The following is a 111,183-nucleotide window of genomic DNA, read 5'->3' on the forward strand; positions in this document are numbered from 1 at the left end:
GGCGTCCTGGATCAGCGCGGTCGCGGCCGCGAAGGCCTCGAGGGCGGGTTCCGGCACGGCGGTCCCGGTCGCGGCCACCCTCTCCGGGTCGCCGGACTCCAGCGCGTGCAGGTAGGCGAGGGCCGCTTCCTCCGGAGTCGACGAGCGCGTCGAGGCCACCCAGAACCACACGCCGGCGATGAGCAGGGCGAGAGCGGCGGCGGCTCCCACGAGCCACCACCGTCGGGACGTCATGCCGTGACCTCGCGCGCATGCACATGGCGCCGCACCGCCGGTCCCGATGCCGATCCGGCCACCAGCGCATCATGCACCGCAGCGGTCGCATCGCCCCAGCCGGACACCGACACGTGCTCAAGGCCCTGCCAGGTGGCCGCGAGCGCCAGTTCCGCGGCGATCGCCTCCGCGTCGCCGGGTCGTGCCTGCGGCTCCCACCAGGCGGACTGCACCTGCAGCGTCGACGTCGGCCGGTCCGCCTTGAGATCGACCCGCGCGACGATGCGGTCTCCGACGAGAACGGGCAGCGAGTAGTAGCCGAAACGGCGCTTCTCCGCCGGGACGTAGATCTCGATGCGGTAGTCGAGGTCGAACGCGCGGAGCGCGCGATCCCGGAACCACACCACCGGATCGAAGGGCGTCAGCAGCGCGGCGGCGTCGACCCTGCGCGGCAGGACCGCGTCGTGGTGCCGCCAGGCGGGCAGAGGACGGCCCGCCCGCTCCCAGCCGCGCACCTGCACCGGCTCGAGCTCGCCGGTGTCGACGAGCTCTCCGATGGAGCGGACCACGGCCGCTCGGTCGCGGATCCGGTAGTAGTCGGCGAGATCCGACGACGTCGCGACGCCGCTCGAACGCGCAGCCCTTCGCGTCAGCTCCCGGATCGCGTCCTCCCGGGGGATCTCCTGCGAGCGGATGTCATGCGGAATGACGTGCTCCGCCAGGGCGTACGTGCGCTCGAATCCGCGCCGACCGCTGATCGCGACGTCGCCCGTGCGCCAGAGGTGTTCGAGCGCGAGCTTGACGTCGTCCCAATCCCACCACGTGCCGCGCTCGCGGGGAGCGTCGGCGCGGAGATCGACGGGGCGCAGCGGTCCACGGGTCCGCAGCTCGTCCTGGACCCACCGCATCGTACGCGCGTTGGTGCTCGCCCAGGAGTCCTCCGCGGCCCAGCGGCGACGGAAGTCCTCCATCCGGAAGCGCCAGAGCGGCCAGTCCGCGACCGGGATGAACGTCGCCTCGTGTGCGAGGTATTCGACGTAGTGCGTCGTGCGCGACAGGAAGACACGGTCCAGCAGCGCGGGCTCGTAGGCGCCGAGCCGGGAGAACAGGGGGAGGTAGTGCGAACGGGCGAAGACGTTCACGGAGTCGATCTGCAACACGCCGAGACGATCCATGACGCGGTGCACATGCCGCGCCGAGACGGTCGTCGGACGCGACCGGGTGAAGCCCTGTGCAGCCAGGGCGATGCGTCGTGCCTGGGCGGCGCTGAGGGTATCGGTCACGCCGCCAGCGTAGCTCCGGCCCCCGACATCCCGCGCGCGGGGAAAGGATGCGCGGAACGGCATACGGCTTGACCGTAGACTTGGGCGATGAACGAGGACCAGCGACCCCGGCTGCGCGACCTGTTCCGCCCGCGCCCGGTCTCCACCGACCGTACCGTGACGACCGAGGCCGATGAGGCGGTGCCCCTGCCTCTGCGCGTCACGGCGAGCTACGCCTGGCGATTGCTGATCATCGCGGCGGCGATCGGCGTCTTCATCTGGCTGGTCATGCTGCTGAAGCTGCTGGTCATCCCGCTCATGGTGGGCATCCTCATCACGGCCCTGCTCTGGCCTGCGTTCTCGTGGATGCTCCGACACGGCCTCCCGCGCTGGCTGGCGATCGCCATCTCGCTGATCGGCACCGCAGCCATCGTCACCGGTCTCATGTGGCTCGTCGTCTGGCAGGTGCGCGCCCAGCTCCCCGACGTACAGCAACGGACGACCGAAGCCTTCGACCAGTTCCAGGTCTGGCTGCACGAGGGGCCGCTGAGCCTCTCCGACACCCAGATCGCGAACTACCTGCAGCAGGGCCTCGATTTCCTGAACGAGCAGGCGCAGGTGCTGTGGACCGGTGCTCTGGCGATCGGGACGACCGTCGGCCATGTCGCCACGGGTGCGCTGCTGTCGCTGTTCATCCTCATCTGCCTCCTCGCGGACGGCGCCGGCATCTGGCGCTGGACGCTGAAGGTCTTCCCGCGCAAGTCGCGTCCCGCCGTCGACGGTGCCGCCCGCAACGGCTGGACGACGATCGTGAACTACGCGCGGACGCAGCTGTTCGTTGCCACCATCGACGCGATCGGCATCGGACTCGGCGCCTTCCTGCTGCAGGTGCCGCTCGCCCTGCCGGTCGCCGTCCTGGTCTTCCTCGGCTCGTTCATCCCGATCGTGGGTGCGGTGGTCACGGGTGCCGTCGCGGTGTTCCTCGCCCTGGTCTACAACGGCCCGTGGATCGCGCTGTGGATGCTCGTGGTCGTCCTGGCCGTCCAGCAGATCGAGGGTCACATCCTGCAGCCGATCATGATGGGCTCGGCCGTGAAGGTGCATCCGCTCGCCGTCGTCCTCGTCGTCGCGGGCGGTGCGATGATCGCCGGCATCCCCGGCGCCCTCTTCGCCGTTCCGCTGGCCGCGTTCGTGAACGTCGCGGCGGTGACCATCAGCTCGGGCTCCTGGCGCACCGGCGTCGGTCCGAGTGGCGACCTGATCTGGAGCACAGTACCGCGTGAGCGGAGACGGAGGAATCGATGAGCGCAGTCCCCAGCCTGGCTGAGTTCGAAAGCGCAGCTCAGAGTCTGGCTGAGGTGATCTCGCACACGCCGACGCTGCCGTCGCGGGCCCTCTCCGACACCCTCGGTGCTCCGGTGCTGCTGAAGATGGAGAATCTCCAGCGCACCGGGTCGTTCAAGATCCGCGGTGCGGCCTACCGGCTGTCGCGGCTGAGCGCCGAGGAGCGCTCGCGCGGAGTGGTCGCGGCCTCTGCGGGCAACCATGCGCAGGGTGTCGCTCTCGCCGCCCAGGCCCTCGGCATCCCCGCCACGATCTTCATGCCCCTGGGCGTTCCCGTGCCGAAGCTGCTCGCCACGCGGGGCTACGGCGCGGAGGTCGTGCTGGAAGGGGAGACGGTCGCCACCTCGCTGCGCCTCGCCGCGGAGTTCTCGGAGCGCACCGGCGCCGTGCTCATCCACCCGTTCGACCACCGCGACATCGTGATCGGACAGGGAACGCTCGGACTCGAGCTGCTCGACGACGCGCCGGAGGTCGACACGGTCGTGCTCGGCATCGGCGGAGGCGGACTCATCGCTGGCGTCGCCGCCGCGGTGAAGGCCCGTGCGGCGGAACTCGGGCGCACGGTCCGCATCATCGGCGTGCAGGCGGAGAACGCCGCAGCCATGCCGCCGTCCCTCGCCGCGGGCGAGCCGGTCGACATCGTGACGCGGCCGACGATCGCCGACGGCATCCTGGTCGCGCGTCCTGGCGCCCTCCCGTTCGCGATCATCAAGGACCTCGTCGACGAGGTCGTCACGGTGTCGGACGATGACCTCGCCCGCGCCATCCTCGTGCTCCTGGAGCAGGCGAAGGTGGTCGTGGAGCCGGCCGGAGCCGCGGGCGTCGCGGCGATCCTGGCGGGCAAGGTCTCCGGGACCGGGACGACGATGGCCGTGCTCTCCGGCGGCAACATCGACCCGCTCCTGCTGCAGCGCGTGGTCTCGCACGGGCTGGCGGCATCCGGCCGCTACCTGACGGTCCGCATCCCGCTGCCCGACCGCCCGGGCCAGCTGGCCCGCGTGTCGGAGCTGATCGCGGAGGCCGGCGCGAACGTGATCGAGGCGATGCACACCCGGCACGGCCACGGTCTGCAGATCAGCGAGGTGATCCTCGAGCTCAGCGTCGAGACCCGCGGTCCGGAGCATTCGGAGCTCACTCTCGACACCCTCCGCCGCGCCGGGTTCGAGCCGATGCTCGTCCCGGACTGACCGGACGCCTGTCCACACGACAGCGCCCCGACCTCCACCAGGAGGTCGGGGCGCTAGGCGTCGGGGGAGCGGTCAGCCCGTGTAGGTCTCGACCTTGACGATCTCGACGCTGATCGAGCGTCCGTTCGGCGCCTCGTAGGAGGACTTCTCGCCGACCTTGAGGCCGAGGATGGCCTGCCCGAGGGGGCTGGCCTCGCTGTAGACGTCGAGGTCGCTGCCGGCGGCGATCTCGCGGCTGCCGAGGAGGAACACCTCTTCGCCACCGGCGACGACGGCCGTGACGACGGTTCCGGGCTCGACGATGCCGCGGCTCGCGGGGGCCTCGCCGACCTTGGCGGTCTTCAGCAGCCCTTCCAGCGTGCGGATGCGGGCCTCCTGCTTGCCCTGCTCGTCCTTGGCGGCGTGGTAGCCGCCGTTCTCCTTGAGGTCGCCTTCTTCGCGGGCCGCCTCGATGCGCTTGGCGATCTCATCGCGACCGACGGTGGACAGGTGCTCCAGCTCGGCGACGAGTCGGTCATACGCTTCCTGAGTGAGGAAGGGTACCTGAGCATCGGTGGACATGACGAAGCTCCTTCTTTCGGGATCCTCCGGAATGCTGCGGGGGATATGCCAAGACGCCCCGGCACGGTGCCGGGGCGTCGTCTGTCTGGCTCGAGTCTAAGCGACCCAGCAGGTGTTCACCAAACCTGTCGTCGCCTCCGCGACCGTGGGCACAGTGACCGATCGAGCCTGGGAATGGCTGTCTCCTGCGGGGATCTCGACGATCTTCCACCCGACGACGCCGAACTCCTCGTCCAGGGCCTCCACGGCGCAGACGACGTCCTTGCCCTGCACACCGGTGACCTGGAAGCTCACGTTCACCGAGTGCTCGTCGACCAGTTCGAAACCCAGATCGTCGGCGTCGACCGAGCCCATGGACTGGGCGACGGTCATCCAGCTGAACGCGCCGACCAGCAGCAGGGCGACGGCACCCGCGATGATCCACGGCAGTCGGCGCCGCCCGGTACGGCCGTAGCGTGCGTCGAGGTCTCGGGCGGTCGTCACAGGGGGCTCTTCCGGTCGTTAGGCTGGTGCTACCAGGTTATGCGACCTGCGTACGAAAGGCCGATTCATGCTCTCTCTGTCCGAGACCCCGATGCCGACGCCCAGCATGACGGTCGATCCGGTCTCCGTCACCCCGGGGTTCATCGGCTTCGCGGCGATCGTGATCGTCGTGCTCGCGGTGATCCTGCTGATCTGGGACATGAACCGTCGCATCCGGCGGGTGCGCTACCGCGAAGAGGTCCGCGAGGAGCTCGACGCGGAAGAGGCCGCGCTCGCCGCGGAGCGGGAGGCGTCGGGACAGGAGCCTCCTTCGGCACGGCGCACGGCCGCGTCGAGCGACACGGATCAGGACCCCGAGCCGCCCACGCGCTGAGCGCCGATCAGGGGGCGCCCAGCGAGGGCGACAGCGGTGCCAGGGCGATGAGCAGGCACGCGGTCCAGTGGCACAGGAACGCCAGCACCGTGCACACATGGAAGATCTCGTGGAAGCCGAAGTGGCCGGGCCACGGGTTGGGCTTCTTCAGCGCGTAGACGATCGCGCCGCCCGTGTAGAGCAGTCCGCCCACGATCACCAGGACCATCATCGCGACGTTCGCATGCAGGAGGTCGACGAGATACATCACCGCGGCCCAGCCCAGGAGCAGATACAGGGCGACGTACAGCCAGCGCGGTGCATTGATCCAGAAGACGCGGAACAGGATGCCGAGCAGGGCCCCGCTCCACACCAGCGACAGCAGCAGCACGCCCTTCTCGGGCGGCAGCGCGAGGGTCGCGAGCGGCGTGTAGGTCCCGGCGATGAGCAGCAGGATGTTCGCGTGGTCGATGCGCTTCAGGACGACCTTGACCCGTGGGCTCCAGTCGAAGCGGTGGTAGAGCGCGGAGTTGCCGAAGAGGAGGAGCGACGTGGCCATGAACACGGCGGCGGCCCATTTGGCCTGCGCCCCCTGTGACACCACGATGAGAACGATCCCGGCGACGAGGGCGACGGGAAAGACCGCGGCATGGATCCAGCCACGCCAGGTCGGTCGGATCTCGACGGCCGCATCGACGTCCGCGGCTTCCATGAGGGGCAGTTTGGGGACGTCGGGGCCAGGCTGCTCGGGAGTGCTCACGTGCTCACTCTAAGCCGCTCACCGAGGCGCGAAGGGCAGATTTCCCCAGGATCCGCACACGATGTCTCCGCGGTCGGCACGGTAGCGTAGACAGGTGATTCCACGCGAGAGCCCGGTGCGGGGGCCGCTCTATCGGCTCTACACGAGTCGGCTGCGCCGCCACCTCGATCCGGTATCCGTCCCCCACCACGTGGCGATGATGATCGACGGCAACCGTCGATGGGCGCGGCAGCTCGGGTTCGACTCGGCGGCGGAGGGGCATAGGGCCGGCGCGGCCAAGATGCGGGAGTTCCTCGGCTGGTGCGACGAGCTCGGAGTGCGCGTCGTCTCGCTGTACCTGCTGTCGAGCGACAACCTGCGCAAGCGGGACTCGGCGGAGCTCGCCGACCTCATCGAGATCATCGCCGAGCTCGCCGAGGCCCTGTCGCAGGAGGAGAACTGGCGGGTCAAGCACGTCGGGCGTTCGGACATCCTCCCTCCGGAGCTCGCGCGCGTGCTGGCCGCCGCCGAGGAGCGCACGAAGGATCACACCGGACTGCACGTGAACCTCGCCGTCGGCTACGGCGGACGCAACGAGATCGTCGACGCCGTGCGCAGCATCATCACGAAGCACGAGGCCTCGGGCGGGACCATGGAGGACCTCGCCGCGCATCTCACCCCCGAGATGATCGGCGAGCACCTGTACACGGGAGGCCAGCCGGACCCCGACCTGGTGATCCGGACGAGCGGCGAACAGCGACTCAGCGATTTCCTGCTCTGGCAGAGCGCCCACAGCGAGTTCTACTTCGTGGAGGCGCTCGGCCCCGACCTCCGTCAGGTCGACTTCCTCCGGGCGATCCGCGACTATGCGGACCGCGATCGACGCTTCGGCCGCTGACCGGGGAACGGCGCCGGTCGACGCGTGCCACAATGACGCAGTGAGCACTTTCCAGGACTACGTCGACACCTTCGACAACGAGTCCGGCTACCTGAACTGGGCGGCGTTCGGACCGCTGTCGCCCTCGGTCCGCGAAGAGGTCTTCGCCGATGCGGATCTGCTCGGCAGCGGCAGGCCCTCCTCGCTGTCGCTCGTCGCGGAGCGCATCGGACAGGCCCAGGAGATCGTCGCCGAGCTGCTCGGCGGCGAGGCCGACGACGTGACGCTGCAGCCGTCGTCCACCCACGGGCTCATGCACGCCCTGTACGGGCTCGGCGGCGCGGTCATCGCGAGCACCGCGGAGTTCCCCAGCGTCAGCCTGACCGTCGAGCGCGCCGCCGCCGCGTCGGATCACCGGGTGACGCCGCGCTGGATCACACCGCACGACGGCCGCGTGACGCCCGATGCGCTGACCGAGGAGCTGGACGACGACGTCGTCGCGCTGGCCGTGAGCCATGTCGACTTCCGCACCGGCTACCGCGCCGACCTGGCGGCGCTCCGGGAAGCGATCGGCCCTGATCGCCTCCTCATCGTCGATGCGGTCCAGTCGTTCGGGATCGTCGACGTCGACTTCTCCGTCGCCGACGTGGTGGTCGGCCACGGCTACAAATGGCTCCGCGCCGGGCGAGGCAGCGCCTTCGCCTGGTTCGCTCCGCGGGCGAGGGAGCGCATCGCGCCGGTGCTGTCCGGCATCACCGGGACGACGGCGACGGGCCTGTTCGTGGATGAGCTCCCCGCCCCGGCGGCATCCGCACGCGCCTACACCGTCAGCCAGCCGGACACCCTCGCCGCCGGTCGGCTCGCGATCGGCGTGCGGGACGTCCGCGACGCCGGCGTCGCCGCGATCGAGGAGCGGCTCTCCGAGCACGTCGACACCGTGATCGAGATCGCCGACCGTCACGGCATCGAGGTGACGTCTCCCCGGGACCGCGCGCAGCGGGCCGGCATCGTCGCCCTCGCCCCTCAGGAGCCGGGGCGTCTCGCGGCCGCCCTGGCCAACGCCGGTCTGGTGGTGACCGCACGCGGCTCGTCGGTGCGGGTGGCTCCGCACGCGGGGACGGATGCGGAGACCCTGCTGCTGCTCGACGAGACGCTGCAGGCGTTCGGCAATGAGACGTTCATCAGCGCGTAACGAATCGCTGGCGTGTCGAATGCGGGTTAATCCCTCACGCGGTCGTACGTTCTAGGCATCGGGCAAGGCGCCCGTTCGAGTCGGCCTCAGGTTGACGGCTCGTGACCCCCTGGTCGACTCGTTCGAATAGCCGGGATTCCCCCGGGTCGGGAGTGGGTCGTGACCACACGTACAGCGCAGCAGGCCACCAGCACCGCGCAGCAGTCCACCCGTAAGACCACGCGTCGAGACACGACCGCCGATCCGGATCAGGATCTGCGCACGTACGTCCTCGACACCTCGGTCCTGCTGAGTGACCCGCAGGCGTTCTTCCGATTCGCCGAGCACTCGGTCGTGCTGCCGGTCGTCGTGATCACGGAACTCGAGGGCAAGCGCCACGACCCGGAGATCGGTTACTTCGCGCGCCAGGCGCTGCGTCACCTGGACGACCTGCGCATCGAGCACGGGCGCCTGGACTTCCCGGTCGAGGTCGGAGAGGGCGGCACCCTCCGGGTGGAGCTCGCGAACACCGACTCCTCGGTGCTCCCCGCCGGCATCCGGCTGAGCGACAACGACACCCGTATCCTCTCCGTCGCGATGCACCTCGCGCAGGACGGGCAGGACGTCACGATCGTGTCGAAGGATCTGCCGATGCGCGTCAAGGCCGCCTCTCTCGGCCTGCGTGCGGAGGAGTATCTCGCCGAGCAGGCCGTCGATTCCGGGTGGACGGGGATCTCGACGCTCGACCTCTCCGGAGATGACATCAGCGACCTGTACGAGAGCGAGGTCGGGATCAGCGAGGATGCGCGAGGGCTTCCGGTCAACACCGGCCTCATCATCCACTCCGAGCGCGGATCGGCGCTCGGTCGGGTGACCGGCGACGGCGAGTACCGGCTGGTGCGCGGCGATCGGGACATCTTCGGCATGCACGGTCGCTCCGCGGAGCAGCGCATCGCGATCGATCTGCTCCTGGATCAGGAGGTCGGCATCGTCTCCCTCGGCGGTCGCGCCGGAACCGGGAAGTCTGCTCTCGCCCTCTGCGCCGGGCTCGAGGCGGTCCTGGAGAGACAGCAGCAGAAGAAGATCATCGTGTTCCGGCCGTTGTTCGCCGTCGGCGGGCAGGAGCTCGGATACCTGCCCGGCGATCAGGGCGAGAAGATGGGTCCGTGGGGGCAGGCGGTGTTCGACACCCTCGGCTCGGTGGTCTCCGGCAACGTGATGGAGGAGGTCGTCGAACGCGGCATCCTCGAGGTGCTGCCGCTCACCCACATCCGTGGGCGCTCGCTGCACGACGCGTTCGTCATCGTCGATGAGGCGCAGTCCCTCGAGCGGAACGTGCTCCTGACGGTGCTCAGCCGCATGGGTCAGAACTCGCGGGTGATCCTCACACACGACGTCGGCCAGCGGGACAACCTCCGCGTCGGACGCCACGACGGCATCGCCAGCGTGATCGAGACCCTGAAGGGCCACGACCTGTTCGGACACGTGACCCTGATGCGGTCGGAGCGCTCCGCGATCGCCGCGCTCGTCACCGAGCTCCTGGAGGGCGGAGAGCTCAGCTGACGACGCGGGGGAGGAGAACGGCGGATGCTGCGGCATCCGCCGTTCTCTGCTTGTTCGACACTCGTCATTCAATTTCCTATAGGATATTGGCGCACGGAGTCCGGAGGGCTCCGCGTCGACCCGAGGAGGAACGCGATGACGCGTCTGTTCAACGATCCGCTCCAGTTCGCCGACGAGATGACCGCGGGCTTCGCGGCTGCGGCGTCCCGGTGGGTGCAGTCGGCGCCGGGCGGCGTGGTGCGCGCCACCGAGGCCGATGAACCCACCGTGGCCGTCGTCGTCGGCGGGGGTTCGGGGCATTACCCGGCGTTCGGCGGGCTGGTCGGCACCGGACTCGCGCACGGAGCCGCGATGGGCAATCTCTTCGCCTCGCCGTCAGCGAATCAGGTGTACCAGATCGTCGGCGCGGTCGAGCGAGGTCGCGGCGTGCTGCTGAGCTACGGCAACTACGCCGGGGACGTGCTCCACTTCGATCAGGCGCAGGAGCGCTTGCGCGCGGAGGGGATCGACGTGCGCACCGTGGTCGTGACGGACGACATCTGGAGCGCGCCGAAGCACGAGGCTCACAAGCGGCGCGGCATCGCCGGAGACCTCGCGGTGTTCAAGGTCGCCGGGGCTGCGGCGGAGGCGGGCTACGACCTGGACGACGTCGAACGCGTCGCCCGTCACGCGAACGCACGCACCCGCTCCTTCGGCGTGGCCTTCACCGGGTGCACTCTGCCCGGCGCCGCAGAGCCGCTGTTCACCGTGCCGGAGGGGCGGATGGCCGTCGGGCTGGGCATCCACGGCGAACCCGGTATCGACGAGATGGATGTGCCCACGGCCGACGGGCTCGCCGACCTGCTCGTCGACGCCCTGCTGGAGGAGCGCCCCGACGGCGCGGAACTCGCCGGCGCGCGCGTCGTGCCGCTGCTCAACGGCCTCGGCTCCGTCAAGTACGAGGAGCTCTTCGTCGTCTATCGGCGCGTGCACGAGGCCCTGGCATCGCGAGGGATCACCGTCGTGGAACCCGAGGTGGGCGAACTGTGCACCAGCTTCGACATGGCGGGTCTCTCGCTCACACTGCTCTGGCTCGACGAAGAACTCGAACAGCTGTGGGCTGCTCCCGCCGACGCGCCCGGGTACCGCAAGGGCACCGTCGAGGCGCGCCGGCGCGCCCCGTCCGTCACCGCCGAGGCGCCGGATGCGGGCGTGCCGGCGGCGACCGCCGCATCCCGCGAGACGGCGCGGTTCCTCGCCACGGCCCTCGAAGCGGTCGCCGACGCCGTCGCCTCCGCCGCCGATGAGCTCGGCCGGATCGATCAGATCGCCGGAGACGGCGACCACGGGATCGGCATGGAGCGCGGCACCCGCGCCGCCGCCGACGCCGCTCGAGCGGCCGTCGACGCGGCTGCCGGGGCGCGGACCACCCTGCAGCGGGCAGGGGATGCCTGGAGCGATCGAGCAGGCGGCACCAGCGGCGCCATCTGGGGCGAGATGCTCCGTGCGCTCGGCCGGCAGCTCGGTGACGACGAGCGCGCCGACGGGGAGAGGGCCGCCGCGGGGATCGTCGCCGCGAGAGAAGCCGTCATGGCGTTCGGCAAGGCGCAGGTCGGGGACAAGACCATGGTCGACGCGATCGTGCCGTTCAGCGACCGCCTCGCGCACCTGGTGTCCGACGGACGGCCGCTGCTCGACGCCTGGGGAGATGCCGCCGATGCGGCCCAGGCGGCCGCGGACGCGACCGCTTCCCTCACGGCCACTCTCGGCCGTGCGCGTGCGCACGGCGACAGATCCCTCGGCACCCCTGATCCCGGGGCCGTGTCGTTCGCGCTCGTGTGCCGCACGGTGCACGGCGTCCTCGCTGCACAGAAGGAGAACTGATCACATGGCATGGCGTCTGATCGTCGGAAGCGACAAGGCAGGATACGACTACAAGGAGATCATCAAGCGAGACCTCGAGGCGCATCCGCTCGTCGCGTCCGTGGTCGATGTCGGCGTGGACGATGCCGCGGGGTCGACGTCCTACCCGAAGGTCGCCATCGAGGCGGCCGAACGGGTGGCGCGCGGGGAGGCCGACCGGGCGATCCTCCTCTGCGGCACGGGGCTCGGCGTCGCGATCGCCGCGAACAAGGTCCCCGGCATCCGTGCGGTCACGGCTCACGACTCGTTCTCCGTCGAGCGCTCGGTGCTCTCCAACGACGCGCACATCCTCTGCATGGGCCAGCGTGTGGTCGGCATCGAGCTGGCGCGCAGGCTCGCGGGGGAGTGGCTCGGCTACACCTTCGATCCGTCCAGTCATTCTCAGGCGAACGTCGCCGACATCTGCGCATACGAGGGCTGACGCGTGCTGATCGGCTCGAGCTTGAAGATGTACTTCGGGCGGGCACGCACGGTGGAGTGGACCCGGGCCGTCGCGGACATCTGCGCAGCCCATCCGGCTGTGCGCGAAGGTCTGGTCGAGCCGTTCGTCATCCCGAGCTTCGTGTCCATCGCGGAGGTGATGCCCATCGCGCGTGCCGCCGGCATGCTCGTCGGCGCACAGGACGTGCACTGGGCGGAGCCTGGACCCTACACCGGCGAGGTCTCCGCGGCGGAACTCGCCGAGCACGGCGTCAGCCTGGTGGAGATCGGGCACGCGGAACGGCGCGCGCACTTCGGGGAGACGGACGACACCGTCGCACGCAAGACCGCGGCCGTCGTGCGGCACGGACTGACGCCGCTCCTCTGCATCGGTGAGACCGTCGAGTCGGATCCGACACGGGCTGCCGAGGTGTGCACATCGCAGCTCGAGTCGTCGCTCGCTCGCGTCGACGGCTCCCTGGCGAACCGACTGGTCGTCGCCTACGAACCCGTGTGGGCCATCGGCAGGTCGGATCCGGCCGACGATGAGCACATCCGCCTGGTCGCCCGTGCCATCAAGACTGCGCTCGTCGCGACCCCCTTCTCCGCTCAGGTCATCTACGGTGGGAGTGCGAGACTAGGTCTGCTGCCTCGCATCGGCGATGCGGTCGACGGTGTGTTCCTGGGTCGCTTCGCCCATGATCCGCTCGCTTTCGGCGGAATTCTTGATGAGGCGCTCGACATGGAGGAGATGCGATGACGGCACCGGTCCCGCGGCGGGTCACCGAGATGGAGCGGCGCAACCTGCGCGACCGTGTGTACGACCTGATCCTCGAGATGCTGCTCGACGGCGACGTGGAGCCGGGCGCGCGTCTGTCCATCGACACGCTCGCCCGCCAACTCGATGTCTCGCCCACCCCGGTGCGGGAGGCGATGGTGCAGCTCGAGCGCACCGAGCTCGTCACCCGTGAGGCCCTGCGGGGATATCGTGTCGCGCCGCCGCTCGGACCGGACCAGCTGGATGAGCTCTTCGCGGCACGCCTCATGCTCGAGGTCGAAGCCGCCAGGCTGGCGACCCCGCACGCCGCTGACCTGCTCGCGGACCTGCGCGCGGCGCATGATCGTCACCAGGACTGGGCGCAGCGCATCGCCGCCTCGATGCGCTCGGGGACCGCGAGTGTGCGAGACATGCAGGAGTACTTCGCAGCGGACGCCGACTTCCATGAGGTGATCCTGCGGGCGGCGGGGAACCGCTACATCATGAGCATGCATGCCGACCTCGGTGCCTTGACGCACCGTATGCGCCAGGCCGTCCTCCGGGGGGCGAACGACGTGGAAGAGGCGCATGCCGAGCATGCGGCGATCATCGACGCGTTCGATTCCGAAGACCCGGAAGCGCCGGCCGCCGCGATGCGGGCGCACATCGAGGGCGTGCGTGATCGATCCTGGCGCGAAGCCGACGGCGACCCCCTGCGCTGACCCGAAGAGCGCCGTCCGAACGCCGGCTGATCGTCTGGAAGCCTCGTTGCGAGCTCGACGGGGAGGCCGCGGTTCGGCGCGCCCGTCGGAGAGGATCGCGCGGAGGCAGCCGATATTCGTTGTGCGCCGATTGAATATTTCCTATAGGATTTACGAAGGCAGGCTCCGATGATCGGAGCCCCGGACACGATGGAGTGAGATGCCTGCGTTCCCCGCAGCCGAATGGCCGATCGCCGCATGCTTGCACGGCGTACCCACCGTGCTCGCCGATGGGCGCACCCTGCACGACGCCGGACCGGAGGCGTGGGAGGCGGCGTTCGCCCAGGTCGCCGCGGTCGACTTCTCGATGGCAGAGCTCGCCGACAGTCACATCCGTCCCGCCGACCTGAGCAGCGCGCAGCGCGCCGAGCTCGTCGCGGTCGCCGCCGCGCGCGGCATCGCGATCCCCTCGGTGCATGTGCAGCGGCAGAGTGTGATCGAACCGGGGCGTGGCGAGCAGAACCTCGCGTACGCCCACCGCACGATCGATGCCGCGGCGGAGATGGGGATGAGCGTCTTCTCCACCGGACTGCACCGACCTCTCAGCGACGCGCAGCGCCGCGCGCTGTGGTTCTGGTCGGTCGAGGGCCCGCGCGACCCCGCCGACGACCCGGCGACGTGGGCGCTCGCCGTGACGCGGCTTCGCGAGCTCGGCAGGCACGCCGGCGAAGTGGGCCTCCGGGTCTCGCTCGAGATGTACGAGGACACCTATCTCGGGACAGCCGACTCCGCCGTCCGGCTGGTCGAGGAGATCGGGCTCGACAACGTCGGACTCAACCCGGACATCGGCAACCTCGTGCGCCTCCACCGGCCCATCGAAGACTGGCGCGAGGCGTACGCCAAGACGCTTCCCTACGCGAACTACTGGCATGTGAAGAACTACACGCGCGATGAGACGTTCGACCGCTCACGCGCCACCAGCGCTCCGTCGACGATGGCATCGGGCCTGATCGACTACCGCCACGTGATCCAGCAGGCGGTGGCCGTCGGCTTCGACGGCGTCATCCTGTGCGAGCACTACGGAGGAGACAGCCTGGGGATGTGCGCCGCGAACCAGCGATACATCCGCGACGTGCTCGCCGCCGGCGAGCGTGCCGCCGCCCCCGCATCCGCCGTACTGCCCGTGCCCTGACCCTCCCGAACGAAGGACAGCCATGACCTCTCACCCTCGCATCGCCCTGACCCTCGGCGACCCCGCCGGAGTCGGCCCCGAACTCGTCGCCCGGCAGCTCGCCGACCCCGCGTCCACCGCGGTCGCCGACATCCTGATCATCGGCGATGAGCAGGAACTCCTCGAGGCCATGGCCGACGCCGGCGTCGAGTTCGCCTGGACCAGGGAGCGGGGAACCGGCGTCCCGCAGCTGATCGACAACGGCGGGACGCGCCCGCCCGGCGGCTTCGTGCGGAAGCAGCCCACCCGCGAAGGGGGTCTCTGGGCGATGGCGAGCCTGCGCACCGCCCTGGAGCTGTCGAAGGCGGGTGACGTCGATGCGATCGTCTTCGCCCCGTTGAACAAGTCCTCGCTGCACCTGGCCGGGATGACCGAGAACGACGAGATGGCATGGTTCGAGACGGTGCTCGACGACGGCACCTCCGCCACCGAGCTGAACATCCTCCCGGAGTTGGTCACGGGTCGCGTCACCAGCCACTGCTCGATCTCCGAGGTCGCCGACCTGATCACCTACGACCTCATCGTGGAACGCGGCGAGCTGCTCGAGCGAGTGCTCCGGGCACGCGGCATCGACGAGCCGCGCATCGGCGTCTGCGCCCTCAACCCGCATGCCGGGGAGTCGGGGAAGTTCGGTCGCCACGAGATCGACCTCATCGCTCCGGCGATCGCGGAGCTGCAGCGGCGGGGAGTGGACGCGGCAGGCCCGTTCCCCAGCGACACCATCTTCCTCAAGGCGCGTGACGGCGGGTTCGACGGCGTCCTCACGATGTACCACGACCAGGGGCAGATCGCCGTGAAGCTGCTCGGCTTCGACCGCGGCGTCACGATGGCGGGCGGCCTCAGCGTGCCCGTCTGCACGCCGGCTCACGGGACCGCGTTCGACGTGGTCGGCACCCGGTCCGCGTCCACCGGGGCGTATGAGCATGCGTTCCGCACAGCCGTCGACGTCGGCGCGCAGGCACGCGCCGCCCGCGAGTCCATCTGATCCCCCCCATTCCTCCGTTCGAACCCGACAAAGAGACAAGGAAAGACAATGAAGTCACGTTTCGCAGCAATCGCCATCGGTGCCGTATCCGTCATGGCTCTCGCCGGCTGTTCCGCAACCGCGCAGGGTGACGGCGACGGCGGAGGGGATGCGTTCGCGCCTCAGGACGTCCGCATGATCGTGCCGTTCGCCGCCGGTGGCGGCTCGGACGTCTCCGGTCGTGCCATCGCCAGCGGCCTCGAGGAGGCGACAGGCTCCACGGTCACGGTGGAGAACCGCGAGGGCGGATCCGGAGCCGTCGGGTACTCGCACTTCCTCGCGCAGCAGGGCAACGGCAACTACCTGCTCGCGGCGGAGACCGCGCTCCTCGCATTGCCGCTGACGACCGACGTGGGCTTCAGCTACGAGTCGTTCACGCCGATCATGAAGCTCGGCGACGACTACACGCTCGTGGTCGCTCCCGGCGACAGCCGATTCGACACGTGCACCGACGTCGTCGACGCGGCGAAGAGCGATGGCGTCGTCGCCGCCGTGTCCGGCACCGTCAGCCTGGACGAGGTCGTGTTCACGCTCATCGAGAAGGACCAGGACATCACCTTCGACCGTGTCCCGTTCGAGGGCGGCAGCGAGGTCATCGCCGGTCTCCTCGGCGGTACCGTCGAGGTCGGCTCCCTGAACCCGAGCGAGGTGCTCGGCCAGCTCGAATCCGGTGATCTGAAGGCGCTCTGCGCGCTGTCCGAGGAACGCTACGAGTACGCGGAGCTCGCCGACATCCCCACGGCGAAGGAGCAGGGGATCGACGTCGCGTTCGCCCAGTTCCGCGGATTCATCGCCCCCGGCGGCATCAGCGAGGAGGCGAAGCAGTTCTGGATCGACGCCGCGAAGGAGTTCGCCGAGTCCGAGGCGTACACCGCCTACATCGAGGAGAACCTCATGCAGGCCAACGCCGCCTACGGCGACGAGTTCGCCGACTACCTCGCGGAGAACTCCGCTGCCCTCGAGGCGGTCGTCGGAAAGTGATCATGTCACCCCGGATCGCCAGGGTCGCCGCGAGCGGGGTCCTGGTCGTCGTGGGAGCCGTGGCCGCCCTCATCGGGTCGGGGTACGGCTTCACCACCGACAACGGTCAGATCGGCGCCGGCTTCATGCCGGTCGTCCTCGGCGTGGTCATGGCGGTGCTCGCCGTGGTCGACGTGGTCGCCACCCTGCGTCGACCCCCGGACGCGGACGCGGGCGCGGGCACGGAGCAGTCCGACATCGACGTGCTCGGCCGTTCGCAGCGCCAGCGGAACGGAATGCTGGCGCTCGTCGTCGGCCTCCTGTTCCTGGCGCTCCTGCTCGTCCCCGTCACCGGGCTGCTCATCGCGCTCGGGCTGCTCGTCGTCGCCATCGCGACGATCGTCGAGCGGCGCCATATCCTCGCTGCGCTCCTCGTGGGCGCCATCGCCATCGCCGTCGTGCACGTCGTCTTCGCCGTCCTGCTGAAGGTGCCGATGCCCACCGGCCTGATCGGACTCATCTGATGATCGAGAACATTCTTCTGGGCTTCCAGACCGCGCTCACGCTGGAGAACATGCTCTGGTGCTTCGTCGGCGTGCTCCTCGGCACGGTCATCGGCCTGCTGCCCGGGCTCGGCTCCACGACCGGCGTCGCCGTGCTGCTGCCGGTCACCTTCACGCTCGAGCCGGTCACCGCGTTGATCATGCTCGCCGGCATCTACTACGGCGCCCAATACGGCGGCACGATCACCTCGGTGCTGATCTCCACGCCGGGCGAGGCGGCCAGCGTGGTCACGACGCTGGACGGCTACCAGATGGCGAAGAGAGGCCGTGCGGGTGCAGCGCTGGCGATCAGCGCCATCGGATCCTTCATCGCCGCGATCATCTCCCTCGCGCTGCTGATGGCACTCGCGCCTCCGCTCGCGGACCTCGCGTTGGAGTTCGGCCCCGTCGAGATGCTCGCGATCATGATCCTCGCGCTCGTGGTCGTCATCACCTTCCAGGGCAAGGACATGATCCGCGGTGCGCTGATGGCCGTCGCGGGGCTTCTCGTCGCGACGGTCGGCATCGCTCAGGGCACCAGCGAGGCGCGGTTCACGTTCGGGAACGTCAACCTGCTCTCCGGCATCCCCTTCGTCGAGGTGATGATCGGTCTCTTCGCGCTCGGCGAAGTGCTGCACCAGATCCGGATGGGCGCAGCCGCTCCCATCCGTGCCCGGTTCCAGGACATGCTGATCACACGCAAGGACGTCAAGGACTCGATGCCGGCGATCCTCCGGGGCTCGGGCATCGGCTTCCTGCTCGGCATCCTCCCCGGTGCCGGGTCGACTCTCGCCTCGTTCATGGCCTACGGGGTGGAGCGCAAGGTCAGCCGCAATCGCGACAACTTCGGCCGGGGCGCGATCGAGGGCGTGGCGAGTCCGGAGAGCGCCAACAACGCGGCCGCGAACGCCAACTTCGTGCCGACCCTGGCACTCGGGATCCCCGGCGGGGCGACGACCGCAGTGCTCCTCGGCGCGTTCACGATCTTCGGACTGCAACCCGGACCGCTGCTGTTCGATACCCAGCCCGCGCTCGTCTGGGGGCTGCTGGTGTCGTTCTTCATCGGCAACGTCCTGCTGCTCGTGCTGAACCTCCCGCTCGCGCCGGTGTTCGCGCAGATGCTGCGGATCCCGTACGGGTACCTCTATCCGATCATCCTGCTGACCTCGCTGATCGGCGCCTATTCGGTGAGCAACAACATGTTCAGCGTGTGGCTGGTGTTCGTGTTCGGACTGATCGGCTACCTGATGAAGGAGGTCGACCTGCCGATGGCGCCGTTCGTGCTGGGGCTCGTCCTCGGGCCTCTGCTGGAGAAGGCGCTGGTCCAGACCAGCGCCATCGGCAAGGGCAACCTGGGCGTGATGTTCGAGAGCCCGATCGCCGTCGGCGTGATCGCCCTGGCCATCGCGGCGATCGTCGTGCCGCGGGTTCTCGCGGCCTTGCGAGGTGCGCGACGCGACGCCCGCGTGTGACCGCACGAAAGACGGATGCCACGACCCCTCAGGGTCGTGGCATCCGTCTTCGCTGTGTGCGGGTCAGCCCGGGTGCGTCATGGACAGCAGGTCGAGCTTCTCGTCCAGCTGCTCCAGCGTCAGGTCGCCGCGCTCGACGTAGCCCAGGTCGATCACGGCGTCGCGCACGGTGATGCCCTTGGCGACCGCGTGCTTGGCGATCTTCGCCGCGGCCTCGTAGCCGATGAGCTTGTTCAGCGGCGTCACGATCGACGGGCTCATGCCCGCGAAGGCCGCGGCGCGCTCGACGTTCGCCTGCAGACCGTCGATGGTCTTGTCGGCGAGCACGCGCGAGGCGTTCGACAGCAGGCGGATCGACTCGAGCACCGCAGTGCCCATCACGGGGATGGCGACGTTCAGCTCGAAGGACCCGGACGCGCCGGCCCAGGCGACGGTCGCGTCGTTGCCGATCACGCGCGCGCAGACCATGAGCACGGCCTCGGGCACGACAGGGTTGACCTTGCCCGGCATGATCGAGGAGCCGGGCTGCAGGTCGGGGATGTGGAGCTCGCCGAGGCCCGTGTTGGGGCCAGAGCCCATCCAGCGCAGGTCATTGTTGATCTTGGTCAGCGAGACCGCGATCGTGCGCAGCGCGCCGGAGGCCTCGACCAGTCCGTCGCGGTTGGCCTGCGCCTCGAAGTGGTCCTTGGCCTCGGTGATGGGCAGCTCGGTCTCGGCTGCGAGCAGCTCGATGACCTTCTGCGGGAAGCCCAGCGGCGTGTTGATGCCGGTGCCCGTCGCGGTGCCGCCCAGCGGGACCTCGGCCACCCGGGGGAGAGCCGACTGCACGCGCTCGATGCCCAGGCGGATCTGACGGGCGTAGCCGCCGAACTCCTGGCCGAGGGTCACGGGCGTCGCGTCCATGAGGTGCGTGCGACCGGACTTGACCGCGTCCTTCCACAGCTCGGCCTTCGCCTCGAGGGCGACGGCGAGGTGGTCGAGGGCCGGGATGAGCGTGTCGATGAGCGCCTGCGTGACGGCGATGTGCACCGAGGTGGGGAACACGTCGTTCGACGACTGCGAGGCGTTCACGTGGTCGTTGGGGTGCACAGCCGAGCCGAGGATGCGCGTGGCGAGGGTCGCGAGCACCTCGTTCATGTTCATGTTCGAGGAGGTGCCGGATCCGGTCTGGTAGGTGTCGACCGGGAACTCGCCGTCGTGCGCGCCGGAGGCGACCTGGTCGGCGGCCTGCGCGATGGCGTCGGCGATGGCGCCGTCGAGGGTGCCGAGCTCCTTGTTGGCCAGAGCCGCCGCCTTCTTGATCCGTGCCAGGGCGGCGATCTGCGTCGACTCCAGCCCCTTGCCCGAGATCGGGAAGTTCTCCACGGCGCGCTGCGTCTGCGCCCCGTAGAGCGCGTTCACGGGCACCCGCACCTCACCCATGGTGTCGTGCTCGATGCGGTACTCGGTGTCGGTCATTCCGAACCCTCCTTGGTTGCGGGGACGGTCCCCTTGGTGTCGGCGTCTTCGTCGATCCCGACCGTGATGACGGGCACGGCGGCGCCCTCGGCCAGACGGTAGTTCGCTCCCACGATGCCGAGCCGGCCCTCGGCGACCGCGTTGCTGATGATCTCGGACGACTGCAGCAGGTCGTGCACGGTGTTGCGCAGGTGCTCGCGTCCGACCAGCTCGGAGTCGATCTCGGCGACGGTGGTTCCGCCGCTCTCGGCGAGCACCTTCCTCGCAGCGGGGACGATCGGCGCGATCAGCTTCCAGATGTGCGGCGGCAGGGGAGCGGCATCGATCGCGGTTCCGTCGATCGCCGCGCGGACGGCTCCGCACGAGTCGTGGGCGAGCACGACGATGAGGGGCACTTCGAGCACCGCGACCGCGTACTCCAGGCTCGCCACGATCGACTCGCCGATCACCTGTCCGGCATTGCGGACGACGAACAGATCACCCAGGCCGAGGTCGAAGATGATCTCCGCGGCGAGGCGGGAGTCGGAGCAGCCGAACAGCGTCGCGACGGGATGCTGAGCGGCTTCGAGGTCCTTGCGGCGGAGCACGTCCTGGTTCGGATGCCGGGGCTCGTCCGCCACGAAGCGGCGGTTGCCCTCCTGCATCTGCGCCCAGGCCGCGGCGGGGGTGAGCGGGTGCGTCATGAGGCCTCCGAGATGGTGCGGATCTGCGGGATGAGGGACTCGGCGAGCTCGGCGGTCGAATCGGGGGACCGCGAGCCGTAGAGGAGGATGTAGTCGTCGCCGGCCTGTGTGCCGATCGCGTACGAGACGTTGGCGTTGGATTCGGCGCGGGCGGGTTCGAAGACGTCCCAGTCGCGCCCGCCGATCCGGACGGTGTCGGTGGGAGCGATGCCGTTGAGCCGCTGCGGCGCCCACGAGGCGTCGGCGTCGAACGCCTGGGCGACCTTGATGAAACCGCGCTCCTCGTCCGCCTTGGGAGCGAGCGTGACCTCCCAGACGACCGTGGCGCCGCTCTGCAGCTCCGCGTCGTTCGCACGCCAGAAGTCGCCGAGCTCCGGGATCAGGACCGGGCTCTGCAGGGAGGACTCGACTCCCTCCGCGATGGCCGCCACGTCGAGGGGAGCGCGCTCCACGGGTTCGCCTCGCGGGACGGCGAAGATGATGACGGCGACCACGGCGAGAGTGACCGCCAGGGCGGCGATGAGGTTGCGCACGGTCTGGCTCGACCGGTACGCCTTGCTGGAGGCGGCCTTGCGGGCCGCGGTCTCGTCGGGCGTCTCCGGGCGGCCGAGCTCCGCGATGATGGGCGGCTGCTTGCTCACAGCTGTGCCCCCGGGGTCTCCGAGTCCGAAGCCTCGGCCCGTGCGGCGTCGAGACGGCGCTTGGCCCCGAGCAGCCATTCCTCGCAGCGGGCGGCCAGAGCCTCTCCGCGTTCCCACAGCGCCAGCGAGTGCTCGAGGGTCGGAGAGCCCTGTTCGAGTTCGGCGACGACCTTCACGAGCTCGTCGCGGGCCGCCTCGAACGACAGCGTGTCCACGGGGATGTCGTTCACGGCGCTCACTCCTCCATCCTACGTCGTGCGCCGCGGCCCCTCGGCTCAGGCGCCTTCCGGGATCTCGCCCTCCGAGCGTGCCGCGAGCGAGCCCCTGTCGAGCGTGATCGTGAGGGAGCTCCCCGACGGCGCGGCTGCGGCATCGCGCAGGATCACCCCGCCGTCGAGGTGCGCGATGGCGTAGCCGCGCGCCAGCGTCGCGGCAGGGGAGAGCGCCCTGAGCGAGGCGCGGAGCTCTCCCGTGCGTCGTCCCGCGTCGTCGAGCTGCCGGTTCACCGCGTCTCTCCCGCGCGACAGCAGAAGCCAGGTCTCCTGTGCGCGGGCGTCGATGATCGGCGCGGGGGAGCGCAGCACCGGGCGTGAGCGGAGCTGCTCCAGCTGCGCGATGTCGTGCGAGATGCGTTGAGTGAGTCGCGTCGTCGCGCGGGACCGCAGCTGTGCGATGAGCGCACGCTGCTCGCCGACGTCGGGCACCACGCGCTTGGCGGCGTCCGTCGGCGTCGAGGCGCGCAGGTCGGCGACGTCGTCGAGCAGCGGATGATCGTTCTCGTGACCGATCGCGCTCACCACCGGGGTGGAGGCGGCGGCGACGGCGCGGACGAGGCGTTCGTCGCTGAAGCCCAGGAGCGTCTGCGGATCTCCGCCGCCGCGCGCGATGATGATGACGTCGACCTCGGGGTCGGCGTCGAGCCGGGAGAGCGCGGCGAGTGTCTCGGGCACGCACCTGTCGCCCTGCACGGCGGCGTACGCGGTGCGGAAGCGCACCTGCGGCCAGCGCAGCTCGGCGTTGCGGTGCACGTCCTTCTCGGCATCCGAGCGCTCGCCCGTGATCAGCCCGATCACGTGCGGCAGGAAGGGCAGCCGCTTCTTGCGGGACGGATCGAACAGTCCCTCCTGACGCAGCTGCACGCGCAGCTTCTCGAGGCGCTCGAGCTGGTCGCCGAGTCCGACGTGCTTCATGGCCGAGACCGTGAAGCTGAAGTCGCCCGACTTGACGAAGTAGTCCGCCTTCACCGCGGCCACCACGTGGTCGCCGATGCCGATGTCGGACGGGATCCGGCCGCGCACGCTCGACCAGACCCTGATCGAGATCTGCGCGTCGGAGCGGGTGTCCTTCAAGCGCGCGAACACGTTACCGGCGCGGACGTTCCAGGACGTGATCTCCCCCTCGACCCACACGGTGTTCCATCGGGCGATGAAGTCGCGGATGGTCGCGTTGAGTCGCGTGACCGAGGTCGGGGCCTGGGCGGTGGAGTCGCGGGGGGCCACCGAATCCGCCGGCGGCGTCTCTCCCGGTCCTGCCGTCGCTTCGAAGACTGTCATCGCTCCCGTTCCTGCCCCCGAGTCTCCCCGGCCCCGCACAGCTGCGCGGCGGTAGAATTCAAGGGTGACTTCGACTGCCGTTCATCTCCCCGTCCCTCGCCTTCCACGCGTGCGCGCGGCGGCCGGGCGGCTTCAGGATAACCCGGTGGCCGGACACAAGCGGGTTCTGCTCGCCGCTCCTCGCGGCTACTGCGCGGGTGTCGACCGCGCGGTCGTCGCCGTCGAGAAGGCGCTCGAGCGCTACGGCGCGCCGGTCTACGTGCGCAAGCAGATCGTGCACAACATCCACGTGGTGACCGAACTCGAGGCCAAGGGGGCGATCTTCGTCGAGGAGGTCGACGAGGTGCCGGCGGGTGCGCACGTCGTCTTCAGCGCGCACGGGGTGTCGCCGGCGGTGGTGAATGCGGCATCCGATCGCGGCCTCCATGCGATCGATGCGACCTGTCCGCTGGTGACCAAGGTGCACCGCGAGGCCGTGCGGTTCGCCCGCGACGACTTCGAGATCCTGCTCATCGGTCACGACGGACACGAGGAGGTCGAGGGCACGGCAGGCGAGGCGCCCGAGCACGTCACGGTCGTCAACTCCCCGGAGGAGGCGGACACCGTCGTCGTGAAGGACCCGAGCAAGGTCGTGTGGCTGTCGCAGACCACCCTCTCGGTCGACGAGACCATGGAGACCGTCAACCGGCTCCGGACCCGCTTCCCCGAGCTGCACAACCCGCCGTCCGACGACATCTGCTACGCGACGCAGAACCGTCAGGTCGCTATCAAGAAGGTCGCCGCGGGCGCCGACCTGGTCATCGTGGTCGGTTCCGCCAACTCCTCCAACAGCGTGCGCCTGGTCGAGGTGGCGCTCGAATACGGAGCGAAGGCCGCCTACCGTGTGGACTACGCCGAGGAGATCCGGCAGGAGTGGCTCGACGGCGTCGAGACGGTCGGCGTCACCAGCGGGGCGTCCGTGCCCGAGGTCCTCGTCCGCGAGGTGCTCGACGCGATCGGCGACGCCGGATACCGCGACGTGGAAGAGGTCAAGACGGCGGAGGAGGACCTCATGTTCTCGCTCCCCAAGGAGCTTCGTCAGGACGCTGCGGGTCAGCGCGACGCACGGGCGCTCGGCGGACGCACCTCCGGAGGAGGCGCGTAGCGTTGAGCGCCGCGGAAGCGGAGCCGACCCTCATCGGGTCCGTGCAGCGCGCACTGCGGCTGGTCGACATCGTCGCCAACTCCCCGCGGCCGCTTCCGCCCAAGATGCTCGCCGCGATCACCGGCCTGACTCCCGGCACCACCTACAACCTGGTGCGCACCCTCGTGCACGAGGGGTATCTCAGCTCCGAACCCGACGGCCTCGTGCTCGGCACGCGGTTCCCCGCGTTCCAGCAGCAGATCGACTCCCGCGGGGTCTTCCTCGCCCGGGTGCGGGCGGCGCTGCGCGAGGTGACGGAAGACGTGGGAGCCACCGCCTACCTCTCCCGTTTCGCCGACGGCGAGATGCACCTGGTCGACATCGTCGACGCCGTCCGCAACCCGCGCATCGAGCTGTGGGTCGGACTGCAGTCCAGCGCCCACGCGACCGCGCTGGGGAAGCAGATCCTCGCCGACCTGCCGGACGAGGATCGACTCGACTACCTCTCCCGCCATCGACTGGAAGAGCTCACGCCGCGAACCATCAGCGACCGGACGACCCTGCTCACGCAGCTGGAGCACTCACCCGGCTGGGCCCTCGATCAGGAGGAGTACGCCATCGGCGCGACCTGCGTGGCCGTCCCCGTCAACGCCCCGGGGGTCACGGCGTCGCTCGCGATCTCACTCCCCGCAGACCGTGCCGTCGTCGATCGCGAGCTCGTCTCGAAACTGCAGCGGACCGCGCGTCGGCTCTCCCTGCAGCTCGGCGCCGATGCGCTGGACGACGGGGCGGAGTTCACTATCTGAAGGAAGACCCCTGGTGCCGCGGCAGGCGTTTTCCTATGATCGAGTGAGCAGCGGTAAACATGAACGCTGCTGATCGCCCGCAGCGTCCCCAGCGCCCGGCGATCATCTGGATGAGGAGCGTCCCCAGCGCACCGCATCCGCGGCCCCGAGAAGTCCCCACTTCTCCGGGGCCGCTATCGTGCCACCGCTCAGGCGGTCCCTCCGCTGTGAACCCGTCTCGGGTCGAGCCGTTAGCATGGCGGGATGACCGATCAGCGGCCCCAGTACGGCGAACTCGCGACTCCCGAGGAGCAGCGACGCGCCGCCGGGCTGCCGCCGCTCAGCGAGGTGGCTCCGCCGCCGCCGCCCATGACGCCGGTGCCGTCCTCGGTCGAGGCCGCCGGTCCGAAGCGGGCTCATCCGGTGGACCGATTCGCCACGATCGGACTGCTCGCCTACGGCTTGGTGAACATCGTGATCACCGGCCTGTCGTACCTGGACCTGCCGCAGGTCATGAACCAGACCATGGACATCCTCGGCATCGAGGGGGAGTTCACGAACTTCGCGCAAGGGAGGGTCTGGGGCACGGTCGCCGCGATCGTCCTCGCCGTCGGCTGGGCGATCACCGCCGCGCTGTCGATCCGACGTCTGCGCAGCGGACGGCTCGCGTGGTGGGTGCCGATCGTGGGTGCGGTGGTGACGATGGGCGTTGTGACGGCCTGCATCGCCGTGCCGATGATGAACGATCCGGCTTTCGTCTCGTACCTGACCTCCGTCGCGAAGTAGCCTCGCCCCCGCCGCAACGGGTACCGCCCGCAGACGCGAAGATGCCCCGGCGGATCCGCCGGGGCATCTGTCATGTCGTGGTGCGGTCAGCTCTTCGACTGTCCGTACGAACCCAGCTGGCGGGTCGACTCGACGACGCGGGCTGCCATCGCGGACTCGGCGACCTTGCCCCAGGCGCGCGGGTCGTACTGCTTCTTGTTGCCGACCTCGCCATCGACCTTGAGCACGCCGTCGTAGTTCTTGAACATGTAGTCCGCGATCGCGCGCGTGTAGGCGTACTGCGTGTCGGTGTCGATGTTCATCTTGATGACGCCGTTCGCGACCGCGAGGGCGATCTCCTCGTCCGTCGAGCCGGAGCCGCCGTGGAAGACGAGGTCGAGCGGCTTGGCGCCGGTGTTGTACTTGGCGGCGACCTCGGCCTGGATCTCGCCGAGGAGCTCCGGACGCAGCTTCACGCCGCCCGGCTTGTAGACACCGTGCACGTTGCCGAACGTGAGGGCGGCGATGTAGCGGCCCTGCTCGCCGAGGCCCAGCGCCTGGACGGCCTGGTCGACGTCGGCGAAGGTCGTGTAGAGAGCCTCGTTCGACCCTTCGTGCTGCACGCCGTCCTCTTCGCCGCCGACGACGCCGATCTCCACCTCGAGGATGGCGTTGATCGCCTTCATCCGGGGGAGGAGCTCCTTGGCGATCTCGATGTTCTCCGCGAGGGGGACCGCCGAGCCGTCCCACATGTGCGACTGGAAGATCGGGTTGCGACCGGCCTTGACCTCTTCCTCCGAAGCGGCGATCAGCGGCTCGACGAAGCCCGCGAGGGCGTCCTTCGGACAGTGGTCGGTGTGCAGGGCGACCGTGACGGGGTAGTTCTTGGCGACCTCGGTCGCGTACCGGGCGAAGGCGAGGGCGCCGGTGGCCCGGGCCTTGACGGTGTGGCCGGCGAAGTAGTCGGCGCCGCCGGTGGTGACCTGGATGATGCCGTCGGAGCCGGCCTCGGTCAGGCCCTGCAGCACGGCGTTGATGGTCTGCGAGCTCGAGACGTTGAACGCGGGGTACGCGAAGCCGCCGGCCTTCGCGCGGTCGAGCATGTCGGCGTACTGATCCGGGGTGGCGACGGGCATGAGAACTCCTGCGGTAGGTGAAGCCGGGACAGGTGCCACTCTATCGGGGAGCGTGCGGCGATGCGGCCCGGGGGATCCGCCGCGAGGCCCGCCCGTCCTGCTCCCGTGTTAAGAATCGCGGATCCTTCGCGCCCGTGTGCCCGAAAGGCCGCGGTCTTCGCGGGTGCGGTGGATAGGCTGGCCGCATGGTGAGTCTGACTGCTGATCTGAGCCCGCTTCGACCCGACCGCAACCTCGCGATGGAGTTGGTGCGCGCGACCGAGGCGGCCGCGATCCGAGCGGTGCCGTTCATCGGTCGAGGGGCGAAGGAGGCGGCGGACGGCGCTGCCGTCGACGCGATGCGCGCCTTCCTCGGCACGGTCGACTTCCAGGGGCGCGTCGTCATCGGCGAGGGCGAGAAGGACAACGCCCCGATGCTCTTCAACGGCGAGGTCGTCGGGACGGGACGCGGACCGCTCTGCGACATCGCGGTGGACCCCATCGACGGCACCTCTCTCACCGCGGCCGGTCGGCAGAACGCCCTGTCCGTCATCGCTGTGTCCGACCGCGGCACGATGCTCGATGCCTCGTCGGTGTTCTACATGGACAAGCTCGTCACCGGACCGGCCGGTGTCGGTGTGGTCGACATCCGCCTCCCCATCGGGGAGAACATCCGCAAGCTCGCAGGGGCGCTGGACAAGCCGGTCGACGAGATCGTGGTCTCGGTGCTCAATCGTCCGCGGCACGAGCAGCTGATCCAGGAGATCCGCGACGCGGGCGCTGGCACGCGTCTGATGAGCGACGGCGATGTGGCCGGCGGGATCAACGCCGCGCGCCACGATGCGCGCACCGACATGTGCGTCGGCGTCGGCGGCAGCCCGGAGGGCATCGTCACGGCGTGCGCGATCAAGGCGCTCGGCGGACACATCCAGGGCCGCCTCTGGCCGCGCGACGACGATGAGCGTCAGCGCGGGATCGACGCCGGTCTGGACATGGACAAGGTGTACGAGGCGGATGACCTCGTGCAGGGGAACAACACGATCTTCGTCGCCACGGGCGTGACCGACGGCCAGCTGGTCGCCGGTGTCCGCCGTGAGCGCGGCTACGTCTACACGGAGAGCGTCGTGCTCCGCGGTGCTTCTGGCACGCTGCGCCGCATCGCCTCGGAGCACCTCGTCTCGAAGTGGCTCTGAGCCGCCTCCCCGGGCGCCGGGAGAGCTGAGGAGCGACACGCGGCAGGAGCGTCCCCGGCGCCATCGTTACCGAGCCGGTATCGGGTCGGTACGGCACGATCCACGCTTCTCCGCGGCCCCGTGTCACAATTGTCACTGGGTTTGTCGCCGTCGACGGAGCCGCCAGGCACCGCAGGCACAGGAGGGCGAACAGATGACAACGCAGCACACGAGTGGCTCCAAGGCCGCGCCGACGAAGATCATCACGACCAATACCGGACGCATCCTCCGGGTGAGTGCGGATGCCGAATCGGTGGCCCCCAAGCCGCCCGTCACGGTTCAGCAGACTGCGGTCACGGACCCCGCGCGACGAGCCGACGTGCTCTTCCGCGTCCGTCGCGCCGAGGGGCACGAGATCAGCGCCTGGTGGATGATCGGCGCCTTCCTCGCCACGAGCGGCCTCGTCATCCTGCTGCTGAGCGGCGTTCCCGGCGCTGCCTGAACGAGGGGCATTCTTTCCGGTCCGCGCCGGAGAGACCCGCTCAGTCGCCGTCGAGGCGTATCCGCACCTCGCCCACATCCGCACGGAGTGATGCGGCGGTCACAGCACTCCCAGCCTCCGTCGCGTCCTCGTGCCCAGGGGCATCGGGCGCTATCAGCTCGGGTGCGGTGAAGCGGCGTGTGGTCCCGGCGGCGGCGGGGGGAGCGGAGGACAGCGCCGAGGCGTCGACGCCGGGGAACTGTCGAGCTGTCACCAGCACGCGGGTCTCGAGAGAACCGGCGAAGCGGTTGTAACTGTCGACTGTGCGCTCGAGAGCCCTGCGGAGGTCGTCGGCGTGCCCGGCGAGAGTGCCCAGGCGGTCGTACAGCTGCGTGCCCAGTGCGAGCAGGGTGCGTGCCTCGGCGGATACCTCCTGCTGCGTCCAGGTGAAGGCCACCGTCTTGAGGACCGCCCACAGGTTGACGGGTGAGGCGAGCGCGACGCGGCGGCTGAACGCGTAGTCGAGGAGTGTCGGATCCTCGTCGATCGCTGCGGCGAGCAGCGACTCGCTCGGCAGGAAGCAGATCACGAACTCGGGGCTCGCATCGAGTCCCGCCCAGTACGCCTTCTTCGCCAGCGCGTCGACGTGCGCACGGACCGCCTTCACATGGCGCTGCATGAGAGCACGGCGCTGCGGCTCGTGTGCGTCTCCTGCCGGCAGCGCGGATGCCTCGAGATAGGCATCGAGGGGGACCTTGGCATCGACGGCGATGGAGCTGCCGCCGGCGAGACGCACGACCATGTCGGGTCGGCCCTGACCGCGATCGGACGAGATGGTCGCCTGCAGATCGAAGTCGACGTGTCGCGTCAGCCCCGCGGCCTCGACGACACGGCGCAGCTGCGTCTCGCCCCACACACCGCGGGTCGCGGTCGAGCGCAGGGCCCCGGCCAGTGATTCGGTCGTCGCGCGCAGCGCTTCGTCGGACTCCTGGGCACGTCGCAGCTGCTCTTCCAGGGTGCCGAACTGCGCGTGGCGTTCGCGCTCGATCGCCGTGACCTTGTTCTGCATCTGCTGCAGACTCTCCCGCACGGGAGCGAGCGCGGTCAGGACGGCGTTCTGCTGCTGCACCCGCTGCGCTTCGGCACGCTGCTCGTTCCGCGCGTGCTCGACCGCATCGCGGTACAGATCGTACTGGCGGTCGCGGTCGTCTCTGGCCGCGGAGAGCTCGGCCTGCAGGCGGGCGACATCGGCGGCACCGTGTCCGGCGCGCAGGAACCATCCCACGGCGACACCGGCGGCGAGGGCCAGCAGCACGAGAGCGATCGACAGAGCATCCATGTGTTCATGATGCCGCCGGGCTCCGACATTCCGACGTCGCGCACACACCGGCGCGGGACGGATCAGGCGACCGCGCGCTCCAGGGCCGGCTCGACCGGGGCGACGGGTGCGGTGACCCGCAGGCTCAGGGCATCCGCGAGGGCGAAGACGTCGCTGGCACCCACTCGCCCCGCCGCATCGATGATGATCTGCGCGCAGGCACGGGCGTCGGCGAGGGCGTCGTGGTGGGAGAACTCCGCGAATCCCGCGGCGGCCGCCGCCATCGGAAGGCGGTAGGACTCGAGTTCGTAGGTCTTGCGGGCGACCTGGAGGCTGCACAGCGAGCGGTAGGGCGGGCAGAGCTGTCCGGTGGCCTCCGACGCCCGCCGCAGCACGTTGAGGTCGAAGCCCGCGTTGTGCGCGACGAGCACGTCGGCTCCGGCGAAGGCGCACAGCCGATCGAACTGGTCGACCCAGGTGGATGCGGAGAGCACGTGCTCCGGCTGGATGCCGTGGATGCGCACGTTCCACTCCTGGAACTCGTCGTGCCCGGGCGGCGGCTGGATCAGCCATCCCGTCGCAGCGACGACCTCTCCGCCGCGCACACGGACGAGTCCGACCGAGCAGGCAGAGGCCGGGCTGGAGTTCGCGGTCTCGAAGTCGATCGCAGTGAAGTCCAGTGGCACATCCCCACCTTCTCCCTCGTGCCGGAAGCCGCGTCGCAGACTCGCCGTATGCTGGCGACATGGCTGACGAGATGGCGACGTCGTTCGGCGCGCAGGCGGGAGACTACGAGGCCGGGCGGCCCGACTATCCGTTCGAGGCGGTGGCCTGGATGCTCGAGCGGATGCCGGCCGGCTCGCGCCGCGTCGCGGACGTCGGGGCCGGGACGGGCAAGCTCACCCGGGTACTGGCGAAGGCGCCCGGCGCCGAGGTCGTGGCCGTCGATCCCGATCCCGAGATGCTGGCGACGCTTCGTGGTGCCGTGCCGGGTGTGCCGACGTTCCGGGGGTCGGCGGAACGGCTGCCGCTGCCGGATGCGAGCGTCGACGCGGTGGTGCTCGGCCAGGCCTGGCACTGGGTGGAGCCGATCGCCGCCTCAGCCGAGATCGGGCGCGCGGTGCGGAGCGGGGGAGTGCTCGGGCTCATCTGGAACCTCCGCGACGACCGTGTGGAGTGGGTGCGGAAGCTCACCGAGATCATGCACGGCAGTCACGCCGAGCTCATGCTCGCCGAGGGCGACCCGGTCGTCGCGGCGCCCTTCGGCCCGCTCGAGCAGGAGCGCTGGGAGTGGAGCCGACCGGTCACGCGCGACGTGCTGCACCGCATGGCCGCGTCCCGCAGCTACATCATCACCGCTCCCGAGGATGAGAAGGAGCGCATCCATCGCGAGCTCGACGCGCTGTTCGACGAACTCGGACTGCATGGCGACACCACGATCGACCTGCCCTATGTGACGAGGGCCTACCGCGCGGTGCGGGACTGACGCGCAAGCTCAGGCGATCACGCGGCATCAGGCCGTTCCGCTCCGCAACCGCCTGAACTCGGTCACGTGCCTGACCTCGCGCGGGCGTCCCGCAGGATCACGCGGCAGCGGGCAGGTAGACTCGTGCCCCGTGGCTCTCACTATCGGTATCGTCGGCCTGCCCAACGTCGGCAAGTCCACCCTCTTCAACGCTCTCACCAAGAACGACGTGCTCGCGGCGAACTATCCGTTCGCGACGATCGAGCCCAACGTCGGCGTGGTGAACCTGCCGGATCCGCGCCTGGACAAGCTGGCGGAGATCTTTGGCAGCGAGCGCATCCTCCCCGCAGCGGTGTCGTTCGTCGACATCGCCGGCATCGTCCGCGGGGCGAGCGAGGGCGAAGGACTGGGCAACAAGTTCCTCGCGAACATCCGCGAGGCCGACGCCATCGCCCAGGTCGTGCGCGGATTCGCCGATGACGACGTCGTGCACGTCGATGGAGCCGTCAACCCGGCGTCCGACATGGAGACGATCAACGCGGAGCTCATGCTCGCCGACCTGGAGACCGTCGACAAGGCGATCGCCCGGTACGAGAAGGAGGTGCGCGGCAAGAAGATCGAGCCCATCGTGCTCGAGACCGCGAAGGCCGCGAAGGACGCCCTGGAGCGGGGCGTGCTCCTCTCGGTGGCCGGCATCGACCTGACGCCGATCCGCGAACTCGGACTGCTGACCGCGAAACCGGTGATCTTCGTCTTCAACGTCGACGAGGCCGTGCTCACCGACGACGCCCGCAAGGCGGAGCTGGCCGCGCTCGTCGCACCCGCGAAGGCCATCTTCCTCGACGCGAAGATCGAGTCGGAGCTCATCGACCTCGACCCCGAGGATGCGGCCGAGTTGCTCGCCTCCACCGGTCAGGACGAGTCGGGCCTCGACCAGCTCGCGCGCATCGGCTTCGATACGCTCGGACTGCAGACGTACCTCACCGCCGGTCCCAAGGAGGCCCGCGCGTGGACGATCCCCAAGGGCGCGAAGGCTCCGCAGGCCGCCGGCGTCATCCACACGGACTTCGAGAAGGGCTTCATCAAGGCCGAGATCGTCTCGTTCGAGGACCTGGTCGAGACCGGCTCCGTCGTCGAGGCGCGTGCCAAGGGCAAGGCCCGCCTCGAGGGCAAGGACTACGTCATGCAGGACGGCGACGTGGTGGAGTTCCGCTTCAACAACTGAGCTCGACGGATCGAGGAAGTCGTCAGTGGTGGACCCGAAGACCTACGAGCCGAACGGGTTGCTATCGCGCCTCGTCGGGCAGCGGATGTACTCGGTCGAGTTCGTCCTCAACGACTTCGTGCAGTTTCGGTTCGACGGCTCACCCAGCGTCGGCAACCCGGTGACATTCAGCTGTTATGTCTGGCCCGTGGTCGAGTTCGATGGACGCAGGTGGCGTGAGATAGAGGACGGGTATGCGGACGCTCTGCGCAGACTGACGCCCGGTACGGTCATCTCGACAGAGGAACAGACGGGGTCGGGTCTACGAATCGCTCTGGACACCGGCGTTCTCGTGATCCACCCAGCGCCGGATGAGGTTCACGTCGAGATCGCGGTACTCGCCGGTTTCGAGGATCGCCGATGGATGGTGTGGCGCCCCGGGGAAGAGAGCTTCGAGGACGTGATCTGAAGCGTGGTGTGGAGGCGTTCTGCATCGGAGTGCACCAGGCGGTTCCGAGTAGGCTCTGTCCATGATCCGCGGCAACAGAGCGTCGCTCAGCATTCACAGCGACAAGAAGAGGGTCGCCGAGATCTCCGCGATGCTCGGACTGGAGCCCACCGACTGGGGTGAGAAGGGCGATCTCACCCCTGCGGGGCGGGCCGGTCGGAACTATGCGCCGGAGCGTCTGACCTATCCGCGGACCTATTGGTCGCTCACGGAGAGTGGTGACGAACCGAGTGCCGGCGACGGGACCGGCTTCTCCGCACTTCGCGCGTTGGTGGGGAGACTGGAACCCCACGCACAGGCGCTCGAGGATTTACGTGAAGGCGGAGAGACCAGGCTCTGGTGGTCAGGAGACTCCGACAGCACGCAAGGGGGATTCGTGCTGGACGCGGACCTGATCCGCAGGCTTTCGAACCTCGGGTGCGATGTCTACGGGACCGCGTTTCTCACCGAGGACGACGAAGACGAGAGTTTGTGAGCGACGGAGACGTTCTGCCACAGAGGGTCGCACCCGTGGGGCCTGCGATACTGGCGGCATGAAGGATCCCCCGCGTCGCTCGGCACGGCGGGATCTTCTGCCCGCCCTGGCGATCCTGCTCGGTGTGTGGTTGCTGTTCTGGGGAGCCCAGGGAATCCCCACGCTCTGCGCCCTGGCCAACCCCTGCCCCGCGCCGGATGTGCGGGTGGCGCCCGCGATCCTGTTCGGTGCGCTGATGCTGATTCCCGCGCTCGTTCTGATCATTGCGGCACTCTCGAATCGGCGGCTTCCCGGCGCCCTACGCGTCACCTGCTACGTGGTCCTGGTCATGCTCGCGATCGTCGGCGCAGGAGCGGTGCTGTTCTCCGGCGGGTTCAGCATTCCCCTTTTCTGAGCGCCGCAGGGTCGCGGTGACCGACCAGGGGAGATGAGGCCCGTCGGCGCACCACCCGCACGGGTGACAGGATTGAGGGATGACCGCAACACTCGTGGCCCACGGGCTGGCCGGCGGGTACGGCCACCGCACCCTGTTCGATTCGCTGGATCTGACGGTGGCACCCGGCGACGTCGTGGGGCTCGTGGGCGCGAACGGCGCCGGCAAATCGACGCTGCTGCGTCTGCTCGCCGGGGTCGACGAGCCGCAGGCGGGGACGATCCGGCTGTCTCCGGCCGATGCCTTCGTCGGCTGGCTCCCACAGGAGCACGAACGCATCGCCGGGGAGAGCGTGGTGGACTACATCGCCCGCCGCACCGGGTGCGCGACGGCGACGAAGGACATGGATGCGGCTGCCGCGGCCCTCGGTGATCCGAGCCTCGCCGCCCCGGGCACGGATCCGGCGGATGCGTACTCCGTCGCGCTGGACCGCTGGCTGGCAAGCGGCGCCGCCGACCTCGATGAGCGGCTCCCCGCGGTCCTCGTGGATCTCGGACTCGACCTCGGCGAGGACCCGGCTCAGACGATGATGACCTCGCTGTCCGGGGGCCAGGCCGCACGAGTCGGTCTCGCCGCGCTGCTGCTGTCGCGATTCGACATCGCGCTGCTGGACGAGCCGACGAACGACCTCGACCTCGACGGCATCGAACGGCTCGAGTCGTTCGTGCGCGGGCTCCGTGGCGGCGTCGTGGTGGTCAGCCATGACCGCGAGTTCCTCGCCCGCTGCGTGACGCGAGTGCTCGAACTCGACCTCGCGCAGCACAGCAACCGCGTGTTCGGCGGAGGGTACGACGCGTATCTGGAGGAGCGGGAGACCGTCCGCAGGCACCAGCGGGAGAAGTACGACGAGTTCGCGGACAAGAAGGCCGACCTCGTCGCCCGCGCGAGGACGCAGCGGGAGTGGTCGAGCCAGGGCGTCCGCAACGCGATGCGCAAGTCGCCGGACAACGACAAGATCAAACGCAAGGCCTCTGCGGAGTCGAGCGAGAAGCAGGCCCAGAAGGTCCGTCAGATGGAGAGCCGGATCGCGCGGCTCGAAGAGGTCGAGGAGCCGCGCAAAGAGTGGCAGCTCGAGTTCACGATCGGCTCCGCTCCGCGCTCGAGCTCCGTCGTCTCGACCCTGAGCTCCGCCGTGTTCCGGCAGGGCGGTTTCCAGCTCGGACCCGTCTCGCTCCAGGTGAACGCGGGGGAGCGGATCGGGATCACGGGGCCCAACGGCGCCGGGAAGTCGACGCTGCTGCGTGGGCTGCTGGGGCGGCAGCTGCCGGACGAGGGTACGGCGAGCCTCGGAGCCAGCGTCGAGATCGGCGAGATCGACCAAGCCCGGGCACAGCTTGCGGGCTCGCGACCGCTCGCGGTGGCGTTCGAGGACCTCGTCCCGGCGATGGCGTCGGGGGAGATCCGCACGCTTCTCGCCAAGTTCGGGCTCAAGGCCGATCATGTGACGCGAGCCGTCGATGAGCTCTCGCCCGGCGAGCGCACCCGGGCCGGGATGGCGCTGCTGCAGGCGCGCGGCATCAACCTCCTCGTGCTGGACGAGCCCACCAACCACCTCGACCTGCCGGCGATCGAGCAGCTGGAAGAGGCGCTCGAGTCCTACCAGGGCACCCTGCTCCTCGTCACCCACGATCGACGGATGCTCGCCCGCGTCCAGACCGACCGGCAGTGGCGGGTGGAGGCGGGGCAGGTCGTCGAGCGATGACGTCCTTCGCCATCGAGGTCACCCCGCACGCCCGGCTCACCGTCGACGACATGGCGGGACTGCGAGCCCTCTTCGACGCCGAGTACCTCGCGGACTTCGGCGCGTGGGACCCCGATCAGCCTTACGGCTACGCGCCGCACGATGTGCATGTCACCGCCCGCCGCGGCGACACGATCGTGGGGCACGTCGGGTGGGAGCGGCGCATCATCGGCGTCGGCGCGGACGACGTCGCAGTGGCGGGTGTGGGCGGCGTTCTCATCTCGCCGCACGCCCGCGGGGATCGGCTCGGTGCACGGCTGCTCGCCCGCGCCGCCGAGTCCATGGCATCCGCCGGCGACGTGCGGTTCGGCTACCTCGGCTGCCGCGAAGAGGTCGTCCCGTTCTACGAGGCGTGCGGGTGGCGCCGCATCACGGCATCCGAGCGTTCGATCGACCGCACCGGGCGGCCCGTCACCCAGCCTCCGGGACCCCCGCTGCTGACCCTCCCACTCGGTCCGGATCCGTCGCCGTGGCCCACCGGATCGATCGATCTGCGCGGGCGGGCCTGGTAGCTTCGGAGCCTGTCCGACATGCGGTTAGGCTGGAAGACGGCGGCGCGGGCCGCGGTTCGGTCGCAGGCGTCCACCGTGGACGTTCCGTCTGAGCACCTGACACCGACGGCATGAGGAGATTGACGCCGATGACCGAGACCCAGATCTTCGAGCCCGACGGCCGCGCGATCCCCTTCGTCGACGAGGGCGACGGTCCCGTCAAGCTCGTGCTGATCCAGGAGCGCGACGTCGCAGCCGACGTCCTCGGTGTCGTGGCGCACTACCTCGCCGAGGAAGCCGGATTCCACGTGCTGCGGATCGGCCACCGCACCGACGGTCAGGACGTGTCCGTGGATGCGCGTGTCGAGGACGCGCTCGCCGTGATCGACCACGTCGGTCTCGGCGACACCTGGATCGGCGGTCACGGCTTCGGCGGGACGATCGCTCGAGCCTTCGCGCAGAGCCACGCCGATCGCGTGAACGGTCTGGCACTGCTCGGCGTGGAGGACTCCGACATCCCGCTGGCCCCGGTCATGCCCGTCTTGATCATCCAGGGTACTGACGACGCCGACACCCCCTTCGCCAACGGTGAGCGCCTGCAGGCGACCGCGCCCGAACGGGCGAGCGTGAAGAGCATCGACGGCGGAGAGCACCTGTTCCCGATGACCCATCCGATCGAGACGGCCGTGGTCATCGAGGAGTACCTCGACTGGGACTGAGCCCCTAACGGCCCTGCCTCTTCTTGTACGGCTTCGGCTGCCCCTTCACCGCGGGCGCCCGGCCCTTCCCCTTCGATGCCTTGGCTTTGCCGCCGCGGGGAGCGGCAACGATCTTCACGGGCTCGGGTGCTGCATCGACGGCGGCTCTCGCCTCCTCGAGGAAGAGCTCTCCGACGTGCGTCAGACGCGTCTGACCTTCGCGGTTCACGAGCGGGTGTCCGACCTCGGCCTCGAGCTTGTCGATCGATGTGTACAGCGAAGCGAGCGGGATGCCGAGCTTCTCCGCCGCCCGCGGAAAGTGCAGTTCGTCCGCGAGGACGACGAAGCGCCGGAGCAGGGAGATCTTCACGGGTGCCCTTCGAGGTGAGCCTGGGGAGTGGGAGCACTCCCCAGGCTACGCGAGTCCCCGGAGGGGGTCGGCGGGTCAGACGTCGCTGAAGTCGTTGGCAGGCGCGTTGATCTGCGTGACGGTGTCGCCGTCCAGCAGGAACAGCAGGTAGAGGGTTCCGACCGAGCCGGGGTGCGTCAGCGACTCGGTGTCCGGAACCTCGCGGCCGCCAAGGCCGAGGTTGGCGGCTGTCGTCGGGTCTTCGTCGTCGACGAGGGCCCAGCCGCCGGCGTCGAGGAGCTCCGCTCTGGTCGCACCGACCCCGACGCCCTCTTCGGTGGTGACGGTGATCCCGTCGACTTCGGCCGCCGTCACCGCGATCGACGCCGGTCCTTCGCCCGCACTGTCGGCCAGGACCCTCAGCCCCTCCCAGTCGTAGGACTGCATGTCGACGTCGTAGCCCTCCATGCCCTCGACGGTCTCAGGGGCGGGCAGCTCGCCCGTGGCATCCTCGAGCAGCGCGAGGAGCGCGGCGGAATCGTCGTACGCGGCGGTGACGGTGCCGTCGTCATCCGTGAAGCTGACGCCGTCGAGCGAGATGACCAGCTGAGCGTCGACCTCCGGCTCGGTGGACGCCGAGGGGGACGCCACGGGTGTGCTCGACGGCGTCGAGGAAGACGGAGAGGCGGGGGCGCAGCCGAGCAGCAGCGCCGCTGAGCCGGCCAGAACGGCGAGGGCGGAGAGAGGAGAACGTCGCATGCAGCGACACTATCGACTGCCGGCGGGCGTCCCCGGCTCCCTCGGCAGTCGGGATCGAAACGTGATGTCCGACAGACGACGGATGCCGCGACCGAAGCGGTCGCGGCATCCGGGGGGATCGCGGTCAGGCGACCTGCGGGAGGACCGCGAAGGACACGGACCCCTCTTCATCCACTCCCGCGTCGAGGATCTTGTCGTCGAGAGCGGACACGGCCGTCTCGTCGAGGAACAGGCGGGTGCCGGCGATCTCCACGACCTGGTCCTCGGGCTCGGGATCAGCGGTGACGAGCACCGCGAGGCGGGCGCCGTCTGCGCCGGGCGCTTCCGTGGAGTGGATGCGGAGCCCCGCGTCCGGGGCGTCGTTCTGGCGACTCACGAGGGTCGTCACGATGGCGGTGGCGTTGTCGGTGAGGGTGAGCACGAGACTCTCCTTCCGGTTGGGGCATGCCACGGTCGCGGCATGTGTCCGGGCCACGATTCCGGACTCGACGGAGCGTCTCAACCCCCTTGCGGCTATTCGGAGGAGGCTCCTAGCCTTCTCGCAGTCGCTTGCGCAGGAAGACCTGCTCCGTCCCGTCGCCGTCGGGCACCCGCTCGTGCTCCACGTATCCGCACGACTCGTAGAGGCGGATGTTCGCCTCGCTGAGGCTTCCGGTGAACAGCTCGGCCTCGTCGGCTGTCGAGGCGTTCTCGGCGCTCTCGAGCAGCTTGCGCCCGATGCCCTCTCCCTGCATGTCCGGAGCGATCGCGATACGGCCGATCAGCAGCAGGCCGTCCTTCTCGACGTAGCGGATCGCGCCCACCAGTCGTCCGTCGATGCGCGCCGTGAGACCCGACTCCGAGCGGAGTTCCGCTTCCAGCTCCGCCAGGGTCTGCGTGAGCGGCGGCATGTCGACACTGCCGTAGATCGCCGCCTCCGACACGAAGGCCGCGCGCTGGACGGTCAGCACCTCCCCGGCATCCGCATCGCTGATGGGGGCGATGACGACCTCTCCGGGGTCCTGGTCATGCTCGTTCGTCACGTGCTTCCTCTCTCTGGGGTCAGGAGACACGTTCCGTGCCGGGAGTCATCGGTGTCAACCCCCTCCTGACGGGACGGAGGGCCACGCTAGCGTCGCCCTCAGGAGGTCACAACATGGCTGAGAACAAGACGACGAAGAAGACCGGCAGCTCGAAGGGCGCGGTCAAGACGACCAGGCAGCAGAACGCGGAGAAGGGCTTCACCGCCTCGTCCACTCTCGCGGGGAACCTTCAGGCGGTGCTCGTCGACCTGCTCGACCTCGCCATCCAGGGCAAGCAGGCGCACTGGAACGTGGTCGGTCGCAACTTCCGTGACACGCATCGTCAGCTCGACGAGATCATCGAGGACGCCCGCACGTTCAGCGACACGATCGCGGAGCGGATGCGCGCGCTGCACGCCGTCCCCGACGGGCGGAGCGCGACGATCGCGAAGACCTCGTCCCTGCCCGAGTTCCCCGCCGGCGAGGTCTCGACGACGGAGACCATCGACCTCGTGACCGCCCGTCTCGAGGCGGCCGTCGGCACCGCACGCGACGTGCACGACGCCGTGGACGAGGAGGATCCGACATCCGCGGATCTCCTGCACGCCATCATCGAGCGCCTCGAGCAGTTCGCGTGGATGGTCAGCGCAGAGAACCGGAGCCCCGCCGGTCGCTGACGCCGACTCAGGTGTTCTCCGCCGCGGACGGCCCATCCTGGCCGCGCCCGCGGCGGAGAACCTGAGGCAGCGCCAGCCAGAGGGCGATGACGAGGATGAGCGAGACCACGAGGGCGACCACACCCGCGGTCCGTCCGACCGTGAAGTCGACGATCAGCGTCGTCACACCGATCGTGAGGGCGCCGATCACGACGAGATCGATCTTCACGATGCGCGCGGCGACCCGGACGAGATCGGGCTTCCGTCGACTGCCGAACAGCGCGCGGTGCAGGCCGACAGGAGCGAGCGCGAGGATCGTCGCCACTGCGGCGAGAGCGACCAGGACCACGTACACATCGCGCTGCACCGCGTCCATGTCGGTGAAGCGCGGCTGGAAAGCCACCGCGAGGAGGAATCCCGTGAGGATCTGGGTACCCGTCTGCATGACTCGAAGCTCCTGGAGGAGCTCGTCCCAGTTGCGGTCGGCGCGCTCGTTCGCCGTCTCGTCGCGTCCGTCGCGGCGGTCGTCGTGGTCGCGCGCCGTGCCGGGTGAATCCGTCGTCATGGCCTCATCTTCGCGGCCGATGGGCGATGGTGTCCACAGGGTTGCGCCCGCGCGCCGAAGCGGGGCGGCGCGATGACGCTTCCTCCGGCTCGGGAGTGGTGGTCGCGCCTGTCGCCCGAGGCGCGACGCGAGGTGCTCGACAGCGCCTCCCCGCGCCTGGAGGAGACGGTCCGCGAGGAGATCCGCGAGGTCACGGGCGCCGTCGTCGGGATGGTCGAGGAACTCACCGATGACGATCTCGACTACGTGCGAGCGCACGCCGAGCCGGACGACTGATCGCCGGGAGCGCGCTCCGATCGCCTCAGTCGTCGGAGCCGGGCGACAGCTCTTCCCGGAGCCGCGGCTCGGTGCGTCGTTCCGGCCGCAGGCCGGCCTTGTCGGCGTAGAACGCGCGGATCCGGTCCATGTCGGCAGCCACGTCGCCGGTCAGGTCGAGGGTCGGACCGAGACCGGTGGTCATGGTCGTGCGGTCGACGAAGCCCAGGGTCACCGGCATTCCGGTGGCCCGCGCGATCCGGTAGAACCCCGACTTCCAGTAGTCGTTGCCGCCCCGCGTTCCGTCGGGAGTGACCACGAGTCCGAACACCTCACCCGCATGAACCTGCCCGACGACGTCGTTCACGACGCGCGCGGGGTCGTCGCGGTCGACGGCGATGCCGCCGAGCGCGCGCATGATCGGGCCGCGCCACCCCCGGAACAGGCTCTTCTTGCCGAGCCAGTGCACATCGATCCGCAGCTGCCAGGCGATCGCGAGCATCAGGACGAAGTCCCAGTTCGAGGTGTGCGGGGCGCCGACCAGGACCGTGGGGCGGGTGGGGGCGGCTTCGCTCACGAGCGTCCACCGGCTGAGCGTCCAGAAGATGCGGGCGAAGAGGCGTCTGAGCATCTGTCCACCGTACGGGAATCCAGCTGTCCAACCGCTGGCGGCGCCACCTCCGCTGAGCAGGCGTACGATCGAGGGATGACCAAGATCCAGCAGGAGACGGAACAGGATGCGCCCACCGGGCTGCAGCCGCTTCCCGACGCGCTGAACCTGCTCGACGGCGGCGCCGTCGGGTACTGCAGCAACGGCGTCTGCCACATCCCCGCGCCGAAGACGCAGTGACAGGCAGACGCCGTCGCCGTTGACCGTCGGGTCAGTGCCCGCCGTGGAACCCCTCGCCGACGTCGTCGGCCGGCTTCCGCACGAACGGGCTGAGCGCCACCGCCGCGAGCGAGATGATCGCCGCGATCAGGAAGGCCATCCGCGCTCCCGGCGCACCCGCGACCGCGCGGGACAGGCCCTCGGCCTCGCCGGCGTGCAGGATCGCCGAGTAGGTGACCGTGAGCAGGGCCACACCGGCCGCGCCGCCCACCTGCTGCAGCGTGTTCAGCACCGCCGATCCGTGCGAGTACAGGGAGCGCTGGAGCGAGCCCAGCGAAGCGGAGAACAGCGGCGTGAACGACATCGCCAGTCCGACCGACATCGCGGCCTGCACGATGATCAGCACCCACCACACGGTGTGCTCGCCGACCGTCGAGTAGAAGAACAGCGACGCGGACACGAGGATCGTGCCGGGGATCAGCAGCGGCCGCGTGCCGCGCGCGTCGTACACGCGACCCATGATCGGACCCAGCAGACCCATCAGCACGGAACCAGGGAGCAGGATCAGTCCCGACTCGAGGGCGTTCAGTCCGGCCACGTTCTGCAGGTACTGCGGCAGCAGGGTGAGCGTCCCGAACATCGACAGCGCCAGGATCGTCATGATGATCACCGAGAACGTGAAGTTGCTCGAGCGGAACACGCGCAGGTCGAGCAGGGCGTCGTCGATGCGCTGCAGCACGAGCTGGCGCCACACGAACAGGGCGAGCGAGACGGCGCCGACGACCAGGGCGATGATGCCGGTCAGCTCACCCGACCCGCCCTCGCCGCCGAACTGGCTGAGGCCGAAGACGATGCCGCCGAAGCCGAGCGCCGCGAGGGGGATCGAGAGCACATCGAGCGGGACGGCACGCGTCTCGCCGAGGTTCGTCATCCACTTCGCGCCCATGGCGAGAGCCACGATCGCGATCGGGAGGATGATGGCGAACAGCGCGCGCCAGTTCAGCGTCTCGAGGACCGCGCCGGCGAGGGTCGGGCCGATCGCCGGAGCGAGCGAGATGACGAGACCGACGCGACCCATCATCCGGCCGCGGGACTGCGGCGGGACGACGTTCATGATCGTGGTCATCAGCAGCGGCATCATGATGCCGGTGCCGGCGGCCTGGATCACGCGGCCGATGAGCAGCACGGAGAAACCGGGCGCCACGAGGGCGACGAGCGTGCCGAGCGAGAACGCGACCATCGCGGCGATGAACACCTGACGGGTCGTGAAGCGCTGCAGGATGAAGCCGGTCGTCGGGATGACGACGGCCATCGTCAGCATGAACGCGCTGGTCAGCCACTGGCCGAGCTCCGGCGGGATGCCGAGATCCGCATTCAGATGCGGGATCGCGATGCCCATCGTGGTCTCGTTGAGGATGGCGACGAAAGCGGCGACGAGGAGCAGCCAGATCACTCGCATGTCCTTGCGGGAGATCTCGGCCGCTGCCGGTGCAGGGGGCGTCGAGATGGAGCCGGTATCGACGGCAGACATGGGCGGCCTCCAAGGCGAGGAAGAAGTGGATGTCGCGAGAGTTCGCAAGAGTCATTCAGCGTAACGGCACTCTCGGACATTTCATTCCGAATTCACAGAGAATCCGCCGTCGGCAGACTCACGCGCCTCGTTGTCCTCGGGGCTGGGTACGCTGGCGCCATGAGCATGGGTGGTGGAATGGGCGGCGGTCCCCGCGGCGGATTCCGTGGCGTGGACGAGGATGCGCAGCGCAGGCTGAACGCCGAGGCGCCTCGCATCCCCGGTCTCGGCGGCCGCGTGATCGCGCTGTTCCGCGCCTATCGCTGGCGCATCCTCTTCACGGGCGTCCTGGTCGTCGTCGGGGCGGCGATCGCGGTCGTGCCCCCGCTGATCGTCCAGCGCATCTTCGATGACGCGCTGTTCCCGGTCGCAGGCGGAGGGCCGCACCTGGAGCTGCTCGGGTGGCTCGTGGCCGCCATGGTGGGACTCTTCCTGCTCTCGGCGGTCCTGGGCGTCGCGCAGACATGGCTCACCGCGACGGTCGGAAACAGCGTCACCGGCGACCTCCGCGTGAAGCTCTTCGAACACCTGCAGGCGATGGAGCTGGGCTTCTTCACCCGCACCAAGACGGGTGTCATCCAGTCGCGTCTGCAGAACGACGTCGGCGGTGTCTCCGGTGTGCTGACCAACACCGTGACGAGCATCCTCGGCAACGTCGTGACGGTCATCGCCTCGCTCGTCGCGATGATCCTGATCGACTGGCGGCTGACGCTCATCGCGGTGATCATGATGCCCTTCCTGATCGTGGTGCAGCGCCGGGTCGGCCAGGTCAGGGCGCGGATCGCGGGGGAGACCCAGGAGTCGCTGTCGGAGCTCACCTCGATCACGCAGGAGACGCTGAGCGTGTCCGGCATGCTGCTGTCGAAGGCGTTCAACCGGCAGCGCACGGAATCGCAGCGCTACCAGGCCGAGAACCGCAACCAGGTGCGGCTGCAGGTGCGGCGGGCGATGAGCGGGCAGGGCTTCTTCGCGGTCGTGCAGGTGCTCATGGCGAGCGTGCCCGCGGTGATCTACCTGGTCTCGGGGTATCTGATCGCGGGTGGAACGGGGGCGATCACGGCGGGAACGGTCGTGGCCTTCACCACGGTGCAGGCGCGGCTGCTCATGCCGCTCATGGGGCTCATGCGCGTCTCGCTCGACCTCCAGACCTCCTCGGCGCTGTTCGCGCGCATCTTCGAGTACCTCGACCTGGTGCCGGAGATCGAGGATGCGGCGGACGCCATCACCGTGGACGAGGCTCCCGGCCCGCGCGGTCGGATCGAGTTCGCCGACGTCGTGTTCCGCTACCCGGACGCCTCACCGGACGCGCGTCCGACCCTCGACGGCGTGTCCTTCGTGGCGGAGCCCGGAAAGCAGGTCGCCTTCGTCGGCCCTTCGGGGGCGGGCAAGACGACGATCCTGTATCTCGCGCCGCGACTGTACGAGGCGAAGGGCGGCACGGTGCTGTTCTCCGGCGCGGACGTGCGCACCCTCACGCAGGAGTCGATCATCGACAACGTCGGGATCGTGTCCCAGGAGACGTACTTGTTCCACGCGACCATCCGCGAGAACCTGCGCTACGCCAAGCCGGACGCGACCGACGAGGAGCTGGTCGCGGCCTGCACGGCGGCGAACATCCACCACATCATCGCGGGGTTCGAGGAGGGGTACGACACCGTCGTGGGCGAGCGCGGCTACCGCCTCTCCGGGGGCGAGAAGCAGCGCATCGCGATCGCGCGCGTCCTGCTGAAGGACCCGCCGGTGCTGTTGCTGGACGAAGCGACCTCGGCGCTCGACACGGTGTCGGAGCGCGTGGTGCAGGAGGCGCTGGACGAGGCGGCGAAGGGACGCACGACGCTGTCGATCGCCCATCGTCTGTCCACGGTCATGGGCGCCGACGTGATCCACGTCCTCGAGGCCGGCCGTATCGTCGAGTCCGGGACCCATGCGGAACTCCTGGCCCGGGGCGGGCTCTATGCCGAGCTCGCCGCCGAGCAGGTCGCGGCCACCCGCGTGCTCGAGACCGAGGCGGAGGTCGAGGAGGCCGTGACCGGCGGCGCCACGGCCCCCCTCGCGGAGCGTCGCGCAGACCGTGCCCCGGCCGACTCGGCGGGTGCCGACGCCGTCGCCGTGATCACCGCCGCCGTGCCGTTGCTGTCGGAGCCGCGCCCCGACGAGAGGGTCTACCCGCCCGAGGCCTGAGTCCGCCCGAGTCTCAGTGCACCGAGAGCCCGCCATCGACGAACAGCGACTGCCCCGTGATGTACCCCGATCCTGCCCCGGCGAGGAAGACCGCGGCGGCCGCGAAGTCGCTCGGCACCCCGTTCCGACCGATCATCGTGCGCGCGGCGAGTTCGGCGACCTTCTCCGGATCCTCCTGCAGGCGGGCGTTGAGCGGTGTGAGGACGAACCCCGGGACGAGGCTGTTGCTCGTGACGCCCGTGCCGCCCCAGGCCTCCGCCTCGGAGCGCATGAGCGACTCCACGGCGCCCTTCGACGCGCCGTACACGCCGCTGCCGACGAAGGCGCGGTGCGCCTGCTGCGAGCTGATGTGGATGAGGCGGCCGTACCCGCGTTCGGCCATACCCCGGGCGTAGGCCTGACCGAGCAGGAACGGAGCGAGCGCGTTGACCGTCATCGTCGCGTCCCAGTCGTCCTCCGTGATCTCCGGGTACGGCGGCCGGATGTTGATCCCCGCGGAGTTCACGAGGATGTCCGGCTCTCCGAAGGGCGCCGCGGCGGCATCCGCGACCGAGCGGATCCCCGCCCTGGTGCTGAGGTCGCCCACCACTCCGGCGGCTCGGCAGCCGAGGCCGCGCAGCTCGTCGACGGTCTCGCCGACACGATCCTCGCCCCGGGCGACGACGACGGTCGCCGCTCCCGCCCTGGCGAGCGCGGTGGCGATGCCGCGGCCGATGCCCGAGCTGCCGCCGGTGACGACGGCCGTGCGGCCCTCCAGGGAGAACAGGGAGGCGAGGTAGTCGTTCATGTGGTCACCAGGGCTTTCATCGGGAGAGGGCACAGCGCGGTCACCACGCGAGGGCCGCGGCGAGTGCAGGGTCGGGGGCGGCGTCGGCGAACTCCGGCAGTGACCGGAGTTCGCGGATGAACGCATCGACCTCGGACGTGTAGGCGGGGTCGGGGTGGCTTGCGGCGATCTCGAGGAGCGGCGCGACGTCCATCGCGAGGATCAGCTCCAGTCGGCAGATGACGGCTTCGCGGGCCCCGGCCTCGTGCAGCACGCGGATGCCCCCGCGCAGGGCGTCGAGGTAGTCGCGCAGCACGGGCAGCTTCGACCTGCTCTGCGTGATCGAGGTTCCGTCGGCGCGGAGACGCCAGTCCACGACGACGTCGGGGATCACGTCGAACGTCCTCGCCCGCGTGTACATCTGCTGCGCCACGACCTGATCCTCGTATGCCACGCCCTCCGGGAAGCGCAGGTCGCGCCAGAAGTCGGTGCGGCTCAGCTTGGACCAGGCCACGATGTTGGACACCGCCCGCGGATGGGCGGCGAGCGTCGTCGCGAGGCGCTCCGGAGCCGTCGCGGCAGCGACCCAGGGCTGGACGCGCCCGGACCGGTAGCGGCCGTCGTGCAGGCGGGTGCGCACGTAGGCGCCGGCGACGAAGTCGCTGCCCGTCCGTTCGAGTGTGCCGACGAGGCGGGCCAGTGCGTCGGGGCGGAGCTCGTCGTCGCCGTCGAGGAACCCGACGTACGGGGTGTCGACACGATCGAGGCCGACGTTGCGGGCGGCGCCCAGCCCGCGGGAGGCCTCATGCGGGATCACCGCGAACCGGTCGTCGTCGGCAGCGGCGGCGGCGAAGATCGCTCCCGTGTCATCGGTTGATCCGTCGTCGATGAGGATCGCGCGCCAACGGGATTCCGTCTGCCCGCGCAGCGACGCGATGGCGGCCGGAGCGAACGCGGCGATGTCTCGACCGGGGACGATCAGCGTGGCGATCGGGGCGGATGCAGTCACCAGCCGAGTCTAGGGCGACGGCTCAGGCGCGAGCCGCGCGCACGGCGTCCGCGACGAGCGCGGCCAGCCGGTCCGGCGCGTCGTCGGGTAGCGCCTCTCGACCGAACGTGAACCGCACGGAGGTCTGCGCGATCTCCGGAGCGACGGCGCAGGCGAGCAGCACATGCGACGGCTCGTCACGCCCTGCCGCGCACGCCGAGCCGCTGGACGAGATGACTCCGCGCCGCTCCAGCTCCAGCAGCACGGATTCCCCGCTGACACCGGCGAACGTGAAGCTCGCGGTGCCGGGGAGCCGATGCACGGGGTGGCCGGTGAGCGCGGCTTCCTCGACACGGTCGAGGACCCGGGAGATGAACGCCGTCGTCGCCGCGCCGATCCGCGCCGCAGCGGCCTCGCGGTCCGCCTCGGCGAGCTCCAGCGCGGTCGCCAGTGCCACGGCGCCCGCGACGTTCTCGGTGCCGGAGCGTCGTCCGCGCTCCTGGCCCCCGCCGTGCAGCAGAGGCTCCAGCGGGACACGGCCACGCACCACGAGCGCTCCGGTGCCTTTCGGAGCGCCGAGCTTGTGGCCCGCGAGCGAGACGGCATCCGCGCCCAGACCCCGCAGCGGCAGCCAGCCCGCCGATTGCACCGCGTCCAGGTGCAGCAGTGCCCCCGCTGCGTGGGCGACCGCCGAGAGCGCTGCCGCGTCCTGCACCGTGCCGATCTCGTTGTTGGCGTGGCCGATCGAGATGAGCGCGGTGTCATCGCGCAGGGCAGCGGAGAGGTCGGTGGGGGCGATCCTCCCTGTCTCGTCCACGGGAAGCCGCGTCACGATCACGCCGTGGAAGCGCTCGAGGTAGGAGGCGGATTCCAGGATCGATTCGTGCTCGATCGGCGATACCACCAGGTGCCGCCGCCCGGCCTGCAGCCCGGCGAGCACGATGCCCTTCACCGCGAGGTTGTTCGCCTCGGTGCCGCCGCCGGTGAAGACGACGTCGCCGGTGCGCATCCCGAGCACCCCGGCGACCCGCGCGCGAGCATCCTCGAGCGCGTTCGCCGCCGCTTCGCCCGCGGTGTGGTGACTCGAGGGGTTGCCGAACACCCCGGTGAGGTACGGCGCCATGGCGGACAGCACCTCCGTGCGCACGGGGGAGGTGGCGGCGTGGTCGAGATACAGCACGGGCTCAGTCGATCCGCAGGTCGAGCCCGAGGTCGAGCGCACGCGCGGAATGGGTGAGCGCGCCCACGGAGATCACATCGACGCCGCAGCGCGCGATGTCTCCGACCGTGTCAAGGTCGACGCCGCCGGAGGCCTCCACGATCGCCCTGTCGCCGATGAGGGCGACGCCCTGACGCAGCTCGTCGAGCGAGAAGTTGTCGAGGAGCACCGTGTGGGCGCCCCCGTCGAGGACGGCGGGGATCTGGTCGAGGCGGTCGACCTCGACGACGACGTGCGTGGTGTGCGGCAGCCGCGACAGGGCGTCGCGCAGCGCGGACGCGAGGTCGAGCCCCGAGCGGGTGAGCACGGCGAGATGGTTGTCCTTGGCCATCACGGCGTCGGACAGCGAGTACCGGTGGTTGCGGCCGCCTCCGGACGCGACCGCGTGTCGTTCGAAGGCGCGCAGACCCGGAGTCGTCTTGCGGGTGTCGGCGATCCGCGCCTGCGTGCCCGCGACCGCGGCCACGTAGGCGGCGGTCAGCGTCGCGATCCCGCTCATGCGCTGGGCGAAGTTGAGCGCGACGCGCTCGGCGGTGAGGATGCTGCGCGCCGCGCCGGACACCGAAGCCAGGGCGTCGCCCGCGGCGAACTCGTCGCCGTCCGCGACGTGCAGGTCGATCGTCAGGCCCGGGTCCGTGCGGGCGAAGGCCGTCGCGAACACCTCTCCGCCGCTGAAGACCCCCGGCTCGCGGGCGACGAGGTCGGCGGTGGCGGTGGCATCGGCCGGGAGCAGCGTCGTGCTCGTGAGGTCTCCCCAGGGGGCGTCCTCTTCCAGGGCGGCGCCGACGACGCGATCGATGGTGGCGCGGGTGAGCATCAGACGGACTCCAGGATCGAGGCGAGAGGGCGGGCGTGAGCGTTTTCGGGCACCGGGTCGTCGATCCGGTGATGCGCCCCCAGGGACGACGTCCTGATCAGGGCCGCCGTGGCGGCGGCGTGTGCGAGCAGCAGGAGGTTGGCGTCCTCGTGCTCGGCGATCGTCGCGGGGTCGGCGGTGCTCGCGGACCAGCTCCGCAGCGTCGCGAGCGCGTCCACCAGACCCGTCTCGCTGCGGAGCAGACCCACCGCTTCCCACATGAGCTGCTGCAGCGCCGCGCGGCTGAAGGGCGGGGTGGGGGAGGAGGAGCTCGGCGGCGCGGCTTCGACAGCGACCGTCGCCGCACGCCGCGGGCCGGGCGAGTGGGCGGTCGACGGGGCGAGCGCAGCCGCCGCCCTGGCACCGAAGACGGCACCCTCGAGGAGCGAGTTCGAGGCCAGACGATTCGCGCCGTGGACGCCGGTCCGAGCGACCTCTCCGACGGCGAAGAGGCCGGGGAGCGACGTGCGGCCGTCGAGATCGGTGACCACTCCGCCCATCAGATAGTGCGCTGCGGGCGTGACCGGGAGCGGCTCTCGCGACCAGTCGAAGCCGCGGGCCCTCGTCACGCGGTCGATGGTCGGGAACCGTCGCATCAGAACGGCCCCACCGAGGCCCGTGGCGTCCAGACGGACGGGGGAGCCCTGGATGGCGGCCTGGCGTGCGATCGCGCGGGAGACCACGTCCCGCGGGGCGAGCTCGCCGTCGGGGTGGCTGTCGAACGCGAAGCGCCGATCGTGGTCGTCGATCAGGGCGGCGCCTTCGCCTCGCACGGCCTCGGAGATGAGGAAGGGCGGCCCGGACGCCAGGATCGTGGGGTGGAACTGCACGAACTCGAGATCGGCGACGGCCGCGCCGGCCCGCAGGGCGGCAGCGATCCCGTCGCCGGTGGCGCCGTGCGGGTTGGTGGTGTGCGCGTAGAGCTGACCGGCGCCGCCGGTCGCGAGGATCACCGCATCCGCCGCGAGCTCCGTCAGCGCATCCCGGCGCAGCAGACGCACTCCTGTCGCCGCGCCGTCGACCACGACGAGGTCCAGCAGGAACGCCCGCTCGATCACCGTGATCGTGGTACGCCGCACGGCGTCCACGAGAGCAGTCGCGATCGCCGCTCCGGTGGCGTCCCCACCCGCATGGACGATGCGCGCGTGCCGGTGCGCGGCTTCTCGGCCGAGCTGCAGAGCGCCGTCCTCGTCGCGGTCGAACGCGACGCCACGCGCGATGAGCTCCGCGATCCGGGCGCCGGCGTCCGCCACGAGGGCCTGCACGGCCGCGGGATCCGCGTGTCCCGCTCCCGCCGCCATGGTGTCCTCCGCGTGGTGCGCGGCGGAGTCGCGCTCGCCGTACATCCCGGCAACGCCGCCCTGCGCGAGCCGGGTGCACCCGTCGCCCAGGCTGCCCTTCGTGACGAGCGTCACCCTGTGGCCGGCTTCCTGCGCATGCAGAGCAGCCGTGAGTCCCGCGATGCCTGAGCCCGCGACGACGACGTTCATCGTGCGCCGGCGCTCACGGGAGGCTTCGCGGCGAGCATCCGCTCCAGGGCCACGCGCGCGGGGTCGGCCACGTCGTCGCTCACGGTGATGCGGTTCGGGGTGCGTCCTGCGACGAGCTCCTCGAGCACCCAGGCGAGGTAGCCGGGGTGGATGCGGTACATCGTCGAACAGGGGCACACCACGGGGTCGAGGCAGAAGATCTCGTGCTGCGGGTACTGGGCTGCGAGTCGGCGGACGAGATTGATCTCGGTGCCGATCGCGAAGGTCGTCGGCTCGGTGGCGGAGTCGATGGCGCGGCGGATGTACTCGGTCGAGCCTGCTTCGTCGGCGGCGTCCACGACCTCCATCGGGCACTCCGGATGCACGATGACCCGCACGCCGGGGTGCTCGACGCGGGCACGGTCGATCTGCTCGACCGTGAAGCGGCGATGCACCGAGCAGAACCCGTGCCACAGGATCACGCGGGAGTCCCGCAGTTCGTCGGCGGACGATCCGCCGAGCGCTCGCCGCGGGTTCCACATCGGCATGCGGTCCAGCGGCACGCCCATCGCCTTGGCGGTGTTGCGGCCGAGGTGCTGGTCGGGGAAGAACAGCACCCGGCGTCCGCGCTCGAAGGCCCACTCGAGCACGGTGCGGGCGTTGGAGGAGGTGCAGACGATCCCGCCGCGCCGCCCGACGAAGCCCTTGATCGCCGCGGAGGAGTTCATGTAGGTCACCGGGATCACCGGCACGCGGCCCTCGGCATCGAGGGCTTCGAGGTCGCCGAAGATCTCCTCGAGCTGCTCCCAGCACTCCTCGACCTGGTCGATGTCCGCCATGTCGGCCATCGAGCATCCGGCGGCGAGGTTCGGCAGGACCACGGCCTGGTCGGGCCGGGAAAGCAGGTCGGCGGTCTCGGCCATGAAGTGCACCCCGCAGAAGACGATGGCCTCGGCCTCCGTCCTGCCCTTGGCCGCTGTCGCGAGCTGGAACGAATCCCCGACGTAGTCCGCGTGCTGCACCACCTCCTCGCGCTGATAGAAGTGGCCGAGGATCACCACGCGGTCGCCGAGGGTGTCCTTCGCGGCGCGGATGCGCTCATGGAGCTCGTCCTCTCCGGCCTCGCGGTACGCCGCGGGCAGCTCGCCCTGCCGCGGAGCGCCGGTGGGGATCACGTCGCCCATCGAGGAGCCGGGGCCGTAGCCGGGGCGGGCGTCGAAGTCCCACGGGCCGGCGGCGAGATCGGTGGTGCAGGTGGCGTCGGTCGAGGCGCCGCTCACGATCGCCTGGATCGCGTGGTCGACGGAGGCGTCGCGCGGGGGGACCGCGGGAGCGGGGACGACGGTGATGCTCATCGGGTGCTCGTTTCTTCGGGACCGAGGGGGCCGCGATCGGCCAGCTCGACATCGGTGTTGTCGCGGTACAGACGCGCTGGGCGGTGGCTGCCGGTGCGGAATCGATCGGTGGGGATCAGGTTTCCCGCCGCCTCGACCTGACGGCGGAAGTTCGCCGGGTCGAGCTGTCGACCGAGGATCGATTCGTACGCCTCACGGAGTTCGGCGAGCGTGAACTCCTCCGGGAGGAATCCCTGCGCGACGCGGCTGTAGCCGACCTTGTTCCGTAGGCGCCAGAGGGCGTAGTCGATGATGCGGGAGTGGTCGAAGGCGAGCTCGGGCAGCTCGTCGACGTCGAACCACCGCACGTTCTCGGGAGCGCGGCCGGAGGCGCGGTGTGCGGCGATCTGCGCGGTCACATCATCCTGTCGCAGAAGTGCCCAGTACACGATCGACACGACGCGGGTGGGGGAGCGGTCGACCGCTCCGAAGGCGTAGAGCTGCTCCAGGTAGCTGGGGGAGAGGCCGGTCGTCTCGGCGAGCGTGCGCGCCGCGGCGTCGACGGGGGACTCGGCGGCTGTGAGCCACCCACCCGGCAGCGCCCACTGGTCGGCGTAGGGGTCCCGCGTGCGCAGGACCAGGGGCAGGGCGAGGACCGCGCTCCCGTCTTCGCCCCGGCGCAGCGTGAGGATCACGGTCGACACCGCGACCTGGATCCCGCCACTTTGAGTCATTGTTACCCTAACCTCCTGTTGACGATCTTAGTGTCACCTCGACTCTTTGTGCACGCAGATGACGCCGCGGTGTTGTCGAGTCCGAAACGTTATCTGCGAGCCTGCGAGAGTCTTGTCCGTCGGGGCGGGGTTTGTTAGGTTACTGTCCTAACAAACCCCTTCGAGGTGGCTGTCCAACCGCCTCCCTGGGCGTCCGGGAACCCCATCGCGGGGTTCTGCTCCATCCGGAGCGATCCCTCCTGCAGTGCAGCACCGAGAGGAAACAACAGAAATGATCCGTAACGGAAAGCGCAGACTCGCGCTCACCGCGGTTGCCGGAGCCTCCGTCCTCGCCCTGGGCCTCACCGCCTGCGGCGCCGGTGGCAACGAAGGCGGAGACGCCGACAGCGACCGTGCCCTTCGTGTCTGGGCGGGAAGCCAGACCCCGATCACCGCGAACTACAACCCGTTCGCGCCGACCGTGCTCCACGGCGCGCTCGGTCCGATCTACGAACCGCTCTTCTTCTACAACAAGACGAAGGACGCCGAGCCCGTCGGGCTGATCGGCGACTCGTTCGAGTACAACGAGGACGGCACCCAGATCACCGTCACGATCAAGCCCGACCTCAAGTGGAGCGACGGCGAGCCGCTCACCGCGAAGGACGTCGCGTTCTCGTTCAACTACGAGGCGAACAACCCCGAGGGCAACGGTCTGATCTCCGCCGAGGCGACGGACGACACGACCGCCGTGCTCACCTACTCCAGCGCGCAGTACACCACCGAGTTCCAGCGCATGGGTTCCAGCTACATCCTCCCCGAGCACATCTGGAAGGACGTCGACGACTTCGCGAACTTCACCAACGAGGAGCCCGTCGGCTCGGGCCCGTACGTGGTGGACAAGACCACCAGCGAGTCGTACACCCTGGTCGCGAACGAGAACTACCGCGGCGCGGACGACCTCGCCGTGAAGAAGGTCCAGTACATCGCGGTCGACAACAACCAGACCGCGCAGGACCTGCTCGCAGCCGGCAAGCTCGACTGGACGGGCATGTTCATCCCGAACCCGGACGACGTGACCTCCAACGGCAAGATCGACTGGATCAACACCCCCCAGGACCCGACCGTGCTGTACACGTGCTCGAACGCCGAGCTCGGATGCACGGGCCCGCAGACCGATGTCGCGGTGCGCCAGGCGCTGAACGTCGCCATCGACCGCGCGACCATCAAGGACAAGGCGTTCGTGGGTCTGACCGGCGACATCTCGCCCGCGTACACCCTGCTGCCGCGCGACGAGAAGTGGCTCGCCGACCCGGCCAACGAGGTCAGCCCGCAGGAGGCGAACGCCGCAGAGGCCGGCGAGATCCTCGAGGCCGCCGGATACACGAAGGGCTCGTCCGGGATCTACGAGAAGGACGGCGCCCCCGTCGAGCTCAACCTGATCTCGGTCGACGGCTGGACGGACTACAACGACGCCGCGAAGCTGATCGCCGAGCAGGCCGAGGCAGCGGGCATCAAGGTGACCGCTTCGACCGTGCAGTGGCAGGAGTTCTCCGACGCTCGTCAGGGCGGCAACTTCCAGCTCATCGTCGGCGGCGTCATCGGCACGTCGGTCGCCGACCCGTTCCAGATCTACCGCGACTGGTTCGGCGGCACCGCGGTGGAGTCCACCAGCCCCGTCGGCGAGGAGATCCCCGCCGGTCGCTGGAACTTCAGCCGGTACAGCAACCCGAAGGTCGACGAGGCCATCCAGGCCGCGATCAGCACGAACGACGAGGCCGAGAAGAAGGAGCTGTACGGCACGATCCAGACCGAGATCGTCCGTGACCTGCCCTACATCCCGCTCGTGATCAACGCGACGCAGACCTTCTACAACACGAAGGACTACACCGGCTGGCCGACCGAGGAGGACCTCTACGCCTTCCCGCCGTCCTGGGGTGCGATCGCCGCGGGCTACGTGCTGACGCAGATCAAGCCGGCCGGCTGAGTCGAGAGGAGTCGGGGAAGAAGGAAGTCAGGAAACAGTGACATGAAGTTCTATGCACGAAGAATCGGGTTCTACGCGTTCACGCTCTGGGCCGCGATCTCCATCAACTTCCTTCTTCCCCGGCTCATGCCAGGGGATCCCGCCGACATCATGATCGCCAAGATGCAGCGGGCGGGCGGGGAGGTCTCCGAGACCACCATCCGCAACATCCGGCTGTTGCTCGGCGGCGACGATTCGTCCCTGTGGGACCAGTACCTCGCGTACTGGGGGCGCATGTTCCAAGGCGACCTGGGCGTGTCGGTGACGAAGTTCCCGACGCCGGTGACCGAGCTCATCGCCGGTGCGCTGCCGTGGACGCTGATCCTCGTCGGCACCGCCACGGTCATCTCCTTCCTGCTGGGCGTCGCTCTGGGCGCCTGGGCGGGGTGGAAGCGCGGCACCTGGGTCGACCACCTCATCCCGGCCACGACGGTCCTGCAGTCGATCCCGTACTTCTGGCTCGCACTCGTCCTCGTCGCCGTGTTCGCGGTCGGGCTCGGCTGGTTCCCGATGTTCGGCGGCTACGACGTCTTCGACTTCCCCGACGGCCCAGAGCCGACCTGGGCGTTCTTCTCCGACGCGGTCGCCCACTCCCTCCTGCCCGCCATCACCATCGTCATCAGCTCGGTGGGCGGCTGGATGTTCGGTATGCGCAACATGATGGTCTCAACGCTCGCCGAGGACTACGTCCTCACCGCTGAGGCCAAGGGGCTGCGTCCGAGGCGCATCATGACCACGTACGCGGCGCGCAACGCCGCCATCCCGTCGATCGCCGGCTTCTCGATCACGCTCGGATTCGTGGTCGCCGGATCCATCGTGATGGAGCAGGTCTTCACCTACCCCGGTGTCGGCAAGCTGATGTTCCAGGCCGTCACGAACAACGACTACGCGCTGATGCAGGGGCTCTTCCTCGTGATCACCCTCACCGTGCTCGTCGCCAACTTCTTCATGGACCTCGTCTATGGCTTCATCGACCCGAGGGCTCGCCAGAATGTCTGACACCAAGAACCCGCTCCTCCTGGAGGAACCGCCCACCGTCGCCCCCGAGGGCACGGTCGCCCTGGCCACCCAGCGCCAGGAGCGCAAGCGCCGGCGAGTGCTCCCGAGCACGTCCCCGAAGTTCATCATCGGCTCGATCCTCGTGCTCGCGATCGTGCTCTTCGCGATCATCGCCCCCTTCTTCACGCAGAACCCGCGCAGCACCGACAACCCGGCGCTCGAGGCGCCGTCGGCAGCCCACTGGCTGGGGACGACGAAGCTCGGCAACGACGTGTTCGCCCAGCTCGCGATCGGTGCGCAGGGTTCCCTGCTGATCGGGGTCACCGCCGGCGGGATCGCGATCGTGCTGTCGCTGCTGTTCGGCGTCCTCGCCGGATACCTGGGCGGCTGGCGCGAGGACGGCCTCGCGCTGATCACGAACGTGATGATCGTGATCCCCGGTCTGCCGCTCACGATGGTCATCGCATCCTTCGTCCCCCAGCGCAGCTGGCAGCTGGTCGCGTTCGTGCTCGGCATCACATCCTGGGCAGGAGCGGCATACGTGCTGCGGCTGCAGACCCGCTCACTGCGCACGCGCGACTACGTGTACGCCTCGAAGGTCGCGGGCGAGAAGTCGCTGCGGGTGATCCTCGTCGAGATCATGCCCAACCTGCTTCCGCTGCTGACGGCGCAGTTCCTCTTCGCGATCATCTTCGCCATCCTCGGCGAGGCCGGTCTGTCCTACCTGGGGCTCGGGCCGAACTCGTCGATCACGTGGGGATCCATCCTCAACGACGCACAGTCCGGGCAGGCGCTCGGCCGTGGCGCGTGGTGGTGGTTCATCCCGCCGGGGATCATGATCGCGATCCTCGGGGCGGGCCTGGCCCTGATCAACTTCGCGATCGACGAGGTCATCAACCCGAAGCTGCGCAACGCGCCCGATGCCGCGCGACGTCTGCGCAAGGCCGCCAAGGAGAAGGGCGTCACCGCATGAGTGAGGCAGTGCTGACGGCGCGGAACGTGTCGATCGAGTATGAGGTGGACCCGCCGGTGAAGGCCGTGCGCGACGTCTCCCTGACGCTCCACCGCGGCGAGATCCTCGGACTCGCCGGGGAATCCGGGTGCGGCAAGACCACCCTCGCGTACGGGATGAACCGGCTGCTGAAGGCGCCGGCTCTGATGACCGGTGGCGAGATCGTGTTCCACGATCGCGACGGACACGACATCGACATCGTGGGGCTCGACGGCGAGGGGCTGCGCGCGTTCCGCTGGGACAAGATCTCGATGGTGTTCCAGGGGGCGATGAACTCGCTGAACCCGGTCATCAGCGTGAAGGCGCAGATCTTCGACATCTTCGACACGCATCGCCCCGGAATGTCGAAGAAGGCCAAGCAGGAGCGCGCCGAGGAGCTGCTCACGCTGGTGGGAGTGGATCCGAACCGGCTGACGAGCTTCCCGCACGAGCTGTCGGGCGGGATGCGGCAGCGCATGATGATCGCGATGGCGCTCGCCCTGGACCCGCAGGTGATGATCATGGATGAGCCGACGACCGCGCTGGACGTCGTCGTGCAGCGGGGCATCATCCGGGAGATCATGCGCCTGCGGGAACGGCTCGGCTTCGCGGTCATCTTCATCACGCACGACCTGCCGATGCTGATCGAGATCAGCGACCGGATCGCGGTGATGCTGCAGGGCCGCATCGTCGAAGAGGGGACAGCGGAGGAGATCTACCGCACCCCGCAGCACGAGTACACTCAGCGGCTGCTGTCGAGTTTCCCGTCGCTGACGGGGGAGCGGGGCGACTTCGTGCGCACGGGTGTGAACCAGGAGGGGATCCGATGAGCGCGACGATGGGTACGGCGACCGGCACGGCGACGCTGGAGGCCCGGAACCTGGTGAAGGACTTCTCGCTGCGGTCGGGCTTCCGCACGAGCGTGCTGCACGCCGTGAAGGACGTGTCGTTCACGATCGAGGCGGGCAAGACGATCGCGCTGGTGGGGGAGTCGGGATCGGGGAAGTCCACGATCGCCCGGATGCTGATGAAGCTGGAGACGCCGACGAGCGGGGAGATCCTGCTCGACGGCGTCGAGTCCGGCACCAGGGGGCGGGCGCTGGAGCGGTACCGCTCCGACGTGCAGATGGTGTTCCAGGATCCGTTCGCGTCCTTGAACCCGTTCCACACGATCGTGCACCACCTGGAGCGTCCGCTCCGCCTCCACCACCCGGAGCTGTCGCGCGCGCAGGTGCGGGAGCGGGCGGTCGAGCTGCTCGAGCGCGTGCGTCTGACGCCGGGGGAGAGCTTCGCCGAACGGCGTCCGCACGAGCTGTCGGGCGGTCAGCGGCAGCGTGTCGCGATCGCGCGGGCGCTGGCGCCGGGGGCACGGTTCATCGTGGCCGACGAACCCGTGTCGATGCTCGACGTGTCGATCCGGCTCGGGGTGCTGAACCTGCTCGCAGACCTGCAGCGTGAGGAGAACCTGGGCGTGCTGTACATCACGCACGACCTGGCCACCGCTCGGCACTTCTCGGACGAGATCATGGTGCTCTACAAGGGAGACGTCGTCGAGCGCGGTCCCGCGGACGAGGTCATCCTCCACCCGCAGCACGAGTACACCAAGACGCTTCTGGGGGCCGCACCCGAGCCGGAGAATCTCGGACGCCTCCGCGACGAGGTCCGCGCCGAGCTCGCCCTCGACGCCTGACGCCCTCGCCCCGCCGACGGGAGGGCCGTGGAGTCGGGGAACGGACCGGCTAGACTGGGGCGCACAACTGAAGACAGGCCGAATGAACCCCGCGGGAGAGCCCCGGCGAACGCAGCCGGGCACCGAAGGAGCAAGCCTCCCCGCCAATCTCTCAGGTATGCGTACCGCGCGGTTCCGGCCACTCTGAAAAGCGATCTCGCGCACAGCGCGGATCCGCCGACGGTGAAAGCCCCGCAGCCATGCATGGGCGAAGCTCTCAGGCCTATGACAGAGGGGGAGTTCCGAGGTATGGCGACGCCGCCGTGCCGCCCGTACGCACCCGGGAGAACTCCATGTCGAACCCCCGCTACACCCCGCTCCGAGAACGCCACGAGGCCCTCGGCGCGTCCTTCACCGACTTCGGCGGCTGGCAGATGCCCGTCCGCTACACCTCGGACCTCGCCGAGCACCACGCGGTGCGGCAGAGCGCCGGGATCTTCGACATCTCGCACATGGCCGAGTTCACGGTCCGCGGCAGCGTGGCGGGAGAGTTCCTGGACTATGCGCTCGCCGGACGCCTCTCGGCTCTGCCCGTCGGCAAGGCGAAGTACTCGCTGCTGCTGACCGAGTCGGGCGGGATCATCGACGACGTGATCGTCTACCGTCTCGCCGAAGACGACTTCCTCATCATCTCCAACGCCGGCAACCGGGAGGCCGTGGCGGCGGCGCTCGCCGTCCGCGCCGAGGGCTTCGACGTCGCGGTCGACGATGTCTCGGACGCCTACGCCCTCATCGCCGTCCAGGGGCCGCAGGCCGAGGCTGTGCTCGCCGCGACGGCCGAGATCACCGATGTGAGCACGCCGTGGTCTGAGCAGAAGTACTACGCCTGGGCGTCGGCCCGCTTCGCCGGGGAGCCGCTGCTGCTGGCCCGCACCGGCTACACCGGGGAGGACGGCTTCGAACTGCTCGTTCCGGCGGAGCACGCCGCGGCGCTGTGGGATGCGCTCCTGGCCGCGGGGGCGCCGCTCGGCCTCGTGCCCGCCGGCCTCGCCGCCCGCGACACGCTGCGCCTCGAGGCCGGTATGCCGCTGTACGGGCACGAGCTCTCGCTCGACACGGCACCCGCCCAGGCCGGACTCGGACGCGTCGTCGTCACCGCCAAGGACCAGTTCGTCGGCAAGGCTGCGACGGAGCCGGGCCCGGACGCACCGGTGCTGGTCGGTCTCGTGGCCGAGGGCAAGCGTGCCGGGCGCGCGGGGTACGCCGTCGTCGACGACGAGGGAGCAGTGCTCGGCGAGATCACCAGCGGTGCGCTCAGCCCGACTCTCGGCCACCCGATCGCCATGGCCTACGTGCATCCTTCTTCCGCTGCGGAGGGAACCGCAGTATTCCTTGATGTGCGGGGGACCAGGATCCCCGCGACCGTGACCGCCCTGCCTTTCTACCGGAGGACCAAATGACCGACCTCAATGCACTCCACTACACCGATGAGCACGAGTGGATCGCCGGTGTCGACGGCGCTTCCGGCTCGGGGACCGTCGTGACCATCGGCATCACCGACTACGCCGCCGACAAGCTGGGCGACGTCGTGTTCGTCGAGCTGCCCGCCGTCGGCACCGAGGTCACGGCCGGATCCGTCGTCGGCGAGATCGAGTCGACCAAGTCGGTCGGCGAGCTGTACGCGCCCGTCTCCGGCACGGTCGTCGAGATCAACGACGCCGCGGTCGACGACCCGTCTCTGGTCAACTCCGCTCCGTTCGAGGGCGGCTGGCTGCTCAAGGTCGAGGTCGCCGACGGCGCGCTCGACGGACTGCTCGACCGCGACGCGTACGTCGCACTCACGGAGGGCTGATCCAGAAGTGGTTGCTTTCGCCGATCGTCACATCGGACCCACGGATGCCGCGCAGCGCACGATGCTCGATGCGCTCGGGATCGACGCCGCGGGAGCCGACGACGCGCTGACCGCCGTCGAGGCGCTGATGCGCCAGGCCGTTCCCGCATCGATCTACACCGGCCCCTCGTCGGACGACTCCGCGTCCCGGATCCCCGGCGCCGCGAGCGAGACCGAGGCCCTGGCCGAACTGCGCGGCCTCGCGTCGCGCAACACCGTGAACCGCCCGATGATCGGCATCGGCTACTACGGCACCATCACTCCGCAGGTGATCCAGCGGAACGTGCTGGAGAACCCGTCCTGGTACACGGCGTACACGCCGTACCAGCCGGAGATCTCGCAGGGGCGCCTGGAGGCGCTCATCAACTTCCAGACCATGGTCGCCGACCTCACCGGGCTCACCACGGCCAACGCGTCCATGCTCGACGAGTCGACCGCGGTGGTCGAGGGCATGCTGCTGGCCAGGCGCGCGTCGAAGTCCTCCTCGAACGTGTTCGCGGTCGATGCCGATGCCCTCCCGCAGACCGTGGCCATGCTCGCCACGCGCGCGCAGGCGCTCGGGATCGAGATCGTCTCGGTCGACTTCGCCGCGGGGGAGGAGCTGCCCGAGAGTCTGTTCGGCGTCTTCGTGCAGTACCCGGGGGCTTCCGGTCGGGTGTGGGACCCCTCGGCGGTGTTCGATGCCGTGCACCTCGCCGGCGGTCTCGCGGTCGCCGCCGCCGACCTCCTCGCCCTCACGCTGATCGCCTCGCCGGGCTCGCTCGGCGCCGACGTCGCGGTGGGGACGACCCAGCGCTTCGGCGTGCCCATGGGCTTCGGCGGACCGCACGCGGGCTACATGGCCGTGCGCTCCGGGCTCGAGCGCCAGCTCCCCGGTCGCCTGGTCGGAGTGTCGGTCGACGCCGACGGCAAGCCCGCCTACCGGCTCTCGCTGCAGACCCGCGAGCAGCACATCCGCCGCGAGAAGGCCACATCGAACATCTGCACCGCGCAGGTGCTCCTGGCCGTCATGGCGTCGATGTACGCGGTCTATCACGGTCCCGACGGACTGCGCCAGATCGCCTCGGGGGCGGCGACGAAGGCCGCGCTGCTGCGCGACTGGCTGACCGAGGCCGGCGCCGAGGTCGTGCACGAGTCCTTCTTCGACACGCTGTCGGTGCGCGTGCCGGGCCGGGCGGCGGAGCATGCCGCGCAGGCACGCGACGGCTACGGGATCCTGCTCCGGGTGACGGACGCCGACACGATCGGCATCTCGGTCGACGAGACCACCACGGTGACCGAGCTCCACCAGGTCGCGATGGTGTTCGGCGGAACGCAGGAGCGCGCCTTCGGGTTCGCCGGCGGGGAGAACGCCCTGCCGTCGGAGCTTCGCCGACAGGACGAGTACCTCACGCACCCCGTTTTCCACGCTCACCGCAGCGAGACGGCGATGATGCGCTACCTCAAGAGCCTCTCCGACCGGGATTACGCGCTCGATCGCGGGATGATCCCGCTGGGCTCGTGCACCATGAAGCTCAACGCCGCGACGGAGATGGCCGCCATCACGTGGCCGGAGTTCGCCGGCATCCACCCGTTCGCTCCGGCGGCCGATGTGCAGGGCTACCTCGAGCTCATCGATCAGCTCGAGGGCTGGCTCGCGGAGGTCACCGGATACGATGCCGTCTCGCTGCAGCCCAACGCCGGTTCGCAGGGTGAGCTGGCGGGCCTTCTCGCGATCCGCGGCTACCACCACGCGAACGGCGACCAGCACCGCACGGTCTGTCTCATCCCGTCGTCGGCGCACGGCACGAACGCGGCCTCGGCCGTGCTCGCCGGCATGAAGGTCGTCGTCGTCGCGACGGACGAGCTCGGCAACGTCGACCTCGACGATCTGCGCGCGAAGATCGCCCAGCACGCCGACGACCTGTCCGCCCTGATGATCACCTACCCCTCGACGCACGGCGTCTACGAGGAGCAGGTCGTCGAGATCACGAGCGCGGTGCACGACGCGGGCGGCCAGGTCTACGTCGACGGCGCCAACCTGAACGCGCTGCTCGGGTACGCGCGGTTCGGTGACCTCGGCGGGGACGTCTCGCACCTGAACCTGCACAAGACGTTCGCCATCCCGCACGGGGGCGGCGGTCCCGGCATCGGTCCGGTCGCAGCGAAGGCGCACCTCGCGCCGTTCCTGCCCTCGCACCCCCTCGCGCAGCGCGCCGAGCACTTCGGCGGCTACACGTTCGAGGGCGGCGTCATCTCGGCCGCACCGTACGGATCCGCGGGCATCCTCCCGATCTCGTGGTCCTACGTGCGGATGATGGGCGCCGACGGACTGCGTCGCGCGACGGCGGCCGCCGTGCTCTCCGCGAACTACATCGCCGCCCGTCTCGGCGAGCACTTCCCGGTGCTCTACACCGGGGAGAACGGCCGTGTCGCGCACGAGTGCATCCTCGACCTGCGCCCGCTCAAGGAGGCGACCGGCATCACGGTCGACGACGTCGCGAAGCGTCTGATCGACTACGGCTTCCACGCCCCGACCATGTCGTTCCCGGTCGCCGGCACCCTCATGGTGGAGCCGACCGAGTCGGAGGACCTCGACGAGATCGAGCGGTTCATCGAGGCGATGATCATGATCAAGGCCGAGGCGGATGCCGTCGCCGCCGGACGCTGGCCGGCTGACGACAACCCGCTCGTGCGTGCCCCGCACACCGCCGTCTCGCTCATCGCGGGGGAGTGGTCTCACGCATACAGGCGGGAAGAGGCCGCATACCCGGTGCGCTCCCTCATCGCCGGCAAGTACTGGCCGCCGGTGCGTCGGATCGATCAGGCCTACGGCGACCGCAACCTCGTGTGCGCCTGCCCGCCGGTGGAGGCCTTCGCCTGACATCGACACCCCACGACGGCGACGCCGTGCCCCTGCCGAGGGGTACGGCGTCGCCGCGTTTCCGGGTGTTTCGCCCGTGTTACAGATGGTCACCACTCAGTAACAGTTCGTTAGCTGAGTGAAGTGCCGACGAAACCGCGGGTTACGCTCAGGTATCCCTGCGTGTTCGATGGTGAGCGCGCAGACTCAGCACTGTCCACAGGAGGACGAAAAGTGAAAAGAAACAGGATTGCCCTCGCGGGCAGCGCTCTGCTCGTGGTCGGCGCCCTGGCGTTGGCCGGTTGCGCAGGCGGGAACGACGCAGGCAACGACGACTCCACGGCGTCGACGACCGCGATCATCTCGGCGAACGGAGGCGAGCCGGAGAACGCGCTGATCCCGACCAACACGAACGAGGTCAATGGCGGCAAGATCCTCGACTCGATCTTCGCAGGTCTTGCCTTCTACGACGGCGACGGCGCCCTCGTCAACGACATGGCCGAGTCGATCACGGTCGACGCTCCGAACAAGGTCACCGTGAAGCTGAAGGAGGGCAACAAGTTCACCAACGGTGAAGACGTCGTCGCCCACAACTTCATCGACGCATGGAACTACGGCGCGCAGCTCTCCAACGCGCAGCTCAACCAGTCCTGGTTCGCCGACATCGTCGGCTTCAACCCGGATGCGGACTCCGAGCTCACCGGTCTCACCGAGGTCGACGACCAGACCTTCACGATCGACCTGAGCAGCGACGTGGCCTCCGACTTCGTGACCCGCCTTGGCTACTCGGCGTTCTACCCGCTGCCCGATGTGGCATTCGAGGACATGGATGCCTTCGGCGAGAACCCGATCGGCAACGGCCCGTACAAGCTCGCCGAAGACGGCGCCTGGCAGCACGACGTCCAGATCGACATGGTCAAGAACGATGACTACAAGGGCGAGCGCGTCGCACAGAACGGCGGCCTCACGCTGAAGTTCTACACCGCTCCGGAGGGTGCGTACGCAGACCTCCTCGGTGGCAACATCGACGTCATTGACCAGATCCCCGAGGCTTCGCTCGAGGTGTTCGAGGACGAGCTCGGCGAGCGGGCGACGAACCAGCCTGCCGCGATCTTCCAGTCGTTCACCATCGGCGGCCAGCTCCCGCACTTCTCGGGTGAAGAGGGCGCGCTGCGTCGTGCGGCCATCTCGATGGCGATCAACCGCGACGAGATCACCGACAAGATCTTCGCCGGCACGCGTACTCCGGCGAGCGACTTCACGACTCCGGTCATCGACGGCTGGAGCGACAGCATCCCCGGCGCCGAGGTGCTCGCATACGACCCCGAGAAGGCGAAGGAGCTGTGGACCCAGGCCGACGCCATCTCCCCGTGGTCCGGCACCTTCCAGATCGCGTACAACTCCGACGGTGGACACCAGGTGTGGGTCGACGCCGTGTCGAACTCGCTGAAGAACACGCTCGGGATCGAGGCGTCGGGCGCACCGTACGTCGACCTCGCGACGCTCCGCGCTGCGGTCAACGCGCGCGACGACGCGGGCAAGCGCACCATCCAGACGGCGAACCGCTCCGGATGGCAGGGCGACTACCCGGCGGTGTACAACTTCCTGCAGCCGCTGTACGGCACGGGAGCATCGTCGAACGACGGCGACTACTCGAACCCCGAGGTCGACGCTCTGCTCGCCGAGGGCGCAGCAGCCACCAGCGCGGATGATGCCAACGCCGCGTACGAGAAGGCGCAGGAGATCCTGTTCAAGGATCTTCCCGTCATCCCCCTCTGGTACCAGAACTCCATCGGTGGCTTCGGCGAGAACGTCGACAACGTGACCGTCGGATGGAACTCGGTTCCGCTCTACTACGAGATCACCAAGGCCGAGTAGGTCCTTGGGGTGAACGGCAGCGAGGCGGTGGCGGCGACGTCACCGCCTCGCGTCGTGCACTCCGGCTGACTCCGACTCCACGAAAGGAGCAAGGATGCTCGCCTATACCCTGCGGCGACTTCTCCAGCTGATCCCGGTCTTCTTCGGTGCGACGCTTCTCATCTACGCGCTCGTCTTCCTGATGCCGGGTGACCCGATCGCGGCGCTCTTCGGTGACAAACCGCCGAGCCCGCAGCTGCTCGCCACGATCCGAGCGCAGTATCACCTGGACGACCCGTTCCTCGTCCAGTACTTCTACTACATCACCGGCGTCTTCAAGGGCGACATGGGAACGACGTTCTCCGGTGAGTCGGTGAGCACCGTGCTCGCCCGGACGCTTCCGATCACCGGTCGTCTGGCCATCATGGCGATCGCGATCGAGTTCACGCTCGCGATCATCATCGGAACGCTCTCCGCGCTCCGCAAGGGCAAGTTCTTCGATCACGCCTCGCTGATCGTCTCGCTCGTGTTCCTGTCGATGCCGATCTTCGTCGTCGCCTTCCTCGCGCAGTACTTCCTGGCCATCAAGCTGGGCTGGTTCCGTCCGACGGTCGGCGGTCAGAACGACTGGGGCGACCTGTGGCTCCCGGCGATCGTGCTCGGGCTGAGCCTGTATGCGACGAGCATGCGCCTGATGCGCGGCTCGGTGCTCGACACCCTCAACCAGGACTGGGTGCGCACGGCGTACGGCAAGGGACTGTCGCGCAACCGCGTGATCCCCGTGCACGTGCTGCGCAACTCCCTGATCCCGGTGATCACCAACTCGGCGACGAACTTCGGTGTCCTCCTCGTCGGAGCGACCGTGACGGAGTACATCTTCAACATCCCGGGCGTGGGCCAGACCCTCTTCCAGGCGACGTTGCGGCACGAAGGACCGACGATCGTGTCGTTCGTGACGGTGTTCGTCATCATCTACGTTCTCGTCAACCTGCTCGTGGACCTGCTCTACGGGCTGCTCGACCCGAGGATCCGCTATGTCAAGTGACCGTCCCACCCACTACGTCGCACCGGTGGTGGCCGAACAGCCGCCGACGGATGCCATCAGCGTCAAAGGCAAGCCCGCGAGTCTCTGGCGGGACGCGTGGACAGACCTGCGCCGCCGTCCTTCGTTCTGGATCTCGCTCGGAATCGTCGCGCTCATCCTGCTGATGGCCCTGTGGCCGACGCTCTTCACGCAGACGCCGCCGAACAACCAGTGCGAGCTCGCGAACTCCAACGCGGGACCGGCCGCAGGCCACCCGCTCGGATACACCTTCCAGGGGTGCGACATCTGGTCCCGCATCGTCTGGGGTTCGCGCACGTCCCTCAGCGTCGGCCTTCTCGCGACCATCATCAGCTCGACGCTCGGACTGATCATGGGCGCCTTCGCCGGCTACTACGGCGGATGGCTCGACGCGGTGCTCTCCCGCGTCGGCGACATCTTCTTCTCGATCCCCTACATCCTCGCGGCGGTCGTCGTGATGACGGTGTTCTCCCAGTACCGCAACGTCTTCACCCTCGCTCTCGCGATCGGTGGATTCGCCTGGGCTGCGACGGCGCGTGTCGTCAGGGCGGAAGTGCTCAGAGTCAAACAGGCTGATTTCGTGATGGCCTCGGCCGCGCTCGGCAAAGGCCGCTTCGGCACCCTCCTGTCGCACGTGATCCCGAACGCCTTCGCTCCGTTGCTCGTCCTGGCGACGCTGGCTCTCGCCGGCGGTATCGTCGCCGAGGCGACCCTGAGCTTCCTCGGTGTCGGGCTCGGAAGCGATGTCATGTCCTGGGGCAACGACATCAGCCAGGCGCAGCGCTCTCTGCGTGTCGCGCCGATGGCGCTGATCTATCCGTCGATCGCGCTCACCATCACGGTGCTCGCGTTCATCCTCCTGGGCGAACTCATCCGAGACGCCCTCGACCCGAGGGCGAGGGCACGCCGATGATCGAATCGACAGCTCCGCTGCTGAGCGTTCGCGACCTCACCGTCGCGTTCGACACGCAGAACGGCACACGACAGGTCCTGCACGGCATCAGTTTCGATGTCATGGCAGGGGAGACGGTCGCGATCGTCGGCGAGTCCGGTTCGGGCAAGTCGACGGCGGCGACCTCGATCATCAAGCTCCTCGCGGGCACGGGTCGGATCACCGGTGGCAGCATCACTCTGGACGGGGAAGAGCTCACGCATCTCTCCGAACGGGAGATGGAGAGGGTGCGCGGCAGAGCGATCGGCTACGTGCCGCAGGACCCGATGTCGAATCTCAATCCCGTCTGGAGCATCGGCTTCCAGGTCGAGGAGGCGGTTCGTGCCAACGGTCTCGCGCAGGGCCGCGCTGCGGTGCGCGCTCGTGCGATCGAGGTGCTCCAGCAGGCGGGGCTCGCCGACGCGGCCAAGCGGCTGCGTCAGTTCCCGCACCAGTTCTCCGGCGGTATGCGCCAGCGTGCGCTCATCGGCATCGGATTGGCTGCTGACCCGCGGCTGCTGATCGCGGACGAGCCGACCTCGGCGCTCGATGTCACCGTGCAGCGTGTGATCCTCGACCACATGGCGAGCCTCACCCGCGACCGCGGAACCTCGATGCTGCTGATCACGCACGACCTCGGTCTTGCGGCCGAGCGCGCAGAGCGCCTGATCGTGATGCAGAACGGGTCGATCGTGGAATCGGGGCCGAGTAAGGAGATCCTGCAGAACCCGCAGCACCCGTACACCAAGCGCCTCGTCGCGGCGGCACCCAGTGTGGCTTCGCAGCGCATCCAGGCCGTGGTCGAGGACCGCGGCGTGGAGACGCTCGAGGATCTCGCCGCCATCCCGCCGACGGTGCGGGTGGCCGGCCTCACCAAGGACTACCGCATCCGTCAGGGTGGGTTCCGCAGTGAGATGTTCCGTGCGGTGGACGACGTGTCGTTCGAGATCCCGCGAGGAAAGACGCTGGCTCTGGTCGGCGAGTCCGGCTCCGGCAAGTCGACCGTCGCGAAGATGGTTCTGAAGCTCGAGGACCCCACGTCGGGGACGATCGAGATCGACGGCATGGACGTGTCCGGGTTCTCCCGCGCCCAGTCCTTCGGTCTTCGGCGTCGCATGCAGCCGGTCTTCCAGGACCCGTATGGGTCCTTGGATCCGCTGCGCAACCTCGAGAACACGATCGCGGAACCGCTCGAGATCCACGGCGTGGGCGACCGCGCGTCGCGTCGTGAGCGCGTGCGCGAGCTGCTCGACCAGGTGTCACTGCCGCAGGACCTGGCCACGCGCTATCCGAGCGAGCTGTCCGGAGGACAACGTCAGCGTGTCGCGATCGCGCGCGCTCTGGCGCTGAAGCCCGACATCGTCGTGCTCGACGAGGCGGTCTCGGCGCTGGACGTGCTCGTCCAGGCCCAGATCCTCAAGCTGCTGGCCGACCTGCAGACCGAGCTCGGGCTCACCTACCTGTTCATCACGCACGACCTCGCGGTGGTGCGTGTCTCGAGCGACCTCGTCTGCGTCATGGAGCGCGGCAGGATCGTCGAGCAGGGCACGGTCGACGAGACCTTCGCCAACCCGAAGCAGGAGTACACGAGCCGTCTGCTCGAAGCGATCCCCGGTGCGTCCATCCCTCTGGGTGGCCTCTGATCGTGGCGATGCCGAACTCTCCCGAGGACGGGCGGACCTTCCGCTCGTCCTCGGGCACGGTTGTCATGGTCGTGAGCCTCGCTCTAGCGGTGTTCCTGCTCGGCGACGCCGTCGTGCGCGGAGGCTGGGGGCAGACGCTGCTGCTGGCGCCCTGGGTGCTGCTCGGGCTGTGGATCATCTACGAGATCAGCTACGTGTCGATGGTCCGCATCGGCGATGACGGGGCGCTCGTGCAGAACATGCTGCGACGGACGGAGTTCGGCTGGCACCGGGTCCGCGACATCGATCTGCAGTGGCAGCTCAGCTTCGCGTTCGACGACGGCACGGAGCTCACCTGTTGGGGTGGGCCGGCCCACGCCCGCCCGAGGCGCAGCAAGATGCGAGATGAGGAAGTGACGGTCTCGGCTTCGTTGCAGAGCCTCACCGACATCCGCGACCGCTGGCAGGCGGCTGCGGGCCACGCGGCGAGTGCGCCGATCCGCCGTTCCTGGGATACGAAAGCGCTGCTGGCGCTCGCAGGGATCGTGGCGTGGGCGGTCGTCGCCGTCCTGATCGTCGCCGCTGGCTGAGCAGGATGTGCCACTCGGTCACGCGCCCCTGTCCTCGGGCGAGAACAGGGGCGCGTGATCATAGGGCCCGAGACCTGGTTCAGGAATACGAGAACCAGTGGCCGGGCAGGTTGGCGCGGTAGACGCACGGTCCGACGCTGTAACCCTCCTGCATGAAGATCCGTCGTTCGGCCTGGCAGTAGGCCAGGTCGGTGAACGGGCCGAACCAGGACGCGGCCTGCGCTGCGGCGGCCCCGCCGAACACCATTCCCGTGACGAGGACGATGCCTGCGGCTGTTGCGGACAGTTTCTTCTTCATTCGAATCCCCCCGGATTGTCGTACCCACGACGTCGTGGGTGGCCCCGAGCCTAAGGGGACCCCTGACGGGTGTCAACGTCCGTCGAGGGCATCATCGGGTGCGGACGGAGGGCTGAGCGTCCGAGCCGTCAGCTCGGGAGTCCGAATAGATCCGGCCAGGTCGCCGCTGCCCACGGGTAGCCGACGAACACGGTCGCGTCGATGAGGAAATGCGCGACGAGGAAAGGCAGCAGGCGGCCGGACCGCTGGTAGAGCCAGCCGAACAGCAGCCCCATGGCGAGGTTCCCGATGAACGCGCCGGGCCCCTGATACAGGTGGTAGCTGGCACGTAGGAGCGAGGTCGCGATGATGATCGTCCACGGTGACCAGCCGAGCTGCCGCAGCCGCGCGAAGAGGTAGCCGAGCACCACGAACTCCTCCTGCAGGGCAGCCCGCGCCGCGGCGAGGAGCAGGATGGGCACCGTCCACCAGTGCGCGTCGAGACCGGCGGGGTTGACGGCCACGAACAGTCCGAGCGCTCGTCCGGCGAGGTACAGCCCGAGACCGGGGACGCCGATCGCCACCACGAGGAGGATGCCACGGCCCGCGTCGCCGATGACCCGCGTTCCATCGAGTCCGAGCCTGCCCAGGTGCGGACGCCGCGCCTGCCAGAGCAGGAAGCACACCAGCAGCACCGGGACGAGGGAGAACCCGATGGAGAGCACCTGATAGATCAGGTCGAAGAGCTCGCGGTCGCTGCGGGAGGGATTGAGCGTCGCCGTCTGATCCGCGAGCGGCGTCTCATCGGTCAGGCGGTACGCGAGCTGCACGATCGCGTACACGGCCGACTGGCCGAGACCGAGGGCGAGCACGATGGCGATCTCCCACCACAGGCGGCTGCGTCCTTCGCGTCCCTTCGCGGTGTCGGACTCCGACGTGGTGCGAAGGGAGGAAGGCCGCTCGGGGACCGGGGCGGAGCGCTCGGGAGCCGGGGGAGTGGGGGTCACGATCTCGATGCTACGACCCGTATTCAGGAACATGCCCTGAGCTTGCGTTATCCTGGAACGTCGGCTTCCCGGCGCAACCCCACACTCTTTGAGGACCCTTGTATGGCGCACGCCCTCCGCTCTGACCTCCGCAACGTCGCAATCGTCGCCCACGTCGACCACGGCAAGACCACTCTTGTCGACGCGATGCTTCGCCAGACGGGTTCCTTCGGTGAACACTCGCACGTGGAAGAGCGCGCGATGGACTCGAACGACCTCGAGCGTGAGAAGGGCATCACGATCCTCGCCAAGAACACGGCGATCACCTACAAGGGCAAGCACGCCGACGGCAAGGAGATCACGATCAACGTGATCGACACCCCCGGCCACGCCGACTTCGGCGGTGAGGTCGAGCGGGGCCTGTCGATGGTCGACGGCGTCGTGCTCCTCGTCGACGCGAGCGAGGGCCCGCTGCCGCAGACCCGCTTCGTGCTGCGCAAGGCGCTCGAGGCCAAGCTCCCCGTCATCCTCCTGGTCAACAAGACCGACCGTCCCGATGCCCGCATCGCCGAGGTCGAGGAGGAGGCGCACGACCTGCTGCTGGGCCTCGCCTCCGACCTGGTCGACGACGTGCCGGACCTCGATGTCGACGCGCTGCTCGACGTGCCGGTGGTCTACGCCTCCGGCCGCGCCGGCGCCGCGTCGCGGAACCGTCCTGCCGACGGAGCGCTGCCCGACAACGACGACCTCGAGCCCCTGTTCGAAGCGATCCTCGAGCATGTCCCCGCTCCGGCGTACGACGACGAGGCTCCGCTGCAGGCCTGGGTCACGAACCTCGACTCCAGCCCGTTCCTCGGCCGACTCGCCCTGCTGCGCGTCTTCAACGGCACGCTCAAGAAGGGCCAGACGGTGGCCTGGGTGCGCGCCGACGGCACCACGAGCAACGCGCGCATCACCGAGCTGCTCAAGACCCGCGCTCTCGAGCGCTACCCCGCCGAGTCCGCCGGCCCCGGTGACATCGTCGCGATCGCCGGTTTCGAGAACATCACCATCGGCGAGACCATCGCCGACCCGGAGGACGTCCGTCCGCTTCCCGCGATCACGGTCGACGACCCCGCCATCTCGATGACGATCGGCACCAACACCTCGCCCCTCATGGGCAAGGTCAAGGGACACAAGCTCACGGCTCGCATGGTCAAGGACCGTCTCGACAAGGAGCTCATCGGAAACGTCTCGCTCAAGGTCGTCGACATCGGACGCCCGGATGCGTGGGAGGTGCAGGGCCGCGGCGAGCTGGCCCTCGCCATCCTCGTCGAGAACATGCGGCGTGAGGGCTTCGAGCTCACGGTCGGCAAGCCGCAGGTGGTCACGAAGAAGATCGACGGCAAGACCTACGAGCCGTTCGAGCACCTGACCATCGACACGCCGGAGGAGCACCTCGGCGCGATCACGCAGCTGCTGGCGAACCGCAAGGGTCGCATGGAGAACATGACCAACCACGGCACCGGCTGGGTGCGCATGGAATTCATCGTCCCGTCGCGCGGCCTGATCGGCTTCCGCAGCGAGTTCCTCACCACGACCCGTGGCACCGGTATCGCGAACGCGATCTCGCACGGCTACGAGCCGTGGGCCGGCTCCATCACGACGCGCCAGAACGGATCGATCGTCGCCGACCGTCAGGGCGTCGTCACCCCGTTCGCCATGATCGCCCTGCAGGAGCGCATGTCGTTCTTCGTGCAGCCCACGCAGGAGGTCTACGAGGGCATGGTCATCGGCGAGAACTCGCGCGCCGACGACATGGACGTGAACATCACCAAGGAGAAGAAGCTCACCAACATGCGTGCGGCCAGCTCCGACACGTTCGAGTCGATGACGCCTCCGCGCGTGCTGACCCTCGAGGAGAGCCTCGAGTTCGCCCGTGACGACGAATGCGTCGAGGTCACGCCCGAGGTGGTCCGCATCCGCAAGGTGATCCTCGACCAGACCATCCGCGGTCGCGAGGCCTCGCGCCTGAAGCGTCAGGACGCGAACGCCTGAGGACATCCCGGAGCACGCTCCGCGAGAGGGCCCTGCCCGCGCCGAAAGGCGCCTGCAGGGCCCTCTTCTCATGTAAATCCCAGGTGAGGGCTAGTTTTCGCTCAGGTTGATGACGCAGACTCGTTGACTTGCGCCTGGGGCGAGCTCCCGATGAGTCCCCTGCAAGGGCGCACGACGACCCGAAAGTCGAACCCATGCTTCAGAACACCCGTGCGCTTCGGCGCGCCTCCGCGGCGGCCTCCGCTCGCGCCGCAGTCACCGCCCGACGCCCGATGACCATCTTCGGCACCGTCTGCGCGACCCTCCTCGGTGTCACGCTCAGCGTCGGCCTCGCCTCCGCCCCTGCTGCCGGCGCCGTGGCCCCCGACGTCGCGGCCGCGTTCCCCCGGACGGTGCTGGGCGCCGACCAGTTCAGCAGCATCGCCGACGACACCCGATCCGCGGTGAGCACTGCCGAGGCCGCGGCGTCTGTCGCCGACGCCCTGAGCGACGAGGTCGCCGCGTCCGGCCTCGATGTCGGAACGACCGTGAAGGTCGACACCTCCACCCTGGAGGACAGGATCGATGCCCTCGACGATGCCGAGGTGATGCCGCTGCTGCTGCTGGACACCCGGATGGAGGAGGCCGCCGCGGAGACGCGACGAGTCGTCTCCGAGACGGGCGTCCTGCGAGACGCGTTCACCGCGGCCCAGCAGAAGAAGGCCGCCGAGGATGCGGCGCGAGCCGCGGCGGAGCAGAAGGCGGCGGAGGAGCACGCTGCGCAGGAGGCCGCCGCGGCGCTCGCGGCGGCGAACACCGTGGACGGCGCGAAGGCCACGGCCCGGCAGCTGATGGCGAGCACCTACGGCTGGGGCGGAGATCAGTTCTCCTGCCTGGAGTCGCTGTGGACCAAGGAGTCGGGCTGGAACTACCAGGCCTACAACGCCGACGGCGGCGCCACCGGCATCCCGCAGGCGCTTCCCGGGAGCAAGATGGCCGCAGCCGGCGCGGACTGGCAGTCCAACGCCGCGACGCAGATCGCCTGGGGTCTCGGCTACATCTCCTCCGCATACGGCACTCCGTGCAGCGCGTGGTCGCACTCGCAGGCCATGAACTGGTACTGAGTCGGGCCGCAGTCAGCACGCGGAGACGCGCACTAGCCGGGGAGGCGCGTCGAGGACTACGGTGACTGTGACGGCTGGGGGCGTCGCGAATCCGAGGAGGACGTGTGCTCGACCCCGTCGCATGGCTCGATGTCCCGCAGGAGGTGTCGACCGGCACGCTGCCCGGATGGGATCGTGTCGATGAGATCGTGCAGGAGGCGCACGCGCGCTACGTCTCAGAGCGAGGCGGCCGGGTCGCCGACTACATCCCCGTGCTGGCTGAGGTCGACCCCGAACTGTTCGGACTCGCGGTCATCGAGGTCGGCGGCGGCTTGCACGACGCGGGCGATGCCCTGCATCCGTTCTCCATCCAGTCGATCTCGAAGATGTTCGTCTACGCCCTGGCCATCCAGGAACACGGACACGAGAAGGTCAGGGACATCGTCGGTGTGAACAACACCGGGCTCGCGTTCAACTCGGTGATCGCGATGGAGCTCAACGGCGGCCATCCGATGAATCCGATGGTCAACGCCGGGGCGATCGCGACCACCGCCCTGATGCCCGGAGCGACGGCCGTCGAGCAATGGGAGCGGGTCAGGGAGGGGCTTTCCGCCTTCGCCGGCCGACCTCTGAGCCTGGATGGCGTCGTCTACGCTTCGGAGGCCGAGACCAATGACCGCAACCGCGCTCTCGGGCGCCTGCTGCGCAGCTACGGGCGTCTCGACGGCGATCCGGATGAGATCGTCGACGTGTACACGCGGCAATGCGCGCTGAACGTCACGGCTCACGATCTCGCGGTCATGGGAGCGACCCTCGCCGACGGGGGAGTGAACCCGGTCACGGGGGAGCGGGTGGTGTCGGCGGACGTCTGCCGCGACACCCTCGCCGTCGTGGCATCGAGCGGACTGTACGAGCGATCGGGCGACTGGCTGTTCGAGATCGGTCTCCCCGCCAAATCCGGGGTCGCCGGAGGCATCGTCGCGGTCGCCCCCGGCAAGGGCGCGGCTGCCGGCTTCTCGCCGCGACTCGACGATGCGGGGAACTCCGTGCGCTCCCAGATGGCGATCGGACACCTCTCCCGCTCGCTGGGACTCAACCTCTTCGCGTCCGCCCCGGCACGCGAGAACGTCTCCGGGCATGGGGTCCGGTCGCAGGAACAGGAGACGAGATGACTCGGATCGCGCCGGCACCGCCGAAGACGTCCTGGCTGCCGATGGTCAGCCTCTTCCTCGCGCAGGTGCTGATGTCCTTCAACGTGGCTGCCCTGCCGATCTCCCTCGGCGGGATCGTCAGCGAGTTCGGCGTGCCGCCCACCGTCGCCAGCACCACGATCGTGATGTACGGGCTGGCCGTCGCCGCCCTGGTGATGACGGGTGCGAAGCTCGGGCAGCGGGTGGGGTGGGTGTTGATCTTCCGCATCGTGATCGCCCTGTTCGCCGGCTCGGCGGTCATGATGCTGCTCGCGCCGACCGTGTGGTGGGCGATCGCGGGGCAAGCGGTCGCCGGTGCGGCGGCGGCGATCATCGTGCCCTCGATCGTCGCGCTCATCGCGGAGAACTACCGCGGACCGCAGCAGGCCACCGCGATCGGCGCGATCGGGTCCGCCAGGGCGATCTCGGGCGTGAGTGCCTTCCTGATCGGCGGCACGCTCGGCACGCTCGTCGGCTGGCGTCCGATGTTCTTCATCGTGCTGGGCATCGCGGTGGTCGTCTTCGGGCTGAGCTTCACGCTGCGCGGCGACCGTGGCGACGCGTCGATCCGCATCGATCTCGTGGCGTCGCTGCTGATCGGTGCGGCGATCGTGTTGCTCACGCTCGGGTTCAACAACCTCAACAGCTGGGGCGCCCTGGCTCCGACGCCGACCGCCCCGTTCACCGTCCTCGGTCTGTCCCCGGCGCCGGTGTTCATCGTGCTGGGCATCATCCTGGGGCAGGCATTCTTCCTCTGGACGCGCAAGCGCATGGCGGACGGGAAGGTGCCCCTGATCGATCTGAGCGTGCTCGGCTCGTCTCGCGAGCGCGCGGCGGTGTACGCGATGTTCATCGTGGTCGCCCTCGAGGCGTGCGTGAACTTCACGATCCCGCTGTACATCCAGATCGTGCAGGGGCGTACGCCGTTCGACACCTCACTGGCGATGATGCCGTTCAACCTGACGGTGTTCATCACGGCCACGCTGGTGGTGCGCTTCTACAAGAGGTACCCGCCGCGCACGATCGGTGTGTTCGGCTTCATCCTCACGACGGCCGCGCTCGTGTGGCTGTCCGTGGTCGTGACGAACAACTGGGAGACCGTTCCGACGATCGCGGGTCTCATCGTCTTCGGCATCGGCCAGGGAGCCCTCGTGACCCTCGTGTTCAACGTCCTGGTCACCGCCGCCCCCGCCGAGCTCGCGGGTGACGTCGGCTCCCTCCGCGGGACGACGCAGAACCTCGCCTCGGCCGTGGGCACCGCGCTGGCGGGAGCTCTGCTGGTCTCGCTGCTCGCCCTGAACGTGGGCCGCGCCGTCGTCGAGCATCCCGAGCTGCCGCCGTCGCTGGTCGCGCAGGTGCCGATGGATGACGTCAACTTCATCAGCAACGACGACCTCCGCACCGTGCTGGAGGATTCGACGGACGCGACGCCCGAGCAGGTGGATGCGGCCGTCGCCGTCAACGAGGAGTCGCGCCTGAGCACGCTCAAGCTCGGGCTGCTGATCCTCGCCGCCATCAGCGCGCTCGCGATCCTCCCTGCGTCTCGACTGCCGCAGTACCGGCCGCACGAGATCCCCGATCCTTCGCCGTCGGGCGGCTCGGAATGAGGCTCAGCGCAGTTCGGAGATGAGCACGGCGCTCGTCCCGGCAGCCGTGGCCTCGAAGATGTGCGGAGCGTCGCCGGGATAGGTCAGGTAGTCACCGGGGGAGAGCGCGACGGGGTCGTCGACGGGTCCGACCCGAGCCTCGCCCGCGAGCAGGATCACGTGCTCGATGGTGCCGGGGTGGTGCGGGTCGGAACGGCGCGCGTCGCCGGGCTCTGCCTGGATCAGGTAGATGTCCCGACGGGCGCCGGGGGGACTGGCCGAGAGCAGGGTGGCGCTGTAGGCCGCGGCGGAGGAGGGGACGCCGGCGAGGTCGTCGGCGCGGATGAGCGTCGGCGCGTTCGCCTGCTGGTCGACCAGCACGGCGAAGGGCACGCCCAGGGCCACACCGAGCGCCCAGAGCGTCTCGACGCTGGGGTTGCCGGAACCGCCCTCGAGTTGGGACACGGTGGCCTTGGATACGCCGGCTCGTCGTGCGAGTTCCGAGACGGACAGGCCGCTCGCCTCGCGCTCTCTGCGCAGCGTGCGGGCGATGCGGGTGCGGAGATCCTCCATGCGTTCATCATGTCAAACGTTCGTTCACTTGACTATTCACTGGGCGATGTTCAGAATGATGGGCGTGCGTTCATTGAATCGAACACCAGGGGAGTGGCGGCGATGACCGCCGAGCGCGAGGTGTGGCGGGAGGCCCTCGGCGTCGTGCTCGCGACGAGCGCCTACGGGGTCTCGTTCGGCGCTCTCGCCGTGGCCTCAGGGCTCGACGTCTGGCAGGCCTGTGTGCTGAGCCTGCTGATGTTCACCGGCGGCTCCCAGTTCGCCTTCGTCGGGGTGTTCGCCGCCGGCGGCGTCGCGGCGCTGCCGTCCGCCATCGCCTCAGCGGCGCTCCTCGGCGTGCGCAACGTCGCCTACGGCATGCGCATGTCGCCGATCGTCGGCGGCAGGCCGCTGCGACGGGCGGCGGCCGCGCACTTCACGATCGACGAATCGACCGCGGTGGCGATCTCTCAGGACGATCCGCGGCTGCGCCAGGTCGGCTTCTGGGTGACCGGCGTCGGCATCTTCGTCGGCTGGAACATCACCACGCTGATCGGTGCGCTCGTCGGCGACGTGCTCGGCGACCCACGGACCTGGGGTCTGGACGCGGCGGCCGCCGCCGCATTCCTGGCTCTCCTCTGGCCGCGGCTCCGCCGACGACAGGCCATCGCCGTCGGTGTGGCCGCTGCCGTCGTGGCCGCGGCGTTGACGCCGTTCCTTCTTCCCGGGCTCCCCGTGCTGGTCGCCGCCGTCGTGGCGATCGTGGTCGGCTGGTTCAACTGGCTCGGGCGGGCGGGCGATCCCTCCGCGCCGCACGCGCGCCCGGAGGAGTCCGCATGAGCGTATGGAGCGCGATCCTGCTCGCGGCGTTGATCTGCCTCGCCCTGAAGGCGGCCGGGTACCTCGTGCCGCCGAAAGCCCTGGAAGCACCTCGCACGGCACGCATCTCCGATCTGCTGACGGTGGCCCTCCTGGCCGCCCTCGTCGCCGTGCAGACCCTCGGCGCCGGGCAGGCGATCACGGTCGATGCCAGGGTGCCTGCTCTGCTCGTGGCCGCTGGGCTGCTGTGGCTGCGGCAGTCGTTCCTCGTCGTCGTGGTCGCGGCCGCACTGGTCGCCGCCCTGCTGCGCCTGTTCGGTCTCGCGGCCTGATACCCGTTCGAGGGGCGCGACGGCGCGGGTAGGATCGACGGGTGCGGGTGAGCTGGGTGTCGAGAGTGCTGTCGTGGATCGCTGCCGCCCTGGTGGGCGGCGTCTACGGCATCGCCGGCACGATCGGCCACAGCGTCATGTGGGGGCCGGTTCCGGTCGGACTGATCGTCGCGACGATCGCCTGTGCCGCGATCCTCGTCGCCGTGCGCGCCCTGACACATGACCGTGGGGCAGCGGTCGCCGCCGGTCTCGGGATGCTCGGCATGCTCGTGCTGATCTCCGGTGTCGGGCCGGGCGGCTCCGTCGTGGTGCAGGACTCGTTCGCCGGCCGCATCTGGACCTACCTGGTGGCGGGTATCGTGCTCCTGGTCGTCGCCTGGCCCTCGTTCTCCAAGCTCCCGGCGCGCCCCACCGGGCGGGGCTCGGAGGAAGCAGAGGCTCGCGAGTCGTAGACTGGAGCGGTGACGTATGTGATCGCCCTCCCGTGCGTCGATGTCAAGGATCGCGCCTGCATCGACGAGTGCCCCGTTGACTGCATCTACGAGGGTGAACGGTCGCTGTACATCCACCCCGACGAGTGCGTGGACTGCGGCGCCTGCGAGCCGGTCTGCCCGGTCGAGGCGATCTACTACGAGGACGACCTGCCCGACGAGTGGCAGGACTACTACAAGGCCAACGTCGAGTTCTTCGATGAGATCGGCTCTCCGGGCGGTGCCGCCAAGGTCGGCGTGTATCCCTTCGACCACCCGATCATCGCCGCGCTGCCGCCGCAGGGCGAGTAGGCCCGCTCCGTGAGCGTCCGCGACCTCGCCGACTACCCCTGGGACGCCGTCGTGCCGTTCCGGGAGCGCGCCGCACAGCACCCGGGAGGCCTCGTCGACCTGTCCGTCGGCTCACCCGTTGATCCGACCCCCGAGATCATCCGCCGCGCTCTGGCGGATGCGACGGACGCGCATGCCTACCCGCAGACGCTCGGCACCCCTCGCCTTCGCGAGGCGATCGTCGAGTGGTACGCGCGGCGCCGGGGAGTGACCGACCTCCGCGTCGACAACGTCCTCCCCACGATCGGGTCGAAGGAGCTCGTCGCGCTGCTGCCGACGCTGCTCGGTCTCGGACCCGACGACATCGTCGTGCATCCGCGTGTGGCGTACCCGACATATGAGGTCGGCGCTCGGGTCGTCGGCGCCACCCCGGTGCCCGCGGATGACCCCGCCGAGTGGCCGCAGGGCACCAAGCTCATCTGGATCAACAGCCCAGGCAATCCCGACGGCCGCACCTGGACGGTCGAGGAGCTCGCCACCGCCGTCCGTCGTGCGCGCGAGCTCGGAGCGGTGCTCGCGAGCGACGAGTGCTACGCCGAGCTCGGCTGGGACGGCCCCTGGGCGGAGCAGCCGGTTCCCTCGATCCTGGACCCGCGCGTCACCGGGGGAACCCGCGAAGGGCTGCTGAGCGTCTATTCGCTGAGCAAGCAGTCGAACCTCGCCGGCTACCGCGCGGCCTTCGTGGCCGGATGCGCGCGCGTCATCGCCGAGCTCCTCACCGCCCGCAAGCATCTCGGGCTGATGCCGCCCGCTCCGGTGCAGCACGCCATGGCCGTCGCCTTGGGAGACGACGAGCACGTCGCCGCGCAGAAGGAGCTCTACCGGACGCGGCGGACCGCTCTGCGTCCCGCTCTGGAGATCGCGGGCTTCCGCATCGACGGCTCGGAGGCGGGACTGTACCTGTGGGCGACCGAGGGACGCGACGCCTGGGAGTCGATGGGGAGACTCGCCGAACGGGGCATCCTCGCGGGACCAGGGCCCTTCTACGGCGCGGACTCCGCGCAGCACGTCCGCTTGGCGCTCACGGCCCCGACCGAACGAGTGCAGGAGGCCGCACGCCGACTCTCCGCCGGGCCGCTGTAGGTTCCCTCCTCGCACGGGGCATCTGTTTGGCGGATGTCACAGTAGGCCTGTGCGCCTACTAGGCTGTAAAGGCGATTCGGTCGTGACCCGACCTGGTGCTTCAGTGCCGAGAGATCGCCAGTTCCGACTTGATCAAGATCTTGTCCGAAACACCGCGACGAGCGGGGCGGACACCAGGAGGAGGTCCGCGTGAGCGCTGCGGCAGACCAGACGGCGAAGCTGACGATCGGCGATACGAGCGCCGAATTCCCGGTCCTGCGCGGTACGGCAGGCCACGACAGCATCGATTTCTCGACGCTGACGCGGCAGACCGGGTACACCGGCCTCGACTACGGCTTCGTGAACACCGCCTCGACCAAGTCCGAGATCACGTTCATCGACGGCGACAAGGGCATCCTGCGCTACCGGGGCTACCCGATCGAGCAGCTCGCCGGCTCCACCAGCTACCTCGAGGTCGCCTGGCTGCTCATCTACGGTGAGCTCCCGTCCGCCTCCGAACTCGCGGAGTTCGACGAGAAGATCCGCCGCCACACCCTGCTGCACGAAGACCTCAAGCGCTTCTTCTCGGCGCTGCCGCACACCGCACATCCCATGTCGGTGCTCTCCTCGGCCGTCGCCGCGCTGTCCACCTACTACGAAGGTCAGACGGACCCGCACAACCCCGAGCACGTCGAGCTCAACATGGTGCGCATGCTCGCCAAGCTGCCCGTGATCGCGGCATACGCGCACAAGAAGAGCGTCGGCCAGGCCTTCCTCTACCCGGACAACTCGCTGAGCTTCGTCGACAACTTCCTCAAGCTGAACTTCGGCGTGCACAGCGAGGAGTACGAGGTCAACCCGGTGATGTCGAAGGCTCTCGAGCTGCTCCTCATCCTGCACGAAGACCACGAGCAGAACGCCTCCACCTCGACCGTCCGCCTGGTGGGCTCGACCGGTGCCAACCAGTTCGCGTCCATCTCCGCCGGCATCCAGGCCCTGTCCGGACCCCTCCACGGCGGCGCCAATGAGGCCGTGCTGACCATGCTCGGTCAGATCCGCGACTCCGGCCAGAGCGTCTCCCGCTTCGTCGAGCGGGTGAAGAACAAGGAAGAGGGCGTGAAGCTGATGGGCTTCGGGCACCGGGTGTACAAGAACTACGACCCGCGCGCCAAGCTCGTCAAGGACGCCGCGGACGAGGTGCTCTCCTCCCTGGGCGTCACGGACCCGCTTCTCGACCTCGCCAAGGAGCTGGAAGAGCTCGCACTGGCCGACGACTACTTCCGCGAGCGTCGTCTGTACCCGAACGTCGACTTCTACACCGGCGTCATCTACAAGGCGATGGGCTTCCCGACGCGCATGTTCACCGTGCTGTTCGCCATCGGCCGACTGCCGGGGTGGCTGGCGCAGTGGCGCGAGCTGCAGCTCGACCCGCAGACGAAGATCGGCCGCCCGCAGCAGCTGTACACGGGATCGCCCGAGCGGTCGTTCCCCACGCGCTGAGCGTACGACGAAAGCGCCCCCTCCGCCGAAGCGGAGGGGGCGCTTTGCTGTCCGGGGGGCGCGGGTCAGCGACCCTGAGAGCTGCGTCCGCCTTGGCGCGACTGGCCACTCTGGGTGGAGTAGCCCCCACCCTGGCCCGCGCCGCCGGAACGCGGACGGCGACGACGACGAGAGGGCGGGTTCGCCGCTCCGTTCCGCTCGCCTCCTGCGGGGCGCTGCTTCGAGGACGCGCGCTGCTGCTGCTGCGCCTGGACGGGCGCGGGACGGACATGCGGGGCGCGCTCGGGAACGAGCTCGGTGACGGCTGCCGCCGTCACGTCCTCGAGAGGAGCGGAGATCGCGGCCTTGCGGAGCAGGTCCTTGACATCGCGGCGCTGCTCGGGAAGCACGACGGTGACGACGGTGCCTGCGGCACCGGCACGCGCAGTACGTCCGGAACGGTGCAGGTACGCCTTGTGCTCGACGGGCGGGTCGACGTGGACGACGAGGTCGACGTTGTCGACGTGCACGCCACGGGCGGCGACGTCGGTCGCGACCAGCACCCGCACTCCGCCGTCCTCGGGGGCAGCGGAGAAGGCGCCGAGGTTGCGCTCACGGGCGTTCTGGGACAGGTTGCCGTGCAGGTCCACAGCGGGGATGCCGGCGGCGGTGAGCTGCTTCGCGAGCTTCTTCGCCTGGTGCTTGGTGCGGGTGAAGAGGATGCGCCGTCCGGTGCCGGAGGCCAGCTCGCGGACGAGGACCGTCTTGTTGTCGGTGGAGTCGACGACCAGCACGCGGTGCGTCATCTCGCCGACGGGCACGCTCTCCTCGTCGACCTCGTGGCTGACCGCGTTCGAGAGGAAGCGGCGGGCGAGGGTGTCGATGCCGCGGTCCAGCGTCGCGCTGAACAGGAGGCGCTGTCCGCCGGCCGGAGTGGCCGAGAGGATGCGCGTCACGCCGGGCAGGAAGCCGAGGTCGGCCATGTGGTCGGCCTCATCGAGCACGGTGACCTCGATCGCGCTGAGGCGCACGACCTGCTGCTTCATGAGGTCTTCGAGCCGGCCGGGGCAGGCCACGACGATGTCGACGCCGCCGCGCAGCGCCTGCTCCTGCGGACGCTGGCTGACGCCGCCGAAGACGGTGGTCACGCGCAGGCCCGCTGCCTCGGCGAGGGGAGCGATCGTGGCGGCGATCTGCGTCGCGAGCTCACGGGTGGGAGCGAGGACGAGTCCGCGGGGGAGACCGGCGCGGCGCTGTCCGCCGGAAGCGGCGAGCCGGGCGACGAGCGGCAGGGCGAAGGCGATGGTCTTGCCGCTGCCCGTGCGACCGCGACCCAGGAGGTCGCGTCCGGCCAGAGAGTCGGGAAGGGTGTCGCGCTGGATGGCGAAGGCTTCGGTCTTGCCGGAATCGGCGAGAACAGCGGCCAGCTCGGCGGGAACGCCGAGTTCGAGGAAAGTAGACATGCAGAACTCCGTCAGCGCACGAGTGAACGGCGCGAGATAGGGGGTGAGGTGGGCGACGGCGCAGGAAGTGCGCACCGGTTCGCCGTTCGAAAGGCCAGCACATGCTGGTGATGGGAGCGATTGCGCTCGCTTCGGTCCTCGGAGACCCCGTGACGACGACGATGTTGCAGCACCGGCGGTGCGGACAACGACATCAGTCTATCAGGACGTGCATGCCACAGGCCGCATGCGGCTCTCGCCGTGGGTCGCGATCAGGCGTGCAGCGCCTCGTTCAGCGTCACGCCCACGCCCGCGCGCCGCACGGCCTCGACGGCGCCGCTCAGCGAGTTGCGGCGGAAGAGCAGCCCGTCCTGGCCGGAGAGCTCCGCGCCCTTGACCGTCTTGCGTCCGCCGTCGGGAGTGGCCGGGCCGTCGGCGAGCACGACCTTGGTCCCGGCGGTGACGTAGAGCCCGGCTTCGACGATGCAGTCGTCTCCGAGCGAGATGCCGATACCGGCGTTCGCGCCGAGCAGCGTGCGCGCACCGATCGAGACGCGGTGCGTCCCCCCGCCCGAGAGCGTGCCCATGATCGACGAGCCGCCGCCGATGTCGCTCCCGTCGCCGACGACCACTCCCTGGGAGATGCGGCCCTCGACCATCGAGGCGCCCAGCGTCCCGGCGTTGAAGTTGACGAAGCCCTCGTGCATCACCGTGGTCCCGGGGGAGAGATGGGCGCCGAGGCGCACTCGCGATGCGTCGGCGATGCGCACGCCGCTCGGCTGCACGTAGTCGGTCAGGCGCGGGAACTTGTCGAGTCCCTGCACCTGGATTCCGGCGCGCTGGAGCGCGGGGCGCAGTCGAGCCGCGTCGGCCGGGAGGATCGGGCCGGCGTTCGTCCACGCCACGGTGGGAAGATGCGCGAAGATGCCGTCGAGGTTCAGCTCGTTCGGGCGCACCACGAGGTGCGAGAGTGCATGCAGACGGAGGTAGGCGTCTGCCGTCGACGTCGGCGCCTGATCCAGATCGACCTGCAGCTGCACCGTCTCGACGGTGACGTTGCGGCGCTCATCCGGTCCGACCAGGGACTCGAACGCACCGCGGTCGACGTCGCCGGCAGCCGCGTCGCCGGTGCGGACCTCGGGGTACCAGGCATCGAGGACGGTGCCGTCCCCGGCGATCGTGGTCAGACCGAAACCCCATACCGTGCGTGCGTCGCTCATGCCTCCACGCTATCGCGCCGCGCACCCCTGGACGTGCCGCGTGACGGGGTAAGTAGGCTGGACCCCATGGTGCTCGATCTGACCGCGTCATCCGCGGACCTCACCCGTGCGATCTGCGACATCCCGAGCGTCTCGGGCGATGAGAAGACGCTGGCCGATGCGATCGAGGAGGCGATCACGCCCCTCGCGCATCTGGAGGTCTTCCGCCACGGGAACACGATCGTCGCCCGCACCGACCTCGGTCGACCGCAGCGCGTCGCGATCGCGGGGCACATCGACACCGTCCCCATCAACGCCAACCTGCCCACCCGCGACATCGAGGTCGACGGGGAGCCCTTCATTTGGGGTCGCGGGACCGTGGACATGAAGGCCGGCACCGCGGTGCAGCTGAAGCTCGCCGCCGAGCTCACGGAACCTGCGATCGACATCACCTGGATGTGGTACGACAACGAGGAGATCGAGGCGTCGAAGAACGGCCTCGGCCTGCTCGCGGCCGACCGACCGGATCTCTTCCGCGCCGACTTCGCGATCCTGGGCGAGCCGTCCAACGGTGAGGTCGAAGGCGGATGCAACGGCACGCTGCGGGCGATCGTGCGCACCAGCGGCGTGCGCGCCCACAGTGCGCGCGCCTGGATCGGCGAGAACGCGATCCACCGTGCGGCGCCGATCCTCACCAGACTCGCGGAGTACCGCGCCAGGGAGGTCATGGTCGAGGGACTGCTCTACCGGGAGAGCCTGAGCGCCGTGCGCATCGCGGGTGGCGTCGCCGGCAACGTGATCCCGGACGCCTGCGAGGTCGAGGTGAACTACCGCTTCGCTCCGAGCAAGACGGCCGCCGAGGCCGAGGCCCACGTCCGGGCCGTGCTCGCCGGCTTCGATGTGGAGATCACCGATGCGGCCGAGGGCGCGCGCCCGGGTCTCGATGCGGAGATCGCACAGCGGTTCGTGGCTGCCGTGGGCGCGGAGCCGCGTCCGAAGTACGGCTGGACCGATGTCGCCCGCTTCTCGGCGCTGGGCATCCCCGCCGTGAACTACGGCCCCGGAGACCCGCACCTCGCCCACCACGATGAAGAACGAGTACCGCTCGCGCAGATCGACGCCGTCGAGCGGGGCCTGCGCGCATGGCTCGGCTCGCACTGAGCACGGCACGGCGCTGGGCGCGGCTCCCCGTCGCGGGACGCATCGCCGTCATCTACCTCGCGGCGCGGATCATCACGACGGGGTTCCTCCTGATCGCGTCGGCCCTGTCGACGGCGACGTCGCGGTTCGGCGCCGATGCCGGACTCGGCGACATCGTGGTGGGGTGGGATGCCCAGTGGTACTGGCTGGTGGCCGAGAGCGGCTATCCGTCCACGCTGCCCCTCACCGAGAGCGGGGACGTCGCCGAGAACGCCTGGGCCTTCATGCCGGTGTTCGCATACGCCGCCAAGATCGTCGGCTTCGTGTTCGGTTCCTGGGGCGTCGGGGCGTTCCTGCTGTCCTTCACAGCGGGATACTTCGCCTGCCTCGCGCTGCACCGCCTGCTTCGAGACCGCATCGGCCGATCCGCCGCCCTGTGGGCGGTCGCCTTCTTCGCCTCGGGGCCGCTCGCCGCGATGTTCCAGGTGGGCTACGCCGAGACGCTGTTCCTGCTGCTGCTGTTCCTGGCGTTGGACGCGACGATCCGTCGTCGCTACGCCTGGCTCTATCTGCTCATCCCCGTGATGGCGTTCACCCGCCCCGGCATTCTCGCCTTCGCCCTCTATCTTGGGCTGCACGGCGTGCTGCGCTGGGTGCATCGTCGCGAGGATCCGCTCGTCGTCAGGGAGATCGTCCACATCGTCCTGCTCGGCGTGCTGGCGACGGCGACCGGCTTCGCCTGGCAGGTGATCGCCGGGATCGTCACGGGGGACCCGGGAGCGTATCTCGCCACCGAGCTCGCCTGGCGCCGGCACTGGATCGATGGCGGGGTCGGCGGCTTCGTGCCGTTCGAGGGATGGATCCAGGCATCGCAGTTCTGGTTCGGCTTCTGGGGGATGCCGCAGACATGGGGGCCGGTCGCCCTCGTGCTGCTGGTGGTCGCGGCCGGCGCCGCCCTGCTGCTCCTGCCGCAGGTGCGCGCGCTGGGTGCCGACCTCCGACTGTGGAGCGCCGGATATCTGCTGTATCTGCTCGCCGTCTTCTTCCCGCAGTCGAGCACGTTCCGCCTGCTGCTGCCCCTCAGCCCCCTCTGGGGTGCGGTCGCCGTGCCCCGATCGCGCCTCTGGCGCTGCGGTGTCCTGGTGGCCTGCCTGCTGGGCCAATGGGTCTGGATCTACCACATGTATGCGCTCGGCAGCACGTTCTGGCAGGTGCCCTGACGCCGATGCTTCATCCAAATGTCGTCCGGTGACCTCCAGGTCCCGGTGACACCCGATAAACTCGATCCATACCACCGGAGGAAAGGGAGCCACGATGGCAGCGATGAAGCCGAGGACCGGAGACGGACCCATGGAGGCCGTGAAAGAAGGACGACTCATCATCGTGCGCGTTCCGCTCGAGGGCGGCGGCCGCCTGGTCGTCTCTGTGAACGACGCCGAGGCCAAGGAGCTTCACGACGTGCTGGCCGCCGTCGTGGCACCGGCCTGATCGAACGAGGACCCGCGCATGCGGATCCGAAGGGCGGTGGATCTGCGGATCCACCGCCCTTCGTCGCGTGGCGCTCGCGCCGGTGTCGTCAGTCGCGTTCGGCGAGGCTGACCAGCTGCAGGAGTCCTTCGCCGGCGGAGGACACGGTCGCCAGCACCGCCGACGACTCCTGGGTCTCCTGCACCAGCGACCGGTAGGCGGAGGTCACCTCGTCACGCTGGACGGGATCGGCGACCTTGCCGCCGGTGAGGACGCGGGGAACCAGCACGAGCCCTCCGGTGCGCGCCAGGCGCAGGCCGTGCTCGACGTACTCGATCACGTTGTCCGGGTCGGCATCGACGAGCACGATGTCGTACGAGGCCTCGTTCATCCGCGGCAGCACGTCGATCGCGCGGCCGGTGATGAAGCGGGCCTTCGTGGACGGCACCTTCGCATCCGAGAAGGCCTGTCGCGCCGCGGCGAGATGCTCCGGTTCGTTGTCGATCGACGTCAGGACCGCCTGCGGCGCCCCGCGCAGCAGCCACAGCCCGGAGACCCCGGCGCCGGTCCCGATCTCGACGATCGACCGCGCTCCGGTGGCCGCCGCGAGGACGGCGATCTGCGAGCCCACGGCTGCACTGATCGGAGCGGCGCCCAGCTCGACGGCGTGCGCACGGGCGCGGGCGATGGAATCCGGTTCCACGATGGACTCGCGCAGGAAACGCGCGTTGGCGTCATGCTCGCTCATGGCCTGTCTCTCCCTGCCTGCCTGTGATCCTCTCCAGAGTATTCGGTCGGCGAGTGCGGGGACCGCAGGCGCGGCGGTAGCCTGGACAGATGACGTTCGGGCTCACCTTCGAGAAGCTGCTGCTGATCGGTCTCATCGCAGTGCTCATCATCGGTCCCGACCGTCTTCCCCGTGCGGCCGAGGGGTTCGCCCGGGTGGTGCGCAAGGCAGGGGAGTACCTCCGCGACACCAAGTCCCGTGTCCGCGAGGAGATGGGTCCGGAGCTCGACGACGTGGACTGGCGCAAGCTCGACCCGCGGCAGTACGACCCCCGTCGCATCATCCGCGACGCGCTCCTGGAGGAGCCGCAGCCCGCGACACCCGCGCAGGCCACGGCGACGATCGCGGAGCCGGTCGCACCCCGTCGCGCTCCCGAGGTGTTCAGCGCCACCAACAGGCCGCCGTTCGACCCTGAAGCCACCTGAGGCCGCGGCGACCCGAGCAGGGTCCGACGGGCTACCGGATCCGTGCGCGCAGAGCCGCGATGTCGTCATCGGACAGCAGCACGCGGGGGATCGCCGTCGCCACGGAAGCGTCCCGCAGTTTCAGGAGGACGGCATCCCGGCCGACCCTGAGGTGCTGGAACGTGCTGTAGGGGATGTCCGAGCGTCGTCGGCCGCTCCCCATCTGCAGCCGATCGTCGTCGAGGGTGAGCCACACGACCGACTCCGCCGGCATCGCGGCGCGCACGGCGGTGCGGGCGCCGGAAACGGTCATCCCCACCGCGAACAGCGCCAGGGCGACGATGACGACGGGCATCCAGGCCACGATGGCGCTCACCTCGCGCCCTCCCGACGTTCCCGCACTGAGGTTGAGGATGCCGAGGACGAGAGCACCGGCGAGGGCGAGCCACATGACGATCGCGATCGGCCGGGTCAGCGAGTAGACCGCGGCGTCGCGCGCCATCCGACGCAGAAGACCCTCATCGACGGTCACGGAGCGAGGAGGCATCCGCTCATTCTCCCATGCGTGTTCAACCGATCGACATCGGCAGCGACCGGCCGGACAGGCCCCGCCCCTGCCGGGCCAAGGCGGCAGCGAGGTCGCGGATGGTCACGGCCGCCGGGTCGTCGGTCCTCGTGCTGACGACGGGCACTCCGGCGTCGCCGCCTTCGCGGAGGGCAGGACTCAGCGGGATGGAGGCGAGCAGGGGCACCGGCGCTCCCGGCTCCGAGAGGGCGTCGGCGACCGCCGCACCCCCTCCCGCTCCGAACAGATCCACCACGGTGCCGTCGGGGAGCGTGTACGCCGCCATGTTCTCGACGACGCCGATCACGCGCTGCCCCGTCTGGCGCGCGACTAGCCCGCTGCGGATCGCCACCTCGGAAGCCGCGGTCTGCGGGGTGGTGACGACCAGGACCTCGGCATGCGGGAGGAGCTGTCCTATCGAGATCGCGATGTCTCCGGTGCCCGGCGGCATGTCGATGAGGAGCACGTCGAGGTCGCCGAAGAACACGTCCGTGAGGAACTGGGAGACCGTGCGGTGCAGCATCGGACCACGCCACGCGACGACGGACTCGCCGTCGCGGAGGAACATGCCGATCGAGATCGTCTTCACCCCGTAGGCGACCGGCGGCAGCATGAGGTCGTCGATCCGCGTCGGCTGGGTGCCGGACGGGACGCCGAGCAGGCCGGGGATCGAGAAGCCGTGCACGTCTGCGTCGACGAGACCGACCGACAGCCCCTGATCTGCGAGCGCGACGGCGAGGTTCGCCGTCACGGTCGACTTCCCCACGCCGCCCTTGCCGCTGGAGACGAGGATCACCCGCGTCAGGGAGTCGGGGCCGAAGGGCATCTCGCGGGCCGGCCTGCCAGCGCGCAGCTTCTCGGTGAGCGCCTTCCGCTCGGCGGGCGTCATGACTCCCACCTGCACCTCGACGGCTCCGATACCGGGGACCGCCGCGGCCGCTCGGCGCACATCCGACTCGATGCGGGCGGCCGCGGGGCATCCGACGATGGTCAGGACGATGCCCACGTGCGCGGTGTCGCCCTCGACGGTGATCTCGCGCACCATGTCGAGCTCGCCGATGGGCCGGCGCAGCTCCGGATCGGTCACGGCGGACACCGCGGACCGGACGAGCTCGGCCCCGCTCACGATGCGCTGCCCGTCGCGGGCTTCTCCCCGTCGTCGCCCAGCTCGGCGAGGAGGGCTTTCAGCTCCTGCCGCAGCACGTCGCGGGTCACCGCCTGGGAGTTGCGCTCCTCGAGCGACATCCGCAGCGCCACGATCTCGCGCGCGAGGTACTCGGTGTCGGCGAGGTTGCGCTCCGCGCGCTGCCGATCCTGCTCGATCTGCACGCGGTCCCGGTCGTCCTGCCGGTTCTGGGCGAGGAGGATCAGCGGCGCGGCGTAGGACGCCTGCAGGGACAGCATGAGAGTGAGGGCGGTGAAACCGAGGGCGGCGTCATCGAAGCGCAGGTGATCGGGCATCAGCGTGTTCCACCCGATCCAGAGCACGCAGAAGAGACTGAGGATGAGCAGGAACGCGGGGGTGCCCATCGCCCGCGCCACCCATTCCGTGAACCGCCCGAAGCGGTCGCGCGATGTCGTCCGCGGGCGGCTTCCCGTGCGTCCCGGCGCATCCAGCCGAGGCTGCTGCCGCGCCATCAGCGCACGTCCTTCGCGGGGGAGGGGGCGTCATCGGCATCGTGCGAGCGCCAGTCGTCCGGCAGCAGGTAGTCGAGCACGTCGTCGACGCTGATGGCTCCCACCAGGCGGTGCGCCGCATCGATGACCGGGAGCGACACGAGGTCGTAGCTGGCCAGCATGCGGGCGACCTCGGCAGCGGAGGCCGTGACCGGCACGGGTTCGAGGCTGTCGTCCATGATCGCGCCGAGCCGCTCGTGCGGCGGGTAACGCAGCATCCGCTGGAAGTGCACCATGCCGAGCAGACGCCCCGTCGGCGTCTCGAACGGCGGGAGCGTGACGAAGACCGCGGCCGCGAGGGCGGGGTGCAGTTCGTGGCGGCGGATGAGGGCGAGTGCCTCCGCGACGGTCGCGTCGGCCGACAGGATGATCGGCTCCGGCGTCATCAGACCGCCCGCGGTGTCCGGCCCGTACCGCAGCAGCATACGGACGTCCTCTGCCTCCTCCGGCTCCATGAGCTCGAGGAGCTGCTCCAGACGGTCCGGGTCGAGCTGAGCCAGCAGGTCGGCCGCGTCGTCGGGTTCCATCTGGTCGAGGATGTCGGCCGCGCGCTCATCGCCCAGCCGGTCGAGGATGTGCACCTGCTCGTCCTCCGGCATCTCCTCGAGCGCGTCGGCGAGTCGGTCGTCGGACAGCTCTTCGGCCACCTCGATCATGCGCTGCTGCGGCAGATCGAGCAGGGTGTTGGCGAGATCGGCGGCGTGCAGCTCGGAGTAGGACGCGACGAGCTGCTCCGCCGACTGCGACTCGCCCGGCGCGCGCTCTTCGGCGACCTCGCTCCAGGCGGCGAACGTCGTCGGACCCTTCGCGAACGGGGACGCGCTCGTCTTCGGACGGCGCAGGAAGAGCTGGCTGATCGCCCATTCGCCCAGGCGGTTCGGTTCGATGGCCACGTCTTCGATCACTGCCGTGCCGCTGCCGTCCGCGAAGCTCACGCGGCGGCCGAGCATCTCCGCGAGCACGCGCACCTCCCCGGCACGCGGGGAGAATCGGCGCACGTTGATGAGCCCGGTGGTGATGACCTGACCCGAGCGGATCGACGTGACGCGCCCGATGGAGAGGAACACATGCCGTCGTCCCGGGATCTCGACCACGAGGCCGATCACGCGGGGCGCCGCGGTACTTCGGTACACCACGACGACATCCCGGACCTTGCCGAGCCGGTCGCCGACGGGATCGAAGACGGCGCACCCGGCGAGGCGCGCGGCGAAAACCCGTTGTGTGCTCACCTCTCCAGCGTAGTCGGCGGGTCGGACCGGCGGCGGGTCGGGTCGCGCCTCGGGCCTTCCGGGGGTGCGCGTGGAAGAATAGCCGGATGAGCATGCTGAACCGCCCCGCGAACGGCACGGACACCGGCGAGATCGTCGCGTCGACGCGCGACTACGAGAGCGCGCAGAAGACGGTCTCGAAGCTGATCGCGGGGGAGGTGCCCGCCCGCGACATCGCGATCGTCGGTCAGAGCGTCCGCACGGTCGAACGCGTGACCGGCAAGCTCGGCTACGCCGCGGCCGCCCGCTCCGGCGCCATCAACGGCGTGCTGATCGGACTTTTCCTGTCGGCGATCCTGGTCCTCGGGAACCCGGAGGTGCCGATCCAGCTGTTCGTCGGTTTCGTGTTCATCGGTGTCGCGGTCGGGATGATCCTGAGCCTCGTCACCTACGCGATCGTGCGTCGTCGGCGCGACTTCGCCAGCGTCACGCAGTTCGCCGCGGACCACTACGAGGTCACGGTGATGGCGACGTCGCTGTCCAAGGCGCGCCAGGTCCTGGGAGCGGCGCGCGTCGCCCCGGTGCGTCCGCCGGTGAACCTCGACGAGCCGCCGAAGTACGGCGAGCGGATCGCGCCGGGAGGGACCGCTCCCGCTCCGGCACCGGAAGAACCCGTGATCCCGCCGCGACCTGCTGACCCGCAGCCTCCCGCGGAGCCCGAGGCCGGAGAACCGGAGGCGGAGCCCGACGGCACGCCCCGTCCCGCCGGACCGGCGATCCCGGGCGTCGAGGGTCCTGAGGGCGGCCGGGCGTGACGCGCCGCCCGCTCTGCTGATGGTCGAGATCCTCGTCCCGCTGCCTGCGGGCGACGTGACGATCACGGCCGACTGGGTCGACGGTGACAACGGCGCGATCATCGCCGTGGCGCACGGCGCCGGCACGGGGAAGGATCATCCGTTCCTCACCGGGTTCGCCGACGCGCTGAACGACGAGGGCTTCTCGACGCTCCGCTTCAACTTCCCCTACGTCGAGCAGGGGCGCCGGATGCCGGGGCCCGCCGCGCACGCCGTCGCGACCTGGCGGAGCGTGGTGGAGTTCGCTCGCATCCGCGAGCCGGCGGCGACGGTCTGGGCGGCGGGGAAGTCCTACGGCGGACGGATGGCGTCGATGGCGGTCGCCGACGGTCTCGTCGTCGACGGCCTCGCCTACCTGGGCTATCCGCTGCACCCCCCTGGCCGTCCGGACAGGCCCCGGGTGGAGCACCTGCCCCTGATCGCGGTGCCGCAGCTCTTCGTCGAAGGCACGACCGACCCGTTCATCCAACCTCTCTCGCAGTTCGAGGAGGCGCTGGCGAGCTGCCAGGACGCGCGGGTGGAGTGGATCGAGGGTGCAGGGCACACCTTCGAGGTGAAGGGCCGCAGACGTCCCGCTGCGGAGATCGGCGCGTCCCTCGCCCCGCTCGTCGCCGACTTCGTCCGCGGCGCAGCGGACCGCTGACGCGCCTCAGTCGAGGAGCGCGGACAGGTCGACGTCCGTGAGCAGGCGCCGCATCGTGGAGCGGCCGAGTGCGCTCAGGTCCGGACTCGTGTGCTCGTAGTACCAGACGAGCCCCATCGCCTGCTGCAGGGCCCATGCCGCGCCCCGGAGCCACTCGCCGTCTTCGGCGGCGACACCGTCGCGGAGCTGCCGGCGGGCCGGTGCGTCGAACAGGTGCCACGCCGCGACGAGGTCGAGGGCGCGGTCCGCCGGGCCGAAACCCCCGCCGTCCAGGACACCGACCAGGCGCGCATCGTTTCCGAGGCCCTGCGCGAGGAGGTTGAAGGGGGTGAGGTCGCGGTGGCTCATCGCCGGCGGGCCCGCGGCGGGGATCGTCCGCAGCTCCTGCCAGAGGGCGGCCGCACGGGGCACGTCGACGAGGTGCCCGCTCCGTGCGAAGCACTCGGTGAGCCAGTCGTCGTGATCGGAGAGCTCGCCGCCGCGGCCCTGCCCGTCGAACACACGGCCGCGCAGGTCCGTCCTGCGCAGCGCCACGATGAGCGCGGCCAGATCGCGAGCGAGCCGAGCGGAGTCGGCGAAGCGCGTGGGATCGGCCGGGTCGCCCTCGACCCACGTCTGCACCGACCAGGCGGAGGGATGGTCCGGCGTCGCCGCGCCGATGCCGTACGGGCGCGGGGCCGCGACGGGTGACACGGCAGCGAACTCGTCGAGCGCCGCAGCTTCGCGTCGGAGGTCCGCGACGGTCGCGCCGAGCCTCGGGAAGCGCGCGACCAGATCCTCCCCGATACGGAAGATCCGGTTCACGGTTCCGGATCCGGGCACCGGACGCAGCTCCCGGTCGCCCAGCTCGGGGAACCTTCCGGCGATCAGCCGCGCCGCGACGGCATCGTCGAGCGCGAGCTCGTCCTCGTGCATCGGATCTCAGGCGTGCAGGCGCGCGATCCAGGCCTCGACCTCGTCCGCGGTGCGCGGGATGCCGGCGGACAGGTTCACGGGCCCGTCCTCCGTCATCAGGATGTCGTCCTCGATGCGCACGCCGATGCCGCGCAGTTCCGCGGGGACGGTGAGATCGTCGATCTGGAAGTAGAGTCCCGGCTCGATCGTGAACACCATCCCGGGCGTGAGGATGCCGTCGTAGTACATCTCCCTGCGGGCCTGGGCGCAGTCGTGCACGTCGATGCCGAGATGATGCGACGTGCCGTGCACCATGTAGCGGCGGTGCTGTCCGCCCTTGTCCGCATCGAGCGCCTCCTCGGCGGAGACCGGAAGCAGCCCCCACTCGGCGGTCCGCTCGGCGATCACCTTCATCGCCGCCGCGTGCACGTCGCGGAAGCGCACTCCCACCCTGGCGGCTTCGAACGCGGCGTCCGCAGCCTCGCGCACGGTCTCGTACACGCGACGCTGCACGTCCGTGAAGGATCCCGACACGGGGAGCGTACGGGTGATGTCGGCCGTGTACAGGCTGTCCGCCTCGACGCCCGCATCGACGAGGATCAGGTCTCCCGGCACGACCGTGCCGTCGTTACGGGTCCAGTGCAGGTAGCAGGCGTGGGGCCCAGACGCGGCGATCGTGTCGTAGCCCTCGCCGTTGCCGTCCTCGCGGGCGCGCCGGTGGAAGACCCCCTCGACCACGCGCTCGCCGCGGGCGTGCGCGACAGCGGCAGGCAGTTCGCGGATGATGTCGTCGAAGCCCTGGGCGGTGATGTCCACCGCGCGGCGCATCTCCGCGATCTCGAACTCGTCCTTGATCAGACGCAGCTCCGACACGAAGCGCGTGAGCGCATCATCCACATCGAGCACCAGTTCGCCCTCGACGGAGCGGAAGCCGTCCAGGTGCGCGGTGGCGATGTCGAGGTCGGCCGCGACACCCGCGAGAGACGGGCGCGGGCCGATCCAGAACTCGCCGACGGTGGCGTCGGCGTAGAACTCGGTCGTCGTGCGGTCGGCGCGCTCGCGGAAGAAGAGGGTGACGTCGTGTCCGGAGTCGGACGGGTCGAACACGAGCACCGAGTCCGGCTCGGAATCCGACGCCCAGCCGGTGAGGTGGGCGAAAGCGGAGTGCGCGCGGAAGACGTAGTCGGTGTCGTTGCTGCGCTGCTTGAGCGAGCCGGCCGGGATCACGAGCCGCTTCCCGGGGAAGGCGGCCGAGACGGCGGCCCGGCGGACGGCGGCGTACGGAGCCTGCGCTCGAGGAGCGGGAAGAGTCTCCGGGCGCTCGGACCATCCCGTCGAGATCGTGTCGAGGAAGCCCTGCGGGAACGGCTGCTTGCGGTTGGTCGTGCCGTTGTCCGCGGTGGCTTCGACAGTGGGCTCTGCGATCGTGTCGCGCTCTCCGGTGCTCATCCCTCCAGTCTGTCACCTGAGGGGCGGTCGCGGGATCTCAGCGCGCGGGCTCGAGCTGCACGACCAGCGCGCGGTGGTCGCTGCCGCCCGCGTCATCGAGCACCGCGGAGCCGGTCGGAGTCCAGTTCCCGGATGCCATCACGTGGTCGATGGGGGCACCCGCCAGCGGAGGAAGCGAGCTCGGCCAGGTGCCGGCGAGTCCGTTGCCGGTCCGCGAGGCGACATCCCGGCAGTAGCCGATGTCTCCGCCGTCCACGCCCAGCGGGGCCATGTGGTCGACCGTGGCGTTGAAGTCGCCGGCGAGGATGAAGTCGCCCCGCGGGCACTGGTCGGCGATCCACTGCAGGTCGCTCTGCCACTGCTGCATCTCCTCCATGCGCGGTGCGACCGCATGCACGGCGACGATGGTCGGTCCCGAGCCGTCGACCGGCATCAGGACGACGCTCGGCACCGAGCCGGTGTTGTTCGAGCCGTCCTTCGAGGACTCGATCACCGAGTACTCGCCCAGGTCCGGCGCGACCAGCACCGTCGTCTGCCACGACTGCGGGCCGTCCTGCACATCCGGGCGGAACTGCACGTGGTGCACCCACATCGGGTGACCCTGTTCGCGGAGCATGATCGCGATGCGCTCGCCGACGGCCTCGGTGGTCTCCGGGAGCGCGACGATGTCCGCGCCCTGGTCGAGGATCTCCTGCGCGATCCTCTCGGCCGTCACCGCCTCGCCCGCTGTGTTCCAGGTGAGCACCCGGACGCTGGTGTCCGTCGCGTCCGGGAGGGCGGAGGCGCCGAAGCCGCGGACCGCTCCGATGGCGGCGGTGGCTGCAGCGCCGAGCAGCGCCACGATCAGGACGGACGCGGCGAAGCCGCGCAGGGGCCTCGCGAACAGCAGCAGCAGCGCGACGACGGCGACCACGAGGAAACCGCCGAGCACGATGCCCCGGGCCGCGACGAGCTGCGCGAACGGGTAGGTCTGCTCGAGGTGGAAGAACTGCGGCCACACCACGACCGCCGTCGCGATCGCGAGCAGCACGGTGAAGAGGATCCCCAGGAGACGAAACATCCCCTCAAGCCTAGAAGCGCCGCCTGTGAAGTCCCTCCCCGACATCCCGACGTCGACTTCGCGTCCCCTTGCTCCGGTGCTCGGTACGCTCAGAGGATGTCCTCCGCGTCACACGGGTTCTCCGGCCCCGCCGACCTGCATCTGCACTCCAACCATTCCGACGGCACGGAGTCGCCCGCCGAGGTCGTCGCACAGGCGCACGCCCACGGCGTCCGCACCCTCGCCCTCACCGACCACGACCGGTCGACCGGATGGCAGGAGGCCGGAGACGCCGCGGTCGCTCTGGGGATGACCTTCCTCCCCGGCATGGAGTTGTCGGCGAAGCACGGGTGGCGGAGCGTCCATGTGCTCGGGTACCTCTTCGACCCCGATGACGAGGCGCTCCGTGCCGAGACCGACCGCATCCGCGGCGATCGGATCGGGAGGGCGGAGCGCATCGTCCGGAACATCGGGCGCGACTACGACCTGAACTGGGATGACGTGCTCGCCCAGACCACGCTCGACGCGACGGTCGGGCGGCCTCACATCGCCGATGCGCTCGTGGCGCGCGGCATCGTGCGCGACCGCACGGAGGCCTTCGACGGCATCCTGCACCCGCGGGAGGGGTACTACGAGCCCCACTATGCGCCGGATCCGCTCACCGCGGTGCGTCTGATCACCGATGCCGGGGGAGTGGCGATCATCGCCCACCCCGTGACGAGCGGTCGGGACAGCATGATGCCCGAGCCGTACATCGAGCGCCTGATCGAGGCGGGGCTCGGCGGTTTCGAGATCGACCACCGGGAGAACACCGAGGCGGGCAAGCGCGAGCTGCGACGGATCGCCGCGACGCACGACCTCATCGTCACCGGGTCGAGCGACTACCACGGCACCGGCAAGCCGAACCGTCCCGGCGAGCACACCACGTCGGAGGAGATGGTGGCGCGGCTCCTAGCACGCGGCACCGGTACCGCACCGCGTTTTCCCTGATCCTCGGCGTACTGTCGGCGATCTCTCTGCGCGCTGTCGAACGGAACCGATACCGTCCGAGGCATGCAGCGAGCGACATCTCTGGAGCGCCGCGTCGATGCGCTCGCCCATCGCGTCCTCCGCGATGCCCCGGCGAACGGCATCCGCGCCGGCCTGATCGAGTTCGCGGTGTTCATCCTGAAACAGGCATGGGCCTGCGTCTTCGGCGCGGCGCTGCTGGTCGTGATCGTGGCCGCACGCCTCTGGTACCCGGACGACGCGCCGCTCGCCCGCAATGATGCGATGACGATCGCCGCCGTGCTGATCCAGGTCGCGATGCTCGCTTTCCGACTTGAGAGCGGACGGGAACTGTGGGTCATCGTGCTGTTCCACATCACCGGCACAGCCATGGAGCTGTTCAAGACCGATGTCGGCTCCTGGGCATACGCGGCGGACGGTGTGCTCCGCATCGGCGGAGTCCCGCTGTTCAGCGGCTTCATGTATGCGGCCGTCGGCTCGTACATGGTCCGCGTGTACCGCCTGTTCGACCTCGGGTTCACCCGATATCCCCGACGCTGGATGACGGCGATTCTGGCCGCGGCGATCTACCTCAACTTCTTCACGCACCACTGGTGGTGGGACGCGCGATGGGTGCTGCTCGCCGGCGTCGTGCTGCTGTGGCTGCCGACGGTGATGCACGCCCGGGTCTGGCGTCGCACGATCCGACTGCCGCTTCTGCTCGTGTTCGCCGGAGTGGCCCTCTTCATCTACCTCGCCGAGAACATCGGCACCTGGGCCGGCGCCTGGGCGTATCCCGACCAGGCCGGAGGTTGGCAGCCGGTGTCGCCCAGCAAATTGACCTCGTGGTTCCTGCTGATGATCATCTCGGTGGTGCTGGTCGCCTGGGTCTATCCGCCGCAGGTTCCGGCAGCGGTGTTGCGGAGCGAGCCCGTCGATGATCGGCGGCGTGTCCGACCTTGACGATGGCATGAGCGCGCAGTCGTCGGCCCGATCGTCATCCTCCCTGCGCGCTGCGCCCGTCAATTCCGAAGGTTCTCCGCAGGACGCAGCCGAGCGGCGCGAACGGCAGCCAGCCCGCCTCCGCCCGCGCCGACGACCAGACCGACGGCTATCGCCAGCGGAAGCAGTGCGACGTCGAAGACGGGCGTCCATCGCTGCGTGATCGTGACCGCGAGGATGGCGCCCATGCCGAGTACCAGCCCAGCCGCGCCGCCGACGATGCCGATGCCCGCCGACTCCAGGGTGATGAGCCCGCCGATCTGCCGGCTCCGCGCGCCGAGAGCCTTGCGCATGCCGATCTCGCCGCGGCGAGAATTGAGGGCGAGTAGCGTCGCGTTCATGAGCGCGGCGATCGCCACGATCAGGGCGAGCACTGTGAACGCCGTGAGCGTCGCCTGAACGCCCTGCTCGATCTGTCCGCGCAGTTGCGCGGAGTCCGTCGGGGCGGCGACCGCGATCTGCTCCGACTCGAAGGCGTTCAGCGCGGCGGCGAGTTGGGCGGCGACTTGCTGTGCCGCGCCGGGCTGCGTCACCGCGAGCATCGTCACATCGATCGGTCCCCTTGCAGTGAGGTCGTCCCGAGGCCCGATGACGACCTCCCCCCGGAGCAAGGGCAGGCGCGATGATTCGGTGATGAGGCCCGCGACGACATAGGTGCTGCCGTCGATGTCCACGGTCGGGGCGGCATCGACGCTGCTGAGCTGCAAGTCCTGTGCGAGGAGGTCTCCCACGAAGACCTCACCCGCCCCGAGCCTCCCGTCATGCCATGCGGCCCCGTCGATGGACAATCGTGCCGCAGCTGCAACGTCTCCGAAGGCGACGTGCGGCTGGACCTGTCGGGACTCCGCGAACGTCGAAACGGTGCCCACCGAGAGGTCGACGACGACCGCGGAGGCCTCGACCCCGCTGAGCTCGTCGACGGTGTCCGCCACCGTCACGAGGGGCAGGGCGTGCGGGAGCGCGGTCGACCAGGTCGCGGAGACCTCTCGGTTCACATGTGCGTCGAACGTCGCGGAGACCTGCGCGCGGGCGGACGTCGACAGGCCGAGCGTGGTGATCGTCAATGCTACGGCGATCGCGACGGCGAGTGTCTGACCGATGGATTGCCGTCTTCGTGACAATAGCGAGGCCCACGTGTCGCGGAGCATGTCGCAGATCCGGACACTCGTCTTCCCGGGACTCCTCGGGGGGCCTTGGGCTTCTCGTGGGCACGGAGCCGGTGCTGCCACTCCGGCCGGAGCGCGCGTCGGGGGCACGGCGGCATTCGGCCGTGTCGTATCCGACACCACCGTTCCGTCGACGATGCGGATGACTCGATGAGCCCGTTGGGCGACCTCGGGGGAGTGCGTGACGACGATGACCGTCGCCCCGTCGCGATGGAGACGCTCGAGCTCGTCGAGCACCCGAGCCGCGTTGGCGGAGTCGAGGTTCCCGGTCGGTTCGTCGGCGAGGATCAGCTTCGCCTCGGCGGCGATGGCTCGCGCGATGGCGATGCGTTGCCGCTGCCCTCCCGACAGGGTCGATGTGCTCTGGTACAAGCGGTCGTCGAGACCGACCGCCGCTGCCGCACGGAGCGCCTTCTCGCGCCGTTCCGCGCGCGGGGTGCCCCGGTACAGCAGATTCAGTTCGATGCTGTCGACGGCAGGCCGTCCCTCGAGGAGGTGGAATGCCTGGAACACGAAGCCGATCGTGCGGGCGCGCACGCTCGCCGCCTCCGGTCCGCCGTTGGCGTGCACCGCCTGCCCGTCGAGGTGGTAGGACCCCGACGTGGGGGCGTCGAGAAGGCCCAGGATGTTCAAGAGGGTCGTCTTTCCGCCTCCCGAGGGACCGATGACGGCGACGAACTCGCCCCGGGGGATGTCGAGGTCTATGCCGCGCAGGGCTCGGACATCCGGCCGCCCCGCGGCGGAGAACGTCCGCTGCACGCCTCTCATCCGTATCACTGGCTGATCAGCCGACGACGACACGGTCGCCTGCTTCCAGAGCACGGTCTTCCGTCGGCTTCACAGCGACTTCGCCGTGCACGCTGCCCAGAACGGTGACCGGCACCTCCATGATGGTCCCGTCGTCCTGCTGGGTGCGCAGAACGGACTTCCCTCGTCCTCGATCGGAGACGGCGAGGACCGGGACGATCAGAGCATCCTCGGCCACGATCTCCTCGATCACCGTCACCTGCGCCCGGCTCGCAGAGGCGGGCAACGACGTCGCGGGCGTGACGACGAAGGTGACGTCCGATGCGGCGCCGCTGTCCTCCGCCGCGGAAGGGGAGCCAGCGTCGGGCTCGGCAGTGGCGGTTGGGGTGATATCACCGACCACGCCCCCGATTTCGGCGCCGTCGACCGAGACCGTCGCGCCGTCTCCCGCGCGGACATCACCCAGCTCGGCGACCGACACCACCACCGTGACGACGAGGTCAGCGGAACCCAGGATGAGATCCGGTCTTCCTTCTTCCGCCACGCGCTGACCGATCTGCACGCCCTGGACGACGCGAGCCGACGAGGTGGGGATTGCCACGAGCTCGGTGAGGGGCACGTATTCCCCGGTGGATGGCATCGGAGAGGGGCTGGTGACGGGGGCGTCACCGCCGCCCTGGCGGTCCTTCTCTGTGTCCGTGGTACTGCGACTGGCGGCGTCGTAGCCGCTGTCCCGGTACCACCGCCGGACGGCCGCGGCCGTCTCAGCCCCGTAGCGCCCGTCCGGTTTCACCGGATAAGACCGCGCCGCCAGTGCGATCTGCAGCGCTTCGACATCCGGTCCTCGATCGCCAGGACCTATGTCGCGATAAAAAGCGAAAGGTGTGTGCACCCCGAACACCGGTCGCCCATTGACCTCGGTGAGCAACTGCCCCGACGCCGTGGAGGCTCCCGCTTCCAGCGGGTGCCCGGTGACAACCGCGATCGATGTCTCGGGGATCGGGAGCAATGTCACGGGGGTCTGCAGCGAGGGGCCGACGTGGCCGGTGAACCTCATCTCCTCAGCCAGCGTGCCGTGGGTCACCTCCGCGAGCACCGGGCCGGGTGATGGGGCCTTGGCATTCGCCTCGTGCTGTGCGGATGACTGGAACTGGGCGGCGAACCAGAATCCGGCTCCCAGGACCGCGATGATCGCCGTCACCGCGGCCGGTGCGATAAGACGGGATCGGCCGAGTGGCTTTTGGGGCCTCATGGTGCCTTCGGTGCGTTCTCAGCCACGATCGTGAGCAGCTTCGCCTTGCGTTCGGCGGCCGCCTCGCGGATGCGGTCGAGCTTGTCGCGGTTCTGATCGACGAGGTTCTGCTGTTCATCCCAGCTCCTCTCGTACTTGGTGCCGGCGAGGCCGCTGGAATCGCGGCATTCCGCGTCGGCCATCGCGACGGCGATCTCCTCGGCGGAAGGCGTGCCGGTACCGTCTGCGGTGTCGCCCCAGGCCGTCGCGGCGGATCTCGGAGGCATTTCGGTCCAGGGGTCGCGAATCGACCGCAGCGAAAAGCTCACGAGCGGTTCGAGGCAATCGCGCCACTGGGCCGTCGCCTCGATCACCGCTGGATCCTGTAGGACCACCTCCTCCGCCTGAAGCGCCAAGCCGGAGAGATAGTTGACTCCGTCGAATGTGGTCGTGAACTCGGCATCGACGGTCCTCACCTCATCGGTGCAATGGAGCAGGATCTCGTCCAGTTCCGCATCGGGGAAGAAGGCGTCTGCGGTCGTGGCGAACTCCTCCCATAGCCGCGCGCTCTCCGGATCCGCTGGCGGGGCCAGCCGATAGCCCCACTGCCGGGCGATGTCCAGGGTGAACAGTCGCAGTCCCGTGGTGTTGACGTTCTCCGCCTGCGGGAAATCGGTGTTCTGCCAGGGCACGGGCCAGTCACGTCCCTGCGCGCGCACACACTTCGCGATCTGCAGTTGCTCTGCGTAGTTGTCGAGTTCGGGGGAGTACACGTAGAACTCGTCGAGCGGCATCGTCCACAGGGCCTGGTTCCGCACTCTCTCACCGGTCTGGAGCGCTGCGGGGGTGCAGCCGACGGCACCCGCGGTGAGGACGACAGCGAGCGTCAGCAGAGCCCAGCGCCTTCGGCACACGCACCGGTGCTTCACAGGCAGAGAGCCGAACCGGAACCGCTGCGGGTCGTATCGAAGTAGCCGGACTCGGCGTTGTCATTGAAGCTCAGCGTTCCGAGGTTCGGCACGCCCGTCCCTTTCGGGAAGGAGATCGATCTTCCCGTCTTGTATGTCCCCGCGTAGAGGTAGGACGCCTGATAGCGACCGTTGTTGAAGGCGGACGAGGCAACGTTCTTGTACGACCGCCAGCCGATGTACATGTCGTCGGCGCAGTTCGCGGCTTGCACCCGTGCGCGTTGCCAGAGCCCAGGACTGTTGATTGTGACCACAGTTCCCTCATCTCAATAGCGTGTAACACGTTACCACCACGCTAACGCGCGTCAGAAGAGTCCGCTAGGGGAGCGCTGCTTGTGTAAGCAGAGGAGCGCGTGCCGCGGATGATCCGCAACACGCGCCCCTCACTAGTGCTCAGGAGTCAAGCGCCCGCGACGGGAGCGGCGCCCGCGCCGGAACCGCCGCGGCGGCGACGGCGACGACGTGCGGGGGCGGGCTTGCCGTCGTGGTGCTCCTTGCCCGCGCCGTCGTGGGTGCCGGCGCCTTCCGCGTCACGGTCAGCCGGAGCGGAGGACTGGCCCTCGCCGGAGGTGTTGTCGGTCGCGCCTTCGGCGAACGTCGAGCCGACGGGCGTCGATGCTCCACGGCGACGGCGACGGCGACGCGTCCCGCCTTCGTCCGTGCCCTGCTCCGCCGCGTCCGCTGCCCTCTCCGGTCGGCGCGTGCGCTCGGTCTTCACGGCCTGCGTCTTCGGTGCCGAGACCAGTCGACCCTTCGTGCCCTGGGGGATGTCGAGGTCCTCGTACAGGTGCGGGCTCGACGAGTAGGTCTCGATCGGCTCGGGCTGGCCGAACTCCAGTGCGCGGTTGATCAGGGCCCACTTGTGCAGGTCCTCCCAATCGACGAACGTGACGGCGATGCCGGTCTTGCCGGCGCGTCCCGTGCGGCCGGCACGGTGCAGGTAGGTCTTCTCCTCGTCGGGGATCGTGTGGTTGATGACGTGGGTCACGTCGTCCACATCGATACCGCGGGCGGCGACGTCGGTCGCCACGAGGACATCGCGCTTGCCGGCCTTGAACGCCGCCATGGAGCGCTCGCGCTGGTCCTGGCCCATGTCGCCGTGGACACCGCCCACGTTGAAGCCGCGGTCGTTGAGCTCGTCGACCAGTCGCTGAGCAGCGCGCTTCGTGCGGGTGAAGATGACCGTCTTGCCGCGCCCCTCCGCCTGCAGGATGCGGGCGATGACCTCGTCCTTGTCCATCGAGTGCGCCCGGTACACCAGGTGCTTGATGTTTGCCTGCGTGAGCCCCTCGTCGGGGTCGTTGGCGCGGATGTGGATCGGGTTCGTCATGAAGCGACGCGCGAGCGCGACGATCGGGCCGGGCATGGTGGCCGAGAACAGCTGCGTGTGACGGACCGCCGGGACCTTCTGGAAGATCTTCTCGATGTCGGCGAGGAAGCCGAGGTCGAGCATCTTGTCCGCCTCGTCCAGAACGACCTCGGTCGCGTTCGACAGGTCGAGCAGGCGCTGGCCGGCGAGGTCGATCAGACGTCCGGGCGTGCCGACGACGATCTGCGCGCCCGCCTTGAGCTGGTCGATCTGGCCCTCGTACGCCTTCCCGCCGTAGATGGCGACGACGCTCGTGGAACGGTTGCTCGTCAGCAGGTCGATGTCCTCGTAGACCTGCACCGCGAGTTCACGCGTCGGCACCACGATGAGCGCCTTGACGCCGTGCTCCGGGTCCTTGCCGAGGCGCTGGACCACGGGGATGCCGAAGCCGAAGGTCTTGCCGGTTCCGGTCTTGGCCTGTCCGATGATGTCCTGGCCGGGGAGGCCGAGCGGGATGGTCTGCTCCTGGATCGGGAAGGCGTCGACGATGCCCTTCGCGGCGAGTGCGTCGACGATGTCCTGATCGATGCCGAGATCAGCGAATGTTGTCACTTTATTCAGATTGCCTGTCCGGCGACCCTGCGGGATCGCCACGTAAACGGAGCCACGCCGTCTCTTGTGCCACAGGCGCGGGGCCCCGCTCCGACGGCGGGGACACGCCCAGCCTACCCGAGGGGGCCCGTCGCCCAGGAAGAGCGGGCGCGCACGGGTATTGTGAACCAGGTGGTGAACTCGGGAGGACGACCTCGTGGTTAAGTGGTTCTGGCAGCGCGACGCCGCGCCCCGACGCACCCTCTCCCTTCGCAGCAGAGGCGAGCAGGGAGATGCGACCCGTATCGACTTCGCCGAGCTGGCGCCGGAGCTCAACCGCTTCCTCGGGCAGGCCGCGTACCTGCAGCTGGGGTACTTCGAGACGCTGACGCGCCTGATCCGCGCCACGCCGGAGCTGACAGAGAAGGAGTCGCTCTCCCGGGCGGCCGGCGCGGCACTGACCAAGCACCGCGGGATCGTCGATCTCATCGCCGAGCGCGGTGACGATCCGACGCAGCTCATGCTGCCGTTCCGGGAGAACCTCGACGCCTTCCGGCGCAAGACCATCGGAGCTCGGCCGCGCGAGACGCTGCTGGCCGTCTACATCACGGCGGGCATGCTCGACGACTTCTATCTCGCGCTCGCCTCCAGCTACGGCGACACGGGCCGTCGCGTGGCGGAGATCCTCCGTGAGGACGACGCAAGGCACGAGATCGTGGCGATCATCCAGGAGACCATCGAGAGCGACGAGGAGTGGCGTTCGCTGCTGTCGATGTGGGCGCGGCGGCTGGTCGGCGACACGATCCTGGTGTGCCGCTCCGCGCTGCGGCCGGAGGTGCTCGCCGTGGAGGAGGAGCGCATCGAGCCGGTCTACACCGAGCTCATGGGCGCGCATGCACGACGCATGGACGCGATGGGACTCGCCTCCTAGACGCCCCTGCCTCGACGGCGGGTCAGATCCCGAGCGCCGCGCGCGCCGCAGCGTCCGAACGACGGCGGATGCCGGTGATCGCAGCCGTCGCGAGCGCGGAGACGGCCGCGGCACCCAGGGTGGTCGCGAGCCACAGCCAGACGCTGTCCTCGCCCACGCCGGCCCACTGCAGGCCCGTGTAGGCGATTGCCGAGACCGCTGTCGCGATCGCGGGTGCGAGAGCGACGCCGCGCAGCTCGCGTCCGCCGATCAGGAAGTGGACGGCGATGCCCAGTGCGCACGCGGCGATGAGCGCGAGGAGGATGTACATCGGCGGGTCAGGCGACGAAGCCCACGCGACGCGATTCCTCGGTTCCCAGCTCGATGTACGCGAGGTTCGCGGTGGGGACGATGTACGAGTTCCCCTTCACATCGGCGAAGCTCAGGTGGGTCGCGCTCTGCTCCAGCGCCGCGGCGACCTGGGTGCGGACCTCGTCGGCGCTCGTGCTGGTGTCGAAGCTCAGCTCGCGGCCGGTGTTGATGATGCCGATGCGGATTTCCACGCGTGCTCCTTGAAGTTCGGGGACTGGGGCAACTCTATCGCGCACGCGCCCGGCGGGATCGGCCGCCATCGCCGGTTTCGCCCTGAGCGCACAGATGCCGAGGTGCTCCCTCGGCAGCCCCGCGTCGGGAGCACGAGGATGTCCGCGCGTCCGGATAGCGTGGAGGGCATGACACCCGATGCCGCACAGCGAGCCGTGATAGCCGCTGCACCCGCGTCGTCCGGCGTGATCATCGGCGCACCGGGGACCGGGAAGACGCGCACGCTCATCGAACGCGCCGTCCACCTCCTCGAGGAGGAGCAGCTGCGGCCGGAGCAGGTGCTCGCGCTCACCCCGAGCCGTCAGGCGGCGACGGCCCTGCGGGACCGGATCGGTGTGCGGATCGGCCAGGCGACGCCGGGACCGCTCGCGCGCTCGCTCGGATCCTTCGCGTTCCAGCTGGTCCGCGGGGCGATGGTCCGTGAGGGCGCGGAACCGCCGGCGCTGCTCACCGGAGCAGACCAGGACCGCATCATCGCCGAGCTGCTCGCCGGCGACGCCGAGGACGGTCGCATCGCCTGGCCGGAGGCGTTGAGCCCCTCGGTGCGCGCGTCCAAGGGATTCCGCTCGGAGCTGCGGGCCTTCCTCGCCGAATGCACGGAGCTCGGGGTGCGGCCCGACGAGCTCCGTGGTTCCGACGACCCGGTCTGGGCGGCGACCGCGGAGTTCCTCATCGAATACCGCACCGTGCTCGATGCGCTGCGCGCAGCGCACCGTGATGCGGCGGACCTGCTGAGCGAGGCCAGCGCCATCCTGCGCACGGCGGACGCCGCCGCCCTGGGGCCGCTCGCCCCGCTGCAGGCCGTGCTCATCGACGACGCGCAGGAGCTCACGCGCGGCGGCATCGCGGTCGTCACGGCGCTGCGCGACAGGGGCATCGCCGTCCTGGCCTTCGGCGATCCCGACATCTCGTCCGGATCCTTCCGCGGCGCGAGCCCCGAGCTGTTCGCCCAGCTCGCCGGCGTCCTGGGCGATGTGCGCGTGCTCGACGGCTCGCACCGGCAGAAGCCGGCGCTGACTGCGCTGACCCGCACCGTGACGCAGGCGATCGGAGCGTCCGGGCGCGTGGAACATCGACGCCCCCCGGTCCCGGTCGACCCCGACGAGGTCGAGGCGGCGGTCTCGACGTTCATCGCGCCCTCGCCGTACGAGGAGTTCGACCGCATCGCCGGAGTCCTGCGTGAATGGCACCTCTCCGAGGGCGTCCGCTGGGACCGCATGGCTGTCATCGCGCATGACACGCGCCAGGTGACCACGCTCGAGACCGAGCTGGCGGCGCGCGAGGTCCCGACCAGGGCCGCAGGAGTGCAGCGTCCTCTCGGCAGCGAAGGCATCGTCCGTGACATCGTCGGCATCGTGCGGCTGGCGCTGACACCCGTCGAGGAGCGCACATCGCAGGCGCTCGAGGAGGCCATGCGCACGCCGTTCGGCGGGATGGACGCGATCGGGCTGCGCCGACTGCGGGCCAGGCTGCGGCACCTCGAGCTGGAGCAGGGGGGATCCACACCGGCACGCGAGCTGCTGCGGCAGGCGATGGCGGAGCCGTCGCACCTGACCCTCATCGACTCGCCGGAGTCCCGCACGGGCGAGCGCTTCGCCGACACGATCCGATCGCTCGCGCTCGCCGCAACCTCCGGCGAGACCATCCACGACCTGCTCTGGCGGGTGTGGGATCAGGCGAGGGCGGTCGACGGGCGCAAGCTGCAGGTCGCGTGGCGGGAGATCTCGCTCCTGCCGACCGGCGCCGAGACCGCACGGTCCCTCGACGCGCTCGTGGCACTGTTCGACGCCGCGAAGCGCTTCGTGGAACGCACCCCGAACGAGAAGCCGGAGGCGTTCGTCCGCGACATCCTCGACAGCGCGGTCCCCGAGGACTCGCTATCCAGCCCGGACCGTCCAGGGACCGTCACGCTGCTGACACCCGCCACGGCGCTCGGTACCGAGTTCGACGCGGTCGTCGTCGCGGGGGTGCAGGACGGCGTGTGGCCGAACGTCCGGCTGCGCGGCGGCCTGCTGCAGACCTGGCGACTGGCCGATGCGATGCTCGGAGCGCGCACCGGTACGCGTGTCGAGCCACCCGGTGTGCTCGACCGGCGTCGTGCCGCGCTGCATGACGAACTGCGGCTGTTCGTCCGCGCCGTCTCGCGGGCGCGGAGCCGTCTGCTCATCACGGGCGTCGACGACGACGACCTCACGCCCAGCGCGTTCTTCGGTTTCCTTCCCGCTCCGGAGCCGCCGGAGCGTCACGCCTCCGCCGAGCACCCGTTGACCCTGCGCGGGCTCGTCGCCCGGCATCGGCGCACGCTCACGACGGCGACGGCGGAGGGTGCGAGGCGGGATGCCGCCGCCCAGCTCGCCGTGCTCGCTCGGGAGGGGGTGCCCGGGGCCCACCCCGCCGAGTGGTACGGCATCATGCCCGCGTCGACCGACGCCCCGTTGCGGGATCTGACCGTGACGGGCGCTCGCGTGTCGCCGTCGAAGATGGAGTCCTACGAGGAATGCGGCCTCAACTGGGTCGTGTCCGCACTCGGCGGCGATACCGTGATGCCCCCGACCGCCGGCATCGGGACCATCCTGCACGAGGCGATGGAACGGGTGCCGGACGGAGACATCGAGCGCATGCGGGAGATCGTCGCGGAGCGCTGGCCCGAGCTCGACTTCGAGACCGAGTGGATCGGGCGCAAGGAGCGACGGCGAGCCGATCTGCTCGTCGACCGGCTGCACACCTACCTCGGCGATGTGCGCGGAGACGGAGGGCGCGTGATCGGCAGCGAGGTGGAGTTCCGCTTCGCGGTGGACGTGCTCGCGCCGGGGGAGGATGCTGTGCCGGCGGTGCATCCGGTCGTGGAGGACCGGGGCGACCAGGCGATCATCCACGGGTACATCGACCGGATCGAGGCGTACCCGCCCGGCGCGGGCGATCATCCGCACGCACGCGGGCGCGGCTGGGAGCGGATCGCGGGAGCCGAAGCGGGGCCGACCGTCGTCGTCGACCTGAAGACGGGCAAGAACGACCCGGAGTCGGACTCCGGCGTCCTCGAGCACGCGCAGCTGGCCGCCTACCAGATCGCGGTGCAGCAGGGACTGGTCGAGGGCGCTCCTCCGGACTCCCTGGCCGGGGCGCGGCTCGTGATCGTCTCCAAGACCCTCGCCAAGAGCGACTACCGCATCGCGCACCAGCACACCCTGGATGACGAGGCGCGTGCGGCCTTCCTGCGTCGCGTCTCCGATGCCGCCCGGGGCATGTCCGCGTCGAGCTTCACGGCGCAGGTCGAATCGCACTGCGCGGACACCCAGCGTCGTGTGCACCCGTGCCGCGTGCACACGGTTCCGGCGGTGAGTTCGTGACGGCATGGGAGGGCAGTCTGGGAATCTCGGCGACCGACATCGCCGCCGCGCTCGGCCAGCCCCCGCCGACAGCGGCTCAGCAACGGGTCATCGAGGCTCCGCCCGCACCAGCGCTCGTGGTGGCGGGCGCCGGATCGGGTAAGACCGAGACCATGTCGGGACGGGTCGTGTGGCTCGTCGCCAACGGGCACGTGAACCGGGACGAGATCCTCGGCCTCACCTTCACGCGGAAGGCCGCGGGCGAACTGGCCGAGCGGATCAGCCATCGCCTGGCCGTCATCGACGAGTACGGCCGGCGGGGCCTGCTGCCGTACCTGCCGGCGATCGTGCGCGACGGCGATCTGCGTCGCGTGGACGAGGCGGCCCCGGGGCGCCAGCGTGAGCTGGTCCGTGCGACGGTGCTCGATGAGCTCGCCGCTCGCCACGGCACCGGATGGGACCCGGTGGCCCCGCGTGCGGCAGAGGACCTCATGATCCGGCCCCGCGTGTCGACCTACAACGCCTTCGCCGACGGCATCGTCCGGGAGCACGCCGCGCGCATCGGCCGCGACCCCGACGTGGCGATGCTCAGCCAGGCGGCCTCCTGGATGCTGGCACGCGAGGTGGTGCTGCGCAGCGATCTGCCCGAGCTCGAGCAGATCGACTTCGCGCTGGCCACGATCATCGACGCCGTGCAGCGCCTCGCCGGGGAGGCCCTCGACCACCGCGTCGACCTGACCGTCGCGGAACGTCTCGCCCGGGAGCAGGCCCTCGCGTTCGAGCCCTACCGCGGCAACGGCGACGTCGAGAAGGCGGCGCTCAACCTCCTCAGCCTCCCGACGCTCGCGCACCTCGTCCGGGACTACATCGCCGAGAAGGAGCGCCGCGGCGTGCTGGACTTCGCCGACCAGGTCAGCGGGGCGTACGACATCGTCGAGTCCGCGCCCGATGTGCGCGCAGAGCTCCGCGAGCAGCACCGCGTGGTGCTTCTGGACGAGTACCAGGACACCTCGGTCATCCAGACCCGCTTCCTCGCGGAGCTCTTCCGCGATTCCGCCGTGATGGCGGTCGGCGACCCGCACCAATCGATCTACGGTTGGCGCGGGGCGAGCGCCGACAACCTCTACGCCTTCTCCGGCACCTTCGCCAGTGGCGGCACCGCCCAGACCTACAGCCTCATGACCAGCTGGCGCAACGACCGGCGCATCCTGGACATCGCGAATCGAGTGCTGGAACCTCTGCAGCGCCCGGGACTGGACGTGCCTCCGCTCGAACCGCGGCCGGGAGCAGGGGAGGGCGACGTCACCGTGGAGTTCCCGTTCACGGTCGACGACGAGGCCGCAGCGGTCGCCGAGTGGTTCGCGGAGCGTCGGGCCGCTCACGACGCGGCCGGCGTCGCAGAGGGCACGAGGAAGCCACACACCGGCGCCATCCTGTTCCGATCGAAGCGGCACATGCAGACGTTCGCCGCCGCGCTCGCCGCCCGCGGCATCCCGCATCGCATCCTGGGGCTCGGTGGGCTCCTCGCGACACCGGAGGTGGTCGACGTCGTCTCCACGCTGCGGGTCGTGCACGACCCGACTGCGGGGTCGGCGTTGATCCGCCTCCTCACCGGTCCGCGATTCGGGATCGGCGTCGCCGACATGGCCGCGCTCTACGATCTGGGCCGCACCCTGTCGGAACGAGACACCGCGATGATGCCCCTTCCCGAGGAGGTGCGGGTTCGCCTGCGCTCCTCGCGGGGCGCCGACGAGGCGGTCTCCATCGTCGACGCGGTCGATGTGGTGCGAGCGGTGCGCGACGACTATCGGCTGCTCGAGGCGATCACGCCCGACGGCAGGGCGCGTATCCGCGCCGCAGGGGAGATGCTGGAGCGGCTCCGCCGTGCGTCGTCGCAGCCGATCCCGGAACTGATCCGGCTCATCGAACTCGAACTGCGTCTGGACATCGAACTCGCGGCGAACGAGACCCGCGGGCCCGCGCGGGTCGCGGCGACGCAGCTGCGCGCCTTCTCGGACGAGGTCCGCGCGTTCCTCGCCGCCGACGAGCGGGGCAGCATCGGGAGTCTGCTCGCCTGGCTGGACAAGGCGGAGAGCACGGACGAACTGATGCCCCGGCCGGAGCCCCCGGAGCCGGGAGTCGTGCAACTGCTGACGATCCACGGCTCCAAGGGCCTGGAGTGGGACGCCGTCGCCGTGGTCAGGCTCGTGGCCGACGAGCTCCCCAGCCGGGTCTCCGACACCTCCGGCTGGTTCGGCTTCGGCGTGGTGCCCTTCGCGCTGCGTGGCGACCGCGCCGCCCTCCCGCGCTTCACCTGGGATCCGGTGGCGGCGATGGGCGAGGAGACCGACCCGGTCAAGCGTCAGCGGCTCGCTCAGGCCTCGCTGTCCGGTGGGGCGACCAAGGCGAACCCGGAGGGCGGCGCGCTCAAGCGGTTCAAGGACGCGTACCGCGCGTACCAGCAGCAGGAGGAGCGTCGCCTCGCGTACGTCGC

The 111,183-nt window shown here is 69.5% G+C and carries 113 protein-coding genes and 2 riboswitches (2 of these 115 running past the window's edge); of the genes, 66 read left to right on the forward strand and 47 right to left on the reverse strand.

Features of this window, described 5'->3' with window-relative positions; translation table 11 throughout:
- Both F6A08_RS08140 and F6A08_RS08145 read right to left on the reverse strand, forming a co-directional pair.
- Window positions 1-234, reverse strand: the beginning of a protein-coding gene (locus F6A08_RS08140) for a hypothetical protein (RefSeq protein WP_151459208.1). Its footprint begins 672 nt before the window's first position; 234 of the gene's 906 nt are visible here — the first part of the coding sequence; it begins with the start codon at window positions 232-234; its stop codon lies beyond the left edge, outside the window.
- Window positions 231-1,496: a winged helix-turn-helix domain-containing protein gene (locus F6A08_RS08145; RefSeq protein WP_151459209.1), complete on the reverse strand. Its 1,266-nt coding sequence runs from the start codon at window positions 1,494-1,496 to the stop codon at window positions 231-233. Before F6A08_RS08145 ends, F6A08_RS08140 begins: the two co-directional genes overlap by 4 nt.
- A gap of 87 nt (window positions 1,497-1,583) precedes the next feature.
- On the opposite strand from F6A08_RS08145, the gene F6A08_RS08150 reads away from it, so the two are divergent.
- Both F6A08_RS08150 and ilvA read left to right on the forward strand, forming a co-directional pair.
- Window positions 1,584-2,780, forward strand: a complete 1,197-nt coding sequence (locus tag F6A08_RS08150) for an AI-2E family transporter (RefSeq protein WP_017203942.1) — start codon at window positions 1,584-1,586, stop codon at window positions 2,778-2,780.
- The gene (gene ilvA, locus F6A08_RS08155) at window positions 2,777-4,006 is read left to right on the forward strand and encodes a threonine ammonia-lyase (RefSeq protein WP_017203941.1); all 1,230 of its coding nucleotides are present in this window, start codon (window positions 2,777-2,779) and stop codon (window positions 4,004-4,006) included. Before F6A08_RS08150 ends, ilvA begins: the two co-directional genes overlap by 4 nt.
- A 72-nt stretch (window positions 4,007-4,078) precedes the next feature.
- Here the strand turns inward: ilvA and greA are convergent, their stop codons facing one another.
- The gene (gene greA / locus F6A08_RS08160; RefSeq protein WP_124895132.1) at window positions 4,079-4,567 is read right to left on the reverse strand and encodes a transcription elongation factor GreA; all 489 of its coding nucleotides are present in this window, start codon (window positions 4,565-4,567) and stop codon (window positions 4,079-4,081) included.
- A 96-nt stretch (window positions 4,568-4,663) separates the two neighbouring features.
- Window positions 4,664-5,050, reverse strand: coding sequence for a DUF4307 domain-containing protein (locus tag F6A08_RS08165; protein ID WP_017203939.1), 387 nt, complete (start codon window positions 5,048-5,050; stop codon window positions 4,664-4,666).
- A gap of 67 nt (window positions 5,051-5,117) precedes the next feature.
- Between F6A08_RS08165 and F6A08_RS08170 the strand changes: the two genes are divergently transcribed.
- Window positions 5,118-5,423, forward strand: coding sequence for a hypothetical protein (locus F6A08_RS08170; protein WP_151459210.1), 306 nt, complete (start codon window positions 5,118-5,120; stop codon window positions 5,421-5,423).
- A gap of 7 nt (window positions 5,424-5,430) precedes the next feature.
- Here F6A08_RS08170 and trhA read toward each other — a convergent pair whose 3' ends face one another.
- On the reverse strand, window positions 5,431-6,114 hold the full coding sequence (gene trhA, locus F6A08_RS08175) for a PAQR family membrane homeostasis protein TrhA (protein WP_151459717.1): 684 nt from the start codon (window positions 6,112-6,114) through the stop codon (window positions 5,431-5,433).
- A gap of 145 nt (window positions 6,115-6,259) precedes the next feature.
- On the opposite strand from trhA, the gene F6A08_RS08180 reads away from it, so the two are divergent.
- The 12 genes from F6A08_RS08180 (at window position 6,260) to F6A08_RS08235 (ending at window position 18,761) form a co-directional block, all read left to right on the forward strand.
- Window positions 6,260-7,039, forward strand: coding sequence for an isoprenyl transferase (locus F6A08_RS08180; protein ID WP_151459718.1), 780 nt, complete (start codon window positions 6,260-6,262; stop codon window positions 7,037-7,039).
- Between the two features lie 40 nt (window positions 7,040-7,079).
- On the forward strand, window positions 7,080-8,210 hold the full coding sequence (locus F6A08_RS08185; RefSeq protein WP_225855787.1) for an aminotransferase class V-fold PLP-dependent enzyme: 1,131 nt from the start codon (window positions 7,080-7,082) through the stop codon (window positions 8,208-8,210).
- Window positions 8,211-8,369: 159 nt separating this feature from the next.
- On the forward strand, window positions 8,370-9,752 hold the full coding sequence (locus F6A08_RS08190) for a PhoH family protein (RefSeq protein WP_151459212.1): 1,383 nt from the start codon (window positions 8,370-8,372) through the stop codon (window positions 9,750-9,752).
- Between the two features lie 135 nt (window positions 9,753-9,887).
- Window positions 9,888-11,615, forward strand: coding sequence for a dihydroxyacetone kinase family protein (locus F6A08_RS08195; RefSeq protein ID WP_151459213.1), 1,728 nt, complete (start codon window positions 9,888-9,890; stop codon window positions 11,613-11,615).
- Window positions 11,616-11,619: 4 nt separating this feature from the next.
- Entirely contained in the window at window positions 11,620-12,075 is a 456-nt protein-coding gene (locus F6A08_RS08200) for a ribose-5-phosphate isomerase (protein WP_017203932.1), read from the forward strand.
- Window positions 12,076-12,078: 3 nt separating this feature from the next.
- Window positions 12,079-12,834 carry a triose-phosphate isomerase family protein gene (locus F6A08_RS08205; protein WP_151459214.1) on the forward strand — a complete coding sequence of 252 codons (756 nt, stop codon included), beginning with the start codon at window positions 12,079-12,081 and terminating at the stop codon, window positions 12,832-12,834.
- Entirely contained in the window at window positions 12,831-13,553 is a 723-nt protein-coding gene (locus F6A08_RS08210) for a GntR family transcriptional regulator (protein ID WP_124895140.1), read from the forward strand. Before F6A08_RS08205 ends, F6A08_RS08210 begins: the two co-directional genes overlap by 4 nt.
- 199 nt (window positions 13,554-13,752) lie before the next feature.
- On the forward strand, window positions 13,753-14,724 hold the full coding sequence (locus F6A08_RS08215; protein WP_151459215.1) for a sugar phosphate isomerase/epimerase family protein: 972 nt from the start codon (window positions 13,753-13,755) through the stop codon (window positions 14,722-14,724).
- A 22-nt stretch (window positions 14,725-14,746) separates the two neighbouring features.
- A complete protein-coding gene (locus F6A08_RS08220; protein WP_151459216.1) occupies window positions 14,747-15,748 on the forward strand; it encodes a 4-hydroxythreonine-4-phosphate dehydrogenase PdxA in 1,002 nt (333 codons plus the stop codon).
- 48 nt (window positions 15,749-15,796) lie between these two features.
- On the forward strand, window positions 15,797-16,768 hold the full coding sequence (locus tag F6A08_RS08225) for a tripartite tricarboxylate transporter substrate binding protein (protein WP_017203927.1): 972 nt from the start codon (window positions 15,797-15,799) through the stop codon (window positions 16,766-16,768).
- A gap of 2 nt (window positions 16,769-16,770) precedes the next feature.
- Window positions 16,771-17,271 carry a tripartite tricarboxylate transporter TctB family protein gene (locus F6A08_RS08230; protein ID WP_026049937.1) on the forward strand — a complete coding sequence of 167 codons (501 nt, stop codon included), beginning with the start codon at window positions 16,771-16,773 and terminating at the stop codon, window positions 17,269-17,271.
- A complete protein-coding gene (locus tag F6A08_RS08235; protein WP_151459217.1) occupies window positions 17,271-18,761 on the forward strand; it encodes a tripartite tricarboxylate transporter permease in 1,491 nt (496 codons plus the stop codon). Before F6A08_RS08230 ends, F6A08_RS08235 begins: the two co-directional genes overlap by 1 nt.
- Before the next feature lie 63 nt (window positions 18,762-18,824).
- Here the strand turns inward: F6A08_RS08235 and F6A08_RS08240 are convergent, their stop codons facing one another.
- The 5 genes from F6A08_RS08240 to xseA are packed head-to-tail and all read right to left on the reverse strand — an operon-like array spanning window position 18,825 to window position 23,096.
- Window positions 18,825-20,219, reverse strand: coding sequence for a class II fumarate hydratase (locus F6A08_RS08240; protein ID WP_017203924.1), 1,395 nt, complete (start codon window positions 20,217-20,219; stop codon window positions 18,825-18,827).
- Complete coding sequence (locus F6A08_RS08245) at window positions 20,216-20,902, reverse strand: carbonic anhydrase (RefSeq protein ID WP_017203923.1); 687 nt, start codon at window positions 20,900-20,902, stop codon at window positions 20,216-20,218. Before F6A08_RS08245 ends, F6A08_RS08240 begins: the two co-directional genes overlap by 4 nt.
- Window positions 20,899-21,543: a DUF4245 family protein gene (locus F6A08_RS08250; protein ID WP_151459218.1), complete on the reverse strand. Its 645-nt coding sequence runs from the start codon at window positions 21,541-21,543 to the stop codon at window positions 20,899-20,901. The genes F6A08_RS08245 and F6A08_RS08250 overlap by 4 nt, the downstream gene beginning before the upstream one ends.
- Window positions 21,540-21,782, reverse strand: a complete 243-nt coding sequence (locus tag F6A08_RS08255; RefSeq protein WP_026049935.1) for an exodeoxyribonuclease VII small subunit — start codon at window positions 21,780-21,782, stop codon at window positions 21,540-21,542. The genes F6A08_RS08250 and F6A08_RS08255 overlap by 4 nt, the downstream gene beginning before the upstream one ends.
- A 36-nt stretch (window positions 21,783-21,818) precedes the next feature.
- On the reverse strand, window positions 21,819-23,096 hold the full coding sequence (xseA, locus tag F6A08_RS08260; protein ID WP_151459219.1) for an exodeoxyribonuclease VII large subunit: 1,278 nt from the start codon (window positions 23,094-23,096) through the stop codon (window positions 21,819-21,821).
- A gap of 109 nt (window positions 23,097-23,205) precedes the next feature.
- Here xseA and F6A08_RS08265 point away from each other — a divergent pair, with 109 nt between their 5' ends.
- From F6A08_RS08265 to F6A08_RS08275, 3 genes are all read left to right on the forward strand, one after another.
- Entirely contained in the window at window positions 23,206-24,240 is a 1,035-nt protein-coding gene (locus F6A08_RS08265; protein WP_372507446.1) for a 4-hydroxy-3-methylbut-2-enyl diphosphate reductase, read from the forward strand.
- A gap of 2 nt (window positions 24,241-24,242) precedes the next feature.
- Entirely contained in the window at window positions 24,243-25,025 is a 783-nt protein-coding gene (locus tag F6A08_RS08270; RefSeq protein WP_017203921.1) for an IclR family transcriptional regulator, read from the forward strand.
- Window positions 25,026-25,268: 243 nt separating this feature from the next.
- Window positions 25,269-25,790: a DUF6264 family protein gene (locus F6A08_RS08275; protein WP_151459220.1), complete on the forward strand. Its 522-nt coding sequence runs from the start codon at window positions 25,269-25,271 to the stop codon at window positions 25,788-25,790.
- 86 nt (window positions 25,791-25,876) lie between these two features.
- Here the strand turns inward: F6A08_RS08275 and fbaA are convergent, their stop codons facing one another.
- Window positions 25,877-26,905, reverse strand: a complete 1,029-nt coding sequence (gene fbaA, locus F6A08_RS08280) for a class II fructose-bisphosphate aldolase (RefSeq protein ID WP_017203919.1) — start codon at window positions 26,903-26,905, stop codon at window positions 25,877-25,879.
- 185 nt (window positions 26,906-27,090) lie between these two features.
- Here fbaA and glpX point away from each other — a divergent pair, with 185 nt between their 5' ends.
- Together glpX and F6A08_RS08290 are read left to right on the forward strand one after the other, a co-directional pair.
- The gene (gene glpX / locus F6A08_RS08285; RefSeq protein WP_017203918.1) at window positions 27,091-28,077 is read left to right on the forward strand and encodes a class II fructose-bisphosphatase; all 987 of its coding nucleotides are present in this window, start codon (window positions 27,091-27,093) and stop codon (window positions 28,075-28,077) included.
- 193 nt (window positions 28,078-28,270) lie between these two features.
- Entirely contained in the window at window positions 28,271-28,558 is a 288-nt protein-coding gene (locus F6A08_RS08290) for a hypothetical protein (RefSeq protein ID WP_124895148.1), read from the forward strand.
- Window positions 28,559-28,598: 40 nt separating this feature from the next.
- Here F6A08_RS08290 and F6A08_RS08295 read toward each other — a convergent pair whose 3' ends face one another.
- Window positions 28,599-29,876: a DNA recombination protein RmuC gene (locus F6A08_RS08295; RefSeq protein ID WP_151459221.1), complete on the reverse strand. Its 1,278-nt coding sequence runs from the start codon at window positions 29,874-29,876 to the stop codon at window positions 28,599-28,601.
- Between the two features lie 62 nt (window positions 29,877-29,938).
- Window positions 29,939-30,541 (reverse strand): 3'-5' exonuclease, encoded by a 603-nt coding sequence (locus F6A08_RS08300; protein ID WP_151459222.1) that lies wholly within the window; start codon window positions 30,539-30,541, stop codon window positions 29,939-29,941.
- 59 nt (window positions 30,542-30,600) lie between these two features.
- Here F6A08_RS08300 and F6A08_RS08305 point away from each other — a divergent pair, with 59 nt between their 5' ends.
- The 8 genes from F6A08_RS08305 to F6A08_RS08340 all read left to right on the forward strand — a co-directional run bounded on the left by F6A08_RS08305 (window position 30,601) and on the right by F6A08_RS08340 (window position 36,891).
- Complete coding sequence (locus F6A08_RS08305) at window positions 30,601-31,341, forward strand: class I SAM-dependent methyltransferase (protein WP_151459223.1); 741 nt, start codon at window positions 30,601-30,603, stop codon at window positions 31,339-31,341.
- Between the two features lie 130 nt (window positions 31,342-31,471).
- The gene (gene ychF / locus F6A08_RS08310) at window positions 31,472-32,545 is read left to right on the forward strand and encodes a redox-regulated ATPase YchF (RefSeq protein WP_124895152.1); all 1,074 of its coding nucleotides are present in this window, start codon (window positions 31,472-31,474) and stop codon (window positions 32,543-32,545) included.
- Window positions 32,546-32,573: 28 nt separating this feature from the next.
- Complete coding sequence (locus F6A08_RS08315) at window positions 32,574-32,993, forward strand: hypothetical protein (protein WP_225855788.1); 420 nt, start codon at window positions 32,574-32,576, stop codon at window positions 32,991-32,993.
- 61 nt (window positions 32,994-33,054) lie between these two features.
- Entirely contained in the window at window positions 33,055-33,507 is a 453-nt protein-coding gene (locus F6A08_RS08320; RefSeq protein ID WP_151459224.1) for a DUF4279 domain-containing protein, read from the forward strand.
- 58 nt (window positions 33,508-33,565) lie between these two features.
- A complete protein-coding gene (locus tag F6A08_RS08325) occupies window positions 33,566-33,901 on the forward strand; it encodes a hypothetical protein (protein ID WP_151459225.1) in 336 nt (111 codons plus the stop codon).
- A gap of 79 nt (window positions 33,902-33,980) precedes the next feature.
- On the forward strand, window positions 33,981-35,642 hold the full coding sequence (locus F6A08_RS08330) for an ABC-F family ATP-binding cassette domain-containing protein (protein WP_151459226.1): 1,662 nt from the start codon (window positions 33,981-33,983) through the stop codon (window positions 35,640-35,642).
- Window positions 35,639-36,193 (forward strand): GNAT family N-acetyltransferase, encoded by a 555-nt coding sequence (locus F6A08_RS08335; RefSeq protein ID WP_151459227.1) that lies wholly within the window; start codon window positions 35,639-35,641, stop codon window positions 36,191-36,193. The genes F6A08_RS08330 and F6A08_RS08335 overlap by 4 nt, the downstream gene beginning before the upstream one ends.
- A gap of 128 nt (window positions 36,194-36,321) precedes the next feature.
- Window positions 36,322-36,891 (forward strand): alpha/beta fold hydrolase, encoded by a 570-nt coding sequence (locus F6A08_RS08340; RefSeq protein ID WP_124895156.1) that lies wholly within the window; start codon window positions 36,322-36,324, stop codon window positions 36,889-36,891.
- Window positions 36,892-36,895: 4 nt separating this feature from the next.
- On the opposite strand, the gene F6A08_RS08345 is transcribed toward F6A08_RS08340, so the two are convergent.
- From F6A08_RS08345 to F6A08_RS08360, 4 genes are all read right to left on the reverse strand, one after another.
- Entirely contained in the window at window positions 36,896-37,240 is a 345-nt protein-coding gene (locus tag F6A08_RS08345) for a LysR family transcriptional regulator (protein ID WP_151459228.1), read from the reverse strand.
- A gap of 75 nt (window positions 37,241-37,315) precedes the next feature.
- On the reverse strand, window positions 37,316-37,978 hold the full coding sequence (locus tag F6A08_RS08350; RefSeq protein ID WP_151459229.1) for a hypothetical protein: 663 nt from the start codon (window positions 37,976-37,978) through the stop codon (window positions 37,316-37,318).
- A gap of 124 nt (window positions 37,979-38,102) precedes the next feature.
- On the reverse strand, window positions 38,103-38,399 hold the full coding sequence (locus F6A08_RS08355; protein WP_151459230.1) for a Fe-S cluster assembly protein HesB: 297 nt from the start codon (window positions 38,397-38,399) through the stop codon (window positions 38,103-38,105).
- A 109-nt stretch (window positions 38,400-38,508) separates the two neighbouring features.
- Complete coding sequence (locus F6A08_RS08360) at window positions 38,509-39,000, reverse strand: GNAT family N-acetyltransferase (protein ID WP_192576725.1); 492 nt, start codon at window positions 38,998-39,000, stop codon at window positions 38,509-38,511.
- A gap of 113 nt (window positions 39,001-39,113) precedes the next feature.
- On the opposite strand from F6A08_RS08360, the gene F6A08_RS08365 reads away from it, so the two are divergent.
- Entirely contained in the window at window positions 39,114-39,656 is a 543-nt protein-coding gene (locus F6A08_RS08365) for a Dps family protein (protein ID WP_151459231.1), read from the forward strand.
- A gap of 7 nt (window positions 39,657-39,663) precedes the next feature.
- Here the strand turns inward: F6A08_RS08365 and F6A08_RS08370 are convergent, their stop codons facing one another.
- Window positions 39,664-40,200, reverse strand: a complete 537-nt coding sequence (locus F6A08_RS08370) for a DUF6328 family protein (RefSeq protein ID WP_124895161.1) — start codon at window positions 40,198-40,200, stop codon at window positions 39,664-39,666.
- Between the two features lie 72 nt (window positions 40,201-40,272).
- Between F6A08_RS08370 and F6A08_RS08375 the strand changes: the two genes are divergently transcribed.
- Window positions 40,273-40,476 (forward strand): hypothetical protein, encoded by a 204-nt coding sequence (locus F6A08_RS08375; protein WP_151459232.1) that lies wholly within the window; start codon window positions 40,273-40,275, stop codon window positions 40,474-40,476.
- 25 nt (window positions 40,477-40,501) lie between these two features.
- On the opposite strand, the gene F6A08_RS08380 is transcribed toward F6A08_RS08375, so the two are convergent.
- Entirely contained in the window at window positions 40,502-41,086 is a 585-nt protein-coding gene (locus F6A08_RS08380) for a 1-acyl-sn-glycerol-3-phosphate acyltransferase (RefSeq protein WP_151459233.1), read from the reverse strand.
- 75 nt (window positions 41,087-41,161) lie between these two features.
- Here F6A08_RS08380 and F6A08_RS17655 point away from each other — a divergent pair, with 75 nt between their 5' ends.
- Complete coding sequence (locus F6A08_RS17655; RefSeq protein ID WP_192576726.1) at window positions 41,162-41,305, forward strand: hypothetical protein; 144 nt, start codon at window positions 41,162-41,164, stop codon at window positions 41,303-41,305.
- A gap of 31 nt (window positions 41,306-41,336) precedes the next feature.
- Here F6A08_RS17655 and F6A08_RS08385 read toward each other — a convergent pair whose 3' ends face one another.
- Entirely contained in the window at window positions 41,337-42,815 is a 1,479-nt protein-coding gene (locus tag F6A08_RS08385) for an MDR family MFS transporter (protein WP_151459234.1), read from the reverse strand.
- A 165-nt stretch (window positions 42,816-42,980) separates the two neighbouring features.
- Here F6A08_RS08385 and F6A08_RS08390 point away from each other — a divergent pair, with 165 nt between their 5' ends.
- Window positions 42,981-45,035 carry an ABC transporter ATP-binding protein gene (locus F6A08_RS08390; protein WP_124896819.1) on the forward strand — a complete coding sequence of 685 codons (2,055 nt, stop codon included), beginning with the start codon at window positions 42,981-42,983 and terminating at the stop codon, window positions 45,033-45,035.
- A gap of 13 nt (window positions 45,036-45,048) precedes the next feature.
- Here F6A08_RS08390 and F6A08_RS08395 read toward each other — a convergent pair whose 3' ends face one another.
- From F6A08_RS08395 to F6A08_RS08425, 7 genes are read right to left on the reverse strand one after another with little or no spacing between them, the layout of a single operon-like run.
- On the reverse strand, window positions 45,049-45,822 hold the full coding sequence (locus F6A08_RS08395; protein WP_151459235.1) for an SDR family NAD(P)-dependent oxidoreductase: 774 nt from the start codon (window positions 45,820-45,822) through the stop codon (window positions 45,049-45,051).
- Between the two features lie 40 nt (window positions 45,823-45,862).
- Window positions 45,863-46,810, reverse strand: a complete 948-nt coding sequence (locus tag F6A08_RS08400; protein WP_151459236.1) for a glycosyltransferase family 2 protein — start codon at window positions 46,808-46,810, stop codon at window positions 45,863-45,865.
- Between the two features lie 22 nt (window positions 46,811-46,832).
- A complete protein-coding gene (locus F6A08_RS08405) occupies window positions 46,833-47,969 on the reverse strand; it encodes a cysteine desulfurase family protein (RefSeq protein ID WP_151459237.1) in 1,137 nt (378 codons plus the stop codon).
- Window positions 47,970-47,973: 4 nt separating this feature from the next.
- The gene (nadC, locus tag F6A08_RS08410) at window positions 47,974-48,825 is read right to left on the reverse strand and encodes a carboxylating nicotinate-nucleotide diphosphorylase (RefSeq protein ID WP_124895168.1); all 852 of its coding nucleotides are present in this window, start codon (window positions 48,823-48,825) and stop codon (window positions 47,974-47,976) included.
- A complete protein-coding gene (gene nadB, locus F6A08_RS08415) occupies window positions 48,825-50,354 on the reverse strand; it encodes an L-aspartate oxidase (protein WP_151459238.1) in 1,530 nt (509 codons plus the stop codon). Before nadB ends, nadC begins: the two co-directional genes overlap by 1 nt.
- A complete protein-coding gene (gene nadA, locus F6A08_RS08420; protein WP_151459239.1) occupies window positions 50,351-51,688 on the reverse strand; it encodes a quinolinate synthase NadA in 1,338 nt (445 codons plus the stop codon). Before nadA ends, nadB begins: the two co-directional genes overlap by 4 nt.
- Window positions 51,685-52,401, reverse strand: a complete 717-nt coding sequence (locus F6A08_RS08425; RefSeq protein ID WP_192576727.1) for an NUDIX hydrolase — start codon at window positions 52,399-52,401, stop codon at window positions 51,685-51,687. Before F6A08_RS08425 ends, nadA begins: the two co-directional genes overlap by 4 nt.
- Window positions 52,402-52,672: 271 nt before the next feature.
- Between F6A08_RS08425 and F6A08_RS08430 the strand changes: the two genes are divergently transcribed.
- From F6A08_RS08430 to F6A08_RS08490, 13 genes are all read left to right on the forward strand, one after another.
- The gene (locus tag F6A08_RS08430; protein WP_017203350.1) at window positions 52,673-54,364 is read left to right on the forward strand and encodes an ABC transporter substrate-binding protein; all 1,692 of its coding nucleotides are present in this window, start codon (window positions 52,673-52,675) and stop codon (window positions 54,362-54,364) included.
- 42 nt (window positions 54,365-54,406) lie between these two features.
- Complete coding sequence (locus F6A08_RS08435) at window positions 54,407-55,402, forward strand: ABC transporter permease (protein WP_017203349.1); 996 nt, start codon at window positions 54,407-54,409, stop codon at window positions 55,400-55,402.
- Window positions 55,395-56,375, forward strand: coding sequence for an ABC transporter permease (locus F6A08_RS08440; RefSeq protein WP_017203348.1), 981 nt, complete (start codon window positions 55,395-55,397; stop codon window positions 56,373-56,375). Before F6A08_RS08435 ends, F6A08_RS08440 begins: the two co-directional genes overlap by 8 nt.
- On the forward strand, window positions 56,372-57,223 hold the full coding sequence (locus F6A08_RS08445) for an ABC transporter ATP-binding protein (RefSeq protein ID WP_026049877.1): 852 nt from the start codon (window positions 56,372-56,374) through the stop codon (window positions 57,221-57,223). Before F6A08_RS08440 ends, F6A08_RS08445 begins: the two co-directional genes overlap by 4 nt.
- Complete coding sequence (locus F6A08_RS08450) at window positions 57,220-58,083, forward strand: ABC transporter ATP-binding protein (protein WP_017203346.1); 864 nt, start codon at window positions 57,220-57,222, stop codon at window positions 58,081-58,083. The genes F6A08_RS08445 and F6A08_RS08450 overlap by 4 nt, the downstream gene beginning before the upstream one ends.
- An 82-nt stretch (window positions 58,084-58,165) precedes the next feature.
- Window positions 58,166-58,260: riboswitch (glycine riboswitch) on the forward strand.
- A 1-nt stretch (window position 58,261) separates the two neighbouring features.
- A riboswitch (glycine riboswitch) is annotated at window positions 58,262-58,361 on the forward strand.
- A 54-nt stretch (window positions 58,362-58,415) separates the two neighbouring features.
- Window positions 58,416-59,522 (forward strand): glycine cleavage system aminomethyltransferase GcvT, encoded by a 1,107-nt coding sequence (gcvT, locus tag F6A08_RS08455; RefSeq protein ID WP_151459240.1) that lies wholly within the window; start codon window positions 58,416-58,418, stop codon window positions 59,520-59,522.
- On the forward strand, window positions 59,519-59,914 hold the full coding sequence (gcvH, locus tag F6A08_RS08460; protein ID WP_017203345.1) for a glycine cleavage system protein GcvH: 396 nt from the start codon (window positions 59,519-59,521) through the stop codon (window positions 59,912-59,914). Before gcvT ends, gcvH begins: the two co-directional genes overlap by 4 nt.
- A 61-nt stretch (window positions 59,915-59,975) precedes the next feature.
- The gene (gene gcvP / locus F6A08_RS08465; RefSeq protein WP_420846040.1) at window positions 59,976-62,816 is read left to right on the forward strand and encodes an aminomethyl-transferring glycine dehydrogenase; all 2,841 of its coding nucleotides are present in this window, start codon (window positions 59,976-59,978) and stop codon (window positions 62,814-62,816) included.
- A gap of 213 nt (window positions 62,817-63,029) precedes the next feature.
- Complete coding sequence (locus F6A08_RS08470; protein WP_124895174.1) at window positions 63,030-64,673, forward strand: peptide ABC transporter substrate-binding protein; 1,644 nt, start codon at window positions 63,030-63,032, stop codon at window positions 64,671-64,673.
- Between the two features lie 94 nt (window positions 64,674-64,767).
- On the forward strand, window positions 64,768-65,697 hold the full coding sequence (locus F6A08_RS08475; RefSeq protein WP_124895175.1) for an ABC transporter permease: 930 nt from the start codon (window positions 64,768-64,770) through the stop codon (window positions 65,695-65,697).
- Entirely contained in the window at window positions 65,687-66,628 is a 942-nt protein-coding gene (locus F6A08_RS08480; protein WP_124895176.1) for an ABC transporter permease, read from the forward strand. Before F6A08_RS08475 ends, F6A08_RS08480 begins: the two co-directional genes overlap by 11 nt.
- Complete coding sequence (locus tag F6A08_RS08485; protein WP_124895177.1) at window positions 66,625-68,289, forward strand: dipeptide ABC transporter ATP-binding protein; 1,665 nt, start codon at window positions 66,625-66,627, stop codon at window positions 68,287-68,289. Before F6A08_RS08480 ends, F6A08_RS08485 begins: the two co-directional genes overlap by 4 nt.
- A gap of 8 nt (window positions 68,290-68,297) precedes the next feature.
- A complete protein-coding gene (locus F6A08_RS08490; protein WP_124895178.1) occupies window positions 68,298-68,858 on the forward strand; it encodes a PH domain-containing protein in 561 nt (186 codons plus the stop codon).
- Window positions 68,859-68,937: 79 nt separating this feature from the next.
- On the opposite strand, the gene F6A08_RS08495 is transcribed toward F6A08_RS08490, so the two are convergent.
- Together F6A08_RS08495 and F6A08_RS08500 are read right to left on the reverse strand one after the other, a co-directional pair.
- Entirely contained in the window at window positions 68,938-69,156 is a 219-nt protein-coding gene (locus F6A08_RS08495; RefSeq protein ID WP_124895179.1) for a hypothetical protein, read from the reverse strand.
- Between the two features lie 128 nt (window positions 69,157-69,284).
- Window positions 69,285-70,175: a CPBP family intramembrane glutamic endopeptidase gene (locus F6A08_RS08500; protein ID WP_192576728.1), complete on the reverse strand. Its 891-nt coding sequence runs from the start codon at window positions 70,173-70,175 to the stop codon at window positions 69,285-69,287.
- Window positions 70,176-70,244: 69 nt separating this feature from the next.
- Here F6A08_RS08500 and typA point away from each other — a divergent pair, with 69 nt between their 5' ends.
- The 4 genes from typA to F6A08_RS08520 all read left to right on the forward strand — a co-directional run bounded on the left by typA (window position 70,245) and on the right by F6A08_RS08520 (window position 76,037).
- Window positions 70,245-72,158, forward strand: coding sequence for a translational GTPase TypA (typA, locus tag F6A08_RS08505; protein ID WP_017203338.1), 1,914 nt, complete (start codon window positions 70,245-70,247; stop codon window positions 72,156-72,158).
- A gap of 194 nt (window positions 72,159-72,352) precedes the next feature.
- On the forward strand, window positions 72,353-73,261 hold the full coding sequence (locus F6A08_RS08510) for an aggregation-promoting factor C-terminal-like domain-containing protein (RefSeq protein WP_151459242.1): 909 nt from the start codon (window positions 72,353-72,355) through the stop codon (window positions 73,259-73,261).
- Between the two features lie 104 nt (window positions 73,262-73,365).
- Window positions 73,366-74,412 carry a glutaminase A gene (glsA, locus tag F6A08_RS08515; protein WP_017203336.1) on the forward strand — a complete coding sequence of 349 codons (1,047 nt, stop codon included), beginning with the start codon at window positions 73,366-73,368 and terminating at the stop codon, window positions 74,410-74,412.
- Complete coding sequence (locus F6A08_RS08520; RefSeq protein ID WP_017203335.1) at window positions 74,409-76,037, forward strand: MFS transporter; 1,629 nt, start codon at window positions 74,409-74,411, stop codon at window positions 76,035-76,037. Before glsA ends, F6A08_RS08520 begins: the two co-directional genes overlap by 4 nt.
- A gap of 3 nt (window positions 76,038-76,040) precedes the next feature.
- Here F6A08_RS08520 and F6A08_RS08525 read toward each other — a convergent pair whose 3' ends face one another.
- Window positions 76,041-76,589: a helix-turn-helix domain-containing protein gene (locus tag F6A08_RS08525; protein WP_124895183.1), complete on the reverse strand. Its 549-nt coding sequence runs from the start codon at window positions 76,587-76,589 to the stop codon at window positions 76,041-76,043.
- A 102-nt stretch (window positions 76,590-76,691) separates the two neighbouring features.
- Between F6A08_RS08525 and F6A08_RS08530 the strand changes: the two genes are divergently transcribed.
- From F6A08_RS08530 to F6A08_RS08555, 6 genes are all read left to right on the forward strand, one after another.
- The gene (locus F6A08_RS08530; protein ID WP_124895184.1) at window positions 76,692-77,408 is read left to right on the forward strand and encodes an AzlC family ABC transporter permease; all 717 of its coding nucleotides are present in this window, start codon (window positions 76,692-76,694) and stop codon (window positions 77,406-77,408) included.
- Entirely contained in the window at window positions 77,405-77,719 is a 315-nt protein-coding gene (locus F6A08_RS08535; protein ID WP_124895185.1) for an AzlD domain-containing protein, read from the forward strand. The genes F6A08_RS08530 and F6A08_RS08535 overlap by 4 nt, the downstream gene beginning before the upstream one ends.
- 41 nt (window positions 77,720-77,760) lie before the next feature.
- A complete protein-coding gene (locus F6A08_RS08540) occupies window positions 77,761-78,171 on the forward strand; it encodes a histidinol dehydrogenase (RefSeq protein WP_124895186.1) in 411 nt (136 codons plus the stop codon).
- Window positions 78,172-78,180: 9 nt separating this feature from the next.
- A complete protein-coding gene (gene fdxA, locus F6A08_RS08545) occupies window positions 78,181-78,501 on the forward strand; it encodes a ferredoxin (RefSeq protein ID WP_017203330.1) in 321 nt (106 codons plus the stop codon).
- A 9-nt stretch (window positions 78,502-78,510) separates the two neighbouring features.
- Complete coding sequence (gene dapC / locus F6A08_RS08550; protein WP_151459243.1) at window positions 78,511-79,623, forward strand: succinyldiaminopimelate transaminase; 1,113 nt, start codon at window positions 78,511-78,513, stop codon at window positions 79,621-79,623.
- Window positions 79,624-79,812: 189 nt separating this feature from the next.
- On the forward strand, window positions 79,813-81,102 hold the full coding sequence (locus tag F6A08_RS08555) for a citrate synthase (RefSeq protein WP_017203328.1): 1,290 nt from the start codon (window positions 79,813-79,815) through the stop codon (window positions 81,100-81,102).
- A 65-nt stretch (window positions 81,103-81,167) separates the two neighbouring features.
- Here F6A08_RS08555 and F6A08_RS08560 read toward each other — a convergent pair whose 3' ends face one another.
- Window positions 81,168-82,544, reverse strand: coding sequence for a DEAD/DEAH box helicase (locus F6A08_RS08560; protein WP_040568670.1), 1,377 nt, complete (start codon window positions 82,542-82,544; stop codon window positions 81,168-81,170).
- Between the two features lie 251 nt (window positions 82,545-82,795).
- Window positions 82,796-83,743: a 2,3,4,5-tetrahydropyridine-2,6-dicarboxylate N-succinyltransferase gene (gene dapD / locus F6A08_RS08565; RefSeq protein ID WP_151459244.1), complete on the reverse strand. Its 948-nt coding sequence runs from the start codon at window positions 83,741-83,743 to the stop codon at window positions 82,796-82,798.
- Between the two features lie 66 nt (window positions 83,744-83,809).
- Between dapD and dapE the strand changes: the two genes are divergently transcribed.
- From dapE to F6A08_RS08580, 3 genes are all read left to right on the forward strand, one after another.
- Window positions 83,810-84,883 (forward strand): succinyl-diaminopimelate desuccinylase, encoded by a 1,074-nt coding sequence (gene dapE, locus F6A08_RS08570; protein WP_151459245.1) that lies wholly within the window; start codon window positions 83,810-83,812, stop codon window positions 84,881-84,883.
- On the forward strand, window positions 84,865-86,082 hold the full coding sequence (locus F6A08_RS08575) for a hypothetical protein (RefSeq protein ID WP_151459246.1): 1,218 nt from the start codon (window positions 84,865-84,867) through the stop codon (window positions 86,080-86,082). Before dapE ends, F6A08_RS08575 begins: the two co-directional genes overlap by 19 nt.
- 94 nt (window positions 86,083-86,176) lie before the next feature.
- Entirely contained in the window at window positions 86,177-86,350 is a 174-nt protein-coding gene (locus tag F6A08_RS08580; protein ID WP_017203323.1) for a DUF3117 domain-containing protein, read from the forward strand.
- Between the two features lie 88 nt (window positions 86,351-86,438).
- Here the strand turns inward: F6A08_RS08580 and F6A08_RS08585 are convergent, their stop codons facing one another.
- Window positions 86,439-87,077: an O-methyltransferase gene (locus F6A08_RS08585; protein WP_151459247.1), complete on the reverse strand. Its 639-nt coding sequence runs from the start codon at window positions 87,075-87,077 to the stop codon at window positions 86,439-86,441.
- An 89-nt stretch (window positions 87,078-87,166) separates the two neighbouring features.
- Here F6A08_RS08585 and F6A08_RS08590 point away from each other — a divergent pair, with 89 nt between their 5' ends.
- Complete coding sequence (locus F6A08_RS08590; protein WP_017203321.1) at window positions 87,167-87,541, forward strand: twin-arginine translocase TatA/TatE family subunit; 375 nt, start codon at window positions 87,167-87,169, stop codon at window positions 87,539-87,541.
- 31 nt (window positions 87,542-87,572) lie between these two features.
- Here the strand turns inward: F6A08_RS08590 and F6A08_RS08595 are convergent, their stop codons facing one another.
- Genes F6A08_RS08595 through F6A08_RS08610 form a run of 4 tightly spaced genes read right to left on the reverse strand, consistent with a single transcriptional unit; the run spans window position 87,573 to window position 90,991 of the window.
- Window positions 87,573-88,067: a YcxB family protein gene (locus tag F6A08_RS08595; RefSeq protein ID WP_017203320.1), complete on the reverse strand. Its 495-nt coding sequence runs from the start codon at window positions 88,065-88,067 to the stop codon at window positions 87,573-87,575.
- A 22-nt stretch (window positions 88,068-88,089) separates the two neighbouring features.
- Complete coding sequence (locus F6A08_RS08600) at window positions 88,090-89,211, reverse strand: Mrp/NBP35 family ATP-binding protein (protein ID WP_151459248.1); 1,122 nt, start codon at window positions 89,209-89,211, stop codon at window positions 88,090-88,092.
- Window positions 89,208-89,723, reverse strand: a complete 516-nt coding sequence (locus F6A08_RS08605) for a DUF1003 domain-containing protein (protein ID WP_017203318.1) — start codon at window positions 89,721-89,723, stop codon at window positions 89,208-89,210. The genes F6A08_RS08600 and F6A08_RS08605 overlap by 4 nt, the downstream gene beginning before the upstream one ends.
- On the reverse strand, window positions 89,723-90,991 hold the full coding sequence (locus F6A08_RS08610) for a magnesium transporter MgtE N-terminal domain-containing protein (protein ID WP_017203317.1): 1,269 nt from the start codon (window positions 90,989-90,991) through the stop codon (window positions 89,723-89,725). Before F6A08_RS08610 ends, F6A08_RS08605 begins: the two co-directional genes overlap by 1 nt.
- Before the next feature lie 86 nt (window positions 90,992-91,077).
- On the opposite strand from F6A08_RS08610, the gene F6A08_RS08615 reads away from it, so the two are divergent.
- Window positions 91,078-91,785: a YflT domain-containing protein gene (locus F6A08_RS08615; RefSeq protein WP_151459249.1), complete on the forward strand. Its 708-nt coding sequence runs from the start codon at window positions 91,078-91,080 to the stop codon at window positions 91,783-91,785.
- Window positions 91,786-91,804: 19 nt separating this feature from the next.
- Entirely contained in the window at window positions 91,805-92,467 is a 663-nt protein-coding gene (locus tag F6A08_RS08620; protein ID WP_017203315.1) for an alpha/beta hydrolase family protein, read from the forward strand.
- 6 nt (window positions 92,468-92,473) lie between these two features.
- On the opposite strand, the gene F6A08_RS08625 is transcribed toward F6A08_RS08620, so the two are convergent.
- The 3 genes from F6A08_RS08625 to F6A08_RS08635 are packed head-to-tail and all read right to left on the reverse strand — an operon-like array spanning window position 92,474 to window position 95,870.
- Window positions 92,474-93,382, reverse strand: a complete 909-nt coding sequence (locus F6A08_RS08625; RefSeq protein WP_151459250.1) for an aminoglycoside phosphotransferase family protein — start codon at window positions 93,380-93,382, stop codon at window positions 92,474-92,476.
- A 6-nt stretch (window positions 93,383-93,388) separates the two neighbouring features.
- Window positions 93,389-94,810, reverse strand: a complete 1,422-nt coding sequence (locus tag F6A08_RS08630; RefSeq protein ID WP_124895194.1) for an aminopeptidase P family protein — start codon at window positions 94,808-94,810, stop codon at window positions 93,389-93,391.
- Window positions 94,811-94,847: 37 nt separating this feature from the next.
- Window positions 94,848-95,870, reverse strand: coding sequence for an endonuclease/exonuclease/phosphatase family protein (locus F6A08_RS08635; RefSeq protein ID WP_151459251.1), 1,023 nt, complete (start codon window positions 95,868-95,870; stop codon window positions 94,848-94,850).
- A gap of 96 nt (window positions 95,871-95,966) precedes the next feature.
- On the opposite strand from F6A08_RS08635, the gene F6A08_RS08640 reads away from it, so the two are divergent.
- Entirely contained in the window at window positions 95,967-96,839 is an 873-nt protein-coding gene (locus tag F6A08_RS08640) for a PHP domain-containing protein (protein WP_151459252.1), read from the forward strand.
- Window positions 96,840-96,902: 63 nt separating this feature from the next.
- A complete protein-coding gene (locus F6A08_RS08645; RefSeq protein ID WP_017203310.1) occupies window positions 96,903-97,799 on the forward strand; it encodes a DUF817 domain-containing protein in 897 nt (298 codons plus the stop codon).
- Window positions 97,800-97,858: 59 nt separating this feature from the next.
- Here the strand turns inward: F6A08_RS08645 and F6A08_RS08650 are convergent, their stop codons facing one another.
- The 5 genes from F6A08_RS08650 to F6A08_RS08670 form a co-directional block, all read right to left on the reverse strand.
- Window positions 97,859-99,763, reverse strand: a complete 1,905-nt coding sequence (locus F6A08_RS08650) for an ABC transporter ATP-binding protein/permease (protein ID WP_192576729.1) — start codon at window positions 99,761-99,763, stop codon at window positions 97,859-97,861.
- A gap of 25 nt (window positions 99,764-99,788) precedes the next feature.
- Complete coding sequence (locus F6A08_RS08655; RefSeq protein WP_017203308.1) at window positions 99,789-100,952, reverse strand: peptidoglycan-binding domain-containing protein; 1,164 nt, start codon at window positions 100,950-100,952, stop codon at window positions 99,789-99,791.
- 47 nt (window positions 100,953-100,999) lie between these two features.
- Window positions 101,000-101,776 (reverse strand): hypothetical protein, encoded by a 777-nt coding sequence (locus F6A08_RS08660; RefSeq protein ID WP_151459254.1) that lies wholly within the window; start codon window positions 101,774-101,776, stop codon window positions 101,000-101,002.
- Window positions 101,777-101,907: 131 nt separating this feature from the next.
- Entirely contained in the window at window positions 101,908-102,204 is a 297-nt protein-coding gene (locus F6A08_RS08665; RefSeq protein ID WP_124895200.1) for a hypothetical protein, read from the reverse strand.
- A gap of 146 nt (window positions 102,205-102,350) precedes the next feature.
- A complete protein-coding gene (locus tag F6A08_RS08670; RefSeq protein ID WP_124895201.1) occupies window positions 102,351-103,871 on the reverse strand; it encodes a DEAD/DEAH box helicase in 1,521 nt (506 codons plus the stop codon).
- Between the two features lie 196 nt (window positions 103,872-104,067).
- Here F6A08_RS08670 and F6A08_RS08675 point away from each other — a divergent pair, with 196 nt between their 5' ends.
- Window positions 104,068-104,781, forward strand: coding sequence for a ferritin-like fold-containing protein (locus F6A08_RS08675; protein ID WP_017203304.1), 714 nt, complete (start codon window positions 104,068-104,070; stop codon window positions 104,779-104,781).
- Window positions 104,782-104,803: 22 nt separating this feature from the next.
- On the opposite strand, the gene F6A08_RS08680 is transcribed toward F6A08_RS08675, so the two are convergent.
- Window positions 104,804-105,091, reverse strand: a complete 288-nt coding sequence (locus F6A08_RS08680; protein WP_151459255.1) for a hypothetical protein — start codon at window positions 105,089-105,091, stop codon at window positions 104,804-104,806.
- Between the two features lie 7 nt (window positions 105,092-105,098).
- Window positions 105,099-105,323: a DUF3107 domain-containing protein gene (locus tag F6A08_RS08685; protein WP_017203302.1), complete on the reverse strand. Its 225-nt coding sequence runs from the start codon at window positions 105,321-105,323 to the stop codon at window positions 105,099-105,101.
- Between the two features lie 168 nt (window positions 105,324-105,491).
- On the opposite strand from F6A08_RS08685, the gene F6A08_RS08690 reads away from it, so the two are divergent.
- Window positions 105,492-108,710: an ATP-dependent helicase gene (locus F6A08_RS08690; RefSeq protein ID WP_151459256.1), complete on the forward strand. Its 3,219-nt coding sequence runs from the start codon at window positions 105,492-105,494 to the stop codon at window positions 108,708-108,710.
- Window positions 108,707-111,183: the 5' portion of an ATP-dependent DNA helicase gene (locus F6A08_RS08695; protein WP_192576769.1), read on the forward strand. It continues 1,024 nt past the right edge of the window; only the first 2,477 of its 3,501 coding nucleotides appear in the window; its start codon is at window positions 108,707-108,709; its stop codon lies off the right edge, out of view. The genes F6A08_RS08690 and F6A08_RS08695 overlap by 4 nt, the downstream gene beginning before the upstream one ends.

This window comes from Microbacterium algeriense, from assembly GCF_008868005.1.
Lineage (GTDB): Bacteria > Actinomycetota > Actinomycetes > Actinomycetales > Microbacteriaceae > Microbacterium > Microbacterium algeriense.

What these genes read in the sequence shown, in the direction of transcription:
- F6A08_RS08150 (WP_017203942.1), top strand. Translation starts at nt 1,584, where the DNA reads ATGAACGAGGACCAGCGACCCCGGCTGCGCGACCTGTTCCGCCCGCGC.
- ilvA (WP_017203941.1), top strand. Translation starts at nt 2,777, where the DNA reads ATGAGCGCAGTCCCCAGCCTGGCTGAGTTCGAAAGCGCAGCTCAGAGT.
- greA (WP_124895132.1), bottom strand. Translation starts at nt 4,567, where the DNA reads ATGTCCACCGATGCTCAGGTACCCTTCCTCACTCAGGAAGCGTATGAC.
- F6A08_RS08170 (WP_151459210.1), top strand. Translation starts at nt 5,118, where the DNA reads ATGCTCTCTCTGTCCGAGACCCCGATGCCGACGCCCAGCATGACGGTC.
- trhA (WP_151459717.1), bottom strand. Translation starts at nt 6,114, where the DNA reads ATGGAAGCCGCGGACGTCGATGCGGCCGTCGAGATCCGACCGACCTGG.
- F6A08_RS08195 (WP_151459213.1), top strand. Translation starts at nt 9,888, where the DNA reads ATGACGCGTCTGTTCAACGATCCGCTCCAGTTCGCCGACGAGATGACC.
- F6A08_RS08200 (WP_017203932.1), top strand. Translation starts at nt 11,620, where the DNA reads ATGGCATGGCGTCTGATCGTCGGAAGCGACAAGGCAGGATACGACTAC.
- F6A08_RS08210 (WP_124895140.1), top strand. Translation starts at nt 12,831, where the DNA reads ATGACGGCACCGGTCCCGCGGCGGGTCACCGAGATGGAGCGGCGCAAC.
- F6A08_RS08215 (WP_151459215.1), top strand. Translation starts at nt 13,753, where the DNA reads ATGCCTGCGTTCCCCGCAGCCGAATGGCCGATCGCCGCATGCTTGCAC.
- F6A08_RS08220 (WP_151459216.1), top strand. Translation starts at nt 14,747, where the DNA reads ATGACCTCTCACCCTCGCATCGCCCTGACCCTCGGCGACCCCGCCGGA.
- F6A08_RS08225 (WP_017203927.1), top strand. Translation starts at nt 15,797, where the DNA reads ATGAAGTCACGTTTCGCAGCAATCGCCATCGGTGCCGTATCCGTCATG.
- F6A08_RS08230 (WP_026049937.1), top strand. Translation starts at nt 16,771, where the DNA reads ATGTCACCCCGGATCGCCAGGGTCGCCGCGAGCGGGGTCCTGGTCGTC.
- F6A08_RS08235 (WP_151459217.1), top strand. Translation starts at nt 17,271, where the DNA reads ATGATCGAGAACATTCTTCTGGGCTTCCAGACCGCGCTCACGCTGGAG.
- F6A08_RS08240 (WP_017203924.1), bottom strand. Translation starts at nt 20,219, where the DNA reads ATGACCGACACCGAGTACCGCATCGAGCACGACACCATGGGTGAGGTG.
- F6A08_RS08245 (WP_017203923.1), bottom strand. Translation starts at nt 20,902, where the DNA reads ATGACGCACCCGCTCACCCCCGCCGCGGCCTGGGCGCAGATGCAGGAG.
- xseA (WP_151459219.1), bottom strand. Translation starts at nt 23,096, where the DNA reads ATGACAGTCTTCGAAGCGACGGCAGGACCGGGAGAGACGCCGCCGGCG.
- F6A08_RS08275 (WP_151459220.1), top strand. Translation starts at nt 25,269, where the DNA reads ATGACCGATCAGCGGCCCCAGTACGGCGAACTCGCGACTCCCGAGGAG.
- fbaA (WP_017203919.1), bottom strand. Translation starts at nt 26,905, where the DNA reads ATGCCCGTCGCCACCCCGGATCAGTACGCCGACATGCTCGACCGCGCG.
- glpX (WP_017203918.1), top strand. Translation starts at nt 27,091, where the DNA reads ATGGTGAGTCTGACTGCTGATCTGAGCCCGCTTCGACCCGACCGCAAC.
- F6A08_RS08290 (WP_124895148.1), top strand. Translation starts at nt 28,271, where the DNA reads ATGACAACGCAGCACACGAGTGGCTCCAAGGCCGCGCCGACGAAGATC.
- F6A08_RS08295 (WP_151459221.1), bottom strand. Translation starts at nt 29,876, where the DNA reads ATGGATGCTCTGTCGATCGCTCTCGTGCTGCTGGCCCTCGCCGCCGGT.
- F6A08_RS08305 (WP_151459223.1), top strand. Translation starts at nt 30,601, where the DNA reads ATGGCTGACGAGATGGCGACGTCGTTCGGCGCGCAGGCGGGAGACTAC.
- F6A08_RS08320 (WP_151459224.1), top strand. Translation starts at nt 33,055, where the DNA reads ATGATCCGCGGCAACAGAGCGTCGCTCAGCATTCACAGCGACAAGAAG.
- F6A08_RS08325 (WP_151459225.1), top strand. Translation starts at nt 33,566, where the DNA reads ATGAAGGATCCCCCGCGTCGCTCGGCACGGCGGGATCTTCTGCCCGCC.
- F6A08_RS08330 (WP_151459226.1), top strand. Translation starts at nt 33,981, where the DNA reads ATGACCGCAACACTCGTGGCCCACGGGCTGGCCGGCGGGTACGGCCAC.
- F6A08_RS08335 (WP_151459227.1), top strand. Translation starts at nt 35,639, where the DNA reads ATGACGTCCTTCGCCATCGAGGTCACCCCGCACGCCCGGCTCACCGTC.
- F6A08_RS08340 (WP_124895156.1), top strand. Translation starts at nt 36,322, where the DNA reads ATGACCGAGACCCAGATCTTCGAGCCCGACGGCCGCGCGATCCCCTTC.
- F6A08_RS08350 (WP_151459229.1), bottom strand. Translation starts at nt 37,978, where the DNA reads ATGCGACGTTCTCCTCTCTCCGCCCTCGCCGTTCTGGCCGGCTCAGCG.
- F6A08_RS08365 (WP_151459231.1), top strand. Translation starts at nt 39,114, where the DNA reads ATGGCTGAGAACAAGACGACGAAGAAGACCGGCAGCTCGAAGGGCGCG.
- F6A08_RS08370 (WP_124895161.1), bottom strand. Translation starts at nt 40,200, where the DNA reads ATGACGACGGATTCACCCGGCACGGCGCGCGACCACGACGACCGCCGC.
- F6A08_RS08375 (WP_151459232.1), top strand. Translation starts at nt 40,273, where the DNA reads ATGACGCTTCCTCCGGCTCGGGAGTGGTGGTCGCGCCTGTCGCCCGAG.
- F6A08_RS08380 (WP_151459233.1), bottom strand. Translation starts at nt 41,086, where the DNA reads ATGCTCAGACGCCTCTTCGCCCGCATCTTCTGGACGCTCAGCCGGTGG.
- F6A08_RS17655 (WP_192576726.1), top strand. Translation starts at nt 41,162, where the DNA reads ATGACCAAGATCCAGCAGGAGACGGAACAGGATGCGCCCACCGGGCTG.
- F6A08_RS08385 (WP_151459234.1), bottom strand. Translation starts at nt 42,815, where the DNA reads ATGTCTGCCGTCGATACCGGCTCCATCTCGACGCCCCCTGCACCGGCA.
- F6A08_RS08390 (WP_124896819.1), top strand. Translation starts at nt 42,981, where the DNA reads ATGGGTGGTGGAATGGGCGGCGGTCCCCGCGGCGGATTCCGTGGCGTG.
- F6A08_RS08395 (WP_151459235.1), bottom strand. Translation starts at nt 45,822, where the DNA reads ATGAACGACTACCTCGCCTCCCTGTTCTCCCTGGAGGGCCGCACGGCC.
- nadC (WP_124895168.1), bottom strand. Translation starts at nt 48,825, where the DNA reads ATGCTCACCCGCGCCACCATCGATCGCGTCGTCGGCGCCGCCCTGGAA.
- nadB (WP_151459238.1), bottom strand. Translation starts at nt 50,354, where the DNA reads ATGAACGTCGTCGTCGCGGGCTCAGGCATCGCGGGACTCACGGCTGCT.
- nadA (WP_151459239.1), bottom strand. Translation starts at nt 51,688, where the DNA reads ATGAGCATCACCGTCGTCCCCGCTCCCGCGGTCCCCCCGCGCGACGCC.
- F6A08_RS08425 (WP_192576727.1), bottom strand. Translation starts at nt 52,401, where the DNA reads ATGACTCAAAGTGGCGGGATCCAGGTCGCGGTGTCGACCGTGATCCTC.
- F6A08_RS08430 (WP_017203350.1), top strand. Translation starts at nt 52,673, where the DNA reads ATGATCCGTAACGGAAAGCGCAGACTCGCGCTCACCGCGGTTGCCGGA.
- F6A08_RS08435 (WP_017203349.1), top strand. Translation starts at nt 54,407, where the DNA reads ATGAAGTTCTATGCACGAAGAATCGGGTTCTACGCGTTCACGCTCTGG.
- F6A08_RS08440 (WP_017203348.1), top strand. Translation starts at nt 55,395, where the DNA reads ATGTCTGACACCAAGAACCCGCTCCTCCTGGAGGAACCGCCCACCGTC.
- F6A08_RS08445 (WP_026049877.1), top strand. Translation starts at nt 56,372, where the DNA reads ATGAGTGAGGCAGTGCTGACGGCGCGGAACGTGTCGATCGAGTATGAG.
- F6A08_RS08450 (WP_017203346.1), top strand. Translation starts at nt 57,220, where the DNA reads ATGAGCGCGACGATGGGTACGGCGACCGGCACGGCGACGCTGGAGGCC.
- gcvT (WP_151459240.1), top strand. Translation starts at nt 58,416, where the DNA reads ATGTCGAACCCCCGCTACACCCCGCTCCGAGAACGCCACGAGGCCCTC.
- gcvH (WP_017203345.1), top strand. Translation starts at nt 59,519, where the DNA reads ATGACCGACCTCAATGCACTCCACTACACCGATGAGCACGAGTGGATC.
- gcvP (WP_420846040.1), top strand. Translation starts at nt 59,976, where the DNA reads ATGCTCGATGCGCTCGGGATCGACGCCGCGGGAGCCGACGACGCGCTG.
- F6A08_RS08475 (WP_124895175.1), top strand. Translation starts at nt 64,768, where the DNA reads ATGCTCGCCTATACCCTGCGGCGACTTCTCCAGCTGATCCCGGTCTTC.
- F6A08_RS08480 (WP_124895176.1), top strand. Translation starts at nt 65,687, where the DNA reads ATGTCAAGTGACCGTCCCACCCACTACGTCGCACCGGTGGTGGCCGAA.
- F6A08_RS08485 (WP_124895177.1), top strand. Translation starts at nt 66,625, where the DNA reads ATGATCGAATCGACAGCTCCGCTGCTGAGCGTTCGCGACCTCACCGTC.
- F6A08_RS08490 (WP_124895178.1), top strand. Translation starts at nt 68,298, where the DNA reads ATGCCGAACTCTCCCGAGGACGGGCGGACCTTCCGCTCGTCCTCGGGC.
- F6A08_RS08495 (WP_124895179.1), bottom strand. Translation starts at nt 69,156, where the DNA reads ATGAAGAAGAAACTGTCCGCAACAGCCGCAGGCATCGTCCTCGTCACG.
- F6A08_RS08500 (WP_192576728.1), bottom strand. Translation starts at nt 70,175, where the DNA reads ATGTTCCTGAATACGGGTCGTAGCATCGAGATCGTGACCCCCACTCCC.
- typA (WP_017203338.1), top strand. Translation starts at nt 70,245, where the DNA reads ATGGCGCACGCCCTCCGCTCTGACCTCCGCAACGTCGCAATCGTCGCC.
- F6A08_RS08510 (WP_151459242.1), top strand. Translation starts at nt 72,353, where the DNA reads ATGCTTCAGAACACCCGTGCGCTTCGGCGCGCCTCCGCGGCGGCCTCC.
- F6A08_RS08520 (WP_017203335.1), top strand. Translation starts at nt 74,409, where the DNA reads ATGACTCGGATCGCGCCGGCACCGCCGAAGACGTCCTGGCTGCCGATG.
- F6A08_RS08525 (WP_124895183.1), bottom strand. Translation starts at nt 76,589, where the DNA reads ATGGAGGATCTCCGCACCCGCATCGCCCGCACGCTGCGCAGAGAGCGC.
- F6A08_RS08530 (WP_124895184.1), top strand. Translation starts at nt 76,692, where the DNA reads ATGACCGCCGAGCGCGAGGTGTGGCGGGAGGCCCTCGGCGTCGTGCTC.
- F6A08_RS08535 (WP_124895185.1), top strand. Translation starts at nt 77,405, where the DNA reads ATGAGCGTATGGAGCGCGATCCTGCTCGCGGCGTTGATCTGCCTCGCC.
- F6A08_RS08560 (WP_040568670.1), bottom strand. Translation starts at nt 82,544, where the DNA reads ATGTCTACTTTCCTCGAACTCGGCGTTCCCGCCGAGCTGGCCGCTGTT.
- dapD (WP_151459244.1), bottom strand. Translation starts at nt 83,743, where the DNA reads ATGAGCGACGCACGCACGGTATGGGGTTTCGGTCTGACCACGATCGCC.
- dapE (WP_151459245.1), top strand. Translation starts at nt 83,810, where the DNA reads ATGGTGCTCGATCTGACCGCGTCATCCGCGGACCTCACCCGTGCGATC.
- F6A08_RS08575 (WP_151459246.1), top strand. Translation starts at nt 84,865, where the DNA reads ATGGCTCGGCTCGCACTGAGCACGGCACGGCGCTGGGCGCGGCTCCCC.
- F6A08_RS08580 (WP_017203323.1), top strand. Translation starts at nt 86,177, where the DNA reads ATGGCAGCGATGAAGCCGAGGACCGGAGACGGACCCATGGAGGCCGTG.
- F6A08_RS08585 (WP_151459247.1), bottom strand. Translation starts at nt 87,077, where the DNA reads ATGAGCGAGCATGACGCCAACGCGCGTTTCCTGCGCGAGTCCATCGTG.
- F6A08_RS08590 (WP_017203321.1), top strand. Translation starts at nt 87,167, where the DNA reads ATGACGTTCGGGCTCACCTTCGAGAAGCTGCTGCTGATCGGTCTCATC.
- F6A08_RS08595 (WP_017203320.1), bottom strand. Translation starts at nt 88,067, where the DNA reads ATGCCTCCTCGCTCCGTGACCGTCGATGAGGGTCTTCTGCGTCGGATG.
- F6A08_RS08605 (WP_017203318.1), bottom strand. Translation starts at nt 89,723, where the DNA reads ATGGCGCGGCAGCAGCCTCGGCTGGATGCGCCGGGACGCACGGGAAGC.
- F6A08_RS08615 (WP_151459249.1), top strand. Translation starts at nt 91,078, where the DNA reads ATGAGCATGCTGAACCGCCCCGCGAACGGCACGGACACCGGCGAGATC.
- F6A08_RS08620 (WP_017203315.1), top strand. Translation starts at nt 91,805, where the DNA reads ATGGTCGAGATCCTCGTCCCGCTGCCTGCGGGCGACGTGACGATCACG.
- F6A08_RS08625 (WP_151459250.1), bottom strand. Translation starts at nt 93,382, where the DNA reads ATGCACGAGGACGAGCTCGCGCTCGACGATGCCGTCGCGGCGCGGCTG.
- F6A08_RS08630 (WP_124895194.1), bottom strand. Translation starts at nt 94,810, where the DNA reads ATGAGCACCGGAGAGCGCGACACGATCGCAGAGCCCACTGTCGAAGCC.
- F6A08_RS08635 (WP_151459251.1), bottom strand. Translation starts at nt 95,870, where the DNA reads ATGTTTCGTCTCCTGGGGATCCTCTTCACCGTGCTGCTCGCGATCGCG.
- F6A08_RS08640 (WP_151459252.1), top strand. Translation starts at nt 95,967, where the DNA reads ATGTCCTCCGCGTCACACGGGTTCTCCGGCCCCGCCGACCTGCATCTG.
- F6A08_RS08645 (WP_017203310.1), top strand. Translation starts at nt 96,903, where the DNA reads ATGCAGCGAGCGACATCTCTGGAGCGCCGCGTCGATGCGCTCGCCCAT.
- F6A08_RS08660 (WP_151459254.1), bottom strand. Translation starts at nt 101,776, where the DNA reads ATGCCGCTCGACGAGTTCTACGTGTACTCCCCCGAACTCGACAACTAC.
- F6A08_RS08680 (WP_151459255.1), bottom strand. Translation starts at nt 105,091, where the DNA reads ATGTACATCCTCCTCGCGCTCATCGCCGCGTGCGCACTGGGCATCGCC.
- F6A08_RS08690 (WP_151459256.1), top strand. Translation starts at nt 105,492, where the DNA reads ATGACACCCGATGCCGCACAGCGAGCCGTGATAGCCGCTGCACCCGCG.